This is a genomic window from Plantactinospora alkalitolerans (assembly GCF_015690345.1).
Classification (GTDB): domain Bacteria; phylum Actinomycetota; class Actinomycetes; order Mycobacteriales; family Micromonosporaceae; genus Plantactinospora; species Plantactinospora alkalitolerans.
Genome location: NZ_JADPUN010000260.1, coordinates 1 through 115,343, shown reverse-complemented (window position 1 = coordinate 115,343; position 115,343 = coordinate 1). Strand labels below are relative to the sequence as shown.

Here is a 115,343-nt window from a genome sequence, read left to right as displayed (position 1 = left end):
GGCGGCCCTCGCGTACACCTCGTCCGGAACGAATCCGTCCGTGAGCACGGTGATCGCCTCGGTCAGCTCGATCGCCGCGATCTCCTTCGGCGTGTAGAAGTGCTTCGACTCCGCCCACGCGTCGAGCTGGATGATCCGCTCCGCCGATTCGCCCGCTGCCAGCGCGTCCTTGCTGTGCATGTCCAGGCAGAAGGCGCACCGGTTGATCTGGGACGCGCGGATCTTGATCAGGTTGAACAGGGTCGGCTCGACGCCGTGCCTCGCGGCCGCGTCAAGGCGGATCATGGCCTTGTAGGCCTCGGGAGCGAGCTTCGCCCAGTTCAGACGCGGTGCGTGTGCCGCGACGCGCTCCCTGCTGTCGTGTGCATGGTCCATCGTCATGTCAGCAACGCTACCGAGCCAGTGGCACTGAGGTACGGTCCACTTCTATGACGGATCAATGGGCCAATTCGGCGGCTGGCCCGCCTGCCGTGTCCGGTGCCGACCTGCACCTGGAACTGGCTGCGGAGGGCCCCGGTCTGCGCTCCGGGCTCATGGACGCCCTGCGAGAGGCCGTGCGGACGGGGCGTCTGGCGCCCGGCACCCGGCTACCGTCGTCCCGGTCACTCGCTACTGATCTTGGCATTGCCCGCAACACGGTGGCCAACGCCTACGCCGAACTGATCGCCGAGGGCTGGCTCACCGCCCAGCAGGGCTCCGGGACCCGGGTGGCGAGACGGGCCGACCCGCGCGCGGCCGGGCCGACCGCTCCCGGCACGAAACCGACCCGGCGCCGTCCCACGTACGGCCTGCTGCCGGGCGCGCCCGATCTCGCCGGGTTTCCCCGCGCGCAGTGGCTCGCCGCGGCCCGCCGGGCGCTGACCGTGGCGCCGCACGACGCCTTCGGCTACGGCGAGGCCCTCGGCCGGGTAGAACTGCGCACCGCCCTCGCGGACTACCTGGCGCGGGCCCGCGGGGTGTACGCCACTCCGGAGCGGGTGGTCATCTGCTCCGGTTTCCACCACGGGCTGATGCTGATGGCGCGGGTACTGCGCGCCCGGCGGGTACGGACGGTGGCCGTCGAGTCGTACGGCTTCGACGTCTATCGCGATCTGCTGGCCGATGCCGGACTCAGCACCCCTCCCCTCTTCGTCGACGAGTACGGCGCGCGCACCGAGGATCTGGCGCGACTGCGCGGAGCCTGCGCGCTGCTGCTCACCCCGGCGCATCAGTACCCGACCGGGGTCGCGCTGCACCCGGACCGGCGTGCGGCGGCTGTCGACTGGGCACGTGCCACCGGCGGGGTGATCCTCGAAGACGACTACGACGGGGAGTTCAGGTACGACCGTCAGCCGGTGGGCGCGCTACAGGGGCTCGACCCGGAGCGGGTGGTGTATCTCGGCACCGCGAGCAAGTCACTGGCGCCGGGGCTGCGGCTCGCCTGGATGGTGCTGCCAGCCGAGATGGTTCCGGAGGTTCTGGCGGCCAAGGGGCACGTCGACTGGTCGAGCGCGCTCGAGCAACTGACGCTCGCGGAGTTCATCGCCTCGGGCGCGTACGACCGGCACGTGCGCTCGATGCGGCTGCGCTACCGGCGCCGCCGCGACCAGTTGGTCGCGGCCCTGGCACAGCGGGCACCCGGCATCCGCGTGACCGGCCTGGCCGCCGGGCTCCAGGCGGTCCTCGAACTGCCACGCGGAACCGAACGCTCGGTCGTCCAGGCGGCGGCCCGACAGCGCCTGTCGGTCATCGGGATGGCGCAGTTCCGCTACGAGGTGCCTGACTCCGGCTGGCAGTTGCCCGAGCAGGACGCCTTGGTGGTCAACTACGCGGCTCTTCCGGACAGCGCGTGGGCGGGCGCGCTGGACGCCCTGTGCAGGGTGATGCCGTAGACGCCGGGCTCGGCCGTCACCGATCGGCCGAGCACCTCGCGCGGATCCCGCAGGTTCCGCAGGTCCCGCAGGTTTCGCAGGTCCCGCAGGTTCCGGCCCCAAGATTCGCAGTTATCTATATGCTTGGTAGCATCATCGCGGGAGCCACCCACCCACCGCTGGCAACACAGCCGTATTGCCTGCGCTTCCGGGGTCCATCACATTGATCGACGCGTGTTTCCTCGCGGGCTCGGGCACCCCGTCGAGCGGCACAGGCGTCGGCGGAACGCTGGAGCTTTGATGAAAGTCTCACGAACAGCCCGCCGTCTGGTACTCGGTGCGGTCGCCGTCCTCGTCGCCGGGTTCGCGATGGTCGTCGTCAACCAGCCCGGCCCGGCCTCGGCGCACGGGTCCGTCACCAACCCGCCGTCCCGGAACTACGGATGCTGGGAGCGCTGGGGTGACGACCACCTCAACCCCAACATGGCGCAGACCGACCCGATGTGCGCCCAGGCCTGGCAGGCCAACCCGAACACGATGTGGAACTGGAACGGCCTGTACCGCGAGAACGTCGGCGGCAACCACCAGGCCGCCGTCCCGGACGGGCAGCTCTGCAGCGGCGGCCGTACCCAGAACGGGCTCTACGCCTCGCTCGACGCGGTCGGCGCATGGGTCGCCAAGCCGATGCCGAACAACTTCACCCTGACGCTGACCGACGGTGCGCGGCACGGTGCCGACTACATGCTGATCTACATCACCAAGCAGGGCTTCAACCCGGCCACCCAGCCGCTGACCTGGGGCAATCTGGACCTGGTACTGCGTACCGGCAGCTACCCGACCACCGGACTGTACGAGACCCAGGTGAACGCGGGCAGCCGCACCGGGCGGCACGTCGTGTACACGATCTGGCAGGCGAGCCACCTCGACCAGCCGTACTACCTGTGCAGTGACGTGACCTTCGGCGGCGGCGGCACCGACCCGACCACCCCGCCGACGACCCCACCGCCGACCGTTCCGCCGACGACCCCGCCGACCACTCCGCCGGCCGGCAACGGCGGCTGCACCGCGACGTACGCGAGGACGAGCGAGTGGACCGGCGGCTTCGGTGCCCAGGTCACGGTCCGGGCCGGCAACGCCGCCATCTCCGGGTGGACGGTGCGCTGGACCTGGCCCAACGGCCAGAGCATCACGAGTTCGTGGAACGCGACGATAAGTTCGAGCGGGTCATCGGTCACCGCCGCGAATGTCAGCCACAACGGCGCATTGAGCGCCAACGCCAGCACCAGCTTCGGGTTCAACGGTTCCTGGAACGGCACGAACACCGCGCCGACCCTGACCTGTACCTCGAGGTAGCAGCACCTGCGACGGGGGTGGCACCGACCGGTGCCGCCCCCGTTCCGCGTTCCCGCGTCGAACTGGGCCAGGCCGGACGAAAGCAGCAGTCAGTCGCGGCATTTCGCACGGTGATCGACAGCAAACGCATCGTCGATGCGCGGGTACCCTGGCGATACGAAATCACGCGCGAAAGCAGAGGAGATCGTCGTGCGTCTGCGAAGCATCATCACCAGTGTGGCCGCCCTCGTCGTCGCCGCCGGCGTGGCGGTCGTCCTCGCCCTGGGCCAGGCTCAGAGCGTATCGGACGTGGCGGGATACACCTGGTCCAACTGACCATTCCTCCCCCGTCGCGATCGGCCTGACCATCCAGGGCTGGTCTGGTCGGCCACGGCGGCCGTTCCGACCGACTATCGAAGAGCTTCGGCGAGCTTGCGGGCGGCGGTGGCGAGCTGGCTCCGGCCAGGCCTGCCCGTGATCGCGGCGAGGCCCGGCGGCTCCTGCCCGGTGTGCCGGCCCAGCCGAGCAGCATCAGCGGCGAGCGTGAGCAACTCGGGCAGTCCCGGGCGGGGCTTGGCGGCCAGCAGGTCGGGCAGTGCCGCCGAGGCGATCTGCCAGACCGCGTCGTGGGCGCCGGCCTTGAGCGCCTCGGTCAGGGGCTGGAGGGTACGTTGCAGGACGATGCGGTCGGAGCCGGCCAGGATGCCGAGTTCCACGCCGATGCCGGTGCTGTCCCAACCGGGGCGAGCGGCGAACGTGCTGAGGGCGTCACCGGCCGCCAGTCGGACACCCTCCCGGCGGTTCGCAAGGGCGTACACCATCGTCAACGCGGTCGCGGGGCCGGCGGGGCCGTCGGCGGCGGCGAGGCCGTCGAGGAAGCCGGTGCCGGGATTCTGGTGATCCACCGCGAGGGCGACGACCGGCTGCAGGTGTGCGGCGGCGATCTCCCGGTGTGACGGTGTGATCATCGGCCACAGTGCCAGCGAGGGCATGTGCCAGGCGGACGCCGAGCGTTCAGCCGCGGTGCGGGCGTCGCCGATCTCGGCTGGCAGTCCCGCCAGGTCAAGCATTGCGATGCGCCGCGAGCGGTCGTAGGTGGTCTCGTCGACCTCCTCGATCCAGGTACGCGCGTCGGTGACGCCGTCGGCCAGCCAGGCGGCGAACCGACGCCCGGCCGGCGAGCTGAGGCGCGCCGCGGCGGCGTGGACGGCCGGCTCGACCTCGCGGGGCAGGCGGAGTAGTGCCTGGGTCAGGTCACCGGCCGCGGGCTGCCAGCGGTCGCGGTCGGCCTGTTGCAGGAGGTTCAGTACCCGCGCGGGGTCGACGTGACCGGCGACTGTGGCCGGGGTCGCCAGCAGCCCGGGCGGCGGCTGGTGGATCAGACGGGGTCTCAACTCGGCAAGCCGACCGTTGACGAACAGGCTCAGCGGCGCGTGCTCGCGGGGGATCTGCCGGCCGGGACTGCCCACGGAGCGGCCGAATGTCGCGGCGATCAGCGCCGGCCAGTACCCGTACCAGTGGGTGATCAGCGGCTCCAGCACGCGGGCGGCGAGGTCCCGGTCGCCGTTGGCGGCCCGGACCAGCCCGTCGAGGACGGCCTCGTGCCGGACCGGGTCGGTGTCGCCGTTACGCAGCAGGACGCTCAGCTCACCGGCGAGCGCGCCGAGGTCGAGCGGGGACGGCATCTCTCTCGGCAGCTCGGCTGCGGCCAGCACCGGTGCGGGTACCACCGCGGGCGCGGCCGTGCCGAGCGCCGCCGCCAGCCGGTTCCCGACGGTGCCGTCGAGGGCCGGCACCTCGGCAGCCAACCGTTCCCGGGCCTTCTCGGACAGCCCTGCCAGTCGCGTCTCGACGAGGTCGAGGGTGCGCTCGGCGAGTTCGGGCACCGGATGGTGCAGCCCGACGACGAGCCCCTCGACCAGGTCGTCCAGTGGCATCGGCCGCAGCCAGGCGAGGTGGGCGCGAACCAGCTTCTTCTCCGGCCGGCAGAGCATGTTCTGGGTGATCTCGGCCAGGGACAGCGGATCGAGACCCGCGCTCCGGTGCACTGCTTGCAGGCAGGTGTACGCGAAGTCGGCCACCGTGGACATCGGCGCCGTCAGCAGACCGATCAGCTCCTGCGTGTGCCCGGCCGACTCCTCTGCCGTCGGCGCAAGGTCACGGACCAGTCCGAGATAGGACTGCAGGACCCCCTTACGTCCACCCGCGCGCAGGCGGCGCAGGCAGCCCGCGACGAGCAGGCCACGGTCGACCCGGGCACTGCCGGCCAACTCGAGCAACGCCGCCGGCCAGGCGCGGGCCGCGGCCCCGGAGGAGAACGCGTTCGCGACGCCGTCGTCGTCGAACAGGTACGTCGACAGCATGTGGTCGAGCCACGGGTCGGCGGCGAGCAGCGGCGCGAGCGGATGCCCCCGGTCGAGCGCCACGTACTGCGCGGCGGCGGCCGGCGTGTCCGGAACGTCCGCGTCCACCGACCGCAGCAGCGCCTCGGTGAACGCCCACCGAACGCCCTGGGTACGGGGGCGGGTGCGGCGCAACAGTCCCCGGGCGAGCGTGGTGCACCAGGCGCTCCCCCGGACCCGCAGCAGGGCGGGCACCACCTCGGGCGACACCTGTGGCGCCGGACCCACACTCCAGGGGCGGTGCAACAGTTTGACCGCGTCGGGTGCCTTCAACGTGCAGGCGACGAGGGCGAACCCGGTGGCGGCCCGTCGCGAGTCGTTCAGCCGGCTGGCGGCCCACCGCGCGTCCTCCTCCAGCCGCCGCCTCTGCCAGGCGCGTTCGTGCTCCCGTTGCCGGGTGCGCTGACGCGCCATCATCTCGCGGACGCCCTGCAGGTCGCTGGGCAGTTCCTTGTCGTACGCGACGAAGCCCACGGTGATGAATCCGGACGTCGGGAGGTCGGGCAGCGGCTCCGGTTCCAGCGGTGGCAGGACCACGGGTTCCGGCTCGGCCAGCGCCGGGATGTGCCCGTCGAGGTGCGGCACCAGAGCCGTCCGGTCCCCGTCACCGAGCCCGGCGAGCAGGTCGGCGAGCGCGTCGACGTCGGCGGCGTCGATCCTCACGCGTACCTCGTCCCACAGGTCACTCATGCGATCGCCCCGACTGCTCGACGATAACGGCGGCCACGACGTGCTTGCACGGTCCACGGCGGCCCTGGTGGTCGGCCCACCAGGCGCAGGTGCAGGCGAGCTCGCCGTCGCGTCGATGCACCAGATAGGTGTTGTCACCTGAGGTGACCTCGATTCCCGCGGCCGTCCGTACCAACCGCCCGGCCCCGGCGAGCACCCGTGCCGCCGCCAGCCTGGGGTGCAGTGCCGCGACGACGTCGGCCCGGTAGGGCAGCGGCCGGTGGAACGGCGAGGCCTCGGCGATGTCGTAGCCGACCTGTCCGGCGGTGGCCAGCGCGGCGAGCGCCGCCGTGACCCGGGTCGGATCCCAGCCGGTGCGCACCCCGACCGACGCGCGCGAGGCGACCGGGTCCGTGGCGAGCAGCGCGCTCAGCACGTCGGCGTCGGCATCGACGTCGGTGGTTGCGGCATCCGTGGCGAGGTCGGCGAGCAACTGGCCGTCACCGGCGAAGCCGTCGCGTGCGCCGGCCGACATCAGCAGCGTGAACCGTGCCGTACCGAAATCGAGCACCCAGCCGCTGACCTGTGCCGGCGCCCCGGACAGCGGTGGTGCGTACAACCCCACGGTGCGGGCCAGGGGTAGCAGCGGGCGCAGCACCGACAGCCGGAAACCGTCGGCCGCGCAGACCCCGCCGGGCGCCGGGCCGGCCGTGGCCCGCACCGCCGAACCGGCCGGCAGCAGCCAGCGGACCCGTCGGCCCGAGCGCGCCGACATCTCCGCCAGCAGTGCCATGGCCCGGCCCGCCGGGATCTCCAGCCGCAGATCCAGGGGCAGTGCCCGCGCCGCCACCTCGGCCAGCCCGCGCAGCCACGCGGTGGGCAGCGGCACCTTCTTCTCGACGATGCCGCCGTCGAGCGTCGCGACCGCGAGACCGTCGGCGCCCACGGAGAGACGGAGCGGGTCCGCACCACCCACTCTCGTCAACGCCTGGTAGAGCGGTGGATTGATGTCGACGTTCGTCGTGCCCCGGCCGGTGGCCCCACCCTCCAACTCGGCGGCGGCCAGGTCGAGCCGACCGTACAGCCCGCCACACATCGAGAGGGCCTCGAACCGCAGTCGCTCGCCGTCGCCGGTCACCACCGGGTCCCGGCCGCGCCACGGGTCGTTGCGGGCCTGACGGAAGTCGGCACCGGCGATATCGGCCAATGCGAGGAGGCCGCCGGCGACCATCCGGGGCGTACGCACGAAACCGGAGTAGAACGCCTGCTCCCGTACCCGGTCGGGCGTGGACGTGGTCAGCGCGAGATGGTCGCCGGCCAGGCCCGATGCACGACCGTAGACGCGGGTGTCCACAGTCGACGCCAGGGTGCCCAATCGTCGATCCCTCTCCTGTCCCGTCCCAGATTCCCCACGCATCCTGCCACCCGGTGTCGCAACCCGCTGTCCCATCGGCGCCGGCGCGGCTGGAAGCGGACCACGCGGGCGAGACTCCATGCCCGCGTGGTCTGCGCCTCCCGTGGTTCAGGAAGGGCTCACCGGAGCAGTTCCCTGCTGCTGATGTTGGTGGTCAGAAAAGGCGGATGGCGTCCCATTTCCAGGCGGCGCTGGCGGGAACGGTGAGGCTACCGGTGAACGCGGCGAAGCCACCCGAACTGTACGCCAACGCGGTCTGCATCGAGATCGAACCATCCGAGTGGTGGTACATCGCCGCCAGATCAGACCGGCCGTCCCCGTTGAAATCACCCGACTGCTGCACCACATTCGGGTCCTGGACCGGAACCGGTTCAGGGTCCGGTGTACTCCAGAGGGCGTTGACGATGATCTGCGCGTCCGATGCCTGGACCTGGCACCTGTCGGGGTATGCCGAGACCTGTACGGCCTGGCAGACCTCGCCGATCGGGGCGGTGGCCCAGGTGTTGTCCGGGTAGAGCCATGTAGCCCTTCATGTCGGAGCGCAGTTGGGAGTTGAGCATGGTGGCCAGGGCGGCGTCGTTCGCGGTCGGTCCGTTCGGGTCGCAGGCGACCGTTGCGTATGCCGCGTTCAGTGGTGCCAGCGGGGGCAGGGCCGGTCCGGGTAGCGGACCGGCCAGGGCCGCCGGGGCGGTGACGGTCAGTGCCGTGGCGGCGAGCGCCAGCACCAACAGGCCTGGCGGACCCGGCTCCGAGGAGTGGAACTGGTCATCACCGCTGCGAGCCGGGCTGGTGGCCACCAGCAAATGACGTGACCGGCTGACGGAGTCGACCGCCTCAGCCTCGGTGATCAGCCATGGCCGCGCTCGCCGTACCACCCTCCCGACGCCGGTCCCCATCGCGCAGGATGCGAGCCGCCCGCCACGCCGCCAACCGGGCGAGGGCGGCGGCGCGGTCCCGGGCCGGCTCGTCGCGCTGGGCGAGTTCGCGCCCGTACAGCCGAAGCAGTTCATGCAGTCGGAACTGGCCCGGACCGACGCCGACCAGCAGGCTCAGATCCGCCAACTGCTGCAACTCCTCATCCACCACCGTCGTGGGCCGGTCCAGCAGCGCCGCGGCGGCCGCCAGCCCCAGCAGCGGTTCGGGTGCCAACGCGAGAAGTCGGAACGCGCGGGCCGCCGGGGCCGGCAACTGGTCGACGCTGGAGCGGAAGGCGGAGCGCAAGTCGAGGTCACCGACCCGCAACTCGTCCAACCGGCGACGCGGATCGGCAAGCCGGCGACTCAGGTCAGCGACGGTGCTGCGAGCCCTGGTCGTCAGACGTACCCCGGCGATCCGGAGCGCCAGCGGCAGGTGCCCGCACGCCGAGACGACCTCCAGCGCGGCGATCCGATCACCGCCGGTCCTCGCCGGAGGAACGATCGCAGCGAGCAGGTCGAGCGCCTCCCTCGTGTCCAACGTCGTGACGTCGATCCGGCGGGCGCCCTCCAGGGCAACCAGCCGATTCCGGGCGGTAACCAGCACCCGGCTACCGCCGCGACCGGGCAGCAGGGGACGCACCTGGGCCGCGTCCCGCGCGTCGTCGAGCACGATCAGCACCCGACGGTCCGCCAGTACGCTGCGCAGCAGCGCGGCGGCGCTCTCGTCGTCGCCCCGCACCCGGTCCTCGGACACGCCCAGCCCGTGCAGGAAGCGGACGAGCACCTCTCCGGCGGCCGCGGGCTGATCCGAGCGGCCCCGCAGGTCGGCGTAGAGTTGCCCGTCCGGAAATGCCGGTCCCAACTGCTCGGCCGCGACCAGGGCGAGCGCGGTCTTCCCCGTGCCGGCCAGGCCGGCGATCACGCAGACCGGCGCCGACGGCCGGGCCACCCAGTCCACCGACGGAACGAGGACCTCACGGACCCGGCGAAGTTCCTCGGCCCGGCCGGTGAAGTCGGGCACCGGCGCCGGGGCCTGGATCGGCACCGGTACCGCCGGGCGGGTGTCGCTCCAGGCCGTCGCCCGCCGTGCCCCGGTCCACTGTTGCCGGAGCAGCCGCTGGTGGTACTCCCGCAGCTCCGTACCCGGATCGGCACCGAGCTGGTCGGCCAGGCGGCGGACGATCCCGTCGTACTCGGCGTACGCCTCGTCCTGCCGACCCGTCGCGCCCAGGGCCAGGATGAGGCGGGCGTGCACCTGCTCGTCGAGCGGACAACGTCCGGCGATCGGGCGGAGCGCGTCGACCACCGGGGCGTAGTCGCCACACTGGTCGAGCAGATCGGCATAGCGCAGGGCCGTCGCGGTCAACCAGGTGGTCAGCGACGCGACAACGGGATGCCCGGAGAGCATCTCCACGTCACCGAGCGGGTCGCCGCGCCACAGCGTCAGGGCGTCGGCCAGCCGGGCCACCGCCTGGGCCGGGGTCCGGCCGTCGGCCTCGGTGGCCTCCCGGACGAGTCGCTGGAAGCGCAGCAGGTCGAGCTGGTCCTCGTCGAGTTCCAGCCGGTAACCGCCCGACGCATGTGTCAGCACGCTGGCGGCCGTCCTGCCGCTCCGGCCCGGGTCGAGGACCCGGCGCAGCCGGGCGACGTAGGTGTGCAGCAGGTTGACCGCCGACTCCGGCTGCTCGCCGGTCCAGAGCACCTCGAGGAGGTCCCTTCGGCTGACGGTGGTGCCCGCCGAGACGGCCAGTCGGGCGAGTAGGACGCGCTGGCGCGACGAGGTGAGGTCGACGGTCACCGCCCCCTGCTGTACCCGCAACGGTCCCAGGATGGAAACCATCGGGCGCCCCACGGGCGCCGCCACCCCCGCCGCTGCCGTCCGGTCCGTACCGGCGGTCGCGGAGCCGCGGAGAATCGCGGCCGGTCGCGGCCCCAACTCCAGCGCGGCGGTCAGCCGGGACACCGACCGCCGGGTCGGCCGCAGCGTACGTCGCTGCTCCAGGTCCCGCACCGCGGTGATGCTCAGGCCCGACCGGTGGGCCAGTTCGAGCTGGGTGAGGCCCGCCGTCTGTCGATACTGTCGCAGTAGGGTGGCAAAAGAGGTTCTGGGTAGCCTTCCGCCGTCGGTCATCTCGTCAACCCCCGTTGTCGATCGGTTCATCCACTCCCGGGTCCCGCCCGCCGCCGTGTCGCATCCTCGGCACCGTCGACGGGCGCGGGGCGCAGCGTGCCGCCGCCTACTCGGCGAAGGGCGACGCCGAGCACCCGGTCGGTAGACACAGACCCGAAATGCCGGGAGTCGCGACTGAATTCGGCGTTGTCGCCGAGGAGGACGAGACGGCGGGGTGGGACCCGGCTGTCCGGTCCCCGCTCCCAGGCCGGCAGGAACGCCGGTGTCAGGTCACCCGGCACCGCGACCACCCGCTTGACCAGCCAGTCGGTGCGGCGCGGCCTGGTCGACTCACCTCGCCGGCACGGCCGTGGCTCCTCGACCACCACGATCTGGCCGGCGCGCACCGCTTCGCCCGGTGTCCGGCGCACCAGCACCCGGTCGCCGGAGCCCAACGTCGGTGCCATGCTCGCGCCGCTGACCGACACCACGACGAGCCGCCGACGCAGCAGTGCGGTCGTGACCGTGAGCAACAGCAGCACGCCCGCACCGGCCAGAACGGCGGTCATGCCGCGCCGCCCGGTATCGACGGGTGGTATCCGGCCGCCTGGAGACTGAAGAGGCGGGCGTACTCACCGTCGCGCACCACCAGGTCGTCGTGCGAGCCGCGCTCGACGATCCGTCCGTCGGACAGGACGACGATCAGATCGGCCTCGCGTAGGACGCCCAGGCGGTGCGAGACCAGCAGACTGGCCCGCCCGCGTCGGTGCTCCCGAAGCCGCAGGTGGACCTCGTGCTCGGCCTCGGCATCCAGCGCGGAACTCGGCTCGTCGAGGACGAGCAGGTCGGGTCGCTCGAGCAGGAGGCCCCGGGCGATCGCGAGTCGCTGCCACTGGCCACCGGAGAGAACCACCCCGGTCGTCGGGTCACCTGTGTCGTCCCCGGAGAAGAAGATCCTGGTCAGCAGCGTGTCGTAGCCGTTCGGAAGCTTGTCGAGAACATCGTGGACGCCGGCTCGTCGCGCAGCCGCCTCGATCCGGACGGGGTCATCGATGGCGGTCAGGTCGCCGATGGCTATGTTCTCCCGCGCGGTGAGGTCGTACGAGATCGCGTCCTGGAAGACGGCCCGAATCCGGCGCCGCAACTGCCCGGGATCCAGCTCACGCAGGTCGACGCCGTCCCACAGGACGGCGCCACGGGTCGGGTCGTACAGCCGGCACAGCAGCTTCACCAGCGTCGTCTTGCCGGCCCCGTTGAGCCCGACCACGGCGGTGCAGCCCTGCGCGGGAAGCACCAGGTTCACACCACGCAGCACCCACGGCTGGTCGTCGGCGTACCGGAACCAGACGTCGCGCAGCTCGATCCCCCGCTTCAGCGGCGGTACCGGCAGCGGCGCGCGACGAACGGGCAGATCCGGCCCGGACTCGACCACCGCCAGGTAGTGGTCGAAGAGCAGCAGCGCCTGGTGCACGGCGACGGCCTCGCCGACGAGGCTGGCCAGCGCCGCCTGGACCGAACCGACGGCAGCGATCACGAGAGCCACGTCGCCGATGGTCAGCGAGCCGGTGACCGCCGAGCGCACCGTCCACAGCAACAGGCATCCCGCCACCGCGGCGCCGAGCAGCGCCAGTCCTCCCTGGAGGAACAGTTCCCGACGGTCGATCCTGCGGTGGGCGCGGTTGATCGTGCGGATCTCCCCCACCATCCGCCGCCACAGATACGGTCCCGCGCCGAACAGCCGGAGTTCCTTCGCGGCCTGCGGATCTGTCAGCAGGGCCGAGTAGAACATCTCGCGACGTTCGGCCTGTCCGATCGCGGCCACCATCGCCGCCCGGCGGCGACTCAGCGCGATCTCCGCCGCCAGTGCCGGTCCGGCGGCGAGCAGCACCGTCACCGCGATCCACGGCCCGAGCAGGAGCAGGGTGCCGGCGAACCCGATGACCGTGAGGAACGCCTGGGTGGCGCCCAGACCGCCGTCCACCACCATCCCGGGGCCGCTCACCCCACTGGCGCGGGCGATCTGCAACCGGTCGAGGAAGGCCGGGTCCTCGAAGCGACGCAGCCCGACGAAGCGGTCAACGGCCGCGTAGAGGCGCGAGACGGCGACCAGGAGCACCCGCCGATCGGTCTCGGCCCGGAGGTACCGGACGGCGTGCGGCACCAGCGCGACTGCCATCCCGACTCCGCCGAGTGCACCCGCCAGCCCGATCACGTCGAGCCACACCACCGGGCCCGTCAGCCGGTCGATCACGAGTTTCATCAGCCAGGCGACCGCCAACGGCGCGAGCCCGGCGAAGACCGACAGACCCAGGTACGCGGCGATGTGCCTCGGTGCGGCGTCCCGGGCCAGTGCCAGTGCCCGCCCGAGTACCCGGAACGACACCGCTCACCGCACGGCCGGCGTGGCCGCGGCGTCCCGCTCGGCCACCGGCACGAGGTTGAAGTCGGATGCGGCGACGGCGCCCTGCTCGACCAGGACGAACGCCGGGAACCCGGTCACCCCGAATGCCCGCTGGACCGGGCCCTGGTCGGGTTCCGTGACGACGGTGGCCACCGGCCGAAGCCGCGCGACCACCTCGGCGGTCTCCTCGTCCGTGCCGACGACCACCGCCAGTACTCCGTCCCGACCTCCCGGCCGCGCCTCGGCGTGCGCGACGAATGCGGGCAGCTGCTCCTTGCACGGTTCACAGTGCGGGGAGAAGAAGCCGACCAGCGGGCGGGTGCCGAGCGTCGTGGAGGTGACCCGTTGACCGTCCACGCCCGCGGTGTCGAGGTGACCGACCGCCACACCGACCGGGTGGGTCACGGCGGCGTCGGCCAGGGCGCTGTCGGGCAGGCCGCCGCTGCGCAGGGCGGCCAACTCGGCGGACTGCTCACGCAACCGACGTACGACGCCGAAGGTGAAGAGCAGGTTGATGGTGGCCACCAGGCCGAACAGGACCATGGCCGTGGACAGGTACGCCATCGGGTCTCTCCTTGAAGGATGGTGTCGCGGGGCGAGGAGAGCGCCGGGTCGCGCGGGGTTGCCACCGACCGGGCGCATCGTGGGAAGCGACGACGCGCCGGCGCGCAGGGCCCGCCCGCCACGCGGCCTGTTCCCGCAGGGCGAACAGGAGCATCGCGAGCAGGCCCTGACACACCGGTACGCGCTACCCGATCAGCAGCCGGGGCCCACGTTCTTGCAGGGTCCGTACCACACGCTGCCGTCGTCGTAGAGACAGACGGTCCGCTTGTACAGGTTGATTCCCCGGCAGTAGCAGGTGTTCTCCCGGCAGACGCTGGCCGCCCGCGCGGTCACCTTCGGTGCCACGACGCCGACCATCCGGTCGACGACCGCATTCAACATACGAGTCATCAAAGCCTCCTCATTGGACTGATCACGCTGGTTCGGACCAGTTGATCTATCAAAGCCCGTTGATCTCCGCCAGACCAGGAGCTTGAACCGGACGTTCTGCCGGACGTTCGGATACCCTGCTGCTGGATCACGGGGAGGTCGACGACTGTCGTGGAGAAGTTCGCCGCGCTGCTCCGGGAGCATCGACTTCACCGTCGGCTCACCCAGGAGGAACTCGCCGAGCGGGCGGGAATCAGTTCCCGCTCCGTACGCGAGATGGAACGGGACCACGGGCGCGGCCCCCGGCCCCGTACCGTCGAGCAGCTGGCGACGGCACTGGAGCTGGCCGGGAACGCCCGAGAGGAGTTCGTCGGCGCCGGACGCGCGCTGTTCTGGGCCAACCGGCCCGGCCGGACCGCCGGGAACGCCCAACCGAAGCTGGCCGTCCCGACCGTCTCCGCGCCACGGCAGTTGCCCGCCGACCTGCCCGACTTCGTCGCCCGCGACGACGAGGTGGACCAGCTCTGCCGGGTGCTCGACCCGACGACCGGCGCCGCGACGTTGGCCGTGATCTCCGGACCGGCGGGCGTGGGCAAGACGGCGCTGGCGGTGCACGCCGGACACCGGCTCGCCACCCGGTTCCCGGACGGGCAGCTGTACGCGGCGCTGCGGGACACCGGAGGTCAGCCGGTCGATCCGGCCGAGGTGCTCGGACAGCTGCTGAGGGTGCTCGGTGCCGACGGCTCGACGCTGCCCGCCGGCGCGGACGCGCGAGCGGGGTTGTTCCGGGCCCGGCTGGCCGGCCGACGGGCGCTGCTCGTCCTCGACGACGCCCACGGTCACCGCCAGGTCGAGGCGTTCATGCCCCCGGAAGGCACCTCGGTCCTGGTCACCAGCCGGCTGCCGCTGACCGGGCTGCCCGGCGTGACCACCATCGACCTGCACCCTCTGCCGAACACCTCGGCGGTCGACCTGTTGTGCCGGGTCGCGGGCGAGGACCGGATCCGGACCGAGCCGGTCGCCGCCAGTGAGATCGTCACCGCGTGCGGCGGGCTGCCGCTGGCGGTCCGGGTCGCCGGGGCCCGACTCGCCGCCCGGCCGCACTGGACGGTGGGAACGCTCAGCAAGCGGCTCGCCGACGAGCGGCGCCGGCTCGACGAACTGTCCTACGGCGACCTTGCCGTACGTCCCGGCCTGCAACTGGCGTACCACGGACTGTCGCCGGCCGCCGGCCGGGCGTTCGCGCTGCTCGGCGCGCTGAACGTGCCGACCTTTCCGGGCTGGCCGACAGCCACGCTGCTGGATTCCGCGCCGGACGTCGGTGCCGCCGTGCTCGACGAGTTGCTCGACGCGCGGCTGCTGGACACCCTCGGGCCGGACCGGGCCGGTCAGCCGCGCTACCGGTTCCACGAGATAACCCGGCTGTTCGCGCGGGAGCGTCAGCAGGAGGAGATCAGCCGTACCGAATGGACCGCCGCACTGGACCGGACCGCGTCCGGCTGGCTGGCCCTCGCCCGGCACGCCCAGGACCGGCTGCACTGCGAGCGGTTCCACCTCGACGACCGGAGTCATCCGGCGGTCGCCGCCGACCACCGGGTCATCGCCGTCGCCACCGGCCAGCCCGTCGACTGGTTCGAGGCCGAACGGGAGGCGTTGGCGGCGCTGGTGCCGGCGTGCGCGGCAGCGGGGCTGGCCGCGCTCACCCGGGCCCTGGCCGGTTGCGGTGCCGATTTCTACGAGTTGCGCGGCTACTACGACGACTGGCACCGGGTCATGCGCGCCGCGCTGGACTGCTGCCGGCGGGCCGGTGATCGTTCCGGCGAGGCGGCGGCCCTACGAGGGCTCGGCAGCTGCATGGTCGAGCTCGACCAGTCGGACGCGACGCTGGCGACGCTGCGGGCCGCACAGACGTTGGCGGAAGATCTCGGCGACGGGGCCGGGGCCGCGATGGCGCGCAAGGAGATCGGCTACGTGCTCGGCCTGGCCGGCCGGCTCGCCGAGGCCGAGGCCGAGCTGCGCGCCGCCACCGAGGCGCTGGAACGGGTCGGCAGCCGCCCAGCCAAGGCCCGGGCCCTGACCAGCCTCGGATTCGTGTTGCGGCAGCAGGGCAACATCGACGAGGCCGTCCGGATGACCCGCGTCGCGATCGCCATCGCCCGGTCGTGCCGCGACACCTTCACCCAGGCGTACAGCCTGCGCGGTCTCGCCGGTGCGCTGTTGGCCGGTGGCCGGCACGGCGAGGCGGAACAGGCGGCGCGGAGGGCCGCCGAGCTCTTCGCGCGAATCGGCGATCCGATCGGTACGGCACAGAGCCTGCGGGCGCTCGGCGAGTCACTCGCGCAGAACCCCGGCCGTACGACCGAGGCCGAGGAGGCGCTGTCCACCGCGGCGGTGATCTTCCGGGACCGGGGTAACGACTGGGGTCTCGCCCTCACGGAGTTGAGTCTCGGCGAGATCGAGGTCCGCAGTGGTACCCGAGGGGCCGTCGACCGGCTCCGGCGATCCCTGCGCTACTGGACCGACGAGCAGGTACCGGCGCTACGGGCGCGCGCGCTCGTAGCGCTCGCCGAGGCGGCGGAACGGGCCGGCGAGCCGGCGGCGCGGAAACTGCTGATCGATGCCCACCGGCTCTACCAGGAGTTGGGAGTACCGGAAGCCGCCGAACTCGCGAAGCGGCTCGGTGTCGACGTTCCGGTGGACGTACCGAGGTAGGTACCACCGCCACCGCCGCCGGCTGCGATCACCTCGGACGTCCGCGCCCGGGCGGCTGCGGTAGTACCGGTGACGTACCGGTGGTGTCCCGCCAGTCCCTGTACAGCGACGTCCACGAGCCTCTATGTCACCAGCCGGCTCAGTGGCTGGTCTTCACCGGAGGTTCGATTGAACGGAACGATTTCAGTGACCGGGAGCCCGAGGCGGGCGCGCCAGGCCTGTGTGGCGCTGGCGCTCGCCGCAGCGGTGCTGGCCGTCACCGCCCCGGCGGCCCTGGCCGGTCCGCTACCCGAACCGGCCCTGCCCCCCGCGCTGGCTCCCCTGAACGCGGCGTACGAGACGGTCGCCTGCGACCCGAACGGACCGACCGCGAACGACGCCACCCTGGCCACCACGCTCAACTCCCAACTGCGCTCCGACATGAAGGGCTACATGAGCGCCTACCGCGTCTCCTGCGCCCGAGAGGTCGTCGAAGCCGTACAGACCCGCGGCCTCGCCTCCCGCGCCGCTGTCATCGCGATCGCCACCGTGATCGTGGAAACCCACCTGCAGAACATCAGCGTGGAGGTCGACCACGACAGCCTCGGCCTGTTCCAGCAACGCGCCTCGTGGGGCACCCGCGCCGAACGACTCAACCCCACCTGGGCCACCAACGCATTCCTCAGCAAGATGCTCCGGCTCTACCCGGACAACACCTGGGCCACCGCCCCGATCGGCGAGGTCTGCCAGGCCGTACAGGTCTCGGCATACCCCGACAGGTACCAGGTCCAGGCATCGGACGCGCAGATCATCGTCAACGCCCTCTGGAACCCGCCGGCTCCGGCGTACGCCCTGTCCGGGGACTGGTTCGACACCGGCGAGTTCACCCCGGCCGTGGTGCTACGGGCCGGATCGGTGTGGGAGTGGCATCTCAGGCGCTCACAGACCGGTGGCGTCGCGGACGTGTCGTTCCGGTACGGCGACGCGCACATGGTCCCGGTCGCCGGTGACTGGGACGGTGACGGTGCCTGGACCCCGGGCGCCGTAGCCAACGAGAACAACTCCCGCCGCTGGCATCTCAAGAACTCGCTGAGCGGCGGGGTCGCGGACGTCAGCTTCCTCTACGGCGGCAAGGACAACATCCCGGTGGTGGGCGACTGGGACGGCAACCGGACGTCCACGCCGGGTGTGGTGTCCAAGGACGGCGGTGCGTGGAAGTGGGAGCTGCGCAACGCGAACAGCGGTGGCGGTGTCAGCCACACGCTGCGCTACGGCAACTCGAACACCTGGCCGGTGACGGGCGACTGGGACGGCAACGGATCGTGGACCCCTGCCGTCGTGGACGACACCGACGGTCCGCGCCGGTGGTACCTGAAGAACGACCTGGGCACCGACGGTCTGGCGGATGTGCAGTTCGGCTACGGCAGTCACGGGACCTATCCGGTGCCGGGCAACTGGAACGCGGCGACTCCGGCAACGGAGCCCGGCATCGTGCAGAACTTCGAGAACCGGGTGCGGCGCTGGCATCTGAAGCACTCCGTCAGCGGTGGCGTCGCGGACGAGTACTTCGACTACGGCGACGACGCCCCGAACCCGTACCCCTTCTGATTCCGAATCCCGACCACCACTCCTCTGCAGAAGGAACCCGATGCGAACTTCCATACGCCACGCCATGTCCACCCGGATCCGAGGACTGTGGGCTCCACAGCGCTGGGTGTGGACGACCGTCGCGGCAGTGCTCGTCGGCGGTGTCGTTCTGCCGCCCGCTCCGGCCAGTGCCGCCGCCAACCCGAACCCGGCGAGGATCACCGAAGCCTCCTGGTGGCTCATGCAGGAGCTCCTGAAGCTCCAGACCGGCTCCCAGAACGGCGGCATCTACGCCAACAAGTCCGGCTACCACAACACCCGTGCGGCCAACGACTCGAACAACTACTCGGTGCGCGACGCCGAGGACAAGGGCGGGCCGTCGGACAAGGCGGCCGCCTATGACTGGACCTTTCCGGAAGCCCAGAGTTTCGCACTCCTCCCCGGCGAGGTGAACGCGGAACTGGACCTGCCCCATCCGACCACCGGCTACGCGGCGGCGGCGAACTACGGGAACATCGCCCGTTTCTCCAGTCGTCTGCTGGCTGCCGGAAAGGACTCGCGAGACACCCGGCTGAACGGATGGCGGGAGTTCTACGGCCAGGTCGACAACGACAGCGCCGTGGAGGGTTGGGACTTCCGCTACGACGACGCGGTCTCGTCCGACTCCTCGCACCTGTGGCACATCCACCTGAGCGAGGACCGCGACAAGGTGGCGAGCTACGAGAACAAGGAGGCACTGCTCAGCGTGCTCCGGGGCGAGACCCTGGAGCAGTGGCTGAACAGGAACGCACCGGCGATGTACGCGTTGACCGGTGACTGGGACGGCAACGGCACCATGACCCCGGCCGTCGTGATGCGCAGCGGCTCGGTGTGGCAGTGGCACCTGAAGAACAGCCTCGCCGGCGGTACCAGTGACATCAACTTCAAGTACGGCGACGCGGACATGGTGCCGCTGGCCGGCGACTGGGACGGCAACGGCACCTTCACCCCGGCCGTGGTGGACAACTTCGGAAACGTCCGGCGCTGGCACCTGAAGAACAGCAACACCGGGGGCGTCGGCGACCTCTACTTCGACTACGGCGACAAGAACACGCTTCCCGTCACGGGCGACTGGGACGGCAACGGCACCTTCACCCCGGGCATCGTGGTCAACGAATCCGGAAGCCGGCGTTGGCACCTGCGCAACAGCAACACCACGGGCATTGGTGAGATCACCTTCAAGTACGGCAACGCCAACGCCCTGCCGGTGCCCGGCGACTGGGACGGCAACGGAACCTGGACGCCCGGGATCGTGGCCGACGATCCCACCGGGGGCCGGCACTGGTACCTGAAGAACTCGCTGACCGGCGGGTTCGACGACATCAACTTCAAGTACGGCAACCGGGGCAGCTACCCGGTGCCGGCGGACTGGGACGGCAACGGCACGGTCACGCCCGGAATCACCGAGAACTTCGAGAACCGGGTCCGTCGCTGGTACGTGAAGCACACCCTGGCCGGCGGCGTCGGCGACGTGTACTTCGACTACGGCGACGACGCACCGTACCCGTACTGACATCCCCGCACCCGGGGGTCGGCCGGTCCGACCCCCGGGTCCCGGGCGCTCCGGCCAGGACCGGTGACAGCGGCGTAGCCTCAGGGGGTGACCGACCGGCAGTTCGACGTGGTGCTCCTGGGTGCCACCGGCTTCACCGGCAGCCTCACCGCCGAGTATCTCGCGACGCACGCGCCCGCCGGGACCCGCTGGGCGTTGGCCGGTCGGGACGGTGGCCGGCTGCGTGCCCTGCGTGACCGGCTGGGCGTGGATGCGGGCGTGGTCGAGGCGGACGTCGCCGACGCCAGCTCGTTGCGCCGGCTCGCCGAGGCGGGCCGGGTGCTGATCACGGCCGTCGGGCCGTACATCCGCTACGGCGAGGGCGTCGTCGCGGCCTGTGCCGAGGCGGGCACCGACTACGTCGATCTCACGGGCGAGCCGGAGTTCGTGGACCTCACCTTCCTGCGCCACCACGCCACGGCGGTGCGTACCGGCGCCCGGCTGGTGCACGCCTGCGGCTTCGACGCGATTCCGGCGGATCTCGGCGCGTTCTTCACCGTGCAGCAGTTGCCCGAGGGGCAGCCGATCCGGATGCGCGGATACCTCAGCATCGGCGCCCTGCCCTCCGGTGGAACCTTCGATTCGGCGCTCACCGCCCTCGCCCGCTGGCGTTCCGGCACGGTGGCACGCGCGCGCCGCCGCCGGGTGGAACCCGTCGACCAGAGCCGCCGGGTCCGCGGGGTGTCCGGTCGACCCGGGTACGACCGGACCGCCGGGGCGTGGGTGCTGCCGCTGCCCACGATCGATCCGCAGATCGTCGTACGCTCGGCGCGCGCGCTCGACCGCTACGGCCCGGACTTCTCGTACGGCCACTTCGTCGCGCTGGGCAACCCGTTGAAGGCAGCCGCGCTGGGGACTGGCGCGATCGGCGTGTTCGCGCTGGCGCAGGTGCCGCCGGCTCGGCGGGCACTGAGCCGCCTGCGCCCGCCGGGGTCGGGCCCGACGCCACAGCAGCGGGCGAAGGCCTGGTTCCGGCTGCGCTTCGTCGCCGACGGCGGCGATCGCCGGGTGGTGACCGAGGTCGCCGCCGCCGACCCTGCCTACGGCGGTACGGCGAAGATGCTCGCCGAGTCCGCACTCTGCCTCGCCCACGACCCGCTGCCGTCGAACGCCGGGCAGGTCACCACGGCGGTCGCGATGGGCGACGCGCTGCGTGCCCGGCTGGACGCGGCGGGGATCAGCTTCCGGGTCGTGGAGTCCAGGTAGCGGACGGGTGGCGTTCCGCCGCGCCGATTCGGGTCGGACGAGCTCGGCGATTCGGGGTCGGACGAGCCGGATCAGCCTCGCCCGGGATGCCCGCCGACCAACGTCGTCAGGGAACGCGGCGCCAGATCGATCGTGGTGTGGGGGCCGCGCTTCGACACGACACCTGGTGCCTTCACCAGGTTGCGGGTGGAGTCGGTGACGTAGGCCGTGGGCCGTTTCAGGTTGATGCCGGTCCTGACGGCCGCGTTCGTGGTGTTGATGATCTCCACGACCTCGGTGCCGTCGGCGTTCCGGTAGGCCGACACCTTCAGGCCGTCCGGTGCGCCGTCCACTCCGATCCGGACGGCACGCGGCCGGATGAACCGGCTGTACGCCGCGAAGGCATAGAGACGGGACGACACCTGATAGCTGTCGTTGGCGTCGTCGATCTGCATCAGGGCCGCCGTTCCGCCCCGGGAGGACCCGAGCCAGAAGATGAACGCGCTGCTGTCGGCCAGGGCGAGCGTGTCGTGGATGCGTTCGGCGAGCGCGATGCCGTCGGTGCCCTTGCCGCTGTCCCACGCCGTGTTCCAGCCGTCCGCGACGCTCGACGGAGCCCATTCCGACATCCAGGTGCGCGCCGTGGTCGGCAGCGGGCGGTTTGCCGGGCTCGCGTACCCGTGTCCGGTGAAGACGTCCAGATACCGGCGTGCCTCCGGATCCGCCTCGATCGCCTGGGCGTAGGCGTCCGACTGTTGCCAGCCGAACGAGTCGCAGCAGGCCACGTCCACGCCGGCCGCCCTGGCGATCGGGCCGAGAACCTTCAGGAACTCGGCGGCCTGGGCCGGGGTGAACCGCATCGAGGCGTACGACGTGGTCCAGTCGGGCTCGTTGGTGAACCCGAGTTCGTCGATCCGGATACCCTCCTGCCGGTAGAACTTGGCGTACTGGACGAGGTACCGGGCGTACGCCTCCCGCCAGTCGCCGCTGGCACAGCTGACGCCCTGCAGGCCGCAGAGGGCCCCGCCGTTGGTGTCGGTGCCGTTGTCCTTCATGTACGCCGGGGCGCTCCAGGCATCCGCGTAGAACCGGTCGATGCCGCGCTCCCGGGCCTCCTTCGTGTACCACACCTGGCCGCCGTCCCAGCCGTCCCAGACATAGTTCGGGGTGGCCGTCGGGCCGCCGGGATCGGTCGGCTGGATGGACAGCATCCAGTCGTACGGGTTGGTGGCCGACGAGCCGATGCCGAGTCGAAGGATGCTCGGCGCCGCACCGGTCTTCCGGTCCAGGAGCAGATCGAGGGCCTCCTCCCGCTTGTCCTCGGAGAGGTTGTGGACCAGGGAGGAGCGCTGGAACGCGATGGAGTAGCCGAAGCCGTCGATCGGCTGGTGCCGCTCGGTCCGGTCGACGGTGAGGCCGGACGGCGGGGTGGCGGCGGCCGGTGCTCCTGCCAGGGCGGTCACGGTCACGACGGCGGCCACGAGGGTGGTGGATCGAAGCACGAGACTCTCCTTGGCACGTTCGCACGGTGACGACGCCCGAACGGCATCGACTCCCGGCAATGTTAGCGCCGGCCCGCCGGACGTGCCGTGGAGCCCGAACGGCGCGTACGGCGAGCGGCGACCGGGTCGCTCGAGGCTGGCATCGGCGCGTCGCGGCTCAGGAGGAGTGGACGCCGCCGGCCCCGTGCGGGCTGCCCGGACCGAGCGCGGCCTTGTCGGGTTTGCCGCCCGCCCCGATCGGAACGCGGTCGATCAGGGTCATCGTCCGTGGCGCGGCCGCCCCGCCCAGGCGTGCTGTCACCAGTTCGCGTAGCGCGTCGAAGTCCGGAGAGCGGCCCGCGACCGGCACCAGGTAGGCGTGGACCGCCTCGCCCGTTCCGTCGTCGGGGCGACTCACCACGTAGGCCTCGGCCACATCGGGATCGGTGGCCAGCACCCGTTCGATCGGTCCGGCGTAGACGAGGCAGGCGTTGACGATGATCACGTCGCGGGCACGGCCGAGCAGCCGCAGATGACCTTCGGCGTCGAGCGCCGCCAGGTCGCGGGTCCGGACCCAGCCGTCCACGAACACCTCCGCCGACTCCACCGGGTCGCCCCAGTACGACGAGGCCTGCCCGGGTGTACGGACGTAGAGCTCACCGTCTCGTACGGACACGTCGACGGCGGCCGGCGGCCGGCCCACCGACGCGAGCGCGGCCGGGGACGCCAGCATCTCGGCCGGCGTCACCATCGAGATCATCCCGGTCTCGGTCTGCCCGTACCCGTGGAAGACGACCGGGCCGAGCACGTCCAGCGCCTCGGCGAGTCGTCCCGGATGCAGCGGCGAACCCGACACCATCAGCGCGCGCAGGCTGCTCAGGTCCACGGGATTCGCCCGCTGGTCGCGGACGAGTTGATAGAGCTTGCCGACGGTGATGACACTTGCCGTCGCCCGCTGCGTGACGATCGCCTCGGGAAAGGTGGGCGGGCGGGCGACCACCAGCGTGCCACCCGCCGCGAGCGCCAGCACCCCGTACTCCAGCATCACCTGGCTGCTCAGGGAGCCGAAGACGAGGTACCGCCGCAGGCGCGGGGCGAGTTCGGCGATGGCCGGCGGCCACCGGTCCGGGTACGCGGCCCAGGCCGCCGTCATCGCCGCGTACGTCTGCACGCAGCCCTTGGCACCGCCGGTGCTGCCGCTGGTGTAGGTGATCCGCGCGATGTCCTGCGGCCGTCCACCGGCGACGAGCGGGCCGCCGTCGTCCGGCGCCGCCGCCAGTCCGGCGAGACGGGCGTCGTCGACGAGGACGGCGTCGTCGCGGCTCAACAGGTCCTGAAGCTGGGCCGGGGTCAGGTCCGGGCGGATGCCCGACACCCGGGCACCGACGGCGAAGGCGGCGATGGTGGCCGCGAACGCGGGCGCGGTCACGCCGAGGCGGAGCGCGACACCGTCGCCCGGGCCGATCCCGGCGGCGCGGAACCCGGCGGCGGTCCGGCGGATCAGCGCGGACATCCCGGCGGCGGTGACGATCTGGTCGCCGTCCTCGAAGACCGGCCGGTCGCCGCCGGTGGCGAGCAGGTCGAGGACGGCCTGGGGCCAGACGTCAGGCGACATCGGCCAGGACGCCCTTGACGAATACGGCGAGGGGCTGCTGGTGCACGCTCGGCAGGTTCCAGTGGTTCTCGAGGTTCTCGGCCAGATGGTGCTCGGCGACGACCCGCCCGCCGTGGTGCGCGCGGACGACCGGGTGCAGGTAGCTGGCCCGGTGAGCGGCGCTCGCGTCGTTCTCGGCGATCCGCGGGACAGTGATGTCGAACGGGTCGACCTGGTCGTGGCCGGGGCCGTACTCCAGCGTGACGACGAAGCACGACGGCTCCGGGCCGAGGCCGCCGTCGGTCAGGTACGCGACCGGCACCTCCTCGTGGTGGTACGCGGCGTCCCCGGCCACGGTGACCACGTCGGCGAGCACGGCGAACTGTTGCCAGAGCGCCGAGGTCACGTTGATCCGCGCGATTATCGATTCGGTGATCGCCTCCGGGGTCGCATCGAGTCGCCGGGCGGGCCAGGGTGCGTCCTCGAAGCGGGACATCAGAATCCGGTACAGGGCCCGGACGCCGTACCGGAAGCCGTGGATGAAGCCGCTCGTGGACTTCTTGAAGTCGCGCTGCTGGGTGAGCGTGCCCGCGAAGTAGAGGCCGGGGACGTTCACCGACTCGAACGCCGAGGTCTGCTCCGGGAAGCGGTCCCGGATGACCAGCCGGGGGCGGGCGGACTCGTCGAAGACGGACGCGTCGAACCTGAAGCCGGTACAGATGATGATCCGGTCGTACTCCAGCTCCCGGAGCGACTCGACGGTACGCGCGTAGCGGAACAGGACCCGGTAGCCACCGTCCTCACGGCGGGTGATCTGCTCGATCGTGCCGTCGAGCACCGCGTTCTGCGACTTGAGCTGGTACGTGTCCAGGAAGTTGTTGTTGACCGCGCGCAGGTGCCCGACGTAGTGCGTCTGCCAGGCCAGTCTGATCGAGCGGGGGCCGGCGACATGGATCACCGCGGCGGTTTCGACCAGCGCGTCGGCCGTCTCGAAGGCCGAGTTCCCCTTGCCGACGATGAGGACCCGCTGGTTGACGAAGTTCTCCGGGTCGACGCTGACGGTGTCGTACCGCTCGGCCAGTTCGACGCCCTCGATCGGCGGCACGTAGAGCTGTGGCAGCCCGGTGGCGACGACGACCCGCCTGGCCCGCCAGGAGCACTCGCCGGCCTCGACGGTGAAGAGGCCGTCGGTGCGGGAGAGGCGGGTGACCCGGGTGTCGTAGCGGACCTTCAGGCCCCGGGCGAAGTCGGCCAGGTACCGCACGAGGTCGTCGGCGTCCGGGAAGTAGCGCCTGCTGTAGTTCTTGAACAGCAGTGCGGGATCGTCGGTGAGCAGCGAGTTCCAGTCCGCGCGGAGGTTGAATTCCGGGTCGTCGGAACCGGTCCAGATCTTGTTGATCGAGATCAGTTGTCGATGGCGCGGGTAGGTGGTGAAGAACGTGCCCGGCGCCGCACCGGCCTCCAGGACGACGTAGTCATGACCGTCGCGTTCCAGCAGGGCGGCGAGCTGGAGGCCCGCGGGCCCGGCCCCGATGATCAGGTAGTCGTGCGTCATGCGGCGCAACCTAACCGCGCGATTTCAGAGTGTTCTGAGAAACCGTCTCTAGCGTCCGGTCAATGACGACGAAGGTAGACCTGGCCGGTCCGCTGCGCACGTCCCACCTCCGCGCCGCCCACGATCCGATCACGGTCGTGGTCGGGCCGCAGGTCCGCGAGAGGGTCGCCGCCGGACGCGCGTTCCTGGCCAAGGTACTCGGCGACGACCGCGCGGTGTACGGCAACACGACCGGCTTCGGTGCCCTGGTCGGGTACGCGGGCCGGGCCGACCAGCGGGACCAGGCCGACAACACGCTGGCCCACCTCGGCGCGGGACACGGCCCGGACGTCGATCCCGGCGTGGTCCGGGCGACGATGCTGGTCCGCGTCTGGTCGCTCGCCCAGGGATCCTCCGGGGTGTCGCCGCACGTCATCGACGCGCTGGCGGCGATGCTCGCCACCACGTTCGTGCCCGCGATGCCCCGGCTGGGTTCGGTGGGCGCCAGCGGCGACCTCATCCCGCTGGCTGCGGCGGCGCAGGCGCTGCGCGGCCGGGGGTACGCCTACCTGGACGGCACCCGGATGCCGGCGGCGGACGCGCTGCGCCTGGCCGGACTCGAACCGCTCCCGCTCGACGGCCGGGACGCGCTCGCCCTGGTCAACGGCACCTCCCTGACCACGGCCGCGACCGCTCTCGCGCTGGAGCGCGTGCGTACCTCGCACCGGGTCCTCCAGCAGCTCACCTGTCTGCTCGCGGATCTGCTCGGCTGCGACCCGCAGTTCCTCGACCCGGGGCTGATCGGCCGGTACCGCCACCGTGGCCCGATCGACGTCGCCTCGGCCATGCGCGCCGTCCTGCACGGCGCGGTCCCCTCCGGGCTTCGGCCACTACAGGAGCCGTACAGCATCCGGTGCTCGCCGCAGTTGCTGGGCGCCGCCGAGGACGCCCTGCGGTTCGTCGACGGGGTGGTCGAGGCGGATCTCGGCAGCGTCAGCGACAATCCGCTGTTCTTCCCCGACGACGACCGGGTGGTGCACGGCGGCAACTTCTTCGGCCAGCCGGCCGCGTTCGCCGCAGACGTGCTCACCATGGTGATCGCCCAGATCGGCAACCTCGCCGAGCGGCAACTCGACCTGCTCGTGGACCCGGTCCGCAACGGTGGCCTGCCGCCGATGCTCGCCGCCGGGCCGGGTCAGCAGCACGGTCTGCAGGGGGTGCAGCTCGCGTCGACCGCCCTGGTCACCGAGATCCGGCGGGACGCGGTGCCGGCCAGCATGCAGAGTCTTCCGACGAACCTGCACAACCAGGACGTGATCCCGCTCGGTACGCAGGCCGCCCTGCGCGCCCTGGACCAGGCGGGGCTGCTGCGGCTTCTCGCTGGCTCGCTCGCCCTCGGGTTGCGCCAGGCAGTGCACGTCGGCGCCCGTACGCCCACCGCGCCGGGCTGTACGGCGATGCTGGACGCGCTGGCGGCGGCCATCCCCCCGGTCGACCCCGATCGGCCGCTGGCCGCGGACGTACGACGGGCGGCGGAGATCATGGAAGGCCTGAGTTTTCTCTGATTTCTGATTCCTACGTTGACTCCCGTGACGCTTGACTACGTAATCATCGGGGCCGGGCCGGCTGGCCTTCAGCTCGCCGCTCTGCTGGAGGCCGACGGCAAGCGCGACTACCTGGTGCTGGAGGCGGCGGACGCGCCCGGCGCCTTCTTCACCCGCTATCCGCGGCACCGGCAGCTCATCTCCATCAACAAGCCGCACACCGGCTCCGACGACCCGGAACTGAACCTGCGACTGGACTGGAACTCGCTGCTCGGCGAGGATCCGTCGCTGCGGTTCACCACCTACACCGAGCGCTACTTCCCCGACGCCGAGGTGATGGTCCGGTATCTCGCCGACTTCGCCACGAGGACCGGCGCCCGGGTCCGCTACAACTCTCCGGTGTCGTCCGTCTCGAAGCGGGACGGGATCTTCGAGGTCCGGGCCGGGGAGACCTTCCGGGCCCGGCGGCTGGTGGTGGCCACCGGCGTGTCCCGGACCTACGAACCGGACATCCCGGGCTTCGAACTCGCCGAGGGGTACGACGTGATGTCCGTCGACCCGCGCGACTACCTCGACCAGAAGGTGCTGATCATCGGCAAGGGCAACTCCGCCTTCGAGACGGCGGAGAACCTGATGGAGACCACCACGCTGATCCACCTGGCCGGGCCCAGCGCGGTACGGATGGCCTGGCGCACCCACTACGTCGGGCACCTGCGTGCGGTGAACAACAACTTCCTGGACACCTACCAGTTGAAGTCGGCCAACGCGATCCTGGACGGGAACATCAGAAGCATCGAACGCGACGGCGACGGCTTCAAGGTCGCGTTCAGCTTCTCCCGGGCCGACGAGTTCGTGAAGGAGTTGCGCTACGACCGCGTACTGGCCTGCACCGGCTTTCGCTTCGACGCCTCGATCTTCGACGAGACCTGCCGCCCGGAGCTGGTGATCAAGGAGCGTTTTCCCGCGCAGACCCCGGAGTGGGAGTCGGTGAACGTGTCCGGCATGTACTTCGCCGGCACGCTCTCCCAGGAGCGGGACTTCAGGAAGTCGACGAGTGGGTTCATCCACGGCTTCCGCTACTCGGTGCGCGCGCTGCACCGGATCCTGGAGCGCCGGTACGGCGACACCCCGTGGCCCGCGGACAAACTCGACGCCACCCCGGAGTCCATGACGGACGCGGTCATCACCCGAATCAACCGCACCTCCGCACTGTGGCAGCAGTTCGGCTTCCTCGCCGACGTGGTGACGGTCGCCGGGCCGGACGCGCGCTACCACGAGGAGGTCCCGGTCGACTACTTCGTGCAGTCCGGGCTCCGCACCGCCGACCACGACCACGAGCACGCGTTCGTGGTCACCCTGGAGTACGGCCCCGACCACGACCAGGTGGACCCGTTCGACATCACGGTCGTACGGGTCGCCCAGGACACCGTGGGGCGGGCGCACGACGCCGCGTACCTGCACCCGGTGGTCCGCTACCACCGCAGCGGGCGGGTGGTCGCCACCCACCATCTCGCCGAGAACCTGGAGAACCGGTGGGACCGACCGGAGGTGCACGTCAAGCCCTTGGCGGCCTTCCTGGGCCGTTGCCTCTCCGGCGCCGAGGGCTGACGTGGACGGACTCGGCGCGGGCCTGGACGGGCTCGGCGCGTACGCGGACGGGCTCGACGAGCTGGCCGCGCGGGCCCGGGCCCGGCTCGACCCGGCACACTGGGACTTCTTCGCCGGCGGGGCCGGGAACGAGCGGACGCTGCGGGACAACGAGGACGCGTTCGAGCGGTGGCGGATCGTACCCCGGGTGCTGCGGTCGCCCGGGGAGCGCGACCTGCGGACCTCGCTGTTCGGCGACGAGCTGGCGACACCCGTACTCGTGGCACCGACCGCGTTCCACGGGCTGGCGCATCCGGCCGGCGAGGTCGCGACGGCCCGGGGCGCGGCCGACGTCGGGACCGTGATGGTGGTCAGCATGGCCGCGACCGCACCGGTCGAACGGATCGCCATGGCCGGCGGCCCGTTGTGGTTCCAGCTCTATCCGCAGCCGGACCTGACCTTCACCGAGTCGGTGGTGAAGCGGGCCGAGGCGGCCGGCTGCCGGGCCCTGGTCGTGACCGTCGACTCGCCGGTCTTCGGCCGCCGCGAGCGGGACCTGCGCAACGGTTTCCTGGACCTGCCCCCGGGTCTGCTCTGCGAGAACATGCGTGACGACACCGGTCGGGTCCGGAACATCGCGATGGACCCGGATCTCGGCTGGCAGCGGATCGAGTGGCTGCGCGGGGTGACCGGGCTGCCGATCCTGCTCAAGGGCGTGCTGCACCCGGCCGACGCGCGGCTCGCCGTCGCGCACGGCGTGGACGGGGTGGTCGTCTCCAACCACGGCGGGCGGCAACTCGACGGCGTGGTGGCCACGGTGGACGCGCTGCCCGCCGTGGTGGAGGCCGTCGGCGGCCGGCTGCCGATCCTGCTGGACGGCGGCGTCCGGCGCGGCACCGACGTGCTGGTCGCCCTGGCGCTGGGCGCCACGGCGGTGCTGGTCGGACGGCCGGTGCTCTGGGGGCTCGCCGCGGACGGGGCCGACGGCGTACGGAACGTGCTGCAACGGTTGACCACCGAGCTGGACCAGGGTCTCGCCCTGGCCGGAGCCGCGCGGCCGGCGGACCTCACCGGTGACCTCGTGGTGGCCCGCCCATGACCGTCGCCGTGGTCGCGATCCTGGCGGCCGGCGTGTTCTGGAGCCTGCCCCGGTGGCTGCCGCCGACGGTCGTCCGGCTCCGGGAGTGGATCTTCGGCCGGATCAACGGCACCGAGGGCATACCCGTACCCGGTCCGCTGGTCGGCGCGGAGCACTTCGCGCGGATCTACGCCGATCCCGCCGCCGACGGACGCAGCAGGGGCGCCGGGCTGTCCGACCTGTTCTGGTACTGGCTCGCGCCCGGTCCACAGATGCACCAGGAGCACCTGGAACCCGGCGAGCGCTACCGGACCGTCGCGCGGACCACCCGACGGGTGCTCGCCATCGGGCACCGGCGCTCCGCCGACCTGGCCACCGCCGCCACCCGGCGGGTACTCGACACCCTGCCCCCGGGACGGACCAGCCACGTCCGGTTGCGGGACCTGATGATGCCGGTCTGGGCCGAGGTCTACTACGAGCTGGTCTTCGCCGAGCCGTGCCCACGGCAGGCCCGGGAACTGATCGTCGCCAACGCCGACGACGTGGTGACCGCGCTGAAGGGCACCGGCCTGCGGCACCTGGACCGGCGGGAGCGCCTCACCCGTTACCTGCTCCGGCGCATCGAGGAGGGCACCTGCCCGGTCGTGCTGCCGGAGCCGTTCACCGCCCTGGAGACGGCCTGGTACGTCCAGGGGGCGTACTTCAACACGGCCGTCGTGCAGATGTCCGAGGCGATGGCGCACGTGCTGCTCTGCGCGGCCGCGTACCCGCCCGCGAGGTCGCAGGTGGACGACGACGACGCACTGGACCGGCTGATCGACGAGACGCTGCGGGTGCATCCGCTCTTCGGCATCGCCCATCGGATCACGTCCGCGCCGATCGTGGTGGACGAGCGGGTCACGTTGCCGGCCGGAGCCGTGCTGCTGTTCAACTACCGGGCGTTCCAGCGCACCGGCCCGGCCGACGACGACACCTTCGACCCGGACCGGTGGCGGGGTCTGCACCACCGGGACGCGCACTTCATCCCGTACGGCGTCACCGCCAACCGGGCCTGTCCGGCCCGGGGTGTCGCCCCGGTGATGCTGCGCGCGTCCACCCGCGAGGTACTGCGCCGGTACGTGGTGACCTCCTCGGCCTCGCACACCCGTTCACTGCCCAGTCGCGGTCCCGCGTACCTCACGCCGGCGGGGATCACCGGACCGGGCCGCACCCGGCTCGCGGCGATGCGTCTGCGGGACCGGTGGGCCGATGTCGGCCGTTCGCTCGAACAACTCGCCTTCGGCACCTGGATGGTCGTCGACGCCCGGCGTCAGAGACTCTGCGCCGCCTATTTCGAGGAGGTAGGGCAGTGACACCCACCGAGCTCGCGCCACGGTTCTTCATCGCCGTCGCCGTGATCCTGCTCTTCTGTCGAGTCGTCACCGCGTTGCTGGGCAGGATGGGTCAGCCGCCGGTGGTCAGCGAGATGCTCGCCGGCGTCCTGCTCGGCCCGTCGCTGCTCGGGCTGCTCCTGCCCGAGGTCCAGGACGCCCTCTTCCCCACCCAACTGCTCCCGATCCTCTACGTGGTCGGCCAGGTCGGGCTCGTGCTGTTCATGTTCCAGGCCGGCTACGCCTTCACCGGGCACCGGGTCACCAAGCTCGCCGGTACGGCCGGAGCCGTCTCGCTCGCCGGGGTCACCGTCCCGCTGGCGCTCGGCGTCCTGCTCGTGCTGGTCACCGCCGGGGCGGTGCCGATACAGGCCGAGGGCACCTCACTCGGGGTCTCGGCCGCGTTCGTCGGCGTCGCCCTGGCGATCACCGCGTTCCCGATGCTGGCCCGGATCATCACCGAGCGCGGACAGGCCGGCACCCGACACGGGTCACTCTCGCTGGCCAGCGGCGCGATCGACGACATGGTCGCCTGGATCCTGCTCGCCGTGGTGCTCGCCTTCGCCTCCGGCGAGGCCCGCCCGGCGATCATCACCGGCGGCGGCGCGATCCTCTTCGGCGTGGTGTTGTGGTTCGGCGGCCGGCGGGTCACCTCCGCGCTGATGGGCAGCGACCGGCTCGGTGACAACGCCCGGCTGCTGGGCACGGTGGCGCTGCTGTTCGTCGTCGCCTGGTACACCGACGAGATCGGGCTCTACGCGGTCTTCGGGGCCTTCGCGGTCGGCGTGGTGATGCCACGGTCGGAGCGCACCGACCGGGTGGTGGACCGGCTCGCACCGATCGCCTCGATGCTCTTCCTGCCGCTGTTCTTCACCTTCTCCGGGCTGCGGACCGAGTTCGGCCTGTTCGGCGACCCGGCGGTGCTGCTCTTCGCCGTGGCCTGTGTGGCGGTCGCGATCGCCGGCAAGTTCGGGGCCTGCTGGGCCGCGGCCCGGCTACGCGGCGAGCCGAACGGCGTGGCCCTGCGCGTCGGAGCCCTGATGAACGCCCGCGGCCTGATGCAGCTCATCGCCCTGAACGTGGGCCTGGAGGCGGGCATCGTCAATCCGTCGCTCTTCACCGTGCTCGTGCTGGTCGCACTGGTCACGACGCTGATGACGACGCCGCTGCTGAGCTGGATCGAGCGGCGGGAGGCACGCCTTCCCGTTTCTACACCCCCACCGGCGCTCGCCGGTACCCGATGAGCACCATTGGTTGAAGAGACAACTATCACCATCGCAAACATCGACATATATGCGAACATCAATGAATGTGCGGCGCGAGGTCGACCCGGCTGCTGCTGGTAGAGGACGACGCGGAGCTGAGCGACATGGTCACCGAGACGCTGGTCGACGAGGGATATCTCGTCGACCAGGCCCCCGATGGCCAGCGCGGCCTGCACCTCGGGCTGACCCGTCCGTACGACGTCATGGTCATCGACCGGCTGCTGCCCGCTCTCGACGGCCTGAACCTGGTCACCAAGCTGCGTGCCCGGGCCGTACCGGCCCGGGCGCTGATGCTGACCGCCCTCGGTACCGTCAACGACCGGATCGCCGGCCTCGACGCGGGCGCGGACGACTACCTGGTCAAGCCCTTCGACCTCGACGAACTGAGCGCCCGGATCCGGGCACTGTGCCGCCGCACGTCGGACTCCACCGACGTGCTGCGGATCGGCGCCGGCATACTCGACCTGTCGCTGCGCGACGCCGTACTACCCGACGGCACCCGGGTGGCGCTCTCCGCGCGGGAGTTCGAGCTGCTGCGGGTGCTCGCGGCGCGGCCCAACACCGTGCACTCCCGCTCCGAACTGCGCCGGCGGGTCTTTGACGAGGCCGCGGCGGCATCCATCGTGGACACCTACGTCTACTATCTGCGCCGCAAGCTCGGCCGGACCGCGATCCGGACGGTACACGGCCTCGGCTACCGGCTGGGGATGCTGTGATCCCCGCCCAGACGATCGAGCAACTCATCGTCCGGCGGGCACGCCTGCGGATCGGCCTGCTGGTGGGGCTCGCCATCGGGACGCTGCTCGCGCTCGTCGGCGGCATCTCCTACGCCGTGCTGTTCCAGAGCCAGCAGAGCCAGATCCAGCGCGAACTCGCCTGGGGCGCGGAACACGGGAAGATCGCCGGGCCACCCGCCTGTAGCTGGATCATCCTCTACGACGGCGGCAGGCTCGACACCGGAGTCAACCCGCCGCCGCCGGGGTTCCCCCTGCGCGATGCCATCGCCACGGTCGCGACAACCCGCACGGCGGAGACGACCGAGGTCCATGCCGACGGCACCGTCTACCACGTACGCACCCAGCCACGCGGTGACGGTGTCGTCCAGGTGGTGTTCGACGCCCGGTTCCAGCTCGCCGACCGTCGACACCTGCTCACGGCATTCCTCCTCGCGGCCGCGGTCGGCCTGGTGGCCGCGATCCTCACCGGTACCGTCGTGGGCCGCCGGGCCGTCGCACCCCTCGCGGACGCGCTCGGCCGGCAGCGGCGCTTCGTCGCCGACGCCAGCCACGAACTGCGTACGCCGATCGCCCAGGTCCACGTACGCGCCCAGATGCTGGCCCGTCGGGCCGACCGGGAGGGCTCCGACGCCGACCGCCGCGACCTGGACCGGCTGGTCGGCACCACCCGCCGGCTCGGCGAGATCGTCGACGAGCTGCTGCTCTCGGCCCGACTCGCGGCCGTGCCGGCCGACCTGCCACCGACCGGACCGGTCGACCTGACGGCGCTCGTCGTCGAGGCGCTCGCGAGCGAGTCCGACCGGGCCGACGAACGCCAGGTGACCCTGGCGCTGTCGGTACCCGACGGGCCGGTGCAGGTGTCCGGCGTCGAATCGGCCCTGCGTCGGGTGGTCTGCGAGCTGCTGGCGAACGCGCTGGCCCACACCCCGCCCGGCGGCCGTGTGGAGCTGACCGTGCGCGAGGACGACCACGGCCGGGTCGCCGAACTCGTCGTCGAGGACACCGGGGACGGCTTCGACCCCGCCGACACGGAACGTCTCTTCGACCGCTTCCACCGCGGCGCGGGTGCCGGCGACCGCAACTTCGGCCTGGGCCTGGCACTGCTGCGCGAGGTGGTGACCTGTCATCGGGGCACGATCACCGCGGCGAGCCGGCCCCACGAGGGTGCCACCTTCGTCGTGCGACTCCCGACGATCCGGCCCGCACACCCCGGACGAGACGGACGAGCCTCCGGTCGAGGAGAAAGGCAATCCGGGGGTACGCGTCCCCGCCCTCTCCAGTCGGTCGAATCCGGCCCGTCGCCGTCGGGATCGCCGCCCCCGGTGCCCGCCGAGAGGCTGACCAGGGGCGGGTGAGCATCCGGCGCGGGTCGGGGAAATGGACGCGACGCCGTACGTCGTCCCACACACGCGGAAAGGGCACCGCGAGCGCGGTGCCCTTTCACTGGCGGAAGAACTACTCGGCCACGGTGACGATCCGGCGACGCCGGGCCACCAGGAACAGCACCGCCCCGAGGGCCAGCACGCCGGCACCGATGCCGACCACGACACCGGCCTTCGCGCCGGTGACCGGGAGGCCACCGCCACCCCCGCCGCTGCCGACGTTGATCACCAACTTCGCCACGTTGTTGTCCGGGTTGACCTCGGTCGGTCCCGACCCGGGCCGGACGGTGAGCGTGCCGTCGTCACCCGGGGTCGAGATGATCCGGAGCTTGATCGTCGTCTTGACACCGCCGTAGCCGGAGGCCGTCGCCGGCCACTCGCTCTCGGTGCTGCAGTTCACCGTCGGCAGTTCGTCGACCGGGTGGCCTCCGCCGTCCTGGAAGTAGCACCACGGGCCGTCACCGTCTTCGCCGCGCACCAGGACCGTGCCGGAGGGTGCGACGAACGTCCAGCCGCCGGAGCCGTCGGACGGGCCGTTGTTGACCACCGTGTAGGGCACCTCGACGGTCTCGCCGATCGCACCGCTCACCGGGGTCGTCGTCACGGCGAAGTCGTGCTTGTTCGGCTTGGACCAGAAGTCGTACCAGGCGACGTTGTCGTTGGTGTCGGCCTCGCGCAGCGCCTTCGACTTCGTCGCCGGCTTGAGCGCCGCCACCGCGTCGGCGAACGACTTGCCCTTGCCCTTGCGCGCCGTCCGCAGGCCCTCCTCGGAGTCGAGGTCGTCGAGCAGGCCGACCTCGACCGAGCCGTCGAGCTTGGCCGGGCCCCGCAGGTTCTTGCCGAAGGTGGCGTGGAAGAGCGCGTCGCCTGTCTCCGGGTCGTGCAGAAGGAAGCCCTGGTCGACCGGGATCTCCAACGGCGCCACGCAGGTGACCTCACCGGGACCGTAGACGTATCCCTCGGGACGGGTGCCGGGCCAGGTCTGGCGGTAGGTGCAGTCCTCGTACTCCTCGACGAAGGTCGCGCCCGTGGTGAGTTGGAGGCGCACGAAGAAGCCCTCGGCCGTGCTGTCGCCCTCGTTGAAGAAGCCGCCCTTGATGGGCAGGATGTCGCCCGGTCCGGCTGGCTTCTCCGGCGTGTTGAGGTTCTCGGCGACCGCTACCAGGTCGGCGCCGGTCGCCACGATGTTGATGGCGAGTTCAGCGGTCCCGGTGTGAACCGTTCCGTCGGCCGCGGTGCCCTTGATGGTGCCCTTGACCGAACCGGCGGGGCCGGTTGCCGCGCGCGGCGTACTCGCGAGCGTGAACGGGTAGAGGAACTCTTCCGTCTCCGGCTGCAGGTCGTTCACCGTGCACGTGACGGTCTTGCCGCTCTGGGTGCAGTTCTCGGCGTACTCGTCAATGCTGACCTTGACGTCGCGCAGCCCGCTCAGGTCGAAGGTGGCGGTCACCCCCGCCGCACCGGCGTCGCCGTTGTTGTAGGCCCACACGTGGATGGTCGTACCGGTGCTGTCGATGTCGACCGCGTCGTTGCCGTAGTGCAGGCTCAGGCCGGGGGCCGCCGCGGCTGCCGGTGAGACTATCGAGACGCTGGCGAATGCGGCGACCACGATCGTGGCGGCGCCCGCTGCCAGGCGGAGGCGTAGGGAGGACATGAGCGAGGAACATACAGGCTCAGGCGTCGTTCGGGTCGCCACGGTTCAGGCTGTGACGGCGGTACCAGGGGCGTCCGGCCGGAAAGGACTCATACAACGAACCGTTCGGCTGATGATCGAAGAAGTGGTACCCGACGGTGCAGGGACCTGCCACCCACCCGGCCGGGTCGGGGACGCGCTGACCCTCTGGTACGACGAACCTGCCGTCGACTGGCAGACCCAGGCGCTGCCGATCGGCAACGGCGCGCTGGGTGCGATGGTCGCCCCGTCCCGGGCCGGCTCGCTGCCGGCGAACCTCCAGGGCGTGTGGAGGCAGCCGGAATCGTCGGCGGCGACGCCGCGTTCCGTCGGGAGCTCCGGAGCGCGCTGGAGCGGCTGGATCCCGGCATCCGGGTCGGCTCCTGGGACAGCTCCAGGAGTGGAAGGCCGACCTGGACAACCCGGGCGACCAGCACCGGCACGTGTCGCACCTGTTCGCCCTGCATCCGGAGGCGCAGATCTCCGCGCTCAGGGACCCCGCGCTGGCGGCCGCCGCGAAGATCTCGCTGAACGCGCGCGGCGACGGCGGCACCGGCTGATCGACACCAGGTGGTCCGGCGGCGCCGCGACCGAGATCGCCGTCGCCGCCGGCCGGGACGGCGCGGTCACCCTGCGCAGCCGCTGGTCAGGCTCGGCTGCTCCGGTCGGCGCGTGACATGATTGCGCCCATGGGGAAGCAGCAGGATGTCGGCGGGTCCGACGGCCACACCGGGTCGAGTGCCACCGCCCACGCGGCGTCGGACGGGAGCCCCGACGAACGGCTCGCCCTCGCGCAGGATCCCGCAACGCCCCAGATGACCCTCTTCGACCTGGCGTCCGACCCGTCGGCCCTGGTCCGAAAGGCGGTCGCGGCCCGGACCGACGCACCCGCACAGGCACTGCGACCGCTGACCCGGGACCACGATCGTCAGGTCCGGGAGGCCGTGGCGAGAAATCCCTCGACGTCCGTCGGCAACCTGCTGCGCCTGGTCAAGGACGCCGACCGGTGGATCCGCTGGGCGGTTGCCGGCAACCCGGCCTGCGACGAGTCGGTTCGCCGGGTGATGTCGGAGGCACCCGACAAGGAACTGCGGGGGCTCCTCGCGGAGACCCGCGAACTGGAACCCGAGCTGGCCGCCAAGCTCGTCGACGACGTGTCACCAGAGGTACGGGAACGACTCGCCACCCACACCCACGACCCCGACGTGATCACCGCGCTGATGGCCGATCGCACGGCACGCGTACGCAAGGGGGTCGCCCGCAACCCCCGGACCACCGCCGAGCAGCGGAGCGCGCTCGCCCAGGACCCGGTGGTCGACGTCCGGGTGGCGCTCGTCCGCGCCCTCGAGTTGGCCGACGCGGACCTGGAGCGCCTGGTCGACGACCGTTCGGTGCACGTCCGGCTGGCGATGGCGACGTCCGACGTCGTTCCGCCCCGGATCCGGCGGGTACTCGAGCACGATCCCGACGATGCGGTGGCCGCCGCGGCGCGCGACTTCCATTCGGCCTCTGGTAAATCCCCGGTGGTACGGACGCCACGCGTCGGCCACCGTCGCTCCGGAACCAGCCCGGGTCGGCCGGGCGGCGCCAGGCGCTGAGACCGGCGACGGCTCGGCACCGGCCACGCCCGTCACGTCTACATCCGTAGACCTCCTCGACCAGGGTTGTCTACGATCGTAGAGGTGACCAGGGACGCATCGGATGGTAATGGCGGTTCACCCGCGCGACGGCGCGACGCCAGCGCCACCCGAGAGGCGATCCTCAACTCCGCGATGGCCGCGTTCACCCGAGCCGGTTACGACGGCGCCGGAGTGCGGGACATAGCCGGAGCCGCAGGCGTGACCGCGATGCTGGTCAACCGCTATTTCGGGTCGAAGGAGCAACTCTTCGCCGAGGTCGTGGAGCGGACCTTCGCGCCCCCTACGGTGGTCGCCGACGACCTTTCCACGCTGGGCGAGCGACTCGCGGCCACCCTGGTCGCACGGACCGCGTCCGAGGCCGAAGAGCCCGACCCGTTCCTGCTGATGCTGCGGTCGGCGGCCAACCCTCGGGCCGCGGAGATCATCCGAGCCGGGGTCCGGAACCATGCCGGCCGCCACCTGGCCGACCTGCTGCCCGGTCGGGACGCCGCCCAACGCGCGGAGCTGCTGCTGTCCCTGATCGCCGGGGTGCGGCTGATGCGCGAGGTCATCAACACCGACGGGTTGAGCGAGGCGGATCCCGCCGCACTCGGCCGGCACCTGCGGGACCTCGTACAGGTCATCGTCGCCCCGCCAGCCGATCCGGATGCCGACGGCGTCGTCGCCGATGCCCGCCCGACCGCTACGGCCTGACCGGCGGAGCGGGGGCGCGGGTCCGTCGATCGCCCGGATCAACGGCCGTCGAACTGGCCCGCGGTGTTGAGGTACGTGAGGACGGCGAGGACGCGGCGGTGGCCGCTGTCGCTCACGGCGAGGCCGAGCTTGGCGAAGATGTTGCCGATGTGCTTGTGTACGGCGTTGTCGGTGATGACGAGCTGGCCGGCGATGGTGCCGTTGTCGTGTCCCTGTGCCATCAGTGCGAGTACCTCGCGTTCCCGAGGGGTGAGGGCGGCGATCGGATCGCCGGCGCGTTGGACGAGTTGCGCGATGACCTCGGGGTCCATCGCGGTACCACCGGCGGCGACGCGGCGCAGCGCGTCGACGAACTCGTCCACCCGGCTGACGCGGTCCTTGAGGAGGTAGCCCACGCCGCCGCCGGTGGTGGAGAGCAGTTCGGCGGCGTACTGCTGCTCGACGTACTGCGACAGCACCAGGACCGGCAGGCCGGGGTGCTCTCGACGGGCCTGCAGGGCGGCTCGGATGCCCTCGTCGCGAAACGACGGCGGCAGCCGAACGTCGACGATGGTGACGTCGGGCCGATGGTCCCGCACCGCGGCGAGGAAGCCGGCCCCGTCGTCGACGATGGCGGCGATCTCGAAGCCCACCCGGTTGAGCAGCAGTTCCAGCCCGGTGGACAGCAGCACGTTGTCCTCGGCGATCACGACCCGCACAGCAGCTCCATGGTGATGGTCGTCGGCCCGCCGGCCGGGCTGTCGATCTCGACGGTGCCGTCGAGCGCGAGCACCCGGCCACGGATGCCGGCGAGGCCGGTGCCCAGCCGATCGTCGGCGCCGCCGGTGCCGTTGTCGGTGACCACCACCGACAACCGGTCGGCCGCGCGGCTCACTCGTACGCTGGCCGTCGTCGCCCGACTGTGCCTGGTGACGTTGGTGAGTGCCTCGGCGACGGCGAAGTAGACGACGGCCTCCACGGCCGCCGGTACCCGTTCGATGTCGCCGATGTTCAGTCGGGTCGGTACGCCGCAGCGGGCGGTCACGGCGGTCAGGGCCCCGACGAGGCCGCGATCGGCGAGGATCGGCGGGTAGACGGTTCGGATCACCCCGCGAAGCTCGGTCATCGCCTCTTCGGTTCCCTCGTGCGCGTCCCGAAGGAGTTCCGCCAGGAACTGCTCGTTCCGGGGATTGTCGGACAACACCTGCCGGGCCACGGCCAGCCGCATCGCGATGGCCACCAGTCGGGCCTGGGTGCCGTCGTGCAGGTCACGTTCGATCCGGCGCAACTCCGCACCGTGCGCGTCGAGCACGTCCGCCCGGGTGCGGGTCAACACGGCGACCCGGTCGGCGAGCTGTTCGGCCGTCGAGTGCGACAGCACGGCCAGGCAGATCCGGGCGTGTACGCGAGCCATCATCGGGAAACACAGGTACGCCAGCGTGGTGAGCAGGATGATCTGCAGTGGACCGAGGGTGAGAGCGGTCGCCCAGCCGGTCACCGGAACGTCAACGAACGGCCGCGGACGATCCTCCGGTTCGAACGCCCACCACAGCGCTGTGGCGACCGCCGCGGGCAGGAGGTTCCCCACGCACAGCAGCGCGGTCAGGCCGAACGCTACCCCGGTTATGGCGTTCACCGGCAGCCAGAGCAGGTCGCGGCCCGTGGACGGACCGGCCCAGGCTCGGCGACCCGCCGCGCGCGGGGCAGGACGCGATGCCATCGGCGTCCCGAGCAGGCGGGTCGCGCGATCATGGTGCCAGTCGGCCCAGAGCCGGGCGAGCCGCGGAACGCACAGCAGCGGCAACGCGAGCACCGTGGCGATCCCGGAGGCCAGTGACACCAGGAGGTAACCACCGCTGCGCCGCACCCGCGCCCACCGTCGGCCCGACGTCACAGGGGGCCCGTCCGCCACTCCGCGGGGGCGGCGTCCCTTCGCGTTCCCGACACGGCGTCGAGTCTGCCAGGCGACCGCCGCCGGCAGCACTACAGCCAGCTGTACCTCGGATCGGGTGGTACGGGGTAGCGGTCCGCGCCGATCTGGTCCGTAGCGTCGGACGGCATGGCCAATGCTGTGCGGCGCCGCACGTCCGCTGACTATTCGATCCGTTTGGGTTCCGTGTCGAAAACGTACGGATCGTCCAAGAGTGCGGTGCGGGCGCTGGATGCCGTGAGCATCGAGTTGCTCCGCGGCACGTTCACCGCCGTGATGGGCCCCTCCGGCTCCGGTAAGAGCACCTTTCTCAACTGCGCGGCCGGCTTGGACCGGCCGACCTCGGGTTCGGTCTGGCTGGGCGACGTCGAACTGTCCCGCCTCGGCGAGGTCGAGCTCACCGAGGTGCGACGTCAGCGGATCGGCTTCGTCTTCCAGGCCTACAACCTGCTCGGCTCGCTGACCGTGGAGGAGAACGTCACGCTGCCGCTGCGGCTGGCGGACCGGAGGATCGACCGACCGTTTCTCCGCGAGGTGCTCACCGCGGTCGGCCTCGGCGAGCACGGCGGGCGGCGGCCGAGCGAACTCTCCGGCGGTCAGCAGCAGCGGGTCGCGATCGCCCGCGCGCTGATCACGCATCCGGAGGTGGTGGTCGCGGACGAGCCGACCGGTGCGCTGGACACCCGCTCCAGCAGGCAGGTCCTGGAACTGCTGCGGCACGTCGTGGACGACATGCGGCAGACGGTGCTGATGGTCACCCACGACCCGGTCGCCGCCTCGTACGCCGACTCGGTGGTGTTCCTGGCCGACGGCAGGCTCGCGGGTGAGCTGACCCGACCCACTCCGGAGCAGGTCGCGGCGCGCATGACACACCTGGGCGAGTGGTGATCCGCAGCATCCGGCGGCTGGTCCGCCTCGTGGTGCCGTTGCCCAAGGACCTGTCCCTGGCGTGGAGCACGATCAGGGGTCGCAGCGGCGGTTTCGTCGGCTCCTTCATCGCGATCGCCACGGGCTCGGCGGTGATCACCGCCTGCGGGATCCTGCTGATGTCCGGCCTCGGCACCGGCGTGGCCCCGGAGCGCTACTCGGGCGCGGCGGTGGTCCTCGGGGCGCAGCAGTCCTTCCGGCTGGACGAGAGCTCCGAAGTCCGCTACACCGAGCGTGTCACGCTGCCCGCCGAAAAGGTTGCCGCCGTCGCCGCGGTACCCGGCGTCCAGTCCGCCATCGGCGACGTCAACGTCGAGGTCAGCCTGCTCACCCCGGACGGTGACGCGGTGCGCGGCCCGGACGACTTCCCGGTACTCGGGCACGGCTGGTCCGCCGCGGCGCTCGCGCCGTTCCGGGTACGCGAGGGTCACCTGCCCTCGGCGCCGGACGAAGTCGTCCTCGACGCCGACCTCGCCGCGCGCGGCGGCGTGTCGCTCGGCACGACGGTACGGCTCGTGGTCGGCTCGATCCCGTCCTCCTACCGCGTGGTGGGGATCGCCAGCGCGCCCGGAGACGGGTTGGACCGGCAGTCGGCCGTGTTCTTCACCGACGACCAGGCGACCAGGCTGTCCGGCCGCCCGGACCGGGTGGACGCCATCGGTGTGCTCGCCGCGCCCGGCGTCGCCCCGCACGGGCTGGCCGAGCGCATCGCGGCCGCCGTGCCGGGCCTGGTGGCCCACACCGGCGCGGGACGCGGTGACGTGGAGTTCCTGGATGTGGGCGACACCCGCAGCCTGGTGGTGGAGACGGCGGCGTCGTTCGGCGGCATCATGGTCCTGATCGTGGTGTTCGTGGTGGCGAGTACGCTCGCGCTGTCGGTGCGGCAGCGCAGGCGCGAACTGGCCCTGCTGCGCGCCATCGGCGCGACCCCCAGGCAGATCCACTGGATGATCAATGCCGAGACGACGCTGGTGTCGTCGGTGGCCTCCCTGGTCGGCGCGATCCCCGGCGTGGCGCTCGCGTTCGTGATGCGCGGCGTGTTCGTCCTGGCCGGTGCGATGCCCCCGGATTTCCAGATGCGGGTGGGGTTCCTGCCCGTCCTCGCCTCGATGGTGTTGTGCATGGTCAGCGCCCGACTCGCCGGCTGGCTGGTCGCGCGCCGGGTGGCCAGGGTCAGCCCGGTCGAGGCACTCGGGGACGCCGCCGTCGAGCCCAGGAAGCTCGGCTGGGTCCGACTGACCATCGGCGTTCTGCTCATCCCGCTCGGACTGCTGTTGACCTTGGGCAACGTGGCGTTGCCGGGAGACTCGGCCGCCGACACCTCGGCCGGCGCGGTTCTGTTGTTCGTCGTGGTGGTCGGGTGTCTCGGACCCCTGCTGCTCAACGGCGCCGTCGTGCTGTTCGGCCGGCTCCTGACCCGGAGGTCCACGGCCAGCGGCTTCCTCGCCCAGTCCAACGCGCGGGCCAACTGGCGGCGGCTCAGTGCGGCCACCACACCGCTGGCCATGGGTGTGGCCCTGGCCGCCGTGCAGGTGTTCGGCGCCGCCACGACGATCGCGGGGGCGCGGCACCAGCAGGGCGACGGGCTGCGGGCCGACCACGTGCTGACCGCGTCGTCCGGCGCCGGGATCTCCCCGGAGGTCGTGGACGCCGTACGCGGCGTTCCCGGGGTCGCCGTGGCGACGCCGGTGGCGCGGCTGCAGGTGCTGCTGACGTTCCCGTCCGAGGACAGCACCGCGACCAAGGTCTTCGCCGCCCAGGGCGTCGCGCCCGAACGGCTCTCCGAAACCATGGACCTCGCGGTGATCCGGGGCGACATCGCCGGCCTGCGGGGCGAGACGGTGGCGCTGAGCCGGGTCGTCGCGGAGACCGTCCGTGCGGAGGTCGGTGGGACGACCGAACTCCGCCTCGGCGACGGCACGATGATCAAGCCCCGGGTCGTGGCGATCTACGAGAACGGCCTGGGCTTCGGGGACGTCACCCTGCCCAACGACCTCGTCGTCGCCCACACCTCCGCGCAGGTCGACATCGCGGTGCTGATCAGGTCCGTGGACGGCACCGACCCGAAGGTGCTCTCCGACGCGCTGGACGGCGCCGTCGAGCGCTACCCGACGGTCCGGGTGGGCGACCGGGAAACGTTCCTGGCCGCGCCCGGGGGCGGCGGATCGGGTGGCTGGGCGCTCAACCTGCTGTTCCAGACCGTGCTGCTGGGTTACATCGCCATCGCCGTGGTCAACACCCTGGTGATGGCGACGACGGCGCGGGTTCGCGAGTTCGCGATGCTGCGACTCCTCGGCGCCAGCCGGGGCCAGGTCCGCGCGATGATGAACGGCGAGGCCAGGATCGTGGTCTTCTCGGCGCTGCTGTTCGGTCTGCTGGCGACGATCCCGCCGCTGATCGGCATGAGCCTCGGACTGACGAGGTCGCCCGTGCCCAGCATCTCCCTCGTCGGGCTCGTCGCGATCGTGGCGCTGACCACCTCGCTCTCCTGGGGTGCGATCAGGATTGCCACCCGATTCGCGATGCGGGCCGCTCCGGTCGACGCGATCGGCGGCCGGGAGTGAGGACGTCCCGGCCGGCACTACGGGGGCCTCCGCACCGCCCTCACCCACACGTCCACGTACTCGCCGCAGCCCTCGACCACGACCTCCGCACCAGCGCAGGAATCTCCGCTAGCATTGCCGGGTTCTGAGGCGGCTGCTGAAACGAGGCGAGATGCGGTGGTTCCGGCTTCTGCTGGGTAGGAAAGAGGTCCAGCACGATCCGGGCCGACAGGACGCACTGCTCCAGGACGTCCGGACCCGGTTCGGCGCTCGGGTGCAGGTCCGGTTCTCCGACCAGGTCGACGGGATCACCCGCTTGCTGGACGGTGATGACGGCCTGTTCGTGGCGACCAGGATCATGCGTGAGTTCGCCGACGAGGCCAACACGGAGTTCCTCGCCCAGGCTTTCGACCTGTACCGGCGGACCGGCCGACGGCTCGTGGTCGACCGGCGGAACTACCGGCCGCTGTGGCGCACCGCCGGGCCGGAGCTGCGGTGGTCGTTGTTCGGGTTGCCGTGTGGCCTCCACCCGTACGTGCAGGTGGCGGCGGCCGTCACGGTTGTCGGCACCCGGGCGACCCGGCTCCTGCGGGTGACCGACCCGAACCCGCTGTTGACCCACGTGTTCGAGGTGCTCGACCTCACCGCCGCCGGCTGGGAGTACGGCCGGGTCCGGGTGGACACCGACGCCGCCTCCCTGGCCAATCGGCTGATCTCCAGCGCCCGACAGATCCGCGCGGTCATGGACAAGCCACCGCCGCTGCCGCCCCCGGCCCGGGAACTGATGCGACGCAACAACACCGTCGACGTCTACGACCCGACCGGTCAACAGGTGGTGGGCGCGATCAATCTGGGCGCGGAGATGAGACCCGCGCTCCTGGCCTGAGAACGCGCCGGCCGGGCGGGACGGCGACACCAGCGGTGATCAGGATGCGGCGCCGGGCGCGGAGCGCAGGAACTCGTCGCGGAGGATCGCGAAGTCGAGTTCCGTGCTCCACTCCCCCTTGAAGAGCTCGTTGTGCACGAGCCGGGCCTCCTGTCGCATTCCCAACCGTCGCGCGACCTTCGCCGAGGGTTCGTTGCGCTCGTCGATCCGCGCGACGACGCGGTGCAGGCCGAGCTGGTCGAACCCGAGCCGCAGCAGCCCGTGCGCCGCCTCGGTGGCGTAACCGTGTCCGCTGAAGTCGGGATGCACGACGTATCCGATCTCTCCGCCACGGTGCTCCCGGCTGTGCCAGAACAGGACCACGTCACCGACCAGTTGACCGGTCCCGGCGACCTCGATGCCGAGGGTCAGGGCCTGCCCCTCGTCCGTGAGCTCCGTGTTCGCCCACTGCGTGGCGAGCCGTTCCTTGATCACCTTCCGGGTCATCGGCTCGAAGGGGACGTAGCGGCAGACGTCTGGCCGACTCCGGTAGGCGAACAGGGCCTCGACGTCGTCGGTGCTGAGCGGACGCAGCAGCAACCGCTCGGTCCGGACCGGGTAGACAGGATGCAGGGCGGACCGCTGGAGAACTGACACGCCACCATCCTGCCAGGGGGTCAGACCTGACCCAGCTCGACGTACCGGGTCACGCCGTCGGCACGGGCGGCCAGCACCTCGACCATCAGGGCCCACTGCGGTTCCGACAGCCGCCACCGGGCCCGCTCGGGCGGAAGGAAGGCATACTCGGCGAGTTCCCCCGGATCCAGCACGATCGCCGCCCGTTGCTCCGGCGGGAGCACCCCGCCGTCGAAGACGAAGAAGAGCTTTCCGTCCGGACCGTCCGCCGTCCAGGCGACCACGAGCAGCGGACCGATCGACACGTCGAGGCCCAGTTCCTCCCGTACCTCTCTGACGCAGGCCGCCCGGGGTGTCTCGCCGGCGTCGACGCCGCCGCCCGGCAGATTCCAGTACTTCTTGTACGTCGGATCCACCAGCAGCACCCGGTCGTCGTCGTCGAAGAAGACCGCCCCGGACGACATCCGCGGCCGGGCCGGTGTGGCCTCACGCGTGGTCAAGGTCCCTGGCTTTCAGCCTCGCGAACGACCGGCTCACGTCGACGAGCCACTCCAGCTCGCTGTCCCGGACGCTCGGCGGCCGGGTCGGCGGCACCACGGCCGGCTCGTACCCTTCCTGCCGGTTCCGCAGGCCCTCGATGATCGACCTGGCCGCGTCGTCGGACGCCGCCGGTTCATCCGGCCCGGAGGAGGCAGCCGGGGCGGGCAGGTAGGGGCGCAGCGCCAGGTACCCGTCCCAGATCTCCACCATGCGCCGGTAGAGGCGGTAGTTCACGTCCCCCACGGCCGCGGAGTCGCCCTCGGCGGCGGAGTGCAGCGCGATTCCCGGGAACGCGTCGTGCAGCGCCGACCACAGCGGTTCGAGCGCGCGGTAGGCGCTGAGTTGGTCGACACGGGTCTTCGGGCCCCAGCCCGGCATCGTGAGCCCGGCGAAGAAGACGATCTGACCGAGGCTGGCGAACGGCTGGGCGATGTCGACGAGCGGCTCGACGCGCACATCGGCGCTGATCAGGATCAGATAGCCGCCCCGGCAGGCGCAGTATCCGAAGCTGAGCACCGCTCCGAGGGCGGTGAGCCGCAGACCCCGGCGCATCCACGGCATCCGCGCGGTCAGCCCGGCGAAGTGCCACGACCGGTACGCGATCGCGAGCAGCCCGGCACTCAGCGCCACCAGGAACATCACCAGGTACCAGAACAGCAGGGTCTCCCCGGCGTGGGTCTTCCAGAAGTGGATCGTGGACCGGTCGTGGATCGGCGCGACCGCGATGAGCGCCGACATGGTGGCGACGACGACGAGACCGACCGCCCAGTACACGCGGGCGCGGTGCCGGGCCTGCGGCGCGGGGTACTGCCAGAAGGCCAGCAGCTGCAGGACGCACACGCTGAACAGGACCATGAACGAGTGGATGAACAGTTTCGCCAGGTTGGGGACGCCCAGGGCTGCGTCGATCGGCTGGTAGACCGGCCCGACGGTGAGGGTGAACGCTACCGCCGAGAACCCGAACGCGGCGACCATGGCGCGCAGTGCCGAGTTCGTCCAGTCCTGGCGCAGGTGGTTCAGTTTGTAGGTGAAGGCGATCCAGCCTGCCAGCGCGCCGACTCCGTAGATCAGGTCATGCATCGGTACGGCCTCCTTCGTGGTTCGGGGCCAACAGGGCCTCCTTGAGCCGGAGGGTGAGCGCGTTGTCGCCGCCACGGTCCGCCGGTGTCCGGTCCACCCGGCTCAGCAGCAGGGATGCCAGGACCTCCGCTTCCCGCTCCTGCTCATCGGAATAGTGACTGCGGCCCAGCAGCGCACGCACGAGCCCGGGATCCAGGTCGGGGAAGAACTGACGGGAGTCGAGGCGCCGGTCGGCACCCAGAACGGAATGCCCACAGACGACGTGTGCCAGTTCGTGGGCGATGATGTGGTCCTGGTGCATCGGGGAGGTGTTCGCCTCGTACGCGATGAGGTCGACGTCGGGCAGCGAGAGCCAGATGCCGCACGGCCGGGCCTCGTGCAGCGGCATCATGAGCAGGCGGATCGGCCGGTTCCGTTGCTGCCCGATGTGGGCACAGAGCATCGTCATGCTGCCCGTGGCCGGCAGGTGCAGGGCGGCGAGGCGGGCCGCACAGCGCCGCCGGAGCCGCCTGAACCGCAAGGCGGCTTTCCATCGACGGGTAGGGAGGATCATCGCGGACTCCCCATCGCCGCACACGAGGCAGGAGATCTCTAAAGCGATGTAGCCGGCTCCCACGGGGGAAGGAGTCGGCTACATCGATTAGAAACCATAGGTCATAACGGCGCGGAGAGCAAAGCGGCTGGAGCAAATGGCCGATGACCGGCCAGCATCGGACACCCCCGTGCTGACGATGCTGGCCGGAGCCCTGTGGACAACTCTGCTGAACTCCGTCCACAGTAGCTAACGGGTGTTGCGTACACAATCCGATATAACTGCAAACTAAGCGTGGTGATACGGTGTCCGTCATGGCGGATGTTCATCTCAGCGAACGTCGGTGACAGCCGTGGCCGAGATGACGGACGGCACGCTGGCCAACCGGATTGATCATCTGTTCAAGGCGATACAGCCGAAGGGACGCGAGTTCAGCTACGAAGAGGTCGCCCGGGGTTGCGAGGCCCTGACCGTGGGCACCTTCTCCAAGACCTACGTCTGGCAACTGCGTACCGGGCAGCGCGACAACCCCACGAAGCGGCATCTGGAGGCGCTCGCCGCCTTCTTCGGCGTACCGGTCGCCTACTTCTTCGACGACCAGGTGGTCGACGACGTCAACTCCCAACTGGCTCTCGTCGCGGCGCTGCGTGACTCCGACGTCCGGGACATCGCGCTTCGCGCCCTGCACATGGACCATGCCACGCGCCAGTCGCTGGCCCGCATCGTCAACGAGATCAGCAGGATGCAGGGCGGTCATCCCGACACGACGGCCCCGGACGAGCAGGCCTGACCGGGCCGGGCGACCGCTACACCTGACTGCGCCGCCACTGCTGGTTGGTACCCGTGCCGCAGGTCCACTGCCCCAACTGGCCCCCGTCGGCCGAGGTGGCGTTGAGCACGTCGAGGCACCTGCCGCTGTGCCGGGCGACGAGCTGGACGTAGCCCGTACCGAGATCCTGGATCCGCCACTGCTGGTTGGTACCCGTACCACAGGTCCACTGGACGATCCGTACGCCGTCACCGGTGGCACCGGCTCCGCCGTACACGTCGAGGCACCTGCCGCTGTTGACGTTGACGACCTGGTGGTAGCCGCCACCGACGTCGCGGAACCGCCACCTCTGGTTCGCCTGCCCGTTGGCCGTCCACTGCACGACGTTGGCGCCGTCGGCGGCCGAGCCGTTGGAGACGTCGGCGAGCTTGCCGCTGTGCCGGGCGGTCAGGGTGTACGCCGAGGGCACCGGCACCGTGGACTGCGGAACGAGCCGGTAGAGCCCGGAGCCGTGGGCGGGCAGCGAGCGGGTGAGGACCCCGGTGGCGGTACCGAGGTCCGCCCCGGACCACAGGTCGGTGACGCCGGCCGAGCCGATACCGAGGTCCGCCAGCGTGACCGACACGTCGCTCGTCGCGGTGCCCCGGTTGAACAGGGCGACGTACCTGTGGTCGGTGCCCGGTACGTCCGCCGTCCACACCCGGTTGGTTCCGCCGTACAGTTCCCGGTTCGCGGTGCTGCCCTGGTCGACCGCGAGAACGGCCGGGTTGGTCATCAGAGCCAGCTCCGAGGCACGGTTCTCGACCAGGTTGCCGCCCCACATCAGCGGCGACCGGCTGATGGACCAGAGCGTCATCAGGGTGCGCTGTTCGTCCGCCGTGAGATTGGAGTACCGGGGCGAGCCGACCGGCCCCTGCTTCGACAGCCGCCCGATGGGGATCATGTCGGGGTCCGGCCACGCGCCGCTCGCCCGGTACGGCGTCCAGTCCCGCAGCTTGTCGAAGAGCGCGTCCACGCTGCCCCAGTTGTCCCACAGGTCGTTGACCACCCGCCACATGTGGGCGTTGGCCGCCACGTGGGTGCCGCTGCCCGTCGACGTCGGGCCCGGAGACAGGCTGAGGACCATCGGACGGCCGCTGCGTTCGATGGCCAGCCGGTACCCCTCGACCTCCGCCTGCCGGTACGTCGGCGCCGCGATGTCGTCGACCTTCACGTAGTCCACTCCCCAGCTCGCGTAGAGCTGGAACAGCGAGTCCAGGTACGCCTGAGCCCCGGGATGGCCCATGTTCAGGCCCCACATGAGATTCAGCCAGGCTGCGGTGGTGGTGTTGTTGATCTGGTTGGCCCGATAGCCCGTGCCGAGGACGGCTGTGTTGTCGGCGACCGCCTGGCGCGGGATCCCCCGCATCAGGTGGATACCGAACTTCAGACCGGCGGCGTGGATGTAGTCGGCCAGGGGCTTGAAGCCGTTCGTGCCGGTCGCGGACGGGAAGCGGGTGGTGTCCGGCAGCATCCGCCCGTTGGCGTCCAGCCGCAGCCGTGGCTGGAGGTTGGCGTCCTGGTTGGGGCTGCCCGTGCCGCTGCCCGGGTAGTACCAGGCCCAGTCGACGACGATGTACTGCCAACCGTGCTGCCGCAGGTTGGTGCTCATGTAGTCGGCGTTGGCCTTCACCTGCGCCTCGGTGACGTTCCAGTTGTACGAGTCGTAGCTGTTCCAGCCCATCGGCGGAGTCGTCGCCACGCCGTCGGGCAGCGCGCCGGCCGCCGACTCCGTCTGCATGGGCACCTCTCCCAGCGTCGCCAGCAACACCCCGAGCACCAGTGCCGCGCCTGCGGACCGCCGGATGTGAGGACCCATCGGTTCGCCCTTCCTGGACGTCGATCCGGACTCGGCGACGGGAACCCGCCACAGCGAGTGTTAGCGCTCACATCATGGCTTGTCAATAGTTGACCGACGGTCGGTGGCGGAGCCACCAGCGGACAGCGACGGCGATCGCACCGACGATCCAGCCGACGGAACCCGCTCACCACCGATAAGATCCCAGGTCGACCCGGGGGGTCGAGGTATTTGGCACCACGCCAGGTCACGACGGCGTCGGCAGGGCGGCCGGTCGCGATACGGTCACGAAGGCACGATGCCAAACGGTGTTGCCGAGGAAAGGTGGACGGTCAGGATGACCGAAGAAGCAACCGCGCCGCGGACGGGCGCTCAGATCGGGGTGACCGGGCTGGCGGTCATGGGCCGGAACCTGGCCCGGAACCTGGCCCGGCACGGGTTCACCGTGGCCCTGCACAACCGCTCGCCCGAGCGCACCCGGCGGCTGGTCGCCGAGCACGGCGACGAGGGCACCTTCGTGCCCAGCGAGTCGCTGGCCGACTTCGTCAACTCGCTGGAGCGGCCCCGCGCGGTCATCGTGATGGTCAAGGCGGGCGGACCGACGGACGCGGTGATCGACGAACTGGTGCCGCTGCTGGACGCCGGCGACATCGTGGTCGACTGCGGCAACGCCCACTTCGACGACACCCGCCGCCGCGAGGTGGCACTGCGCGAGCAGGGCCTGCACTTCGTCGGCACCGGTGTCTCCGGCGGCGAGGAGGGTGCGCTGCTCGGGCCGAGCATCATGCCGGGCGGCTCGACCGAGTCGTACGCCAAGCTGGGACCGATGTTCGAGTCGATCGCCGCGCAGGTCGACGGGGTGCCGTGCTGCGTGCACGTCGGCCCCGACGGTGCCGGGCACTTCGTGAAGATGGTGCACAACGGCATCGAGTACGCCGACATGCAACTCATCGCCGAGGCCTACGACCTGCTGCGGTCCGGTCTGTCCGCCAGCCCGGCCGAGATCGCCGAGATCTTCCGCACCTGGAACTCGGGCGAACTGGAGTCGTTCCTGATCGAGATCACCGCCGACGTGCTGGCCCACACCGACGCCACCGGTCAGCCGTTCGTCGACGTGGTGCTGGACCGGGCCGAGCAGAAGGGCACCGGCCGATGGACGGTGCAGAGCGCGCTCGACCTGGGTATCCCGATCACCGGTATCGCCGAGGCCACCTTCGCCAGGTCGCTGTCCGGACACGCCGACCAACGGACCGCCGCCGCCCGGGCCTTCCCCGACACCCCCGGCTGGCAGGTGGCGGACCGGGACGTGTTCGTCGAGGACGTCCGCAAGGCCCTCCTCGCCTCGAAGATCGTCGCCTACGCGCAGGGCTTCGACCATGTCCAGGCCGGCAGCCAGGAGTACGGCTGGCAGATCGACCGGGGTGCGGTGGCCAGCATCTGGCGTGGCGGCTGCATCATCCGGGCCCGCTTCCTCGACCGGATCCGCGAGGCGTACGACGACCAGCCGGACCTGCCGACACTGCTGGTGGCGCCGTACTTCGCCAAGGCGATCGGTGACGGCGTACCGAGCTGGCGGAGAGTGGTGGCCGACGCCGCCCGGGCCGGGGTGCCCACTCCGGCGTTCTCCTCGTCGCTGGCCTACTTCGACGCGCTGCGCCGGGACCGACTGCCCGCCGCGCTGATCCAGGGCCTGCGGGACAACTTCGGGGCGCACACCTACCAGCGGGTCGACCGGCCGGGATCCTTCCACACCCTGTGGGCCGGCGACCGCTCCGAACTCGCCGGCTGACGGCGTCCGGCGTACCTGGTGGCTCGCCGCCAGGTACGCCGGAGCACGACGCCGTCAGGCGCCGAAACGCCGGACATGACCGTCCGATGTGGCCGATGGCAGCACTCTCCCGTTCCGTGTCCGCAACGCATCCCACCGCTCGGTCCAAAGTGGTCAGATGGACACTCGTCAATTGATCGCGGTGATCCGGGCGCTCTAGGATGGCGACGCAGCTGAACTGGGAGCGCTCCCGAGGTGGTGTCGCTCCCGCCGACAACGGATCAACACGGGGAGCATGTCCATGCACGTCGGCAGAGCCGTATTCACTGCGGCGGTAACACTCACACTGACCATCGGCGGCGGCGGTGCCGCCTGGGCGAGTCCCGGTGCCACGCACCGTGGCACGCTGGCCATCGCTCCGGCCTCGTTGCCGGACGGTTGGACGCTGAAGAAGGCGGCGTCCGGGTTCGAACTCACCTGGCACCCGGAGCAACTGGTACGGACCGGCGACGCGGCGGTCGAGTTCTACGCCGGAGATCGGCTGCTCGGCCGGCCAGGAGCGGCACAGGACCAGCGCAGTTTCCACCTGGCCATCGACGACGTCACCGCGCAGAACCTGACCGATCTCCAGGTGCGTGCCAGCGGGCGACGCCTCGACGTCGCGGTGGACCCGACGATCCCCCGCGCGAACACGGCACCGTCCACGGTCTCGGCCCAACTGCCGCCGGGCCCGGTCGACCCGGGAGTGACCGGTCCCTACTCGACGATCTCCGGCGAGTACACGCTGGCCGACGTGACGCTGCCAGGCTTCGCGGTGCCGGTGGAGATGCGGGGCTACGTCGTGGCACCGCAGGGTACGTCCGGCCAGCGCCCACTGGTGCTGATCCTGCACGGCCGGCACCCCACCTGCTACCAGGGTACGGCCGAGCCGACCACGGTCTGGCCCTGCCCCAGCGGCTGGAACGCGCTGCCCAGCCACCGTGGGTACGAACGGATCCAGCGACTGCTCGCCTCACAGGGGTACGTGACCGTCTCCATCTCCGCGAACGGCGTCAACGCCCAGGACGGTGCCGGCCTGCCGCCGCAGGACGCCGGTGCGCAGGCCCGGTCGTCCCTGGTCCGGTTGCATCTGGGCCGCTGGGCGGACTGGGCCGACACGGGCCGCTCCACCGCACCCGAGGTGGTCCGGAACGCCCCGGTGCCGAACATGTCCAACGTCCTGCTGGTCGGTCACTCCCGAGGTGGCGAGGGCGTCAGCCGGGCCGCCGTCGACAGCGTCAACCGGCCACCCGCCGCTGCGGACGGGTACCCGGGAACGGTCCGCTGGCAGATCCGGGGGCTGGCGCTGATCGGCCCGTCGATCTACAGTCACAACCCCGCTCCCGACGTACCGTCGGTGACCATCCTGCCGAGCTGCGACGGTGACCTGTCCGACCTGGAAGGCGAGCTGTACCTGGACGCGACCCGTGGCGTCGGCCGAGGGTTCGCCCTGCACAGCGCCGCCTACGTTCTCGGCGCCAACCACAACTACTTCAACACCGAGTGGACCCCCGGTCTGTCCGCGGCGAAGTCCTGGGACGACTACCCCAGCCCGCACGACCCGGTCTGCCGGTCGGTTTCGGCCACCCGGCTGACCCCCGACCAGCAACAGAACGTCGGCGCCACCTACGTGGCGGCGGCCGCCGCCACGTTCGTGGCCGCCAACGACCAGGTACGCCCGCTGCTGGACGGATCGGGCTTCCGGGCACCCTCCACGGACCCGGCCACGGTGGTCAGCCACGCGGTGGGCGGCAACCGGACCCGGCTGCTGGTGCCCGACGCCTCGACCGTGGTGAACGGCACGAACGGCCAGCTCTGCGAGCAGGTCGGCACCGTGGGCTCGCCCACCGCCTGCGACAACCCGAATTCGCCGCACTTCGCCAGGTTCGACCCGGTCAGCCCCGAGGCGGGCCGGTACGCCGTCCTGGTGACCTGGGCGACGCCCGGCTCACCGGTCAGTCTCCGGCCCCCGGCAGCGGTTTCGCTCTCCAGTGCGCAGTCGGTGGCCATGCGGGTCGTCGTCCCGCCCGGCTCGCCGGGCACCCAGTTCGACGTCGCGATCACGGACTCCGCAGGTCGCCGGGCCACGCTCGGCACGACCACCCTCGACCCCTGGCCCGCTCCGACGCAGACCTCGTCCGAATGGGGCCAGGAGGTGCGGATGCCGCTGACCAACGCCAGCGCGGCCGGGCTGAACCTCAGCCAGGTGGCGACACTTGAGGTGGTGCCGCGAGCCGGCGAGACGTGGGCCAGGATCTGGCTGATCGACGCCTGGGGCTGGCGAACCGGCACCCCGTCCCCGCAGCCGGTGTCGCGGCCCCGTCTGGACCTGGGCGAACGGACGGTCCAGGAGGGCAATTCCGGGACCGTCACCTATCAGGTGCCGACCCAGGTCTCCGGCAGCGGTACCGGCCAGGTACGGGTGTTCGTCGTGGATCCCGTCACCGGATCCACGACGGCCAGCGTCGTGACCGTGTCGTCCGGCAGTAGCAGCATCTCCGTCCCGATCTCGGTGACCGGCAACACGCAGCCCGGAGACGGCCGCACGTACCTCGTGGCGGTCAAGTCCGTTCAAGGGGTGGTCGTGGGCGACGCCTACGGCAAGTTGACGGTCCAGGACGACGACGCCTGACCTGATCCACCCGACCGCCCGACGATGGGGGCGTTCCTCGCAACCGAGGGACGCCCCCATCGGGGTACCGGGATCCGGGCAGCCGATCGCCGCGGCCGCCGCCGTCAGAAGCTCGCGGGCTTGCGACCGACGCCGACGAGATTGTCCAGCGGACGCGGTGGACCGGACGGGTCGGGGTCGGCTCGCCACCGGGTGACGTCCACCAGGCCGGGCTCGACCAGTTCCAGACCGTCGAAGTAGCTGGCGATCTCCTGCGGGCTGCGCATCGCGTACGGCGGGTTGGCCGACTCGTTCCAGATCCTCATCACGTCGTTGAGTTCCTGGTTGGTGTTGGTGCCGTCGACGACCACGAGATAACTACCGACGGCCAGGGAGTCCAGCAGCCGTCGTACGATCGCCCGGGCCTCGTCGACGGTGGACAGGTGGGCCAGGATCCCGGAGAGCATCAGCGCGACCGGCTGGCTGAGGTCGAGCGTTCGCCCCGCCTCTCGCAGGATCGTCCCGGTGTCGCGGAGGTCGGCGTCGACGTAGTCCGTGGCGCCCTCGGGGCCACTGGTCAGCAGGGCCCGGGCGTGCACGAGCACGAGCGGGTCGTAGTCGACGTAGACGATGCGGGACGTCGGGGCCACCGCCTGGGCCACCTCGTGCGTGTTGTTGGTGGTGGGCAGCCCGGTGCCGACGTCCAGGAACTGCGTGACGCCGGCCTCGCCGGCCAGGTACCGCACTGCCCGGTTCAGCACGGCGCGGTCGGCGCGGGCAATGTCGACAATGATCGGATAGGCCGCCGCGATCTCGTCGCCGAGGGCACGGTCGACGGCGTAGTTGTCCTTGCCACCGAGCCAGTAGTTCCAGACCCGGGCCGTCTGCGGAACGGTGGTGTCGATCCTCGGCCCGGATGTCCGCTCCGCAGTGGACAGGTCGGTCTCCTCCGTCACGCGCGATACCCCTCGATCAGTCGCCGTCCAATGACGCGCCAAGGGTACATCCGGTCAACGGGTCGCCCCGTCGAGGTCGCGGATGATCCGGTCCAGAATCTGGACGGTGTTCTCCAGCGGGGCGGCCTCGACGAACAGGCGGTTCACCGCCTCGAAGTAGCACTCGACGTCCTCGCGCTTGTCCAGATACAACGCGCTGGTCAACTGCTCGATGTAGACCAGATCGGAGAGGTCCTGCTGGGGAAAGCGCAGAATGGTGAAGGAGCCACCGGCGGCGGCGTGTCCACCGGCGACGAGCGGAACCACCTGGAGCCGCACGTTGGGCATCTTCGTCACGGTGCAGATCAGCGCCTCGAGCTGGTCACGCATCACCTGCGGGCCACCGACCGGGCGCCGCAGCGCGGCCTCGTCCACCACCGCCCACAGCTTCGGCGGATCGGGGCGGGTGAGCACCTGTTGCCGCTCCATCCGCAGCGCCACCCGCCGCGCGACCTCGTCCTCCCGCGCCGCACCGTGACCGAGACGCACGACCGCCCGCGCGTACGCCTCGGTCTGCAGCAGCCCGGGGACGAACTGGACCTCGTAGCTCCGGATCAGCGTCGCCGTCGCTTCCAGACCCAGGTAGCGTTGAAACCAGTTCGGCGTGACATCGCTGTACGGATGCCACCAACCCGGTGCGTTGGCCTCCCGGACCCGCGCCAGCAGCGCCGCTCGTTCCCCCTCGTCGTGTACGCCGTAGAGGGACAGCAGATCCAGGATGTCGCGCTCCTTGAACCCGACCCGGCCCAGCTCCATCCGGCTTATCTTCGACTCCGAGGCGCGAATCGGCTCACCCGCCTCCGCCCTGGTCAGTCCCCGCTCCTCGCGCAACCGCCGCAGCTGCGCACCCAACACCGTCCGCACGGCCGTGGGACCGTCCTGCTGTGGTAGTGCACTCACCCTGCACCTCCGGGTTCTGCCCGACGCCTAGCATGCCATCGGGTCCCAGTCATAGTCACCATTCGGCGAGACTTCGGCTGGTACCGGCCGCTCCGGTGGAGTATGGACGGTCGAACGGGCGATGCGGCAACCCGGATCCGCGCGGGTGTCGTGGGGTCAGTCGGCGCGGCCGCGGGCGGGAGGCCGGGGTGGCACCGGCGTGGAGACGATGAACGAGCTGGTGGTCTGCCCGTACAGCAGGAACTGGTCAAGGACGTCCTCCAGCGCCTCGATTGTCGGCACGTGCACCTTGAGCAGGAAGCAGTCCTCACCGGAGATCCGGTGGCACTCACTGACCTCGGGCACCTGGCAGGCGAGCTTGGCGATCCGGGGCAGTTGCCCCGGACCGGGCCGGATCCGTACCCACGCGGCGACCGGGAGCCCGATGGCCGCCGGATCGATGTCGAGGCGGTAGCCACGGATCACGCCGGCCTGCTCCAGCCGGGCCACCCGCTCCCGGACCGCGGGCGCGGACATGCCGACGCGGCGGGCCAGTTCCGACGCGGTCAGCCGGGGATCGTCGGTGAGAATGCCGATGAGTCGTCGATTGACCTCGTTCAGCAACGACTTTCCATCTGGAACGCCCTTCGGCGGTCTTGCCGACCTGGATGGCGACATCAGCGACCCTGACCTTCGTTTCGACATGGACCTTGGCTTACATACCTTCAACCATAGTGAGGTGGCCGAGACCGATTCGACGGCGGCGCGGACTGCCCCCGGAACCGGTGGGGTCGTCGAGCGCGTACCGCCGCACGCGTACTTCGTCGTCAGCGCGGTCTTCCATTACCTGGGCCCGGCGTTCGCGGTGCTGCTGTTCGCCCGGGTCGACGTCCTCGGGGTGGCCTGGCTTCGCATCGCCTCCGCAGCGATGATCTTCGCGCTGTGGCTCCGGCCGTGGCGGACCTGGCGACGCCTCGACCCTCCGACGCGCCGGCTGCTGCTCGGCTGGGCCGCCACGCTCGCCCTCATGAACTGCTGCTTCTATCTGGCGATCGACCGGCTGCCGCTCGGCACGGTCGCCGCCGTCGAGTTCGTACCGGTGATTGCCCTGGCGGCGATCGGCGTACGCACCGGACGCAACGCCGCCGCCCTCGCCATCGCCGTCGGCGGCGTGTACCTGCTGACCGACGCCCGGCTCGCCGCCGAACCACTCGGAATCGCCCTCGCGGTGGCGAACGCCGGGCTGTTCAGCGTGTACCTCGTCGTCGGTCACCGGATCGCGCAGAGCCCCGCCGTGCGGGGTATCGACGGCCTGGCACTGTCGATGCTGATCGCGGCGGTCATCGCACTGCCGATCGGCATCACCGGTGCCGTGCCGGCGTTCACGGATCCGGTCGCCCTGGCCGCCGGGATCGGCGTCGGGCTCTCCTCCTCGGTCGTCCCGTACGTCTGCGACCAGCTCGCCATGGCCCGGCTCACCCGTCACGGCTACGCCCTGCTGGTGTCGCTGCTGCCCGCGACCGCCACGCTCGTCGGGGTGGTCGTCCTCACCCAGATTCCCGCCACCGCCGAACTGGTCGGCATCGTCCTCGTCGTCTGCGGAGTCGCCCTGCACCAGGAGCGGCGCGCCCCGGCGAGGGCCGCCTGACCGGGCCGGCACCGAACGAAGGGCACCACAGTGGAGTACCGCCGCCTGGGCACGTCCGGCCTGAAGGTCTCGCGGATCGGACTCGGCATGATGAGCTACGGCGACCCGGCCGCCCTGTCCTGGAGCCTGACCGAGGAGGCGGCCGAGCCGATCGTCCGGCGTGCGGTGGAGGACGGCGTGACGTTCTTCGACACCGCTGACATGTACTCGGACGGCGCCAGTGAGGAGATCACCGGACGGCTGCTCCGGCGGCTGTTCCCCCGGCGCGGGGACTACGTGCTGGCTACCAAGGTCTACTACCCGATGGGCGAGGGTCCGAACGACCGAGGGCTGTCCCGTGCGCACATCATGGACTCCGTCGACGCCTCGCTGCGGCGGCTGGGCACCGACCACATCGACCTGTACCAGATCCACCGGTGGGACGCCGACACTCCGATCGAGGAGACGATGGCGGCGCTGCACGACGTCGTACGGGCCGGAAAGGTGCGGTACCTCGGCGCCTCCCTGATGTACGCGTGGCAGTTCGCGAAGGCCCAGTACGCCGCACAGGCGGTCGGCGGCACCCGCTTCGTGTCCATGCAGACCCGCTACAACCTCGTCTACCGGGAGGAGGAGCGGGAGATGCTGCCGCTCTGCCTGGACCAGGGGGTGGGCGTCCTTCCGTACAGCCCGCTGGCCCGGGGGCTGCTCGCCCGCGCGGCCGACCGGAACGAACCGGGCCGGACGCCTCGCGCGATCGAGGAGAAGGGGACCCGGTCGAGGGTTGTCGACAACGACCACGATGTCGTCGACGCGGTGCGGGCGGTCGCCGCCGAGCGGGCCGTGCCGCCCGCGCGGATCGCCCTGGCCTGGCTGCTCGGAAAGGCGGCGGTGACCGCCCCGATCATCGGAGCGACCCGACCGGATCATCTCGACGACGCGGTGGCCGCCGTCGGCCTCTCCCTGGACGAGGAGGAGCGGGCGAGGCTGGAGACGCCGTACCTGCCGCACGTCCGGTACGGCTAGGCGGGCGGGTGGCCCGGTCGGTGATCCGGAGTTGACCGTATCGGCCTGGACAAGCCCCCGCACACTTCGTCTCCGCCTCCGCCTCCGCCTCCGGGTCCGGGTTTGGGTCCGGGTCCGGGTCCGGGTCCGGATTTGGGTCCGGGTCCGGGTCCGGATTTGGCCGGGAGCCGGCGACGGATCTGGAGAAAGATCTGTTATCGCGCGTTGCGTAGCTTGAGAACGTATGTCGCGGTGAGTGCGACGGCTCGGTCTTCGTCCTGTGACAGGTCCGCGAGGGCACGTGAGGTCGTGATCCCCGGGATGTCCGCGAGCGCCTGGGTCAGCCGTTGACGTACAGACGATTCGACGGTGCCGTGGGCGAGGCGGTCGACAAGCCCGTTGGCGATCTGATCCGCCAACTCGGGGTCATCCGCCAGCGTACTCAGCGCATCGGCCGCATCGGCGTCGTTCGCCCCATCGACGATCATGTCGAGAAGCGTCGGGACCGCGTCGGCCACACCGCGTGCCCCGAGCGCCAGAGCCGCATACCTGCGGACCACGATGTCGGGACTCGTGAGGACATCCTGCAGCACTGCCGTCGCGTTCCCGGTCGGGATCTCGGCGATTGACTGGACGGCCCGTTTCCGCACCTCGGCCGCTGGTGAGCCGAGGCCCTCCGCCAGCAGCGCCAATCCCCCGTCGCCCGATTGCGCCAGAGCCCATCGAAGGGCTCCGGCGACGTTCGGGTCCGACTCGCTCAGCGCCGCCTCGACCAGTGCTTCCACCGGCACCGGAGCCTCGGCGACGTGGGTCAGGGCCGCACGCTGGCGCTTCCCCGCGCTCTCCGACCCCAACGCCTGCAGGAGTGCGACGACCTGGAGGACGTCCTCCCAGTCGGAGGGTTCTGCGGCACCGATCCGTCGGAGTCGCGTGAGCAGCCGCGTCTGACCGGCAATGCGTTCCCGCGTCTGGCGGACGAGCTCGTCGACGAGCCCCATGGGCGTGAAATCGGGATCGTCCAGCGCGCGCCCGACCTCACGCAGCGACAGCCCCAACGACCGCAGGCTCTCGACATGGAAGATCCGCCGGATGTCATCGCCGGTGTACTCGCGATAGCCGACCTCGGTACGACCCGTCGGCCGCACCAGGCCCAGCGAGTCGTAATGTCTGAGCATTCGGGCGCTGACCCCGGACCGGCGTGCCACATCACCGATCAACACTGCCCGTCACCCCTCCTCGCCCGTCCCGCCGAGGGCCACGATGCGCTTCGCCTGCTCGACGGCCAACTCGAATCCGGAATCCGGGTCGCGCAACAGCCGTTCCGTGGCGATCGCATGCGCCCGCACCCGGGGATCGGGGTCCGTCATCGCGGCGCGCAGGATCGGCATGATCACGTTCCCGAGCGCGGTCAGCGCCCTGCTGAGGCTCAGCTGCGTCTCACGCCCGCCACGGCCGAGCTGTGTCGACAACACTGCGGCCAACTCGGGCTCCTCACCTTCTGGCACGAGTACGACCGCCGCCCGCCAGGCGCTCCGCGCCACCTCGTCGTCGGCGTCGGTCAGCAGCGCCCGGGTGATCGCCGGCCACGCGCACCGATCCCCGATCTTGGACAGCGTGTGCAACGCCTGGCTTCGTGCCTGCGCTCGCGCCGAACGGAGTTCGTCGACGAGTTTCGGGACCGTCATCGACGATGGATGGCGGGTGAGTGCCCAGGTGAGCATCTCGCGCACGTAGAACTCGGGCTCGACCGCGCATCGTTCGATGATCTTGTCGATGAACCGTGGGTCGGGGACCGTGCCGACCGCCAGCGCCGCCCGTAGCCGCACCGTCGAACTGCTGTTCTCCAGCCCCTGGACAGCTCGCGCCATATCCGTGTCCGTGTCCGTGTCCGTGTCCGTGTCCGGCATGGTCATCGGAACCACCTCCCTGACACAGTGAAGACCTTGTCACTGTGTCAGGGTCAAGCGGGCAACGCGCCGGGACGGCTGGAAACCCTCTGCCCATGGGCCTCGGCCGAGGTCCGGAGGATCGGATCGGGTCCTACTCGACGTAGCGGCGCAGCGCGGTCCGGATCTGCGCCTGGGTCGGCACACTGACCTGCTGCTCGTCGGGATCCCGCCGGCCGTAGAGCAGGATCAGGCAGTCGGCGTCGGTGCCGTCGATCCGGGTCCGCCCGATGATCTTCGCGGTACGCGCCTCGCGGATGACCAGCGTGTACCGCCCGAGCACCATGTCCTGGACGACCCTCTTGCCGTCGCCGAAGTAGCTGCACTCCTTGAGCACGCGGCCCTTCCGCAACTGGACGCAGGCGACGATCTGGATCTTGGCCGGGTTGTCCGAGTACCAACGCGCCGGTCCCTGGACGAAGTTCTCGTCGACGTGGATCGGGTGCGGCGCGCGTCCGCCGTACCGCGCGGCTCCGGTGAAGCCCTGGCCACGGCACACGTCCGAATACCCGTAGATGGTCTCCGGCAGCACGGGTGGCGGCGGGACGGATGGCGACGGGAGGGGCGACGGTGTCGGGCTCGGCCGGATAGGCGAACGCGTCGGCACCGCCGGCGGCGTAGGCCTCGCGGCGACCGGACGGATCTCGTCGTCCGGTCGGTCGACCGCCGCGAACGCGGCGCCGGGAAGCAGTGCGAGCACCACGAGCCCCGCGAGGGAGGCGAGGTGGCGGCGACGGCGGTCCCGGACGCGTCCGGCGGGCGTGACGGCGTCGGGGGCGAAGATCGCGGTGCCCGGGCCACCGAATTCCGCCGGAGGTCGCAGTGCGGCGATCAACCCGGTCGCTGCCGCAGCCTCCGGCACCTGCCCGCTGAACCAGGCCCGCGCCTCGCCGGCCCGACCGAGAACGATCCGCTCCCCGGCCACCAGGCGGACCGACTCGATCTGCTCCCACGGCAGGCGGTCACCGTCCGCCACCCGCTCCACCGCGTCGACCGTCACCGCGAGTGGGCCGAACTCCACCCGCTCGCCGGCCCGTGCCGCAGCCAGGTGGCGCGCCACGACGACCGGCCCGACGCCCTGGTCGACCGCCTCGACCAGGTCGACCAGCGGCGCCAATCCGTCGAGGACGACCCGGACGGGTTCGACCGCCCCGACCGGGTGCACGCTGATCGCCCGGCAGCCGTCCGGACCGATCCGCACCGGGCCGCCCACCGACTCCCAGCGGACCGCCAGTGGCGGACCGCCGTCGACCACGTCGACGAACCCCCGCTCGTACACCACCAGCCAACGGCGCCCGCCGTCCGGCGGCAGGAGGCCCGCGTACGCCGCGGCACCGAGCGCCGCCACGGGAACGAGCACGACACCGATCGCCGGCACCCCCACCAGGAAGGACAGCACCGCAAGTACGACCGCGGCCCCGACCGCGATCCAGACCGCCGGAAACGGGTCGGCACGCCAGGCCCGGTAGGTGGCGACCCGCGGACCGAGATCCTGACCGGCCGCCGCGACGGCGACGGTCCCAGGAGGACGGAGCAACATGGACACCCCCGGTCGGGATCGTCGACGACCCGCGCCGCCGTACGACCGATTGTCACCGGCTCCGTCGGCGACCCGTGGTGGTCGTTCGTCGGTTCGTCGACACCGGGCGCTGGTTGCCCGACCGGGCGGCGGCGCACGGGCGACTCGGCGTCGCTGGCACTCGTCCCGGCCCGCCGGTGCGCGAGCCGCCTCCCCGCCCTGCTCAAACTGAGCACCGACCGCTCGTAACCCCTGGTCAGAGGCGTGCCAGACTGTTCCGATCGGCTGGGGTGGGTGATGGGGAGTGGCTCGGGATGATCGAAATCCGTAGCTTTGCGGAGACTGACCGTGCCGAGCTGCGCAAGTTGTTCGGCCGGGCGGGCGAGGGCTCTCCGTCCTCGTCCATGTGGGGGCACGAGGAATCGGAAGCGGCCATGTACCTGGACCCGTACATGGGCCAGGAGCCAGACTCGTTGTTCGTCGCCGTGCTGCGTGGCGATGTCGTCGGCTACCTGGCAGGCTGTCTGGACAGCTCCACCTTCCCCACCGAGAGAGAGCGGATGGAGAGGGCGATCACGAAGTACCGGCTGCTTTTCCGGCCCAGGCCGGCAGCCTTTCTCGCCCGTGGAATGGTCGACATGGCGGCGGCGGCAATCCGGCGGAAGCCCGCCGCGGGGGCCTTCGACGACGCCCGTTGGCCGGCCCATCTGCACATCAACGTGGCGCCCGTGGCCCGGGGAACCGGCGCCGCCGACGGCCTGATGGCGCGATGGCGCGATCGCCTCGTCCAGGCCGGCTCACCCGGGTGTCACCTGCAGACCCTGGCCGAGAACACGCGTGCGGTGCGATTCTTCGAACGCGTCGGCTTCGCCAGGCACGGGCCGACCGCTCTGGTCCCCGGTGCCAGACAGGGCGGCCGGCCCCTCCACCAGCAGACGATGGTCTGGCGGCCCTGACCGCCGCCGTTCGACGTGGGCCACCGGACAGATCGGTGCGCTCGACGGACGCCGCGCACCACGTGCCGGTCAAGGTACAGCTTTGGTCCTGTCGGCCATGCTTCAGCCTTCCTCCAGGGGTGTGCATCAGCCTCTAGCGCACGAGCCCGTTCAGTGGGACCGGGCCCGCAGTTGGAGGTTGTCTGCGAATGGATTACCACTGGTGAACAGCAGACTGTTGAAGGCGCCACTACTCTGCGCAACGGTCGCGCTGACCGCGATCACCCTGATGGGCACATCACCGGCACTCGGCGCACAAGCCGCAAAACAGCCGGATCTGCCGCCGGCACTCGCTCCGATGAGCGTGATGTACGAGACGGCCGCCTGCGATCCCGGCGGCCCCACCGCAACAGACGCGGCGCTGGCTACCCGACTCAATTCGCAGCTGCAGTCCGATATGCGGGGCTACATGACCGCGTACCGCGTCTCCTGTGCGCGGGAGGTGATCGAGGCGGTACGGGCCCGAAACCTGGCCGCTCGCGCCGGTGTCATCGCGATCGCCACCGTGATCGTCGAAACCCACCTGCAGAACATCAGCGAGATGGTCGATCACACCAGTCTCGGGTTGTTCCAACAGCAGGACTGGTGGGGTACGCGGGCTCAGCGGCTGAACCCGACCTACGCCACGAACGCCTTCCTCAACGCCATGGAGGATGAGTACCCGAACGGCTCCTGGGCCACCGCCCCGATCGGCGAGGTCTGCCAGGCGGTGCAAGGGTCGGCCTTCCCCAGCAGGTACCAGGTCCAGGCGTCGGACGCGCAGATCATCGTCAACGCACTCTGGAATGCGGCGGGTCCCCGGCTGGAGGACATCCCGGTCTCCGGTGACTGGAACAAGGACGGCATCGACACCATCGGCGTCTTCCGCCCCAGCACCTCCACCTGGTACCTCCGCAACACCAACAGCGGAGACGCCACCATCATCTTCAAGTTCGGCCACGGCCCATCCGGCGACATCCCCGTCGTCGGCGACTGGAACAAGGACAACATCGACACCGTCGGCGTCTTCCGCCCCAGCGAATCCACCTTCTACCTCACCGACGGCACCACCAGCCTCGACCACCAGTTCATCTTCGGCCACGGCCCATCCGGCGACATCCCCGTCGCCGGCGACTGGAACAAGGACAACATCGACACCGTCGGCGTCTTCCGCCCCGGCAACTCCACCTTCTACCTCACCGACGGCACCACCAGCCTCGACCACCAGTTCATCTTCGGCCACGGCCCATCCGGCGACATCCCCGTCGCCGGCGACTGGAACAAGGACTACATCGACACCGTCGGCGTCTTCCGCCCCGGCAACTCCACCTGGTACCTCACCGACGGCACCACCAGCCTCGACTACCAGTTCATCTACGGCCACGGCCCATCCGGCGACATCCCCGTACCAGGCGACTGGAACAAGGACGACATCGACACCCCCGGCGTCCGCCGACCAGGCAACAACACCGTCTACCTACGCAACGCCAACAGCGCCGGCGGCGTCGACGAACAATTCATCTACGGCATCTGACCACACATTTCCGCACCGGCGGCGGGGCCTGGGAACGTTCCGGGTCCCGCCGCCGTCCGGGCCCATACCCGGACGGCCTCACGGGACCATGACCAGTTGCCCGATCCGCACCTCGAGGGCATCGCACTCGCGCATCCGGTCAGGTAGATGCGTCGTCCGCAGCAGGTCACGGACGGCCCGGCAGTGCTGTGCGGCCGTATCCGTCTCGCCCAGCCAGATCGCCGCCTTGGCCTGCACGATGAGAGCGTCAACGTGCAGGGCCCGATACGTGTTGCGGGTGGCGATCTGGAGCGCGTCCATCGCCGTACGGTAGGCATCCCCGGCGACGCCGCCCGACAGTATGGCCTCGGCGAGACCGATACCCGCCTGGCACTCGAAGTACTGGAAGCCGTTGTCCCGGCTGATCGACAGGCTCTCGGTGAACCGCGCGCGGGCGTCGATGACGGCACGGCTTCCCAGCAGCGCGTACCCCAGCGTGTTGAGGATGGCCGCCTCGGCGCGCAGGTTGCGTTGTTGCCGGGCGAGCCGCAGCGCCTCGGTCGCGTTGTTCACCGCGGACACCCACTCGTTGCGCTGGCGGTCGAGCTGGCTCAGCTCATCGAGTACGGACAGCTCACGCAAGGTGGACCCGGTACGACGATGGTGCTCGAGGGCGGCGTCGAAGTGGGCGCGGGCGGTCTCGAAGTCCTCCAGTTGTCGGAGGATCATTGCCATGTTGTGTCGGTTCGCGATGGCCGAGGGGTGGCGCGCCGACTTCTCGTTCAATCGCTGCGCCGCCTGCAGATGACCCACTGCCTCGGAGAGCTGTCCCCGCTCGTGGCACATCGTGGCCAGGTCGTTCAACGTCACCGCCCGGATGTGGTCGAATTCGGGGCCCGTCCCGAGGTCGAGCGCCCGCCGGTAGAGTTCCTGTGCTTCGTCGAGATGGCCCAGCTCGGCCTGCACGAGACCGAGGTTGTGTGACAGATATGCCTCGCCGACGAGCCAGCCGCTGTTCTGCGCGGCCGCGATGCCCCGGCGGTAGGCATGGGCCGCGAGGTGATGCTTTCCCGCCGCCCAGTGCGCCTGGCCGATGGTCTGATGCATGGCTGCCTCGGCGCGGACGTCGCCGGCAGCCTCCGCGGCGGCCAGCCCTGCCGACCCGCTCGCGAGCCAGGCGACCACGTCTCCCGAGGTGAAGAAGTAGCCGCGGAGCTGGTCCGCCAACTGCCAGGATCGCGCGCGGTGCCCGTCGACCGGGGCCGCCTCGATCGCGGCAACGAGGTTTCCGGCCTCCGCGTTCAGCCAGGCCATCGCGGCGTCGAGATCCGGGAACTGGGCCTCGGTCAGGTCGACGTCGATCGGCAGCCGCACCATGTCGGCGTAGACCAGGGTCATCGCGGACGCTGTCCAAGCCAGGTACCACGCGTAGAGTCGACCCAACGCCGCGATGCGGTCATGGGGTGTCTGCTGGAGTTCACCAGCTCGAACCGCATAGAGACGCAGCAGGTCGTGGTAACGGTAGTGGTCCACTTTCCCGGGCTGGAGCATGTTCTCCGCGGCGAGGTGGTCCAGCGCCGGGCGGACCAGCCGCTGATCGCTGCCGAGCAGCGCGGCGACCGCGGCGACCGAGAAGCTTCCTCCCGGGATCAGCGCGGCGGTCCGAAAGACCTCGGCCGCCAGCGGCGGCAGGTCGCGGCAGCTGATCGCGAAGCTGCTCGTTATGGTGCTGTCGCCAAGGCTCAGCTGTTCGAGCCGGGACCGCTCGTCGGTGAGCCGCCGCAGGACGTCGGCAATCATGCCTCCTCCGCGGCCGGTCAGCCGGCCGGCCATGAGCCGCACCGCGATCGGCAACCGGCCACACGCGTCGACGAGAGCCTCGGCCTCCTTCCGCTCCGCGTGCACCCGGGCTGCCCCCAGCTTGACTTCGAGCAGCTCCAACGCCTCGTCCGGCTCGAACACCGGCAGGAGCGTCGTGATCGCGTCGTCCAGCTCCTCGCACTGGTTGCGGCTGGTGACCAGGACTGCGCTGCGGCCAGGACCCGGCAGGAGCAGGCGGATCTGGGCGGCGTTGTACGCGTTGTCGAGCACGATCAGGATCCGCCGGTTGGAGAGCACGCTGCGGTAGAGTCCGGCGGCCTCGTCCTCGTCGGCGGGGATGGCGCGGACCTCGACACCGAGGGCTCTCAACAGTCGGGCGAGCGCGTAGGCGACGGTGACCGGCCGGTCATCGTTGCCCCTCAGGTCGATGTAGAGCTGGCCGTCCGGAAAGTCCCGGCGCACCCCCCAGGCCGCCTTGAGCGCGAGGCTGGTCTTGCCGACACCGGCCATGCCGGAGACCACGCAGACGGCTGTCGCACCGGCACGCGGGTAGCGCAGCGCCCGCTCCAGCCGATGCAGTTCGTTGACACGGCCGCAGAAGTCCGATGGTGGCGCCGGTGCCTGCCGCGGCGTGACGTCGCCGGTGCTGCCCACCCCTGTGCCGCCACGTCGATCGACCTGCCCGTTGAGGACGGCCTGCCGGGCCTCGATCAACTCGGCACCGGGGTCGATACCCAGCTCCTCGGCGAGCCGTTGACGGATGCTGTCGAAGGCCGCGATCGCGGCAGCCTGCTGCCCCGCTGCGGCGAGCGCGACCACCAAGCGCGCGTGCAGCGACTCATGCCACAGGTGCCGCCCCGCCAACCGCCGCAGGAGCGGAAGGACCTGTCGTAGCTGGTGCACCACCTCCCCGAGGCGCGCCAGCCGGACGGCGATCTCCACGCGCTCCTCGGCGAGCGCCGTGATCAGTGGATCACCGCAGAGTTCCGGCACGTCCTCAGCGGCGTCATCGCTGCGCCACATGTTCAACGCGTCGAGGAGCAGATCGAAGGCGCGCTGCGGTGGAAGGGTCGACGAACCCGCCTCGGCCAGGCGGGACCGGTACCCGAACAGATCGAGTTGATCGCCGTCGACCTGGAGCTGATAGCCGCCCGACACCAGCGTCACAATCGGCGGCCGGTTCTGCTGCAGCTTCGGTTCCAACAGCCGACGGAGCCGGCTCACGTGTGTCTGCACCACATTGGCGGCCGACGGCGGCGGGCAGTCCTCCCAGAGCAGATGGATCAGCTCGTCCCGGCTGACGGGTCGGCCCGGAGTCAGCGCGAGGCGCGCCAACACGATGCGGTGCCGTCCGGCGTTGAGGTTGACGGGCTGACCTGCCCGAGTGACCAGCAGCGGCCCCAGAATCGAGATCTGTGCCGGCCCCGCCGCGTCGACGCGCTCCCGCCGCGGCGGCCGCGCCAGCTGCTTCATGCGCTTGCGGTCATCCTGCCGAAGGTTCAGAACATCCGCGAGTGCCTGTAGTGAACGTGCGCGTGGCCGCCCGCTGCGTCCCTGCTCGAGGTCGCGGACCACACCGACGCTGACCCCAGCCTGATCCGCGAGATCAGCCTGGGTCAGGCCCCGGCTCACCCGAACGCTCCGCAGAAGTTCACCAAGGCCCACATGTTCTCGATCGTTCATAGCCGACTCGAATCCCCCGTGCCGAAGACGGCCGGCCTGGGGCCGGCCTGCTGGTTCTCCAATGGACGATCGTTGATGATATTCGGGATGACCGGCGGCTGAGGTGCCTGTCAAGACGGATCGTGGTACGAGATCCGGTACCGGAGTTGTCCCTCCAGCCGTACGCCAGGGATGGTTCCCACACTTCCGGTAGGCGAGGCCACAGCCCGCCGTCACACGGGAGGACACGTATATGCACTCTTACGCTCAACGGAGCGGTTGGCTGGCACGTCGGTCACTGGTACCGATCGCCGTGCTGGCCGCGGCCATGGCGCTGACGCCGGCGACGGCGTCAGCGACGCCCGACACCTCAGCGGTCGACGCGGCCGGGCCGGCCGCCGCGAGCGTGCCCGGGGACCCGCCGCTGCCCGAGTACCCGGGCCTTACGCCGAAGGTGGGAACATCCGCCGCGGTGAGCACCACACCCCTGCCATGTGCCGACAACGGGTCCGACAAGACCATGCGCCGGGCTGAGGCGATCACCCGGGCGCGTAGCTGGCTCAGCGTGGGTGGCGTCCCGTACAGCCAGAGTCGGTGCTACGAGAACAGGTACGGTGACTATCGCACCGACTGTTCGGGCTTCGTCGCCATGGCGTGGGGTCTCGGCGGCATCGGGAACGGCTTCTGGACCGGGAACCTCGACACCCGGTCACACCCGATCGCACGCAGCGATCTTCAGCCGGGTGACGCCCTGCTCCGGCACACCGGCAATACCAGCGAGAACCACGTCGCCCTGTTCGTGAAGTGGGGTAACTCCGCACGTACCACACCGGTGGTCATCGAGCAGACGGGCAGCAGCGGCACCATCGAGCGCACCTGGACGTCCAGCTACGCCGGCCTCTACACCCCGGTCCGCTACGACAAGATTGCCGAGGACGTGTCATCGGAGGACATCCCGGTCTCCGGTGACTGGAACAAGGACGGCATCGACACCATCGGCGTCTTCCGCCCCAGCACCTCCACCTGGTACCTCCGCAACACCAACAGCGGAGACGCCACCATCATCTTCAAGTTCGGCCACGGCCCATCCGGCGACATCCCCGTCGTCGGCGACTGGAACAAGGACAACATCGACACCGTCGGCGTCTTCCGCCCCAGCGAATCCACCTTCTACCTCACCGACGGCACCACCAGCCTCGACCACCAGTTCATCTTCGGCCACGGCCCATCCGGCGACATCCCCGTCGCCGGCGACTGGAACAAGGACAACATCGACACCGTCGGCGTCTTCCGCCCCGGCAACTCCACCTTCTACCTCACCGACGGCACCACCAGCCTCGACCACCAGTTCATCTTCGGCCACGGCCCATCCGGCGACATCCCCGTCGCCGGCGACTGGAACAAGGACTACATCGACACCGTCGGCGTCTTCCGCCCCGGCAACTCCACCTGGTACCTCACCGACGGCACCACCAGCCTCGACTACCAGTTCATCTACGGCCACGGCCCATCCGGCGACATCCCCGTACCAGGCGACTGGAACAAGGACGACATCGACACCCCCGGCGTCCGCCGACCAGGCAACAACACCGTCTACCTACGCAACGCCAACAGCGCCGGCGGCGTCGACGAACAATTCATCTACGGCATCTGACCACACATTTCCGCACCGGCTGCCGGCTGGCCCCAGGTGGGTCAGCCGGCACCCGAGGTCCCGCTCTTGCCGGTGTCTGACATGCTCGGGACGGTGACGACCGGCCAGCCGACCAGACGCACCCACCGCCGCCTCTCGAGCCGCACCAGCCGCACCCTCGTCGTGCTGGCCGCGGTCGCGGCGGTCGTCGTCATCACGGTGGTCGCCGTGGTCGTCGTGCCGCTGCTGCGGGGACCGGGCCCCCGTCCGCTCTTCCAGCTTCCCGTCGCCTGCGGCGAGACCTGGCAGCTCGGTACCTATCCCGGCCACGACGACTACGACGTCGACCTGTTCCCGACCAGGGGCGAGGCGTGGGGGCGGCCGGTGCTCGCGTCGTACGCCGGCACTGTCACCGTGGCCGGGATCAACGGATCGCTGGGTGGCCGTAATCCGGACAACCCGGACGGCGCGCGCGGTCGTGGCGGTGGGTACTGGGTGAAGATCGATCATGGCGGTACCTGGGAGACGCAGTACCTCCACATGCTCGAACCACCGCTGGTCCGGGTCGGCCAGCGAGTGGACCAGGGCGACCAGATCGGCCGGGTCGGCAGCACCGGCAACTCCGGCGCCCCGCACCTGCACTACGAGCAGCGCCAGGGCTGGCAGAAGGTCGAAACCCACTTCGACGGTTCACCGTCCGGCATCACCCACGACGACGAGGAATACACGGTCAAGCGGAAGAGCAACAACTGCCCCGCCGGAGCGGGCCGTTGACCGGGATGCCGGCGCCCCGTCCGGCTCAGGAGGCGGCGATGCCTTCCATGCCGATCCCGTTCTCGAACTCGGGCAGTCCGTCGACGGTGCTGACGAGGGTCAGGGACCCGTCTTCGTGCACGGCGTAGCCCTGCACGTTGCCGGCGGCGGCGTTCTGCACGTAGAGGAATCCACCACCCTCGGTCATGTCGATGGAACCACCCCCGGTGCTGGCCGCGACGGCGGCGACCAGGACGAGGTGTCCGTCGTCGCCGACCCGGTAGGCGCTGATGGTGGAGCTACCGGCGTTGGCCACGTAGAAGAACTCCCCCACCCGCTGGGCCCGCGCCGAGGCGGTGGGGCGGGCCATCCCGCCGGCATTCAGCTGGCGATGACCCGGACGCCGGAGCCGGCGAGCCACTGTCCCCACTCCCGGATCCATTCCCACCCATCGACATCTTTATATATCGATGACCCCGGCATATGCTTCCGACTGGCCCGCCGTCAGAAGACCGTCGCGCACCGGCCCACGGAGGAAGACAATGCCACAGCGATCCGGAGTGCCGACCTGGTTCCCCCTCGCCGTCGTGCTGGTCCTCACCCTCCCCGCACCGCCCGCCTTCGCCGCCGCGGACACCGCCGGGGTCCGGGACGACCGGCCCGGCCCAGCCGGACCCGGCGACGTCCGGCCGCCGACCACACCGACCGGGCTCGCGGCGACCGGCGTGACCGGCACCAGTGTCACCCTCACCTGGCGCCCCTCGACCGACGACGTGGGGGTCGTGGCGTACGACCTCTACTCGGGAAGGACCGTGGTCCGCTCGGTCACCGGCACGACCGCGACCGTGCCCGACCTGGTGTCGGGGACGACCTACGCCTTCGCGGTGAAGGCCCGCGACGCGGCCGGGAACGTCTCGCCGGCCAGCGGCCGGACGACCGCGACCGCCGGCCGGCCCCGGGCCGCGGACTTCACGGTCTTCGGCTTCAGCCAGTCCGACGTGAACCAGGAAGATCCGCAGGTTTACGAACTCGTCCCCGACGTCACGATCCGGGCCATCGGGAAATGGTCCACCAGCGGTGACGAGGCGGCCGACTACCAATTCGACCAGATCCGGCGCTATCACGACAAGGGCATCGCGTTCATGGGCAGCGGGACGGCCAGCGTCATCTTCCCGCACGACTTCGCCAGCGCGGAGATCTTCGACGACATGTCGACGCGCGACGCGGACAACAATCCGGTACCCCACGACGAGTTCGGGTTCCCCGACCCGGCCCGTCGGGGCAACATGTTCAACCCGAACTACCGCCGGTACCTGCTCGACTGGGCCAAGATCCAGATCGACGGCGGCGTCGACGGGATCAACCTCGACGAGGTGAACGCCGGGTTCAGCGGCGGACAGAAGTACGGCTTCAACGGCAACGAGGGATTCGACGACTACGCCGTCGCCGACTTCAACCGGTACCTCCTGGCGAAGTACCCGGCCTTCACGGCAGCCGACTGGAAGTCCCGCTTCGGCATGACCGACGACAACCTCGTCCGGGGCGACGTTCCCGCCGACGATCTCGCCCACAACTTCAACTACCGGAGATACCTGCGGGTCAACGGCTGGAACCTCGACCCGCTCACTTCGGAGAACCCGCTGGCCGGCGAGTGGGGGCGGGTGACCGCCAACCGGATGTACGCCGACGACATGTCCTTCACCGTCAGCTACCTCCGGCGCTACTGGAAGGAGATGGTCGACGAGCTGCGGTCCTACGCGAGGAGCACGGCCGACCGTCGGCTACTGGTCAGCTCCAACGGACTCCTGCCGTACGTGGACTACAACAGTGTCGGGATGTACCCGTGGAACCCCGACGAACAGACGCCCGACTTCAGGGGCGCCGACTACGTGCCGGTGGTCGACGGCCACCTCAACGGCGCCAAGTCGTTGCAGGCGAACTACCGGTACCTCAAGGAGCAGAGCGGCCGGATCGCCGGCGACGTACCGGTGGCGGTGTTCATCGACTGGCCGAACGACATGATGACCAACTACCTCAACCTGCCGCTGGCCGAGAAGCAGGACTACTGGCGGATCTTCGGCGCCGAGGCGTACGCCAACGGCATCTTCCCGGCCTTCCACCTGAAGGACACGCTCGGCAGCCCGACCGCGGAACAGTCCGGCATGCTGGGCTTCTTCCGGACGTACAGCCAGTTCTACAAGGACCACCGATCGCTCTACCGGGACAACGACCACGGGACCCAGACCGTACGCGTCGGAGCCGGCAACATCTCGGCGAGCCTGCTCGTACCGCGCGGCGGCGGAGCACGGACCGTGCACCTCGTCAACCACAACTACGACCGGGGGCCCGTTCCGCAGACCGGCTTTCCGGTGGAGGTCGCCCTGCCGTCCTGCCCCCGACGGATAGCGATGATCTCGCCCGACTTCGCGGGGTCGGAAGTGCCGATCTCCTCGTGCCGGAACGGCCAGCTGCGGGTGACCGTCGACCGCCTCGACTACTACAACGTCCTGGTGTTGACCTGACGCCGCGACGTCCCGCCCGGCGGAGCACCGGGCGGGACGTCCATGATGCGTCACGGGCAGTTCAGGACGACCTCGGTGTCGCAGAGCGCGTCCACACCGGGGCCGCCGTCGCCGACATCGTTGCCCAGCCCACCGGTCAGCTCGTCCACGCCGGTCCCTCCGGCCAGGTCGTCGTCCTGGGCACCGCCGCCCAGCACGTCGTCACCGTTCCCGCCGCTGACGACGTCCTCACCGTCGCCGCCCCGTACGGTGTCGAGGCCCGGGTTGCCCTCCAGGACGTCGTCTCCAGCGTTTCCCTCGACAATGTCGTCGTCCTCGTCGCCCCGGGCCCGGTCCGCACCCCCGTCGCCCGCGATCTTGTCGTCGCAGAGGCCACCGGAGATGGTGTCGTCCCCGTCGCCTCCACTGATGGTGTCCTCGCCGTCGCCGCCGCTGATCTGGTCGTTGCCCGGTCCCCCGACGAACGTGTCGGCACCGCCGTTGCCGATCAGGATGTCGTTGCCGCCGTTGCCGATGAAGGTGTCGTTGCCGGCCCCGCCGACGAAGACGTCGATGCCGTCGTCGCCGATGAAGGTGATTCCCACCGGATCGGGCTCGCACTCCTCGTTGGCCGCCGCCGGCCCGGCGGTCGCCAGGACGGCCGCCGTGGACAGCAGGAGCAGCGCGGCAAGAGCGGTGCCGGGTCGACCCTGCCTCTTGGTGATGGTCATGGTCCGTCCTCCGTATCCGTGCCGGGTACCGCTCGGTGCGGACCCGAGCCCCCTTGGGTGGTGGCCAGACGAAGGGTGGCAACCGGGGCTCAGCGCTCGATCAGCGTTCCGTCACGGCCGGGCACACCGGCCCTGCCACAGGAGGTGCTGGGACGCCTGTTGTCAGGGGCGGCAGCGGGCGGGACCATGACAGGGACCGTGCCGACCGAGGCCCGGGAGGGCGCATGACGTATCAGGATTCCTTGGACCGGATCGTTCAGGAGATCGTCGTACCGGGTGCGGAGTCCCTCGACCGGTCCCGGTCCTTCCCCCGCGAGGCCGTCGCCGCGATGGCCGGGGCGGGTCTGCTCGCGCTTCCGGTGCCCGCCGAGTACGGCGGAGGTGGCGAGGGGCTCCGGGCCGCGACCGACGTGGTCCGGCAACTCTCGGCGGCCTGTGGCTCGACCGCGATGGTGACGATGATGCACTACAGCGCTGTTGCCGCGCTGACCGCCACCGACCGGGCCGACGAGCTGCGTCAGATCGCCGCCGGGCGGCACCTGAGTACCCTCGCCTTCTCCGAGACGGGATCGCGCAGTCACTTCTGGGCACCGGTGGGCACGGCGACCGACGACGGCGACGAGGTGCGCCTCGACGCCCGGAAGAGCTGGGTCACCTCGGCCGGCCACGCCGACAGCTACGTGTGGTCGAGTCGGCCGCTCGCCGAGGCGGGGCCGATGTCACTGTGGCTGGTCCGGGCCGGCACCGAGGGCCTGTCGATCGGCGCCGAGTTCGACGGGTTGGGACTGCGCGGCAACGACTCCCGCCCGGTCACCGGCAGCGGCGTACGGGTGCCCCGGACGGCGCTGCTCGGTGTGGACGGTACGGGTCTGGACCTGGCGCTGACCGCCGTACTGCCGTGGTTCCTTCTGCTCAACGCCGCCGCGAGCGTCGGCCTGATGCAGGCGGTGACCCGCGAGGCGGCGGAGCACCTGGTCCGGACCCGCCTGGGGCACCTGGACCAGTCGTTGGCGCAGCAGCCCGAGTCCCGGGCGGTGCTGGCCCGGATGCGGATCGAGACGGATCGCACCAGGGCGCTCGTGGACAGCACCCTGACCGCTGTCGAGCAGGGGGCCGACGACGCGCAACTGCTGGTGCTGGAGGTCAAGGCGGCGGCGGGCGGCAGCGCCGCCGAGGTCGCCGACCTGGCAATGACGGTGTGTGGCGGAGCCGCGTTCCGCAGGGAACTGGGAATCGAACGCCGGTTCCGGGACTCCCGGGCGGCCCGGGTGATGGCACCGACGACGTCGGCCCTGCTGGACTTCGTCGGCCGGGCCCTCTGTGGCCTGCCGCTGCTGGACGGTCCGGCCCGATGAGCCGCACGCTGCTCCTCGGTGCCGTCGCCTACGACCCGAAGGTCGTGACCATCTGGACCGGCTTCCGTTCCTGGTTCGCCGAGCGTGGTCTGGACCTGGACTACGTGCTCTACTCGCACTACGAACGGCAGGTCGAGGACCTGCTCGCCGGCCGGATCGACCTGGCCTGGAACTCACCGCTGGCCTGGATCCGCGCCGAGCGGCTGGCCCGGGCCCGGGGTCTCGAGCTGCGCACCGTCGCGATGCGCGACACGGACCGCGACCTGACCTCGGTGATCGTGGTACGGGCCGAGGCGGATCTGCACTCCCCCGCCGACCTGCGGGGCCGGACCGTCGCAACCGGCGCGATCGATTCGCCCCAGGCGACCCTGCTGCCGCTGGCGCTGCTCCGCGGTGCCGGTGTCGCCCCGACCGACGTCGACCTGCTCCGGTTCGACGTGGGTGTCGGGCTGCACGGCGACCACATCGGCGGTGAACGGGACGCCGCGGCCGCGCTGCTCGCCGGCCGTGCCGACGCGGCCTGCCTGATCGACGCGAGTCTGCTGCTGTTCGGGCGGGACGGCACGCTGCCGTCCGCGTCGGTCCGGGTGCTGGCCCAGACGGAGCCGTACGACCACTGCAACATGTCCGTCGGGCCGGCGGCCGACCGGGCACTCGTGGACCACTTCGGCGAGCTGCTGCTGAGCATGTCGTACGCCGACGACTCGGCCCGGCCGCTGCTCGACCTGGAGGGGCTCAAGGAGTGGCTGCCGGGCCGGACGGACCGGTACGCCGCGCTGGACGGGGCGGTCACCGACACCGGCTTCTACCTTCCCGACGGGACGCTCGGTGCCGACGACTATCGACCTTGAGAGCCTCGGTTTCGACAACGGCGGTCACCTGCTCGTCGACCGGGCGCTGGCCGGGCTGGACCCGGGAGAGCGCCTGGTCGTGCGTGGTCGGCATCCCGCCCTCGGCGTACACCTCGCGGCCTGGTGCCGGGCGGAGGGGCATCGGCTCGATCCGGACGCCGCCGCCCCGACCATCGTCCGAGGCAGCGCCGACCGGGACCGGTGGCGGGGAGCGCCGCGGGCCGGGCGGACGGCCGCCGACGTCGTTCCACGGGCGAGCCGGGAGTGGGGACTGGCCGCCCGGAGCGCTCTGGTCGAACCGGGTGGTCCGGCGCTCTCCGTCGACTGGGTCGACCGCGACCTGGTCTGGGCCGACATCGCACCCCAGCTGTACGCACAGGCCACGGCGAACCAGTGGGATCCGGCGACCGCGGTGGACTGGACGGCGGCCGGATCCGTGCCGGACGACGTCGAGGACGCCGTCGTGCAGGTGATGACCTTTCTGGTGGAGAACGAGCAGGCCGCCCTGATGATCCCGGCCCGGCTCCTCTCCCGGCTCCATCCGCACTACCGCGAGGTGATGCAACTCCTGGCGGCGCAGGCCGCCGACGAGGCACGGCACCTGGAGGTCTTCACCCGCCGTGGGCTGATGCACCGCGACAGGCTCGGACTTTCCGGCGCCGGCGGTCGGGCGTCTCTGCAGACCCTGCTGGAGGAACCGGACTTCACCCTCGCCTCGTTCCTGCTCTCCGTCCTGGGGGAGGGCAGTTTCCTCGACCTGCTGCACTTCCTGCACCGCCACGCCCCGGACCGGGTGACCGCCGACGTCACCCGGCTCGCCGCCCGGGACGAGGCCCGGCACGTCGCCTTCGGGGTCGCCCACACCGCGCACGTGGTCCGGGCGGACCCGGGATTCCTGCACCGGCTGCGTACGGCGGTCGAGCGGCGCCACGCGGCGCTGGCCGACACGGCAGGCCTGAACAAGCAGGTCTTCGACGCGCTGGTCGTCCTCGCCGCCGGTTCCTGGGAGCCGGCGGCGATCGCCCGGGGCTGGCAGGATGTGCTCCGCCTCCAACAGGCCATGGATTCGGGGCGCCGGCGACGGCTGGAGTACATCGGCTTTCCGGACGACGAGGCGGCCGCCCTGTCGGCGCTGCACACCCGCAACTTCATGTGACCGTCGGATCCCATCGACCGGCTCGGGCGGAGCCGCCGTTCGGGGCCGCGACCTCCTGCCCGGCCGCCGCGACCCGGCCCGCCTCAGGGCTGGCGGATGGCCTCGCCCGCGATCTCGATCCGCACGGTCTTTCCGACCAGGACACCGCCGCTTTCGAGAGCCACGTTCCAGAGCAGCCCGTACGCCTCCCGCTCGATCTCCGCCGTCGCGCTGAAGCCGAAGATGTCCTGCCCGTAGGGATCGCGGCGGGCGCCGCCGAACTCCACCTGGAGATCGACCGGTCGGGTTGTCCCCTTCACGGTCAACTCCCCGGTGAGTACGAACCGTCCGGACGTCCGGTCGACCTGCTCCGGCACCACGACCTCGCTGCGGCGGCCGGGGCGCTGACTCCGCAGCCGGGCCCAGAAGAAGATCGAGTCGTCCCGGTCCGGCTGCTGCCGGATTCCCGTACTGCGGTACTCGAGGGTGGGGTACCGCTCCACGTCGAGGAAGTCGGCGCTGCTCAGGTGCGCGTCCCGGTCGGCGTTTCCGGTGCCGATGCTCGCCGCCTGGATGGTCGCGGTCACCGAGGAGTTCACCGGATCCGGATCGACGAGGATCTGCGCGGTCGCGTCGGCGAACTCGCCCCGTACCGGACTCACCATCATGTGTCGGGCCAGGAATCCGATCCGCTTGTGGGCGGGATCGAGCAGGTAGGTGCCGGGGGCCGGGATCGTCATCCCGTGCCAGGACCGTGTCGTGGAACCGGTCATCGTCGTACGTCCCCCGAATCGTTGCCGCGTGGTGCGGATGTCCTACGGTTCACCGATTCCACAGAGTAGTCAGGCAACCGGAACGACATCTCTGACCTGGGCGGCTCCCGTGAGGATGATCACTTTGCGTTAGCCGCTGCGGCTCCGGCGACACCGCACCGGCGGTCGGTCGCCGTCTGCGGACGGGGCGGTCAGAGCGACTTGTGGTAGATGACGAAGTCACAGGGCGTCGCCAGGTGCGGCTGGAGCGCCGGGTACGCCTCGTCGAGGCGGGCCCTGCGGATCTCCCGGTATCCGATCCGGGTGTACCAGTCGCGCAGGAACTCCTTCACCGGATGCGTCCAGGTCTGCGGGACGAGAAGTTCGAGCTGCATCCGGTCGAGCTGCCGCTCACGCGCCCAGCGCTCGGCGAAGGCGACGAGCTCCCGGCCGATGCCGATGCCACGGTCGTCCGGGCTGGCGACGAGCATGCCGAACGCACCCTCGCCGCCGCCGAGACGCTGAAGCCGGACCGTGCCGACGAGCCGGCCGCCCATCCTGGCCACCGCGAGTTGACCCGCGCGGATCAGGGACGTCACCTCGGCCGGGCTGGTCCGATCGGTGCCGTCGCGCCACAGTCCCTTCTCCGCACCGGCGTACACCCGGTTGACCAGGTCGACGACCTCGGCCACGAACTCGCCGTCGTCAGCCTGTTCGGGGGGTGCGATCGAGACGTCCAGCGGTGACACCGTGCCGACTTCTCGCATCGTCCCTGTCTCCATCCGAGTGCGGGTACCGGTCGAAACGGTAGCCCGACGGCCTCGACGCCCGGCTCTCCGCCCTGCTCGACGCGGTCCCGATGGCCGTACCGTGACCGGTCCCGCCGAGTCGGTGAGCGTTTTCATGGATGAAAACGGGAGCAAAGGGGTAGCGTCTCAGATATATACACAATCCGGGCCCCCTCCGTCGGAGGTATACGTGACAACCACTGGACGGCGGCCGACACCGGCCGACCCGACGCCGGAGCCGGCCGCCGGGATTCCGAGCGGAACCGTCCGCAACCTGCCTCCCGAACTGGGGCCGGACGCGATCGGCGTGCTCGACGGTCTGTCGTTCATGTTCTCCGACTCGGCCGGCGACGTGCCCCCGGGCTCGATCGGCGGGCTGGTCCACGAGGACACCCGGTTTCTGAGCCGCTGGCAACTGACGCTCAACGGTTCCCGGCCGCTGCTGCTCGGCTCCAGTCCCGTCGACGCCTTCTCGGCCGCGTTCTTCCTGGCCAACCCGGACCTACCCGACCTGCCCGCCAACCGGGTCGGGATCCGCCGGCAGCGCCTCGTCGGCGAGGGCATGTACGAACGGATCGGACTGCAGTGCTTCACCGACGATCCGGTGCCGATCCAACTGCGGCTGGCCGTCGGCGTCGACTTCGCCGACCTCTTCGAGATCAAGGAACAGGTCCGGGACCGCTCGGCCCAGATCGTCCGGGACCACGCCGCCGACTGCTCCCAGCTCAGCTTCTCGTACCGCAACGGCGAGTTCACGGCGGGCACGGAGGTCCGGGCGATCCCTGCCGCGAGCCGGATCGAGGATGACGATCTGGTCTGGGACCTCGTCCTGACCCCCGGGGAGGTCTGGCAGGTCGAGTTGCACGTCCCGCTGCGCTACGTCGACCGCCGGATAGTGCCGACCCGACGGGAGTTCGGCGAGGTCTTCGAGGTGGGCGACGAAACGGACTCGGCGACCCGCTGGCAGGCCGGCTGCCCCGACGTGCGTGCCGACTCGGATTCGATCTGCGACGTCTTCCACAAGTCCGTGGCCGACCTGGTGTCGATGCGGGTCGAGAAGGAGGTCAGAGGAGAGCGAGTGGTGATGATCGCCGCCGGACTGCCCTGGTTTCTCACCTTGTTCGGGCGGGACTCGTTGATCACCAGCTACCAGGTGATGCTCGGCGGGCCGGAACTCGCCCGGGGGGCGCTGATCGTCGTCGCCGCACACCAGGCCACCGAACTGGACGACTTCACCGATCGGGAGCCGGGCAAGATGCTGCACGAGCACCGCAGCGGCGAACTGACCCGGCTCGGCCTCAAACCGCACAACCCGTACTACGGCGCTGCCGACACCACGCAACTCTGGCTGATCGTCCTCTCCGAGTACTGGCGCTGGACCGGCGACGAAGCTCTCCTGCAGGACGTACGGGACAACGCCTACGCCGCGCTGCGCTGGATCGACGAGTACGGCGACCGGGACGGCGACGGCTACGTCGAGTACGCCACCCGGTCCAGCGAAGGACTGGGGAACCAGTGCTGGCGTGACTCCTGGAACGGCGTCCAGTTCGCCGACGGGACGATTCCGGTGCTGCCGATCGCGATCTGCGAGATCCAGGGCTACACCTACGACGCGAAGCTGCGGATGGCGGAGCTGGCCGACGGCCCGTACCGCGATCCCGGGTTGGCCCGCCGGCTGCGCGACGAGGCCGCCGCGCTCGCCGACCGGTTCAACCGCGACTTCTGGATCGAGGACCGGGGCGGCTACTACGCCCTGGGGCTGGACGGGGACAAGCGGCGGATCGACTCGATGACCTCGAACATGGGGCACCTGCTGTGGAGCGGCATCGTGCCACCGGAGCGGGCTGCGATGGTGGCCCGCCAACTCATGTCCGACGAACTCTTCTCCGGCTGGGGGGTACGGACCCTGTCGACCGAGGACCGTGGCTACAACCCGATCGGCTACCACCTGGGCACGGTCTGGCCGCACGACAACTCCCTGATCGCGTACGGGTTGGCCCGGTACGGCTTCCGGGCCGAGGCGAACCGGATCATCGAGGCGATGCTGGAGGCGGCCCGCTACTCCGACGACCGGTTGCCCGAGGCGTTCTCCGGGTACGACCGCGCGTTCGGCCGGATCCCGGTGCCGTACCCGACGGCGTGCAACCCACAGGCCTGGGCCAGCGCGGCACCGCTGCTCTTCCTCCGCACGATGCTCGGGCTGGAGGCGAGGGACGGACAACTCCTCCTGGACCCGGCGATCCCCGAGCGGTTCGGGCGGATCCAGATGACCGGGGTGCACGGTTTCGGTCAGCGCTGGGACCTCGAGGCGAACGGCACACAGGGCCACCTGCGGCTGTCGGACCGCTGACGTCCACCCGAGCGTCGCAGACGTGATCGGGTGGGCCGGATCCTCGTCGATCCGGCCCACCCGTCACCACGTCACCGCGTCACCGCGTCACCGCGTCACCACGTCACCGCTTCAACGCTTCAGGGCGCGGGCGAGTGCCGTCGTCGCATCACCGTCCTGGTACGACAGGAGGATCGACGATCCGGCCGGCAGCGCGGCCTCCAGGGGCAGCGTCAGCGTGTGCCTGCCGGACCCGAGATCGCGGGTGGTGCTGGCCAGAACCTGGTCGCCGTCCCAGACGAAGGCCCGGACGGTGCCGGACTGCCTGGTGCGCACGTCGACGGTGACGGACCGGTTCCGGGTCTCGACATCGTCGATCCGTACCGTGCCGTTCGGCAGGGCCCGCCAACCACCCGGTGCGACCCCGTCCTCGGCGGACTGCACCAGGGTCTGTGGCGAGTCCACGCTCAGCGCCGCCGTCGCCGGGAAGACCGGCTCCTTCGGCGCCGGAGCCTGGCTCGGGTACCCGTCGAGTCGTGCGATTCCCCAGCGCCACGGGTCGGCCCGGACACCGGTCCAGGTCGACCAGCCGGTCCGGGTCTGCCCGGACAGGTCCTGGGTGTCGGAGTCGTTGACCAGGATCTCCAACCCCATGTGGTCCGGATCGATGGTGTCCGGCAGTACGTCGAACGGGATCTTCGCCTCGATCCGGTAACCGAGGTAGGGGTTGGTGACGATCGAGGCGACCTGCATGCCCGGCGCCGTCACGGGACCGGGTCCCTGGCGGTTGTCCCGTTCCCGGGCGAAGCACGGCGGGTTGCCGTTGGCGGGGTCGACCGTGGTCGGGAAGAGCGCGACGTTGAAGACCGTCGAGGTGTTTCCCGAGTTGCCCCGGGGGTCGATGCCGAACTCGATGTTGTCGTTGCGCCGGGGGCGCTTGCAGTCGTCGGCCCGCAGGACGGAACCGAGAACGTCGTCGGTGACGTCGAGCAGGACGTAGAGCGCGTCGTCGGTGTACGTCAGCCGGGCGGTCCCGGAGATGTCCGCCGGCGGTGCCGCCGTTCCCTCCCAGCGGGTCGAGATGTCGATGGTCTCGCCGCTGTACTCTCCCGGCCCGGCCGTGCCGTCGACGGTCGGCGCGGTCGCCGCCGCCGGGATGGTGGTGACCGGGACGAGGTTCAGAGTTCCGCTCTCGACGGCCTCGCCACCGTTGAAGCTGGTCTGGATCCCGACCGGGTAGGCGCCGTCGTTCGGGGCCCGGTTGGCGGTGGGCAACGACGTGTCCGTGTTGGTGACCGTGAAGGTGACGGCCCCGCGCGCCCCCGGTTGCAACCCGGTGTAGGTCTGCTGCGACTCCGCGACCGAGAAGCCGGCCGGGACGGTCAGCCGGACGCTACCGGACTGAACCTGGTCGCTGTGGTTGGTCAGGTCGACCCGGATCGGTCGGGTGCCACCGCTCGGCAGGCTCAGCAGCGAGGGGATCAGTGCGTCGAGGGTCTTGACGTCGTGCTTCTCGGTCCACTGCCGGAACTTGGCGATCTCCGGCAACGGTTCGAGGGTGCCCCGGACCGGCGCCGTGGCCTGCACGACCGCCGTGTTACTGCCGGTCCCGTCCTTCTTGCTGGTCATGGTGGCCCTGAGCGAGAACCGGGCACCGGCGGTGAGGTTCTGCGGCGGGGTGACGGTGAACCTGGCCACCGCGTCCTTGCGGGTGGGAATCGTGCCGATGTTGCCGTCGCCCCGGACGCTCCATCCGGCCGGAACCGAGAGGCTCACCTTGGCGCCGGGGATCGCCCGGTCCGCTCCGCGGACGAGCGCGTCGACCTTGAGCGGAAGGCCGGGAAGGACCTCCCAGCGCTCCGGCCGCAGGTGCAGTTCGGTGCCGAGCGGAAGTCCGCCGGTGGCCCGGATGTTGGTGCCCTGAAGGGCCGCGGTGCCGCCGACCGTCGGGTCCGGGTACGGCGTACGGCTGTCGATCATCGTGATCCGGTTGCAGCCGATGCTGGCGGGGTTCGTGGCGGCGTCGCCGGTGCTGGCCCAGCCCTGGCTGGCGTACTCACGCCGGGCCCAGACGTTCACCTGGTTCCACCGCGTGCCGTCGTGCCGCGCGGCCTCGTACCCCTGCCAGGTTCCGAAGACGACGTTGGTCGGCTCGGACGGGGTGAACGGGGCGGTCTCACAGGTCGGGCCGTTCGCGCCCGAGCCGCTGCCACCGGCCTGGAAGATCCGCGCGACGCGCCAGGGCTCGAGCCCTTCCTTCTTGATCTGTTCGGGGAAGGCGTTCGGGTCCGCTGCGGCGTAGAACGCCTCGACGGCGAGCATGGCGGCTTCCTGGTGGTTGCCGTGGTTGCCCTGGGTGGCCGAGGGGTTCATCGTGATGATGACCTCCGGCCGGGTGGTGCGCAGTACCCGCACGATTCGGGACAGCGCGTTGTTGTAGCCCCAGATCTGCTCGGACAGCGGTGCGCTGGCGGTGTAGTAGAAGTCGACGGCGTCGAGGTTGTAGATGTGCTCGACACCCGCCCAGCCGGTGGCGCGACGCTCTTCGTCCTCGCGGATGATCCCGAGCGGTGGCCCTTCCTCCAGCCCGACGGCGTTGCCACCGCCCTCGCCGCGCGTCATCGTGATGACGCCGGCCTCGATGTCGTGCTGCTCGTTCCAGTACCCGAGCATGCCGAGCTGGCCAGCCTCGTCATCCGGGTGCGCCCCGATGAACATGACGTCCAGGTCGACGGTGTCGCCGGCTTTGCCAGTGGCCGTGGCCGGAGCCGCTCCGACCAGGCTGAGCGGTACAAGACAGCATATCGCCGTTGCGATCTTGACGCGCCATCTCATGTGCATACCTCCTCGTGGTGATTCGATACTCACGGTCGTGCTGCATCGGGACTGTGCGGACCTCGCGCGGCGGCTCGGTGCGGCTGGAGATCGAGGTTCGGGCGGTCCGGGCGCCGCGGCGTCCACGAGCGACGGCGGTCCCGGTCCAGGACTCGACGCGTCGGTCGGGGAAGCCGCTACAGGTGGGTCAGCCGCGTAACCGCCACCCGGATCCGTGTGGCGGCATCGGATGCTCAAACGCCAGCAGCGCTAGACGTCTGCGCACGGTGGACGATCGCGTTGGGGGGTCAGCGGTACGGCTCATCCGTACCCGCTGGAAGGCCTTCGCTGGGTAACGCTAAAGATCGTCTCGGAGTGAGTCAATACTCTGGACGGCACTTTCTTTCTTCTCAGAAGAAATCAAATAGGCTCGCCACCCGGACGCCCTCCGCGTCGACTGAACGCCTTACCGGAGGTCCTTCTCCTGGCTATTCCCGGCGTCAGCCGGAGGATGGGTCAGGGATGGGCTATTCGGACTTAACATCCATAATTAGTTCCTTGGAGAAAGGAAACAAGCCTTTGGTCGGGTCACGACAAGGCCATGCCCGTCCCGGACGGCAGCCCCGAACCCACCGCGGACGGCGGCCGACACCGTCCACATCCGACGGACGGCGGTCGGTCCGGACGCCCGACCGGATCCGGCGGTAGTGCCCGGATCCGGTCGGGACAGGTCGGATCGGTTCAGACCTGTTCGGGGGCCGACGCCAGCTCGCCCGCCATCGTCACCGCACCCAACAACGCCGCGTCGTCGGGAAACCCGGACAGCACGATCTCCGGGCGGTACGGCAGAACCTCCGCGAGGCGTTCGGCGAGCAGTTCCCGAACCAACGGACTTCCCGCCACGCCGCCGACCAGCACCACCCGCCGCGGATCGATCAACAGGCAGCAGGTCACCAGGTGACGGGCCAACTCGTCGAGCCGGTCACACAACGCCTCCCGGGCCGGGCCGGGTGTGGCCGCCTCGGCGCAGAGTGCCGCCGCGCCACCGGTCAGTCCGAACGTCGCCGCCAGCCGATCCAGGGCGCCGCCGGAGAAGACCCGCTCCAACATGGACTCCGGACCGGACCAGCCCGCACCGGTAACCGCGTACCCGATCTCGCCGGCCGCCCCGCCCTGTCCGGACAGTACGGTGCCACGGGTCGTGACCGCCGCCGCGACACCCGTGCCGAGCCCGACCACCAGCCCCGGATCGACGTCCTGAAGAAGACCGAGCCGCAGCTCGGCCAGCGCCGCCGCGTTCAGGTCGTTGGCCACCGCGACCTCGGCGACGCCGAACCGGTCCCGGACCGCGTCCGCCAACCGCAGCCGCTCCCACCCCGGCACGTTCGGGGCCAGGTCGATGCCGTCGGGCCGGATCACGCCCGGTGATGCGATTCCGGCAGCGGCGAGCCGCCCGCCGGTCCGGCCGAGCAACTTCCCGGCCAGATCCAGAGCCCGGTCCAGCGCCTGCCGGGCACCGCGATCCGCCTGGGTCGCGATCCGCTCGGCCGCCAGCAACCGACCGCTGCCGTCGGCCACTCCGACGGCCATCTTCGTGCCGCCGAAGTCGATACCGAGCAGTCGCCCCGGTGCCACCCCGGCGTCCGGTGTGGAGCCCGACACCCGACGGGCGGCATCGAGGTCGACGGCACCGGATTCCACCGCTACCGGAACCAGGCGGTCATTGCCCTCGGTGGAGATCTCCCGCTCGGAAAGCCGGTGCTCGGATGGAGGTCGTCGCTCGGACGGAAGGTGTTGTTCGGCCGGAACCGAATGGGACCGCACCGTCACTGTCCGAGCCGCCCGTCCACGGCCCGGTCCAGCGCCCGCTCGGCGGCGGCCAGCCGGGCACGCATCCCCGCCACCCGGGCATCGACCGCGTCGAAGGTGAGTCGGATGGTCCTGGCCTGGGCCCGTACCGCAGCGGTGCCCGGACCGTCCGCCTGGGCGCGGTCCAGCACCAGCTCCGGACGGACCGCGGCGGCAAGAAGATCCGCCACCGCGGCGTCCCCGAGCGGCCCGGCCACACCCGAGGCGCCGGCCGCCGAGCGAACCTGTTCGGCTGTCCAGGTATCCGGTGTGCCGGCCCGCACCAACCTCCCGACCACCGAGTGGGCCGCCCGGAACGGCACACCGTGCCGGGTCAGCGCGTCGGCGGCGGCCGTGGTGGTCGCACCCGACGCCACGATCTCGGCCGCTGCCGGCGGCTGCCACGGTACGAGCTGGTCGAGGAAACCGCCGAGCAGGGCGAAGAACCGGTCGCTGCGGTCGCAGCTGTCCCAGAGCCGGACCTGTACGTCGGTGGTGGCGTTGTTGGAGTCCTCCCACCAGCCCGCGCCCACGTTGTTCAGCACCGAGGCCGCGTCGCCGGCCGACGCGCCGGCCATCGAGACGAGATGCTCCAGCACCACCGGGTTCCGCTTCTGCGGCATGATGCTGCTGCCCTGGGTGAAGTCCACCGGCGTCTCCACCCAGCGCCAGGTGAGCCAGTCCATCAGGGTACGGGCCAACCGGGCCCCGGTCGCCAGCGCCTGCGCGTTGAGGGTGGCCACCCGGACCAGGTGGTCGGCGCCGGCCACCGCCTCGTAGGAGTTGGTCACCAGGCCGTCGAAGCCGAGCAGCTCGGCCAACCGGGCCGGGGAGATGTCCAGATCCGTACCGGCGAACGCGCACGAGCCCAGCGGGGAACGGTTCATCTGGTCCAGCAGGTCCGCGTACCCGGTCGCCTCAACGGCCAGCGCCTCGGCGTACCCGGCCAGCACGTGCCCGATGGTCGTCGGTTGCGCCGGACGGCGGTGCGTGTAGCCGGTGATCAGCACGTCGGCGTAACGGTCGGCGCGGTCCAACGCGGTCGCCCCGGCGGCCAGCACCCGATCGAGCACACCGAGCAGTTGTTGCCGCAGCACCATCCGGAACACGCCCGCGTCCAGGTCGTTGCGGCTGCGGGCGAGTTGGACGTCGAGTTCGGCGGTGGATATCCCGCACGCCGCCGCGAGTCGCTTCTCGACCTGGAAGTAGACGTCCTCCACACTGCCGTCGAACGGCGGCACATCGGCGCTGTCGGCCGCCAGCGCCCGCAGCCCGCGGAGTAACCGGGCCCCCCGCTCGGCCGGGATCAGCCCCTGCTCGACGAGCATCACCACGTGCGCCTGGCTGGCCCGCACCATCGGCGCGAACAGGTAGGGCGCGTGGTGGTCGTAGGTCGGGCGCAGGTGGTGCTGCTGGTAGATGGTCAGCGACGGTGTGCTTGTCATGATGTCCCTCGTGTCCGATCGTTTCGCCGGAGGCCATCCGTGGCGCTCCGGCGGGCGTGGGCCGACGATGCTCAACCAGTCAGGCCGAGCAGCCGCTCCGCGTTGCCGGCGAAGATCGCCCTAAGGTCGGCGTCCGGCATCCCCATCTCCCGACAGATCCGCAACTGGTCGTCGAGATACCGGCCGACATAGCCGCGCGGGAACCAGGACGAGTCGCTGCCGAAGACGATCCGCTCCGGCCCGATCGTCTCGTAGCAGCGCCGGAACAGATCCTCGAGCGTCAACCGGTACGGCATCCAGCGCACCCACTGGTTCGACCCCGACGTGTCGACGTGGATGTTGGCACAGCCCCAGGCGGCGAAGAGCAGTTCCTGGATGTGCTGGACACCGAAGTGCGGCACCACGAAGGCCAGTTCGGGGAAGCGGCGGGCCACCCGGGCCAGGTGGTTCGGGCTGTCGTACGGGCTGGACGGCAGGCCGCCCGCGCTGCCGTAGTGCCCGACGTGCACCAGCACCGGCACGCCGAGCCGCTGGGCGGTTTCCCAGCCGGGGTCGAGCGCGGGATCGTCCAGCGGGCCCCGGACCAGCGGGGCGAAGATCTTCCAGCCCCGCAGCCCGCGTTCGGTCACCGCCCGCTCCAGTTCGTCCGCCGCACCGGGCGCGAACGGGTCGTGGTGGGCGAAGCCGAGGAACCGGTCGGGATGCCGGTCGACCACGTCGGCCACCGCGTCATTGCCGCCGCCGGTGACGAAGACGGCCCGCCGGATCCCGTTTTCACGCAGCTCGGTGACCCACCGGTCGGCCTCGTCCGGCCAGTGCCCGGCCGGCGGCTCCGGCTCGGGGAACGACCACGCCCGGCGCCACCGGGCCGCGTACGGGGCGGCGCCGGCCGCGCGTACGGCAGCCCCCCGTTCGCCACCGGGATGCATACCGACGGCGTGTTCACAGGCCTGGACGGTCTGGTCGGCACCGATCCGGAAATGCAGGTGGAAGTCGACGATGTCGAGTCCCCTGTCGACGGTCACGATTCCTCCTCGAGCCCGGTCACGGTAGCCGCATCGGTCCCGGCCGGACCCGCACCCGGTGGGCCGGGCAGCGGGGCGGCGAGCCACGCGTCGACCACCTCGCGCAGCCGGGTACCGGCCAACTCCCGTACCCGCCCGCCGATCGGTTCGGTTGCCATCGAGACGTGACCGGACCATCCGGCCCATGGATCCGGGCGGGACTCGACAAGCACGTACGGATGACCGGTCGACAACTTGGGCCGGGGCGGCAGGTCGTCGACCGCGTCGAGGCGTACCGCCCCGGGGTCGAAGCCGAGGACGCCGGAGGTCTCGTACGCGCCGCCGTGCCCCCGGGCCGGCCGGTCGCCGTACAGCTCCGTGGTCTCGGCGGGCGTCACCAGTTGGAACCAGTTCACCAGCAGCAGGCTGGCCCGGCGCCGGCCGGAGACCCATTCCATCGCGGCCCGGACCGTGGACATGTTGGCGTCGTGTCCGTTGACCACCAGCAGCCGTGGGAAGCCGGCGGCGACGATTCCCTCCAGCACGTCGCAGAGGTAGCCGACGGCCACCTCGGGGCGGATCGCGACCGTGCCCGGCCAGGGCCGGGTCTGGCCGGGGCAGGCGGTGTAGGCCACCGCCGGAAAGAGCACGCCCCGGTGGCCGCCGGCACTCTCCCCGGCGAAGCCCTCGGCCAGGATCAGGTCCGTGCCCAGCGGCAGGTGCGGGCCGTGCCACTCGACCGCGCCGACCGGCAGGACCGCGAAGTCGGCCGCCGCCGCGACGGCCGGCAACCGGACCCCGGGCACCCGTTCGATCGGGATCAGTCCGCCGTCGGCCGGCCAGTTCCCGCCGGTCAGTTCGTCCATCGGGTCGCCTCCCGGACCGCCCGGCCGCCGCCCTGAAGCCGGCCGGACACCACCATCACCACGAAGATCAGTGCGACCTGGAGCATCCCGTACGCCGCCGCCGTACCGATCTCGAACGAGTACATCCGGTTGTTGATCGCCACCGAGATCGGCGCCGTACTGGAGGTGTAGATCAGCACCGAGGCGACGAACTCCCCCACCCCGTGCACGAAGGCGAGCAACGCACCGGCCAGCACGCCGGGCAGCATCAGCCGCAGCGTGACGGTCCCGAAGGCCCGCCACCAGGATGCGCCGAGGTTGCGGGCCGCCTCCTCCAGCGACGGGTCGAGTTGGGCCAGCGCCGCCGAACTGGACCGGAACACCAGCGGCAGAAACCGCACGAAGTACGCCAGTGGCATGATCCAGAACGTGCCGATCAGCACCTGCCCGAGGCTGAACGCGTTTCCGGTGCTGAACGCCGCGATCAGGTTGATCGCCACGACCGTGCCGGGCAGCGCCCAGGCGAGCATCACCGCGACGTCGAGCAGCCCCCGGCCGACGAAGGTGAGCCGGCGCACCGCGTACGCGATCAGCACCCCGAACACGACGCACCCGACGGTGGCCAGCAGGCTCATCTGGAGCGAGTTCACGATCGGCTGGAAGGCCTGCGGCTCGGCGAAGATGGCGACGAAGTTCTCCATGGTGTATTCGGTCGGCAGCACCTCGGTGGTCCACGAGCCGTCGACCGAGAAGGCGACCACCGCGATCGTGGCGACCGGGGCGAGCAGCACCACCGTGGCGAGCAGCGACCCGACCAGGGCGAGCCACCGGCCGACCGGGTTGCTGATCTCCCGGCGGTGCGCGGAGACTCCCTTGGACTGCGACCGGTAGCTGCGCCGCCCCTCGTACCAGCGCATGCCGAGCAGGAAGAGCACCGACACCACGCCGAGGACCGAGGCGTACGTCGAGGCCATCGGCAGATCGCCGTTGGTCCGGTTGATATAGATCTGCATCGTCATCGTGCGGTCGACACCGAACAGCAACGGCGCGGTGTACGACGCCAGCGACGTCATGAAGACCAGCAGCGAGGCGGAGACCAGCGCCGGGGTGAGCATCGGCAGCAACACGGTGCGCCAGACCCGGACCCGACCCGCGCCGAGGTTGTAGGCGGCCTCCTCCACCGAGGGGTCCATCCCGGCCAGCGCGGCGGAGGCGGCCAGATAGAAGAACGGGTACATGGTGAAGGTGTGCACCACCAGCACCCCGGCGATGCCGTCGAACGGCAGGACCGGTGACTCCGTGCCGAACAGCTGTTGCAGGCCACGGGGCAGGATCCCGGTCTCGCTGTAGAGCAGTTGGAACGAGATCGCGCCGATCAGCGGCGGCAGCGCCGCCGGGACCAGGATGATCGCCTCGATCAGCCGGCGCCCCGGAAAGGCGAACCGCTTGAGCAGGAACGCCATCGCGACCCCGACGATCCCGCAGAGCAGCACGCTGGCCGCCGAGATGCCCAGCGAGGTGAGCAGCGAACTGCGGGCGACCCCGGCGCTGGACAGGAAACTGGTGTAGTTGGCTATCCCGTCGCCGTCGCCGCTCTGGGCGAAGGTGGCCAGCATCGGCTGCACCACGTAGCCCCAGAGCACCACGACCAGCGGCAGGACCAACAGGTACGGGAACCAGCCGCCGCCCGCGCCGCCGAGCAGCCGGTCGGTGAACCGGGACCGCCGACGTCCCGGAGCGGGATCGCCGGATCGGGGCGAACCGGTCCGGGGCGGCTCGGGGGCGGTGGTCGTCGCGGCGGTCACGGGTGCACCACCCACATCCGGGCGGCCGGCAGCCGCAGCCCGATCCGGTCGCCGACGGCGAGCCCGTCCGGTACCTCGACCGTGGCGACCATCAACTCCTGGCCCGAGACGTCCACGGTCAGGTTGGTCGCCATGCCGGTGAACTCCAGATCGGTGATGCGCCCGGCCAGCGCCTCCGGCTCGTCCGGCCCGCAGAGCCCGATGTGCTCCGGCCGGATCGAGATCAGCGCGGTGGCCGACTCGGTCAGGCCGTGCTCCCGGGGCGCGGCCACCGTACGGCTCGTGTCGTCGGCCAGCCGCACCTCGACGCTGATCGCATCGGCCGCCAGCACCGGCAGCGACAGTACGTTGCTGCGGCCGATGAACCGGGCGACGAAGGTGGTGGCGGGCCGGTGGTAGATCTCCTGCGGGGTGCCGATCTGCCGGACCCGTCCGGATTCCATCACCGCGATCCGGTCCGACATGGCCATCGCCTCGGCCTGGTCGTGGGTGACATAGATGGAGGTGAGACCGGCGTCCCGTTGGATCCGACGGATCTCGGTCCGGGTCTCCTCGCGCAGTTTGGCATCCAGATTGGACAGCGGCTCGTCCAGCAGCAGGGTACGTGGCCGGATCACCAGGGCGCGGGCCAGCGCCACCCGCTGCTGCTGGCCACCGGAGAGCTGGTCGATCCGGCGGTCGCCGTACCCGGCCAGGTGCACCTGGTCGAGCGCCTCGGCGATCCGGGACCGGGCGTCCGCCCCGCGCACCTTGCGGATCTTGAGTCCGTAGCCCACGTTCTGCGCGACCGACAGGTGCGGGAAGAGCGCGTAGTTCTGGAACACCATCCCGGTGTCCCGCTTGTTCGGCGGCTTGCGAGTGACGTCCTCCCCGCCGAACCGGATCCGCCCGGAGGTGGGGAAGTAGAAGCCCGCGATCATCCGCAGCGTGGTGGTCTTTCCGCAGCCACTCGGCCCGAGCAGTGTGAAGAACTCGCCGGCGTCGATGCTGATGTCGACATCGTCGACCGCTGCGGTGTCACCGGCACCCGCGAAGCGTTTGCTGACCGACTCCAACGTGACACCGATCATGATGTCCCTCCCCCGCGTCCGGTCCGGAACGCGTCGTCTACGACTCGATGGCGGCACGGTGCCACCGGCAGGTGGCGCCGGATCGGCGCGCCGGTCCGGGTCGACCCCCGGACCGGCGCGCCGAGCGGGTGGTGCCGGCCCGGATAGGTGGGCCGGGCCGGCACCGGAATGGTCAGCCCTTGTTCTTGATGTCGCTGTTCCAGTGGTTGATCCACTCGGTCTCGTGCTGTGCGATCACGTTCCAGTCCACGTTCATCGGCTTCAGGCCGAGCTTCGCCAGCCACTCCGGCTGCTCGGCGATCTCGATCGCCGGGATCTGGAAGTAGTCGCGGGCCAACTCGGCGCGGAGCGCGTCGTCGTAGAGGAACTCGATGAACTTCTGGGCGCCCGTGGTGTTGCCGCCCTTGACCGCGGCCAGCCCGTCGACCAGGACCGGCGCGCCGGAGGCCGGCATGACGTAACCGAACGGCATCTTGGCCTGGTTGGCCTGCAACAGGATGTCCTGCAGGTTCCAGAGACTGATCACGCCCTGCTGGCGGGACATCTTGAGGTAGAGGTCCGCCGGGTTCGCGGCGTAGTCGGTGGTGTTGGCGTCCAGCTTGCGCAGCCAGTCGTAGCCGGGCTGCGGGTTGCTGCCGTCCGGGGAGAGCTTCTGGATCATCGAGGCGTAGATCGAGCGCATCGTGCCGGAGGCCGCCACGTCACGGATAATGATCTTGTCTTTCCAGGCCGGCGTGATCAGGTCGTCCCAGTCCTTCGGGGCCTGGTCGGCCGGGACCGCCTTGTTGTTGTACATGATGACCTCGGGCAGCAGGATCTCACCGAACCAGCGGCCCTGGGGGTCCTTGTAGGCGGCGTCCATCTTGGCGGCGAAGGCCGGCTGCCAGCCGGCCAGCAGGTCCTCGGTGGCCCCGCTGGACAGCGCCTGCTGGGTACCGCCCCACCAGACGTCGCCCTGCGGGTTGGCCTTCTCCGCCCGCACCCGCTCCAGGATCTCCTGCGCGCCGAGGGTCAGCAGCTCGACCTTGCCCTGGTACTCCGGGTACTTGGCGGTGAACTTGCCGACCACGAACTCCGCGACCTTCTTGTCGCGGGCGGTGTAGATGACGATCTTCTCGGCGGCCGCGGTGCCGTCGGTGGCCTCGTCACCGCCACCGCCGCACGCGGCCAGGCTCGTGACCATCATGGCAAGCGCTCCGACCAGCGCCAGTCGACGTCTCATGGGTTACCTCCGGGGGTGGGGAATCATGCGAATCAGAAGGATCCAGCGGCGACGGCCGGAGCCGTCGCCGCGGCGAGCGCATAGCTCACCGCGCCGTGCAGCACCGCCCGGTCGCCGAGGACCGCGCGGCGGACCTCGGTGGCGGCCGGAGCAGCCAGCGAGACGAGAGACTGGAGCAGGTCGAGGGCGGCGTCGTCGAGGTCGGCGGCGGCACCACTGAGCAGCACCCGGCCGGGATCGACCACGCAGACGCAGGAGACGATCAGCCGGGCCCAGGCGCCGAGCACCTCGCGCAGGTAGCCGGCCGCCTCGTCGTCGGTACGGCTCAACTCGACCAGTTCGCGTACCGGAGCCGTCGGCCGCCGACCGGGACGCAGCGCGACGACCCGTTCGGCGATCGCGTTCTCCGACCAACGCGCCTCGAACGGACCCACGCCGTCGTGGCCCTGGTCGCCCGGTTCCAGCGGCAGGAAGCCGACCTCCCCCGCCGCACCCGCGGCACCCCGGCGGACCCGGCCGTCCAGGATCAGGCCGGCGCCGATGCCGTCGGCGACGTGCAACAGCAGCAGGTCGGTGACGTCGTTGCCGGCTCCGGCGGCGTGCTCGCCGGCGGCCATCAGGTTGACGTCGTTGTCCACCACCACCGGCACGCCGAGGATGGCCTGGACGGAGTCGCCGATCGGCTGCCCCTCGATGACGCCCACCGACGGCGCCAACCGCACCGCACCGCCGGAGGAGACGCCCGGGACCGCGATCGCCACCCCACGCAGAGCCGACATCGCCTCGCCGACCAGCTCCGGAACGAATCGACAGATCGTCTCGACGATGTCGGTGTGCAACCGGGCGTTGCGGTGTGCGATCACCGTCCCGTCGCTGTCGGCGATCTCGCAACTGATCCGGGACGGCTCCAGCGAGACCGCGGCAACCAGTTCGGCGCCGGGATTGAACTCCAGCATGGCTCTGGGCCGGCCGGTACGCGAGGCACCCGGCCCCCGCTCGATGAGGTAACCCTCGGCGATCAGGGCACGGACCAGGGGCGTGAGGGTGGCCGGGCTGAGCCCGGTCAACTCGGTCAACTCGGCCCGGGACAGCACCCTGGCCTGCCGGGCGGCCGAGATCACCGAGAGTCGCTTGATCTCTTTGGACCGTTCCCGACTTACCGGGCTGGTTGGTGGGTTGACCACGTCAGTCACCATTCTTTTCTACGGCGAACGAACTATCTCCGTCAAGTAACGATCGCGTCTCGCCCGTCCCGCTACCAGGACCTTCGCCCTCGCACGGGGAGAAAACGGGCGGCCCTGGGTACGCCGCTCCCCCGGAACCCATCGGACGCACGGGGCCGGCGGTACCGGCCAGCGCGGCTCCGCCGACGGCGGCACGGCACCCGGAAGCGGAACATGGACACGTCGCAATGATCGACATCCTTGTCCATCAAGGACAGGAACGACGATTTCCCGGGCGGCGTTGCCGTTCGCGCCGGCCGATCGAAGGTGCCACGATGTACGGACTAGTACGTTCGTTATCCTGGAGACGTGACAGCCGTGGCGAGAGCTGGTCGATTGCCCGGGACACCGGGTCTGCTGGGCCCCAGGCGAGAAGAGGGTGTCATGGCCGGCCAGGCGCCACCGGAACCCAAGGTCGACCGCAGGCGTGACGCCGAACGTACCCGCGCCGACATCCTCGACGTCGCGACCGAGGAGTTCGCGAACCGGGGATACAGCGGTGCACGGGTCGACGAGATCGCTGCGCGTACCCGCACCACCAAACGGATGATCTACTACTACTTCGAGGGCAAGGAACAGCTCTACCTGGCCGTGCTGGAACGCGCGTACGCCGAGATCCGGGCCGCCGAACGGGCCGTCGACGTCGACCACCTCGACCCGGTCGCCGCCGTCCGCCGCATCGCGGAGGTCACCTTCGACCATCACGAGGCACATCCCGCCTTCATCAAGCTGGTCGGCGTCGAGAACGCCCAACAGGCCGAGCACATGACCCACGTCGCCCGGCTCGTCGACCTCAACAGCTCCGCGGTCGACGTCCTGCGCGGCGTGCTCGACCGGGGACAGCAGGACGGCGCGTTCCGCACCGACGTCGACGCGCTCGACATCCACATGATGATCAGTGCGTACTGCTGTTTCCGGGTCGCCAACCGGCACACCTTCAACGCACTCTTCGGCCGTGACCTCCTCGACCCGACGACCCGCCGGCACTACCGCACCATGCTCGCCGAGATGGTCGTCGGCTATCTCGGCCGACGCTGACCCGTACGGTCGGAAGGTGAGCCATGAGCAGCAGTAGGGCCTCCGCCACAACCCGACGTCCGCCCCGCCCCGCGCCCGGTGGGCTGCGCCGGTCGATGGCGACCGTCTGCGTCTCCGGAACCCTGGACAACAAGATCGCGGCAGCGGCCGACGCCGGGTTCGACGGCATCGAACTCTTCGAGAACGACCTGGTGGTGACGCCCTGGACCCCGGCCGAGGTGCGGGCCCGCTGCGCCGACGTCGGGCTCACCATCGACCTGTACCAGCCGTTCCGCGACTTCGAGGCGGTACCACCGCAGACCCTGACCGCCAACCTGGCCCGCGCGGAGCACAAGTTCGACGTGATGGCCGAACTGGGTGTCGACACCATGCTGGTCTGCTCCTCGGTCGCCCCGGTCGCGATCGACGACGACGATCTGGCCGCCGAACAACTCGCCCTGCTGGCCGACCGGGCCCAGGCCCGGGGCATCCGGATCGCGTACGAGGCGTTGGCGTGGGGACGGCACGTCTCCACCTGGGACCACTCCTGGCGGATCGTCGCGCGGGCCGACCATCCGGCGCTCGGGCTGTGCCTGGACTCCTTCCACGTCCTGTCCCGGGAGGTCAGTCCGGCCGGGATCGCCGAGATCACCCCGGGCAAGGTCTTCTTCCTCCAGCTCGCCGACGCGCCCCGGCTCGACATGGACGTCCTGCAGTGGAGCCGCCACCATCGGCTCTTCCCCGGGCAGGGGTCGTTCGACCTGACCGACCTCGTCCACCGGGTACTGGCCACGGGATACACCGGCCCGTTGTCGCTCGAGGTGTTCAACGACGTGTTCCGGCAGGCCGATCCGGCACGCGCCGCGATCGACGCGATGCGGTCGCTGGTCACGCTCGAGGACAGCCTGCGGCCGTCGGCGGTGCCGGACGTCGGCGTACGCCGGCTGCCGGCGGCGCCGCCGCTGTCCGGACACGCCTTCACCGAGTTCGCCGTGGACGGGGAGTCGGGTCCGGTACTCCGGGCCGCATTGCGTGGCATCGGGTTCGCCCACACCGGCCAGCACCGTTCCAAGCCGGTGGAGTTGTGGGAGCAGGCGGCCTGTCGGGTGGTCCTGAACAGCGCGGTCACCCGTCCACAGACCCCTGGCACGGCCGCGATCAGCGCGTTCGCGCTCACCACCGCGGATCCGCGACGGTCCCGGGTCCGCGCCGAGGCACTGCTCGCCCCGGTGCTGTCCCGCGTTCGCGGTGCCCGCGAGTCCGATCTCGCCGCCGTCGCCGCCCCCGACGGCACGTCGGTGTTCTTCAGCCGCGACGACGGCTGGCGGGCGGACTTCCTGCCCACCGGCGAGGAGTACACCGGCGCCGCCCTACTGACCGCCACCGACCATCTCGGGCTGGCGCAGCCCTTCGACAACTTCGACGAGGCGGGGCTGTTCTACCGCTCCGTGCTCGGGCTCGCCCGGCTGACCACCGAGGAGTACGCCGCGCCGTTCGGGCTGATGCGGTCGCGGGCCTTCAGCACAACGGACCGGGCCGTACGGCTCGCGCTCACCGCGGCCCTGCTCCGTCGTGGCGAGTGGGCTCCCGCCGTCGTCGACCCGCAGCACGTCGCCTTCGCCACCGACGACATCTTCGCCACCGCGTCCGCCGTCGACCGGCTCGGCGGCACGACGCTGCCGGTACCGGGCAACTACTACGCCGATCTCGTCGCGCGGTTCGCACTTCCCGCCGACCTCGTCGACCGGTTACGCCGGCGCGGCATCCTCTACGACCGCGACCAGCGGGGCGGCGAACTGCTCCACCTCTACACCCCGGTCTACGGCGGTCGGGTCTTCTTCGAGATCGTGCAACGCATCGCCGGCTACGACGGATGCGGCGATGCCAACGCACCCGTGCGGATGGCGGCCCACCGCCATCTTCGGCTCGCCGGAAGCTGACCGGCCGGGGACGATGTCGTCGTCCCCGGCCGGGCCACCGCGTCCGTCAGAGTTTCTGGATCTGGGTGACCACCATGGCGATGGCGAAGAAGCCGTAGAAGCCGATGGCCACGAGCATGCCGCCGAGACGCCATCCACGCATTCGGATGGCGGCGGGAAGGTCCCTGACGTTGAGGCGCACGAGCAGGACGGAGTAGAGCAGGGTGACGACCGAGGCGGCGCAGGTGGAGACCAGTAGCAGTCCGATCGGTTGGGTGAAACCGGCGAGCAGGATGACGGAGCCGAGGACGATCTCGCCCCAGACGACCGCCAGGTAGAGCCGGGCCTCGGTCCAACGGGTCGAGGTGGCGAGGTAGTTACGGCGCAGGAAGTCGCTCGCGACCCGGCCGATGACGTCGAGCAGGCCCATCGCGGCGGCCCAGAGGGAGACCGCGGCGATGGCGAAGAAGAGCAGCTTGAGCCAGGTGCCGACCTCGGCCGCGAGGACGTCGCCCTCGATCCGGAGGAAGGACGTGTCGGACTTGAGGTCGTCACGGCCGAAGAGGGTGTCGTAGGCGAGCAGGCTCATGATCGTGATGGTCACGAAGCAGACCAGCAGGAAGGCGAGGAGGTGCTCGATGTTGGCGCGCTTCCACCAGGTCTGCCACCGGTCGAGGTTCCGGTCGTCCTGCGGAAACGCGTACCGGTCGGCGCCGGACGCCTCCTCCTGTCCGGTGATCGGGGAGATCAGGCGCGGAACGTGCGCACCCATGCCGTACCGCTTGTCGCGGATCCAGTTGCTCAGCACCAGGTTGTGCACGCCGCCCGCACCGGCGGCGCCGATCGCGCTGAGCAGCAGGGTGAAGGTGATGCCCTCGGGGATCTGCCCGAATCCGACGACCGTCTCCCTGGCGCCCTCGCCCCAACTCGCGGCCGAGATCACGAAGACCACGACGACGGCGAGGAAGAAGAGCGTGAGCGCGACCTTGACGATCTCGACCCGCTCGACGGTCCTGTAGATGACCTTCGAGATGGACAGCAGCACACCGATGACGACGAGAACCGCGACGGTGATCCAGACCGCGTTCCCACCGCCGACGAGGTACGTGAAGACGGTCGACCCGCCGGTCGCCCAGCCCGGCCAGACGTACTGGAACGCGCCCGCCAGGCAGATGATGATGCCCCAGCCCTTCCACCATCGGGAGAACCCGGCGACGGCGGTCTGACCGGTGGCGAGGGTGTAGCGCTCGATCTCCATGTTGATGACGAACTGGACGGCGAGGGTGGCGAACGCGAGCCACAGCAGGCCCAGCCCACCGATCGCGGTGAGGTACGGCCAGAGGACGATCTCCCCGGCCGCGAGGCCGATACCGACGGCTACCACGCCGGGACCGACCATCCTGCGTAGCGACATAGGCTCCGGCAGGTCCTGCGTGACGATGCCGCCGGGCGGCACGGTTGTCCCTGGTCTCGTTGCTGGTTGGCTCATCGCTACTCCATCGGGGGGTGGTGGTTGGGCGGTTCCAGCGCCGGCCGGTGGTTCGGGGGTGGCCGGTGGTTCGGGCAGGGGTGACGGACGTACCGGGTCAGGCCCGGAGATGGCGTCCACCTTCGGTGAGCAGGCGGTCGAGGTGGTCGAGCATCCGCTCGGTGTCCGGGGTCCGGCCGGTGAGCAACTCGAACGCCGCCGCGGCCTGGAAGACGCACATCGCCGCACCACCGACGGCACGCAGGCCCCTTGTCCGGGCGGCCCGTAGCAGTGGCGTCTCGACCGGCATGTAGATGACGTCCACCACCCACAGGCCGGGGTGCAGCAACTCGACCGGCAGCGGCAGGCCGGGATGTGCGCGCATGCCGACCGGACTGGCGTTGACGAGGCCGTCGGCCGACCCGATGACCTCCGGCAACTCCTCGGGCGTCGCCACCGCGATCCGGTCGGTCTCGAACCGGACGCTCAGGGCCTCCGCCAGCAGGCCACGCCGGTCGGCGTCGGGATCGACCACGGTGAGGTGCCCGATGCCCGCGTGGAGCTGGGCGTACGCGCAGGCCGCGCCCGCGCCACCGGCACCGAGTTGTACGATCCGGTCGACCGCCGCCCCCGGCAGGCCCCGCCGGAACGACTCGGCGAACCCGTACGCGTCGGTGTTGAACCCGAGCCGCTGCCCGTCGCGGAAGACGACGGTGTTCACCGCGCCGATGTCCCGGGCCTGCGGGGAGAGTCCGTCGAGCAGGTCGACCACCCGCTGCTTGAACGGATGGGTGATGTTGAGCCCGGCCAGCCCGTCGGCCTCGGCGTCGTCCAGTAGCCGGCCCAGGTCGGCGGGTGTTCCCGGCACGTCGACGTCGATCAGCCGGTACGAGAGGTCGAGGCCGTGCTGGCGCCCTTCGGTCTCGTGCAGCACCGGTGACAGCGACGCCCCGATCCCAGAACCGATCAGGCCGTACCGGCAGGGTGGCATTGGCGTGGTGCTCCCGTCCTCGTTCGTCGATGGAACCGGTCCGAGCCGGCTAATGTACGAACTGGTACGTTAGTAAGCAACGATCCGGCAGACCTGTCAAGGAGCTGCGCTGGTGCGTACCGCTGAGCGGAACATTCCCGATCTGGCCGTCGCCCGGGTGTCGGCGGTGCTCGGGGCGTTCGACTCCCGACATCGCGAGTTGCGGGTCTCCGAGATCAGCCGCCGTACCGGCCTACCGAAGTCGACGACGTCCCGACTGGTGGCCGACCTCGTGACCTACGGCTTCCTGGACCGCACCGGAACGTCGCTGCGGATCGGCGTCCGGCTCTTCGAGTTCGGGGAACTCGCCTCCGGGCGGCGGGACCTGCGGGCGATCGCCCTGCCGTACCTGACGGATCTGCGCGAGGCGACGGGACAGGACGTGCACCTGGCGGTCCTGGCCGGTACCGACGTCGTCTACGTCGAGATACTGCGCGGCCGGGACGGGCCCCGATTGCCGTCCGAGGTGGGCGGCAGGCTACCCGCGCACGCCTGCGCGGTCGGCAAGGCGCTGTTGGCGTTCGCCGTCGAGGCCGCGGTCTCCCTCGTCTGCAACCAACCACTGAGGACGGTCGGTCCCCGAACCGTCACCGCGCCCGCCCTGCTGCGGCAGCAGTTGGCTCGGATCCGGGAATCCGGCCTGGCGTACGACAACGAGGAATCCGGTCTCGGGGTGGCGTCGGTCGCGAGCGCCGTCCTGCACGCCGACGGACGGCCGGTCGCGGCCGTCTCGGTCTCCGGTCGGACCGGTGGGCTGAGCCTTCGTTCGGTCGGTCCAGCCGTCCGTACGGTGGCGTTGAGCATCGGCCGCGAACTGTGAGCGGCGGATGACGGGTAGGCGCCAGTCGCCGGCTGCCGGGGGGATTCCCCCAGCAGCCGGCGACTGGCGTCTGCCGTCCTGGTCGGCGTCGGTGAACCGACGACTACCTCAGTGAATCAACACCGGAGTCGCCGTGCGGTCCTCGCCGCCGTCACCGCTCGGGTCGGCCGACAGGGGCGACGCCACGCGTCGACGGGGCAGGAACGCGATCGGGATGAACGTCAGCAGCACCAGCGCGAAGCCGACCCAGAACGTCGTGGCGAAGGAGTCGGCCACGAACTCCAGACCGCGCTGGATGATCGACGGCTCCAGCGGCAACTGCGCGCCGTGCTGGTTGGCGATCGCCGCACCGGCCTCGGTGATCGGCTCGCCGGTCTTCGGGTCGTTCAGGCCCGGGATCGGGTTCGACCCGTTCAGCTGGCTGGTGAGGATCACCGACATGATCGCGGCGCCGATGGAGCTGCCGATCTGCTGGAGGATGTTCACCAGCGTCGAGCCCCGGGCCACGTCCTGGTTCGTCAGCGTCCGCAGCGCCGACGTCATGATCGGCATCATCGTGCCGCCCATGCCGAGACCCATCACGAACAGCGAGCCGCACAGCAGCCAGTACGAGGTGTCCGTACCGACCTGGGTGAACGCGAAGAACCCGGCGGCGATCAGCGCCATCGCGAACGGCACGGTCCGGCCGACCGGGATCTTGTCGGCCAGCATGCCGGCGATCGGCATCGTGAGCATCGCGCCGATGCCCTGCGGCGCCATCAACAGACCGGCGCGCAGGGTGGACTCGCCGCCGACCTGTAGGAAGTAGCTCGGAAAGAGCAGGCCGGCGCCCATGAACGCGATGATGAACACGAACAGCGAGATCGACGCGATCCTCAGGTTCCGGTTCCGGAACAGCCGGAGATCGAGCAGCGGGTGCCGCGGCTTGAACGAGTACAGCACGAAGCTGACCACCAGGACGGCGCCGGCCAGCATCGTGGCCCAGACCTTGGTGGTGGTGATCGTCCCGGTCTCCGGCAGCGACGAGACGCCGTACAGGAACAGGGCGAGACCCGGCGACAGCATCAGCATGCCGACGAAGTCGAACGACTCGGACGGTTCGGCGTTGTCCTTCGGCAGCGCGAAGGCGGCGTACACGAGCGCGACCACACCGATCGGAGCGTTGATCAGGAAGATCCAGTGCCAGCTCGCCGCGTCGATCAGCCAGCCGCCGAGGATCGGTCCGCCGATCGGGCCGAGCAGCATCGGGATGCCGAGGACCGCCATCAGCCGGCCGATCCGCTCCGGGCCGGCGGCCCGGGTCATGATCGTCATACCGAGTGGCATGAGCATGCCACCGCCCAGGCCCTGCAGCACCCGGTAAGCGATGAGCTGACCGATCGAGTCGGCGGTCGCGCAGAGCACGGAGCCGAGCGTGAACAGCAACAGGGCGAGCATGTAGAGCCGCTTCGTACCGAACCGGTCGGCGGCCCAGCCGCTGAGCGGGATCACCGTGGCGAGGGCCAGGGTGTAGCCCGTCATGGTCCAGGCGACCTGGGCGTACGTGGCGTCGAACTCGGTCTGGAAGGTCGGCAGCGCGACGCTGACGACGGTGATGTCGAGGATCGACATGATCGCGCCGAGCACGACCACTCCGGCTATCTTGAGAACGGCGCCGTCGAGCTTGTTGGGCGCCACAGCGGCGTGATTGGTCACATGACTCTCCAGGTCCAGCTGTCCGGTTGCGGCGATGTCGACGCAGTGACGTGCCAGGCTGCGTAGGCCGCACGGAATCCGATGACCCTGGTGTCCCCCGGTCGCCAGTTTCCGGCTCCAGGATCACAGGTCCTGTCGATCGCCGGGCTCAGCCCCCACGCAGACGTGCGCTGGCTCACCTGTTCGAATCCCACTGACCGGACTCGGCGTACCCGATGGCGTTGCCGCATGCTATCGGCGGGGTGGTCGACCCGACGTTCGCGGTCGGCGAGCCGCCGACCCACAGATCGAGCTGGAGTGATGGATTCGGCGAGGCTTCCCAGGTCAGCGGTGGTGGGCGGGCGGCGCGGTGCTCTCTCGCAGGACCAACTCGGTCACCAGGTCGATCCGGCTCGTCGACACGCCGACACCACGGGCCAGGTCAAGCAACATTTGGGTGGCGGTGCCGGCCATGTCGCGCAGCGGCTGGTTGATCGTGGTGAGGGCGGGCACGGTCCAGGCCGCCATCGGCAGGTTGTCGTAACCGATCACCGACAGGTCTCCGGGCACTTTCAGGCCGAGTTGCTGGGCGGCCCGAAGGACGCCCATGGCCTGCGTGTCGGAACCGGCGAAGATCGCCGTGGGCCGATCCGTCCGGGTCAGCAGTTCCATCCCGTGCCCGTAGCCGGCATCGACGTAGAAACTGCCGAACCGCACCAGGTTGGGATCGACCGGAACCCCGACCTCGTCGTGCGCGAACTGGAAACCGGCGGCCCGGGCGCGGCTGCACAGCACGTCCTGCGGACCCGAGATGAGCGCGACCCGGCGGTGGCCCAGTTCCAGCAGGTGACGGGTGGCGAGCAGGCCCCCGTTCCAGTTGTTCGAGCCGACGGTCGGCACGAGGGCGGACGTCGCGCTGTCGGTGTCGACGACGACCACCGGGATCAACTGGCGCTGCAACTGTTCGTATTGCGGTTCCGTCAGATTGCAGAGCACCAGCAGCACGCCGAGCGGGCGGCGGGTCAGCACCCCGTCCAGCCACGGCTGTGCGGGACGGTGGCTTCCACCCAACTGGGACAGCAGCACGTCGACGTTCGCGGTGGCCGTCACAGCCTCGACACCGCCAATGATCTCCATCGACCATGCCGCGTTGAACTCGTGGAACACCAGGTCGATCTGCCCCGCGCCGGTCGGCTGCCGTCTGGACCGGCGACGGTAGCGGTTTCGCTGAAGGCTGGCCTCGACCCTGGCCCTGGTCTCGGCCCCCACATCGGAGCGTCCGTTGAGGACCTTGGACACCGTGGTCACGGAGACGCCTACCTCGTCGGCGATGGTAGCGATCGTCGCAGACCCGGGTCGGGCGATCGGCTGGGACTTTGTCATCGATGCTTCCCTCACACTACGTGACCGAAAGTTTCGAGGCCGAAACCTAGCGCCCCGGCTGTCCAGCGGGTGAGATCGACGGGGCCTGCCCCTACCACCGCCCAGCGTGATCACGGCAGCATACTCGCGCCAATCCACTGAGGTGACAGCTCGGAGAACCTTGACACGTTTTAACTGGGCGCTTAAGTTGCCCGGCACAGGTAACGCAGCTATTTCCGAAACTTTCGAAGACACACCGACATGAGTCCCGCTGCCGGTTAGCAACGACGCCATGATCGGACCGAAGGGGTGGCATGAGGAGTCAGTTACCCGTCGATCACAGCCGCGCCGTGACCAGCGCCGAGCCCTGGCGCGACCCCCGCCTCAGCCCCGCCGACCGGGCCGAGGCACTCGTTGGGCGGATGTCGCTTGAGGAGAAGATCGCCCAACTCGTCGGCCTGTGGATCGGTGCCGACGCCTCGGGTGAAGGCGTCGCGCCGCACCAGTCCGACATGATGGACCACGCACCGCAGTGGAGCGAGGCCATCCGGCACGGGCTCGGCCAGCTGACCCGCCCGTTCGGCACCGCACCGGTCGACCCGGTCCTCGGCGCCCGGTCGCTGGCCGCCTACCAGGCGGAGATCATGGCGGCGAGCCAGTTCGGAATCCCGGCGCAGGTGCACGAGGAGTGTCTGACCGGCTTCGCCGCCTGGCGCGCGACCGTGTATCCGACCCCGTTGAGTTGGGGAGCCTCCTTCGACCCGCAACTGGTCGAGGAGATGGCGCAACGAATCGGACGGTCCATGCGGGCCGCCGGCGTCCACCAGGGACTGGCACCGGTCCTCGACGTCACCCGCGACTATCGCTGGGGCCGTACCGAGGAGACGATCGGCGAGGACCCCTACCTGGTCGGAACGGTCGGTTCGGCGTACGTGAGAGGGCTGGAGACGGTGGGTGTCGTCGCCACGCTCAAGCACTTCGCCGGATACTCCGCGTCCCGGGGCGGCCGCAACCTCGCCCCGGTGCCGATGGGCCCCCGGGAGCTTGCCGACGTCGTCCTGCCGCCGTTCGAGATGGCCCTACGGCTCGGCGGCGCACGATCGGTGATGCACTCCTATGCCGAGATCGACGGCCTGCCCGTTGCGGCCGACGCGGGTCTGTTGACCGGGCTGCTCCGGGACGACTGGAACTTCTCCGGCACGGTGGTGGCGGACTACTTCGCGGTACGGTTCCTCCAGACCCTGCACCGAGTTGCCGGCGACGCCGGCCAGGCCGCCGGGCTCGCCCTACGAGCCGGGATCGACGTCGAACTACCCACTGTGGACGCCTTCGGAACGCCGCTCGTCGAGGCGGTGAAGTCCGGCGCGGTCGACGAGGCGCTGATCGACCGCGCTCTCCGTCGGGTGCTGATCCAGAAGGTCGAGCTCGGACTGCTCGACGCGGACTGGCAACCGCTTCCCGACGATGTCGACCAGTTGCGCCTCGACGACGAGGCCGGTCAGGACCTCGCCCTACGCCTGGCCCGGGAATCCATCGTGCTGCTGCGGAACACCGACGCGGTCCTGCCGCTGGCCGCCCGGCAACGGGTGGCCCTGGTGGGTCCGCTCGCGGACGACCCGATGGCGATGCTCGGGTGCTACACCTTTCCGCTACACGTGGGCGTGAAACATCCCGAGTACGGACCGGGGCTGGAGATCCCGTCGCTGCGCGACGCCCTCGGCCCGCTGGTTCCGGACCTGCGCTACGAGCCCGGCTGCACGGTCACCGGCGACGACACCTCCGGCATCGCCGCGGCGGTCGCCGCCGCCGCCGACAGCGACGTCTGCGTGATCGCCGTCGGAGACCGGGCGGGCATGTTCGGACGCGGCACCTCCGGCGAGGGATGCGACGCCGCCGACCTGAACCTGCCGGGCGTACAGAGCGAACTCGTCCGGGCCGTACTCGCTACCGGCACACCGGTGATCCTGGTGCTGCTGACCGGTCGGCCGTACGCGCTCGGGGCCGAGTTCGACTCGGCGCTCGGCGTCGTACAGGCCTTCTTCCCCGGCCAACAGGGCGGACAGGCGCTGGCCGAGGTGCTCACCGGAGCGGTGAACCCGTCCGGCCGGCTGCCGGTCAGCGTGCCCCGGGACGCGGGCGGCCTACCGGCCAGCTATCTCGCCCCGCCGCTGGGACACCGCTCGGAGGTGTCGTCCGTCGACCCCACCCCGACGTTCCCGTTCGGGCACGGTCTGAGCTACACGACGTTCGAGTGGGAGGACGCCACCGTCCTCGGGTCCCCGGACACCGATCTCCGCGAGCCGGCCGACTGGGCGGTCGACGGCGAGGTGTCCGTCCGGATCACGGTCCGCAACACCGGGCACCGGGCCGGCACGGACGTCGTACAGCTCTATCTGCATGACCCGGTGGCGCAGACCACGAGACCTGTCGTCCGGCTGGTCGGCTACGTCCGGGTGACGCTGGAGCCCGGCGAGTCCGCGTACGCGACGTTCGTGGTTCCGGCCGACGTCACGTCGTTCACCGGGGTGAGCGGCCGGCGCATCGTCGAGCCCGGCGACGTGGAGCTGCGGTTCGGGCGGTCAAGCGGGAAGATGGTGGCCGCCGTGCCGCTGCGTCTGGTCGGCGCCGAACGCCAGATCGGTCACCAGCGGCGGCTGGAGTCGCTGGCGCTTGTCGAGCACGGCGACGCGCTCCCGCAGATTTCGGAGGCCCGAACATGAGCACGTCCAGGACGGCGGATCCACCACCGGACACGTTGAGCGTCGGGGTGAAGCCCGAGCGCGACGGCCGGTCCCGCCGATCCCGCCCGCACCGCCGTACCTGGCGGCGGGCGCTGCGCCGGGACTGGCAGCTGTACTCGCTGGCGATCCTGCCGCTGCTGTTCTTCGCGATTTTCCGGTACCTGCCGATGCTCGGCAACGTCATCGCGTTCCGGCGGTACCAGGCGGGCGGTGCGCTCCTCGGCGAGTACTGGGTGGGGCTGCACTACTTCAAGTTGTTCTGGAGCGACCCGACCTTCTGGCAGGTGTTCACCAACACTCTGATCATCGGCGGGCTGACGCTGCTGTTCTGCTTCCCGGCGCCGATCATCCTCGCCCTGCTGCTCAACGAGGTGCGCGTCCGCTGGATGAAGCGGGCCGTGCAGACCATTTCCTACATGCCGCACTTCCTCTCCATCGTGGTGGTGGCCGGCATCGTCCTCGACATGGTCGCGCTGGACGGTGTGGTGAACCAGGCGCTGAAGGCGGTCGGCCAGGACACCGTCGCGTTCATCCAGGAGCCCGGCTGGTTCCGCACCATCTACGTCTCCTCGGAGATGTGGCAGACCGTCGGCTGGGGCACCATTCTCTACCTCGCCGCGCTGACCACAATCGACCAGAACCTCTACGAGGCGGCCCGCGTCGACGGCGCGAGTCGCTGGCGGCAGACCTGGCACGTGACCCTGCCCGGCATCCGGCCGACCATGGTGACCCTGCTGATCCTCAACATCGGCAGCTTCATGGCGGTCGGGTTCGAGAAGGTCCTGCTGCTGTACAACCCGTTGACGTACTCGACCGCGGACGTCATCTCCACCTATCTGTACCGCGTCGGCGTCCAGGGCGGCAGCTTCAGCTACGCCGCCGCGATCGGGCTGTTCGAGGCAGTCATCGGGTTGACGCTGGTGCTCTCGGCGAACGCCATCTCCCGTCGCACAGTGGGGACGAGCCTGTGGTGAGCGTCGTCGCGAAAACGTCCCGGCCGCGCGGGATCCGGCCGACCCGGGGCTACCGGGTGTTCCAGGCCGTCAACGGCGTCGTGCTGACCGTCATCGTCGTGGTGACCCTGATCCCGTTCGCCAACATCATCGCCCGGTCGTTCAGCGCGGAGGGGCCCATCCGGGCCGGCGAGGTCAGCCTGTGGCCGAAGGGGTTCAACCTCACCACCTACGGCCGGGTGATGACCGACTCGTTGTTCTGGACCAACTACCGCAACACCGTGGTGTACACCGTCGTGGCCACCGCCATCGCGATGGTGATGACCACCTGCTACGCGTACGTGCTGTCGAAGAAGCACTTGAAGGGCCGCGGCGTGCTGGTCGGGATCGCGGTGTTCACCATGTTCTTCAATGGTGGCCTGATCCCCAACTACGTGCTGGTCAACTCGCTCGGCATGCGTAACACGATCTGGGCGATCGTGGTGCCCAACGCCATCAACGTGTTCAACCTGCTTGTGATGAAGGCGTTCTTCGAAAGCCTCCCGACGGAGCTGGAGGAGGCCGCGGCGGTCGACGGCATGAACACGTACCGAACCTTCCTGTGGATCGTGCTGCCGCTGTCCAAGGCGGTGCTGGCCACGATGGTGCTGTTCTACGCCGTCTCCTTCTGGAACTCGTGGTTCTCCGCCTTCCTCTACATGGACCGGCAGGACCTGTTCCCGGTCACCGTCTACCTTCGCAACATGATCGTCGGCGCCACCACCGGGTCGGACAACTCCTCGAGCAGCGACTTCGCGTTGCAGGTCGGGGCGAACATCCGGGCGGTGACGGTCGTACTCACCGCGCTGCCCATCATGCTCATCTACCCGTTCATCCAGCGGTACTTCGTCTCCGGGGTCATGCTCGGCTCGGTCAAGGGCTAGCACCGTGACCCTCCCACCATCCACCCAAAGAGGAGTTCTCGTGCACCAGCTAACCCGGCGCCAGTTACTCGCCGCCGCTGGCGGCGCCGCCACCCTCGTGCTCGTCGGCTGCGGCAGCGGCGACGAGAACGGCGATCAAAACCTCGACGGCAAGCGGGTCGGCGCCATGGACGACTACGGCGTCGGCGACCAGTTCAAAGCGGCGGAAGCGCTCACCTTCTCCATTGCCATACTGGACAATCCCGGGTACCCGTACAAGGCCGACTGGCCGTTCTTCCAGGAACTCAGCAAGCGCACCAACATCAAGTTCGACGCGACGGTCATCCCGCTCTCGGACTACAACCAGAAGCGCAGCGTGATGGTCGCCGCCGGCAACGCCCCGTGGATCATCCCGAAGACGTACCACCCGTCGGAGGAGGAGTACATCGCCGGGGGCGCGGTCCTGCCGGTCAGCGACTACGTCCACCTGATGCCGCACTTCCAGGACAAGGTCAAGAAGTGGAACCTGCAGCCTGACATCGACGCGGCCCTCAAGCAGGCGGACGGCAAGTACTATCTGCTGCCCGGGCTACACGAGGATGCCTGGCTGGACTACTCGCTGGCGATGCGCACCGACATCCTGGCCCAGCTCAACCTGCAGGTGCCGACCACCTGGGACGAGCTGACCACCGTGCTGCGGGCGATGAAGCAGGCCCACCCCGACGTGTACCCGCTCTCCGACCGGTGGAGCACCACGCCGGAGGGGCCCGGCGCGAACAACCTGCTGGCGCACATGAGCGACGCGTACGACACCCGCGCCGGGTGGGACTGGCGGGCCTACCACTGGGACCCAGGCGCCAGCAAGTTCGTCTTCCCCGGCGCGATGGACAACTACCGGCAGATCCTGCAGTACCTCAACACCCTGGTCAGCGAGAAGCTGATGGACCCGGAGAGCTTCACCCAGCAGGACGACCTGGCCAAGCAGAAGTTCGGCACCGGCAAGTCGTTCGTGATCAGCACCAACGCACAGGAGCTGATCAACAGCTACCGGAAGGACCTCACCGCGAGGCTCCCGGGCGCGAAGGTGGAGAAGATCACGCGGCTGATGGGACCGATGGGCGCCACCAAGCGGCAAACCCGGCTGGAGAGCGGCGTCATGATCTCCAAGAAGGCGCTGGACAGCAAGAACTTCGTCGCCATGATGCAGTTCGTGGACTGGCTGTGGTACTCCGACGAGGGCCAGACGCTCGCCAAGTGGGGCATCAAGGACCAGACCTTCACCGGCAGCGCCGAGGAGGGCACGCTCAAGCTCGCCTCCGACGTGGACTGGGCGGGGCTCAACCCCAGCGGGTCCAAGAAGCTGAACGTGGACTACGGCTACCTCAACGGCGTCTTCGCCTACGGCGGCAGCACCAAGTTCCTCAACAGCCAGTTCACCGAGGAGGAGAAGAAGTTCCAGGAGGCGATGGCCCAGCGCAAGCTCCGCCCGGAAGACCCGGCACACCCGCTCACCCCCGAGGAGCGCGAGCAGACGACGCTGTGGGCCACGGCGCTGAAGGACCACGTGAACCAGCAGTCGCTCAGGTTCATCCTCGGCCAGCGGCCGCTGTCCGACTGGAACGCGTACGTCTCCGAGCTCAAGGGCAAGAACATGGACCAACTGATCGAGGTTCACAACAAGGCCTACGAGCGGTTCAAGAAGGAACACGGCTGATCCTTGCGGATCCACGTTCCTGAGCTACCGAGCGGCCGGTTGTCCGACGCATGGCGTGCCTGCGTCGGCACCGGCCGGTTCGACCTCGCGCTGCGGCGCGACTACCGGGACTCGCCCGCCCTGGTCCAGCGGGAGATCGGCTTCCGGCACATCCGCGGCCACGGGCTGCTGAGCGACGGCGTCGGCGTCCATCCGACGCCTACCACCGGCTCGACTTCGTCAGCCGGCTCGCCGGTACCCCACTGGCCGGTCTGCCCGTGCACATCACCGAGTTCAACTCGTCCTACCGGCCGGACAACCCGGTCCACGACACGGCCTACCACACCGCCTACCTGGCCCCGGTGGTGGCGGCCGGCGGCGACCTGGTTGACTCCTTCTCCTACTGGACCTTCAGCGACATGTTCGAGGAGGTGGGCGTGCCGACCTCGCTGTTCCACGGCGGCTTCGGCCTGCTCACCCATCGCCAGATCAAGAAGCCCACCTACCACCTGTACGCGTTCATGGCCCGCCTCGGCGACCAGATCCTGGCCCGCGGCGCCGACCACCTGGTCACCCGGGATGCCGGCGGCCGGGTCACCGTGCTGGCGTGGGCGCTCGACCCGCACCCACTGCGGCTGTCCATCCCCCTGGACGCCGCCTCGGCCTTCATGTTGCGCTCGTCGGTGCACGAGGAAGCGGGCAACGCCTGGGCGGCGTGGGGCGAATGGGACGAGATTCGGATACCCGATTATGAATGAAACTGACCAGGCCCGGCAGTTCGGGGAGGGGCCGCTCTCCCGTATCGCCGCGCTCGTCTACACCCTGCTCGTCGTCGAGTTGCAGTTGCTGGCCGCCGTGCTGCCCGGCCTGGTGCCGCTCGTGCTCCTGGACCGCGACGCGAGCAATGTCCCGGTCGCCGCAGCCTGCGCGCTCCCGCTCGGCCCGGCCATCTCCGCCGCACTGTACGCGCTGCACCGGCGCAGCCGGGACATCACCGACCTCAAGCCCGCGGCGGCCTTCTGGCGCGGCTACCGGATGAACTTCTCCGGAGTGATGCGGATCTGGGTCCCGTGGCTGGCCTTCCTGACCGTCGTGGGTGTCAACCTCGCCAGCTTCCCGGCCACCGACCTGCCCGCCTGGTGGGCGGTGCTGCTGGTGCTGATCGCGGTGGCGGCGAGCCTGTGGGTGGCGAACGCGCTGGTGATCACCTCGCTGTTCGCGTTCCGGGCGATAGACATCGCGCGCCTCGCGGCGTACTTCCTGGGCCGGCGCCCCGCTGTCACGGTGGGCAATGCCGGCCTGCTGGTGGCGGCGGCCGGCGTGACCTACTTCGCCTCCGAAGCGGTGCTCGCGCTGCTCGGCTCGATCCTGGCCATGATGCTGCTGGCGACCTGCCGTCTGATGATCACCGAGGTCCACGAGGAGTTTGTCGACTGACGCTTCCCCAGGTCTGTACGCCGGGGATCGCTCGCCACCACCGACGGCCCGAACCTGGAGAGTGTCGACGCCATGTGGAGACCCAGCGCAACGTTTGACCGCCCGTTCCTCCCCATGGCCAGAGCCAGGGGTTTCTCGGGCGGCATCCGATGAACCTTCCGGCAACCTCGAAGCTGCCCTTCGGCGGCGACTACAACCCGGAACAGTGGCCCGAGGAGGTGTGGCAGGAGGACTACCGGCTGTTCGACTCCGCGCGGATCGACACTGTCACGCTCGGAGTCTTCGTCTGGGCGCTGACCCAGCCGGCGCCAGACGTCTACGACTTCTCGACGCTGGACCGGATCGTCGAGCGGGCCGCAGCGGAGGGCCGGAACATCTGCCTGGCGACCGGCACGGGTGCCCACCCGGCCTGGCTGGCGCGGGCGTACCCCGAGGTGACCCGGACGGACTTCGAGGGGCGCCGGCACCGGTTCGGACAGCGACACAACTCCTGCCCCAACTCTCCGGTCTTCCGCCGGCTCTCCGCCGAGCTGGCCCGACGCGTCGCCGCCCGGTACGCCGACAACCCGTCGGTCGTCGCGTGGCATGTCGGCAACGAGTACGGCGGCGCCTGCCACTGCGACCTCTGCGCCGCCGGCTTCCGGGACTGGCTGCGCGCAAGGTACGGCACCCTGGAGGCGCTGAACGCCGCCTGGTACACCACCTTCTGGTCCCACACCTTCACCGACTGGGACGAAATCGAGCCGCCGTCGGCGCTGACCGAGCACTGGCGCGGCCCGAACCACACCGCGTTCCAGGGCATCACCCTGGACTACCTGAGGTTCATGTCCGACGCGATGCTCGCCAACTTCCGGGACGAGAAGGCCGCGATCCGCGAGTCCAGCGCCCTCCCGGTCACCACGAACTTCATGGGGATGTACCGGCCGATCGACTACCACCGCTGGGCCGCGGACCTCGACTTCGCCTCGTGGGACAACTACCCGCCGGACGACCGGTCGCCCGCCCAGATGGCGCTGGCACACGATCTGATGCGCGGGCTCAAGGGCGGCCAGCCGTTCTGGCTGATGGAGCAGACGCCGAGCTACACCGCGTCGCGCGACGTGAACCCGCTGAAGCGGCCCGGTGTGATGCGGCTGTGGAGCTGGCAGGCGGTGGCGCACGGCGCCGACGCCGTACTCTTCTTCCAGATGCGGGCCTCCCGAGGCGCCTGCGAGAAGTACCACGGGGCGGTCATCGGGCACGCGGGACGGGGCGACACCCGGGTCTTCCGCGAGGTGACGCAGCTCGGGACCGAACTTGACCGGCTCGGTGGCCTGGTGCTGGGCGCCCGGACCCCGGCCCGGGTCGCGCTGCTGTTCGACTGGGACAGCTGGTGGGCGCTGGAGATCTCCGACGGCCCCTCCCGGCTGGTCCGCTACCAGCAGGTCGTACTCGCCTACTACCGGGCGCTGTGGGACGCCGGCGTCGACGTCGACGTCGTCCCGGTGACCACGGACCTCTCCCCGTACGACGTGGTCGTCGCGCCGGCCCTGCACATGCTCAAGGGAGACCTGCCGCAGCGGCTGGAGGCGGTCGCCGAACGCGGCGGGTCGGTCGTGACGACCTTCCTGTCGGGGCGGGTCGACGAGCACGACAACGCCTTCCTGATGGACGTACCGGGCCCGCTCGGGCCGCTGATGGGCATCCGGATCGACGAGTGGGACGCCCGCGAACCGGAGGTCGTCAACCCGGTGCGGCTGCGTACCGGAGCCGGTCGGGTCGAGGTGGAGGTCGAATCGAGGCTGGTGTTCGAACTGGTGATCCCGCAGGGTGCCGAGGTGGTCGGCTCCTACCAGGCGGACTTCTACGCCGGCACACCCGCCGTCACCAGGAACAGGTTCGGCGCCGGCCTGGGCTGGTACGTCGCCGCCGGGCTGGACCAGGAGGGGGTCGGCACGGTCGTCCGACAGGTACTGGAGCAACACGATCTGGTCGGGCCCTATCCGGACGTGCCGGAACTCGAAACGGCCGTCCGGGTCGCTCCCGACGGGACGCGGCTGCTGTTCCTGCTCAACCACCGTGCCGAGCCGGTCGAGGTCGTCGCGCACACCGGCGGGACCGACCTGCTCTCCGGCGATCCGATCGAGTACGGCCAGCCGATCGGGCTCGGCCCGTACGGGGTGATGGTGCTGCGGACGTCGACCCCGTAGCCGGGACTCCGGACGGTACGCGACATCGGCCGCTCTCCGTGCCCCGGGCGGGAGGTACCGCCCGGACGGGCCGGCGGTCAGCCGATGTCCATCGTGTACTCGGCGGTGTGCACCTCTCCTGCCACCTGGAAGTCGAAGAATGCCCGGTAGCGACCCGCACTCGGCGCCGTGAGCCAGAACTTCACCGCTCCGTCGACCAGTTCGGGCTCCGGATGTACGTGGACGTATCCCAGGTCGCCCTCGCGTACCACGACCAGGTGGCCGTAGGCGCCCAGGTAGGGCTCCAGCGGTGCCGGCCCGGTCGCGTCCTCCCGGCTCACCCGGAAGGTCATCGGCGCGGTCACGCCCACCGTGGCGGTGCCCTCCATCGACACCGTGAACGGCCCCACCGTCGTCTGCGGCTTTGCCGCCGGCAACGCGACCGGCGTGTGCGCGCCCGGTACGACGTGGTCGACGCCCAGGACCAGCGGCACCGGGGCGCCGTCGGCGCCGGTGAGCGTGAAGTCGGCGTAGATGCGGTACCCGCCGGCCCGCGCCAGTTTGAGGGCGACGGTCCAGGTGCCGTCGGGCGCCATCACGGGATGCAGATGCTGGTATCCGGCCAGGTCCCGCCCGACGACGATCATGTGTAGCGGCTTCTCGTGCACCGTCACGAACCGCGTCACCGGCTGCCGGTCGGTCCCGACGATCCGGAACGTGTAGTCCGCGGTCGCCCCCGTCAGCTGGCCGCGGTATACCGGCTCGAGGGTGTACCCGCCCGCGCTGACCGTCGTACCGGCGACCAGCGCCGGCCCGGTGTCGCCCGGATGGGTGTGCGGACCGGTGCCGGACGGATGCTGGTGTCCGTCGGTCGCCGAGGCCGGCCCGCCCTGCGACGACATCCCGCCGGCCGGCGCGGTCGCCTGGACACCCACGGTCCGCCCGTCGCCGGCACCAATGCGCCCCAGCCCGAAGCCGGCCAGGAGAGCCACCAGCAGGCCCCCGGCGAGCAGCGCCAGCCGCGTGTTGCTCGGCCCGGACCCGACCAACCGCGACCCGGACCCGGCCAACGCCGGCTCGGACCCGACCGACGCCAGCTTCGCACCGTCCCCAGCGGATCGGGTCCTCGCGGATACCTTCGCCTCGTCTGCCGAATCTGCCGGAACCGGAACGGCCACTCCACCCCGTCCGGATGTGGACGGCGTGGCACCCTTCCTGCCCGGGGCGGCACCCCTGCCTCTCGGACCGGTCCCGCTCCCGACGGCTGAACCGGTCACCTTCCGGTCTCGAGTACCCGTCGGGCGGGCCGCGCCGCTGCCGGGGCGCCCGGATCGTCCGCGTCGGCGGTCCGGGGTCACGGCGGCCCGCGCGGGGAGCAGGTGCGAGCGCAGATAACGGG

Annotated in this window: 89 protein-coding genes and 4 pseudogenes (1 of these 93 running past the window's edge); 47 read left to right on the top strand and 46 right to left on the bottom strand. The window is 70.4% G+C overall.

The window, feature by feature from the left end; genetic code table 11:
- Positions 1-381 carry the 5' portion of a carboxymuconolactone decarboxylase family protein gene (locus I0C86_RS30320; protein WP_196204728.1) on the bottom strand. It extends 120 nt beyond the left edge of the window, so the window shows 381 of its 501 coding nt (coding positions 1-381); the start codon lies at positions 379-381; its stop codon lies off the left edge, out of view.
- Between the two features lie 47 nt (positions 382-428).
- Between I0C86_RS30320 and pdxR the strand changes: the two genes are divergently transcribed.
- The 3 genes from pdxR (at position 429) to I0C86_RS44615 (ending at position 3,518) form a co-directional block, all read left to right on the top strand.
- Positions 429-1,871 carry a MocR-like pyridoxine biosynthesis transcription factor PdxR gene (gene pdxR / locus I0C86_RS30315; RefSeq protein ID WP_196204727.1) on the top strand — a complete coding sequence of 481 codons (1,443 nt, stop codon included), beginning with the start codon at positions 429-431 and terminating at the stop codon, positions 1,869-1,871.
- 279 nt (positions 1,872-2,150) lie between these two features.
- Positions 2,151-3,203, top strand: a complete 1,053-nt coding sequence (locus tag I0C86_RS30310; RefSeq protein ID WP_196204726.1) for a lytic polysaccharide monooxygenase auxiliary activity family 9 protein — start codon at positions 2,151-2,153, stop codon at positions 3,201-3,203.
- A 189-nt stretch (positions 3,204-3,392) separates the two neighbouring features.
- Positions 3,393-3,518: a hypothetical protein gene (locus tag I0C86_RS44615; protein ID WP_255527871.1), complete on the top strand. Its 126-nt coding sequence runs from the start codon at positions 3,393-3,395 to the stop codon at positions 3,516-3,518.
- A gap of 74 nt (positions 3,519-3,592) precedes the next feature.
- Here the strand turns inward: I0C86_RS44615 and I0C86_RS30305 are convergent, their stop codons facing one another.
- The 3 genes from I0C86_RS30305 to I0C86_RS30295 all read right to left on the bottom strand — a co-directional run bounded on the left by I0C86_RS30305 (position 3,593) and on the right by I0C86_RS30295 (position 8,013).
- On the bottom strand, positions 3,593-6,274 hold the full coding sequence (locus tag I0C86_RS30305; protein WP_196204725.1) for a hypothetical protein: 2,682 nt from the start codon (positions 6,272-6,274) through the stop codon (positions 3,593-3,595).
- Positions 6,267-7,628 (bottom strand): SWIM zinc finger family protein, encoded by a 1,362-nt coding sequence (locus I0C86_RS30300; protein ID WP_196204724.1) that lies wholly within the window; start codon positions 7,626-7,628, stop codon positions 6,267-6,269. The genes I0C86_RS30305 and I0C86_RS30300 overlap by 8 nt, the downstream gene beginning before the upstream one ends.
- A 193-nt stretch (positions 7,629-7,821) precedes the next feature.
- Entirely contained in the window at positions 7,822-8,013 is a 192-nt protein-coding gene (locus tag I0C86_RS30295; protein WP_196204723.1) for a hypothetical protein, read from the bottom strand.
- A gap of 185 nt (positions 8,014-8,198) precedes the next feature.
- On the opposite strand from I0C86_RS30295, the gene I0C86_RS30290 reads away from it, so the two are divergent.
- Positions 8,199-8,474 (top strand): hypothetical protein, encoded by a 276-nt coding sequence (locus I0C86_RS30290; protein ID WP_196204722.1) that lies wholly within the window; start codon positions 8,199-8,201, stop codon positions 8,472-8,474.
- A 27-nt stretch (positions 8,475-8,501) separates the two neighbouring features.
- Here I0C86_RS30290 and I0C86_RS30285 read toward each other — a convergent pair whose 3' ends face one another.
- The 5 genes from I0C86_RS30285 to I0C86_RS30265 form a co-directional block, all read right to left on the bottom strand.
- Entirely contained in the window at positions 8,502-10,715 is a 2,214-nt protein-coding gene (locus tag I0C86_RS30285; protein ID WP_196204721.1) for a BTAD domain-containing putative transcriptional regulator, read from the bottom strand.
- 26 nt (positions 10,716-10,741) lie between these two features.
- Positions 10,742-11,263, bottom strand: a complete 522-nt coding sequence (locus I0C86_RS30280; protein WP_196204720.1) for a S26 family signal peptidase — start codon at positions 11,261-11,263, stop codon at positions 10,742-10,744.
- Positions 11,260-13,077, bottom strand: a complete 1,818-nt coding sequence (locus tag I0C86_RS30275; RefSeq protein WP_323373940.1) for an ABC transporter ATP-binding protein — start codon at positions 13,075-13,077, stop codon at positions 11,260-11,262. The genes I0C86_RS30280 and I0C86_RS30275 overlap by 4 nt, the downstream gene beginning before the upstream one ends.
- 3 nt (positions 13,078-13,080) lie before the next feature.
- Entirely contained in the window at positions 13,081-13,659 is a 579-nt protein-coding gene (locus tag I0C86_RS30270) for a TlpA family protein disulfide reductase (protein ID WP_196204719.1), read from the bottom strand.
- A gap of 192 nt (positions 13,660-13,851) precedes the next feature.
- Complete coding sequence (locus I0C86_RS30265) at positions 13,852-14,049, bottom strand: hypothetical protein (RefSeq protein ID WP_196204718.1); 198 nt, start codon at positions 14,047-14,049, stop codon at positions 13,852-13,854.
- A gap of 150 nt (positions 14,050-14,199) precedes the next feature.
- Between I0C86_RS30265 and I0C86_RS30260 the strand changes: the two genes are divergently transcribed.
- The 4 genes and pseudogenes from I0C86_RS30260 to I0C86_RS30245 all read left to right on the top strand — a co-directional run bounded on the left by I0C86_RS30260 (position 14,200) and on the right by I0C86_RS30245 (position 21,103).
- Positions 14,200-16,740: a tetratricopeptide repeat protein gene (locus tag I0C86_RS30260; protein WP_196204717.1), complete on the top strand. Its 2,541-nt coding sequence runs from the start codon at positions 14,200-14,202 to the stop codon at positions 16,738-16,740.
- Between the two features lie 186 nt (positions 16,741-16,926).
- Complete coding sequence (locus tag I0C86_RS30255; protein ID WP_196204716.1) at positions 16,927-18,327, top strand: hypothetical protein; 1,401 nt, start codon at positions 16,927-16,929, stop codon at positions 18,325-18,327.
- Between the two features lie 64 nt (positions 18,328-18,391).
- A pseudogene (locus I0C86_RS30250) lies at positions 18,392-19,081 on the top strand (hypothetical protein); the annotation flags it as partial.
- An 864-nt stretch (positions 19,082-19,945) separates the two neighbouring features.
- A complete protein-coding gene (locus tag I0C86_RS30245; protein WP_196204715.1) occupies positions 19,946-21,103 on the top strand; it encodes a saccharopine dehydrogenase family protein in 1,158 nt (385 codons plus the stop codon).
- Positions 21,104-21,174: 71 nt separating this feature from the next.
- Here the strand turns inward: I0C86_RS30245 and I0C86_RS30240 are convergent, their stop codons facing one another.
- The 3 genes from I0C86_RS30240 to I0C86_RS30230 form a co-directional block, all read right to left on the bottom strand.
- Entirely contained in the window at positions 21,175-22,584 is a 1,410-nt protein-coding gene (locus I0C86_RS30240) for a glycoside hydrolase family 30 protein (protein ID WP_196204714.1), read from the bottom strand.
- A gap of 157 nt (positions 22,585-22,741) precedes the next feature.
- Complete coding sequence (locus I0C86_RS30235; RefSeq protein ID WP_196204713.1) at positions 22,742-24,178, bottom strand: class I adenylate-forming enzyme family protein; 1,437 nt, start codon at positions 24,176-24,178, stop codon at positions 22,742-22,744.
- The gene (locus I0C86_RS30230) at positions 24,168-25,712 is read right to left on the bottom strand and encodes an NAD(P)-binding domain-containing protein (RefSeq protein WP_196204712.1); all 1,545 of its coding nucleotides are present in this window, start codon (positions 25,710-25,712) and stop codon (positions 24,168-24,170) included. The genes I0C86_RS30235 and I0C86_RS30230 overlap by 11 nt, the downstream gene beginning before the upstream one ends.
- A gap of 62 nt (positions 25,713-25,774) precedes the next feature.
- Here I0C86_RS30230 and I0C86_RS30225 point away from each other — a divergent pair, with 62 nt between their 5' ends.
- From I0C86_RS30225 to I0C86_RS30195, 7 genes are all read left to right on the top strand, one after another.
- Positions 25,775-27,256, top strand: coding sequence for an HAL/PAL/TAL family ammonia-lyase (locus I0C86_RS30225; RefSeq protein ID WP_196204711.1), 1,482 nt, complete (start codon positions 25,775-25,777; stop codon positions 27,254-27,256).
- Positions 27,257-27,280: 24 nt separating this feature from the next.
- Positions 27,281-28,843, top strand: coding sequence for an NAD(P)-binding domain-containing protein (locus I0C86_RS30220; RefSeq protein WP_196204710.1), 1,563 nt, complete (start codon positions 27,281-27,283; stop codon positions 28,841-28,843).
- Between the two features lies 1 nt (position 28,844).
- A complete protein-coding gene (locus I0C86_RS30215; RefSeq protein ID WP_323373938.1) occupies positions 28,845-29,921 on the top strand; it encodes an alpha-hydroxy acid oxidase in 1,077 nt (358 codons plus the stop codon).
- Positions 29,918-31,252 carry a cytochrome P450 gene (locus I0C86_RS30210; RefSeq protein WP_196204709.1) on the top strand — a complete coding sequence of 445 codons (1,335 nt, stop codon included), beginning with the start codon at positions 29,918-29,920 and terminating at the stop codon, positions 31,250-31,252. Before I0C86_RS30215 ends, I0C86_RS30210 begins: the two co-directional genes overlap by 4 nt.
- Positions 31,249-32,514 carry a cation:proton antiporter gene (locus tag I0C86_RS30205; protein ID WP_196204708.1) on the top strand — a complete coding sequence of 422 codons (1,266 nt, stop codon included), beginning with the start codon at positions 31,249-31,251 and terminating at the stop codon, positions 32,512-32,514. The genes I0C86_RS30210 and I0C86_RS30205 overlap by 4 nt, the downstream gene beginning before the upstream one ends.
- A gap of 65 nt (positions 32,515-32,579) precedes the next feature.
- Positions 32,580-33,251, top strand: a complete 672-nt coding sequence (locus tag I0C86_RS30200) for a response regulator transcription factor (protein WP_196204707.1) — start codon at positions 32,580-32,582, stop codon at positions 33,249-33,251.
- Positions 33,248-34,627, top strand: coding sequence for a sensor histidine kinase (locus I0C86_RS30195; RefSeq protein WP_323373937.1), 1,380 nt, complete (start codon positions 33,248-33,250; stop codon positions 34,625-34,627). The genes I0C86_RS30200 and I0C86_RS30195 overlap by 4 nt, the downstream gene beginning before the upstream one ends.
- A gap of 100 nt (positions 34,628-34,727) precedes the next feature.
- On the opposite strand, the gene I0C86_RS30190 is transcribed toward I0C86_RS30195, so the two are convergent.
- Positions 34,728-36,308, bottom strand: a complete 1,581-nt coding sequence (locus I0C86_RS30190) for a hypothetical protein (protein WP_196204706.1) — start codon at positions 36,306-36,308, stop codon at positions 34,728-34,730.
- Between I0C86_RS30190 and I0C86_RS45615 the strand changes: the two are divergent.
- From I0C86_RS45615 to I0C86_RS30175, 4 genes and pseudogenes are all read left to right on the top strand, one after another.
- A pseudogene (locus I0C86_RS45615) lies at positions 36,307-36,573 on the top strand (glycoside hydrolase N-terminal domain-containing protein); the annotation flags it as partial. The gene I0C86_RS30190 and the pseudogene I0C86_RS45615 overlap by 2 nt on opposite strands.
- A gap of 196 nt (positions 36,574-36,769) precedes the next feature.
- Positions 36,770-36,886: a glycosyl hydrolase family 95 catalytic domain-containing protein gene (locus tag I0C86_RS45610; RefSeq protein WP_407676367.1), complete on the top strand. Its 117-nt coding sequence runs from the start codon at positions 36,770-36,772 to the stop codon at positions 36,884-36,886.
- 129 nt (positions 36,887-37,015) lie between these two features.
- A complete protein-coding gene (locus tag I0C86_RS30180; protein ID WP_196204704.1) occupies positions 37,016-37,924 on the top strand; it encodes a hypothetical protein in 909 nt (302 codons plus the stop codon).
- A gap of 84 nt (positions 37,925-38,008) precedes the next feature.
- Entirely contained in the window at positions 38,009-38,659 is a 651-nt protein-coding gene (locus I0C86_RS30175) for a TetR/AcrR family transcriptional regulator (protein WP_323373936.1), read from the top strand.
- Between the two features lie 38 nt (positions 38,660-38,697).
- Here the strand turns inward: I0C86_RS30175 and I0C86_RS30170 are convergent, their stop codons facing one another.
- Together I0C86_RS30170 and I0C86_RS30165 are read right to left on the bottom strand one after the other, a co-directional pair.
- The gene (locus I0C86_RS30170) at positions 38,698-39,357 is read right to left on the bottom strand and encodes a response regulator (protein ID WP_196204703.1); all 660 of its coding nucleotides are present in this window, start codon (positions 39,355-39,357) and stop codon (positions 38,698-38,700) included.
- The gene (locus tag I0C86_RS30165) at positions 39,345-40,505 is read right to left on the bottom strand and encodes a sensor histidine kinase (protein ID WP_323373935.1); all 1,161 of its coding nucleotides are present in this window, start codon (positions 40,503-40,505) and stop codon (positions 39,345-39,347) included. The genes I0C86_RS30170 and I0C86_RS30165 overlap by 13 nt, the downstream gene beginning before the upstream one ends.
- Positions 40,506-40,697: 192 nt before the next feature.
- On the opposite strand from I0C86_RS30165, the gene I0C86_RS30160 reads away from it, so the two are divergent.
- The 3 genes from I0C86_RS30160 to I0C86_RS30150 all read left to right on the top strand — a co-directional run bounded on the left by I0C86_RS30160 (position 40,698) and on the right by I0C86_RS30150 (position 44,924).
- On the top strand, positions 40,698-41,456 hold the full coding sequence (locus tag I0C86_RS30160) for an ABC transporter ATP-binding protein (protein WP_196204701.1): 759 nt from the start codon (positions 40,698-40,700) through the stop codon (positions 41,454-41,456).
- Positions 41,450-44,059, top strand: coding sequence for an ABC transporter permease (locus I0C86_RS30155; RefSeq protein WP_196204700.1), 2,610 nt, complete (start codon positions 41,450-41,452; stop codon positions 44,057-44,059). The genes I0C86_RS30160 and I0C86_RS30155 overlap by 7 nt, the downstream gene beginning before the upstream one ends.
- A 151-nt stretch (positions 44,060-44,210) precedes the next feature.
- Positions 44,211-44,924 (top strand): hypothetical protein, encoded by a 714-nt coding sequence (locus I0C86_RS30150; RefSeq protein ID WP_196204699.1) that lies wholly within the window; start codon positions 44,211-44,213, stop codon positions 44,922-44,924.
- Between the two features lie 39 nt (positions 44,925-44,963).
- Here the strand turns inward: I0C86_RS30150 and I0C86_RS30145 are convergent, their stop codons facing one another.
- The 4 genes from I0C86_RS30145 to I0C86_RS30130 are packed head-to-tail and all read right to left on the bottom strand — an operon-like array spanning position 44,964 to position 47,679.
- A complete protein-coding gene (locus I0C86_RS30145) occupies positions 44,964-45,560 on the bottom strand; it encodes a GNAT family N-acetyltransferase (protein ID WP_323373934.1) in 597 nt (198 codons plus the stop codon).
- Between the two features lie 20 nt (positions 45,561-45,580).
- Positions 45,581-46,039, bottom strand: a complete 459-nt coding sequence (locus I0C86_RS30140) for an NUDIX hydrolase (RefSeq protein WP_323373933.1) — start codon at positions 46,037-46,039, stop codon at positions 45,581-45,583.
- Positions 46,026-47,159, bottom strand: coding sequence for an MAB_1171c family putative transporter (locus I0C86_RS30135; protein ID WP_196204698.1), 1,134 nt, complete (start codon positions 47,157-47,159; stop codon positions 46,026-46,028). Before I0C86_RS30135 ends, I0C86_RS30140 begins: the two co-directional genes overlap by 14 nt.
- Entirely contained in the window at positions 47,152-47,679 is a 528-nt protein-coding gene (locus tag I0C86_RS30130) for a M48 family metalloprotease (RefSeq protein WP_196204697.1), read from the bottom strand. Before I0C86_RS30130 ends, I0C86_RS30135 begins: the two co-directional genes overlap by 8 nt.
- 355 nt (positions 47,680-48,034) lie before the next feature.
- On the opposite strand from I0C86_RS30130, the gene I0C86_RS30125 reads away from it, so the two are divergent.
- Positions 48,035-48,481, top strand: a complete 447-nt coding sequence (locus I0C86_RS30125; protein WP_230395019.1) for a helix-turn-helix domain-containing protein — start codon at positions 48,035-48,037, stop codon at positions 48,479-48,481.
- 16 nt (positions 48,482-48,497) lie between these two features.
- On the opposite strand, the gene I0C86_RS30120 is transcribed toward I0C86_RS30125, so the two are convergent.
- Entirely contained in the window at positions 48,498-50,318 is a 1,821-nt protein-coding gene (locus I0C86_RS30120) for an RICIN domain-containing protein (RefSeq protein ID WP_196204696.1), read from the bottom strand.
- A gap of 316 nt (positions 50,319-50,634) precedes the next feature.
- On the opposite strand from I0C86_RS30120, the gene gndA reads away from it, so the two are divergent.
- Positions 50,635-52,086, top strand: a complete 1,452-nt coding sequence (gndA, locus tag I0C86_RS30115; protein WP_196204695.1) for an NADP-dependent phosphogluconate dehydrogenase — start codon at positions 50,635-50,637, stop codon at positions 52,084-52,086.
- A 280-nt stretch (positions 52,087-52,366) separates the two neighbouring features.
- The gene (locus tag I0C86_RS30110; RefSeq protein WP_196204694.1) at positions 52,367-54,736 is read left to right on the top strand and encodes an alpha/beta hydrolase; all 2,370 of its coding nucleotides are present in this window, start codon (positions 52,367-52,369) and stop codon (positions 54,734-54,736) included.
- 104 nt (positions 54,737-54,840) lie between these two features.
- Here the strand turns inward: I0C86_RS30110 and I0C86_RS30105 are convergent, their stop codons facing one another.
- The 3 genes from I0C86_RS30105 to I0C86_RS30095 all read right to left on the bottom strand — a co-directional run bounded on the left by I0C86_RS30105 (position 54,841) and on the right by I0C86_RS30095 (position 57,267).
- Positions 54,841-55,653, bottom strand: a complete 813-nt coding sequence (locus I0C86_RS30105; protein WP_230395037.1) for an SAM-dependent methyltransferase — start codon at positions 55,651-55,653, stop codon at positions 54,841-54,843.
- A gap of 72 nt (positions 55,654-55,725) precedes the next feature.
- Positions 55,726-56,610 carry a helix-turn-helix domain-containing protein gene (locus I0C86_RS30100; protein WP_196204692.1) on the bottom strand — a complete coding sequence of 295 codons (885 nt, stop codon included), beginning with the start codon at positions 56,608-56,610 and terminating at the stop codon, positions 55,726-55,728.
- Between the two features lie 156 nt (positions 56,611-56,766).
- Entirely contained in the window at positions 56,767-57,267 is a 501-nt protein-coding gene (locus I0C86_RS30095) for an Lrp/AsnC family transcriptional regulator (RefSeq protein WP_196204691.1), read from the bottom strand.
- A gap of 61 nt (positions 57,268-57,328) precedes the next feature.
- Here I0C86_RS30095 and I0C86_RS30090 point away from each other — a divergent pair, with 61 nt between their 5' ends.
- Both I0C86_RS30090 and I0C86_RS30085 read left to right on the top strand, forming a co-directional pair.
- Complete coding sequence (locus tag I0C86_RS30090; RefSeq protein ID WP_196204690.1) at positions 57,329-58,237, top strand: EamA family transporter; 909 nt, start codon at positions 57,329-57,331, stop codon at positions 58,235-58,237.
- An 87-nt stretch (positions 58,238-58,324) separates the two neighbouring features.
- The gene (locus I0C86_RS30085; protein ID WP_230395035.1) at positions 58,325-59,242 is read left to right on the top strand and encodes an aldo/keto reductase; all 918 of its coding nucleotides are present in this window, start codon (positions 58,325-58,327) and stop codon (positions 59,240-59,242) included.
- Positions 59,243-59,436: 194 nt separating this feature from the next.
- Here I0C86_RS30085 and I0C86_RS30080 read toward each other — a convergent pair whose 3' ends face one another.
- From I0C86_RS30080 to I0C86_RS30070, 3 genes are all read right to left on the bottom strand, one after another.
- Entirely contained in the window at positions 59,437-60,441 is a 1,005-nt protein-coding gene (locus I0C86_RS30080; protein ID WP_196204688.1) for a HEAT repeat domain-containing protein, read from the bottom strand.
- 6 nt (positions 60,442-60,447) lie between these two features.
- Complete coding sequence (locus I0C86_RS30075; RefSeq protein WP_407676369.1) at positions 60,448-61,128, bottom strand: HEAT repeat domain-containing protein; 681 nt, start codon at positions 61,126-61,128, stop codon at positions 60,448-60,450.
- A gap of 133 nt (positions 61,129-61,261) precedes the next feature.
- The gene (locus tag I0C86_RS30070; RefSeq protein WP_196204686.1) at positions 61,262-62,707 is read right to left on the bottom strand and encodes a hypothetical protein; all 1,446 of its coding nucleotides are present in this window, start codon (positions 62,705-62,707) and stop codon (positions 61,262-61,264) included.
- Between the two features lie 293 nt (positions 62,708-63,000).
- On the opposite strand from I0C86_RS30070, the gene I0C86_RS30065 reads away from it, so the two are divergent.
- Positions 63,001-63,642, top strand: a complete 642-nt coding sequence (locus I0C86_RS30065) for a GNAT family N-acetyltransferase (RefSeq protein ID WP_196204685.1) — start codon at positions 63,001-63,003, stop codon at positions 63,640-63,642.
- Positions 63,643-63,844: 202 nt separating this feature from the next.
- Positions 63,845-65,194, top strand: a complete 1,350-nt coding sequence (locus I0C86_RS30060) for a hypothetical protein (RefSeq protein ID WP_196204684.1) — start codon at positions 63,845-63,847, stop codon at positions 65,192-65,194.
- 78 nt (positions 65,195-65,272) lie between these two features.
- On the opposite strand, the gene I0C86_RS30055 is transcribed toward I0C86_RS30060, so the two are convergent.
- Together I0C86_RS30055 and I0C86_RS45605 are read right to left on the bottom strand one after the other, a co-directional pair.
- On the bottom strand, positions 65,273-68,467 hold the full coding sequence (locus I0C86_RS30055) for an AfsR/SARP family transcriptional regulator (RefSeq protein ID WP_230395018.1): 3,195 nt from the start codon (positions 68,465-68,467) through the stop codon (positions 65,273-65,275).
- A gap of 15 nt (positions 68,468-68,482) precedes the next feature.
- A pseudogene (locus tag I0C86_RS45605) lies at positions 68,483-68,677 on the bottom strand (helix-turn-helix domain-containing protein); the annotation flags it as partial.
- A gap of 232 nt (positions 68,678-68,909) precedes the next feature.
- Here I0C86_RS45605 and I0C86_RS30050 point away from each other — a divergent pair.
- Together I0C86_RS30050 and I0C86_RS30045 are read left to right on the top strand one after the other, a co-directional pair.
- Positions 68,910-70,310: a C40 family peptidase gene (locus I0C86_RS30050; protein WP_196204682.1), complete on the top strand. Its 1,401-nt coding sequence runs from the start codon at positions 68,910-68,912 to the stop codon at positions 70,308-70,310.
- Positions 70,311-70,391: 81 nt separating this feature from the next.
- Positions 70,392-71,063, top strand: a complete 672-nt coding sequence (locus I0C86_RS30045; protein ID WP_196204755.1) for a M23 family metallopeptidase — start codon at positions 70,392-70,394, stop codon at positions 71,061-71,063.
- 25 nt (positions 71,064-71,088) lie between these two features.
- On the opposite strand, the gene I0C86_RS30040 is transcribed toward I0C86_RS30045, so the two are convergent.
- Positions 71,089-71,472, bottom strand: coding sequence for a beta-propeller fold lactonase family protein (locus I0C86_RS30040; protein ID WP_196204681.1), 384 nt, complete (start codon positions 71,470-71,472; stop codon positions 71,089-71,091).
- Positions 71,473-71,584: 112 nt separating this feature from the next.
- On the opposite strand from I0C86_RS30040, the gene I0C86_RS30035 reads away from it, so the two are divergent.
- Entirely contained in the window at positions 71,585-73,564 is a 1,980-nt protein-coding gene (locus I0C86_RS30035; protein ID WP_230395017.1) for a fibronectin type III domain-containing protein, read from the top strand.
- 50 nt (positions 73,565-73,614) lie between these two features.
- On the opposite strand, the gene I0C86_RS30030 is transcribed toward I0C86_RS30035, so the two are convergent.
- Positions 73,615-74,274 (bottom strand): calcium-binding protein, encoded by a 660-nt coding sequence (locus I0C86_RS30030; protein ID WP_196204679.1) that lies wholly within the window; start codon positions 74,272-74,274, stop codon positions 73,615-73,617.
- Between the two features lie 224 nt (positions 74,275-74,498).
- Here I0C86_RS30030 and I0C86_RS30025 point away from each other — a divergent pair, with 224 nt between their 5' ends.
- Genes I0C86_RS30025 through I0C86_RS30015 form a run of 3 tightly spaced genes read left to right on the top strand, consistent with a single transcriptional unit; the run spans position 74,499 to position 77,636 of the window.
- Complete coding sequence (locus tag I0C86_RS30025) at positions 74,499-75,629, top strand: acyl-CoA dehydrogenase family protein (RefSeq protein ID WP_196204678.1); 1,131 nt, start codon at positions 74,499-74,501, stop codon at positions 75,627-75,629.
- On the top strand, positions 75,626-76,480 hold the full coding sequence (locus I0C86_RS30020) for a phosphate/phosphite/phosphonate ABC transporter substrate-binding protein (RefSeq protein WP_196204677.1): 855 nt from the start codon (positions 75,626-75,628) through the stop codon (positions 76,478-76,480). Before I0C86_RS30025 ends, I0C86_RS30020 begins: the two co-directional genes overlap by 4 nt.
- Positions 76,458-77,636 (top strand): ferritin-like domain-containing protein, encoded by a 1,179-nt coding sequence (locus I0C86_RS30015; protein WP_196204676.1) that lies wholly within the window; start codon positions 76,458-76,460, stop codon positions 77,634-77,636. Before I0C86_RS30020 ends, I0C86_RS30015 begins: the two co-directional genes overlap by 23 nt.
- Before the next feature lie 83 nt (positions 77,637-77,719).
- On the opposite strand, the gene I0C86_RS30010 is transcribed toward I0C86_RS30015, so the two are convergent.
- Positions 77,720-78,388 carry a YceI family protein gene (locus I0C86_RS30010; protein WP_196204675.1) on the bottom strand — a complete coding sequence of 223 codons (669 nt, stop codon included), beginning with the start codon at positions 78,386-78,388 and terminating at the stop codon, positions 77,720-77,722.
- Between the two features lie 191 nt (positions 78,389-78,579).
- On the bottom strand, positions 78,580-79,134 hold the full coding sequence (locus I0C86_RS30005) for a GNAT family N-acetyltransferase (RefSeq protein WP_196204674.1): 555 nt from the start codon (positions 79,132-79,134) through the stop codon (positions 78,580-78,582).
- Positions 79,135-79,345: 211 nt separating this feature from the next.
- Between I0C86_RS30005 and I0C86_RS30000 the strand changes: the two genes are divergently transcribed.
- A complete protein-coding gene (locus I0C86_RS30000) occupies positions 79,346-81,505 on the top strand; it encodes an amylo-alpha-1,6-glucosidase (RefSeq protein ID WP_323373932.1) in 2,160 nt (719 codons plus the stop codon).
- Between the two features lie 111 nt (positions 81,506-81,616).
- On the opposite strand, the gene I0C86_RS29995 is transcribed toward I0C86_RS30000, so the two are convergent.
- The 9 genes from I0C86_RS29995 to I0C86_RS29955 form a co-directional block, all read right to left on the bottom strand.
- Complete coding sequence (locus I0C86_RS29995; RefSeq protein ID WP_196204673.1) at positions 81,617-84,319, bottom strand: sugar-binding protein; 2,703 nt, start codon at positions 84,317-84,319, stop codon at positions 81,617-81,619.
- 720 nt (positions 84,320-85,039) lie between these two features.
- Entirely contained in the window at positions 85,040-85,999 is a 960-nt protein-coding gene (locus I0C86_RS29990; RefSeq protein ID WP_323373931.1) for an ROK family protein, read from the bottom strand.
- A 125-nt stretch (positions 86,000-86,124) separates the two neighbouring features.
- Positions 86,125-87,591, bottom strand: a complete 1,467-nt coding sequence (locus I0C86_RS29985) for an argininosuccinate lyase (protein ID WP_196204672.1) — start codon at positions 87,589-87,591, stop codon at positions 86,125-86,127.
- A gap of 71 nt (positions 87,592-87,662) precedes the next feature.
- Positions 87,663-88,616, bottom strand: coding sequence for an amidohydrolase family protein (locus I0C86_RS29980; RefSeq protein ID WP_196204671.1), 954 nt, complete (start codon positions 88,614-88,616; stop codon positions 87,663-87,665).
- Positions 88,613-89,461 carry a creatininase family protein gene (locus tag I0C86_RS29975; RefSeq protein WP_196204670.1) on the bottom strand — a complete coding sequence of 283 codons (849 nt, stop codon included), beginning with the start codon at positions 89,459-89,461 and terminating at the stop codon, positions 88,613-88,615. The genes I0C86_RS29980 and I0C86_RS29975 overlap by 4 nt, the downstream gene beginning before the upstream one ends.
- A complete protein-coding gene (locus tag I0C86_RS29970; protein ID WP_323373930.1) occupies positions 89,449-91,245 on the bottom strand; it encodes an ABC transporter permease in 1,797 nt (598 codons plus the stop codon). The genes I0C86_RS29975 and I0C86_RS29970 overlap by 13 nt, the downstream gene beginning before the upstream one ends.
- Entirely contained in the window at positions 91,242-92,315 is a 1,074-nt protein-coding gene (locus I0C86_RS29965; RefSeq protein ID WP_196204668.1) for an ABC transporter ATP-binding protein, read from the bottom strand. Before I0C86_RS29965 ends, I0C86_RS29970 begins: the two co-directional genes overlap by 4 nt.
- 172 nt (positions 92,316-92,487) lie before the next feature.
- Complete coding sequence (locus I0C86_RS29960) at positions 92,488-93,537, bottom strand: extracellular solute-binding protein (protein WP_196204667.1); 1,050 nt, start codon at positions 93,535-93,537, stop codon at positions 92,488-92,490.
- A 32-nt stretch (positions 93,538-93,569) separates the two neighbouring features.
- The gene (locus I0C86_RS29955; RefSeq protein ID WP_323373928.1) at positions 93,570-94,721 is read right to left on the bottom strand and encodes an ROK family protein; all 1,152 of its coding nucleotides are present in this window, start codon (positions 94,719-94,721) and stop codon (positions 93,570-93,572) included.
- Between the two features lie 423 nt (positions 94,722-95,144).
- On the opposite strand from I0C86_RS29955, the gene I0C86_RS29950 reads away from it, so the two are divergent.
- Together I0C86_RS29950 and I0C86_RS29945 are read left to right on the top strand one after the other, a co-directional pair.
- Positions 95,145-95,798, top strand: a complete 654-nt coding sequence (locus tag I0C86_RS29950; RefSeq protein WP_196204665.1) for a TetR/AcrR family transcriptional regulator — start codon at positions 95,145-95,147, stop codon at positions 95,796-95,798.
- Between the two features lie 23 nt (positions 95,799-95,821).
- A complete protein-coding gene (locus I0C86_RS29945) occupies positions 95,822-97,717 on the top strand; it encodes a bifunctional sugar phosphate isomerase/epimerase/4-hydroxyphenylpyruvate dioxygenase family protein (RefSeq protein WP_196204664.1) in 1,896 nt (631 codons plus the stop codon).
- 46 nt (positions 97,718-97,763) lie between these two features.
- Here the strand turns inward: I0C86_RS29945 and I0C86_RS29940 are convergent, their stop codons facing one another.
- Positions 97,764-99,185 (bottom strand): Nramp family divalent metal transporter, encoded by a 1,422-nt coding sequence (locus I0C86_RS29940; RefSeq protein ID WP_196204663.1) that lies wholly within the window; start codon positions 99,183-99,185, stop codon positions 97,764-97,766.
- 97 nt (positions 99,186-99,282) lie between these two features.
- Positions 99,283-100,155: a shikimate dehydrogenase gene (locus I0C86_RS29935; RefSeq protein WP_196204662.1), complete on the bottom strand. Its 873-nt coding sequence runs from the start codon at positions 100,153-100,155 to the stop codon at positions 99,283-99,285.
- Between the two features lie 112 nt (positions 100,156-100,267).
- Here I0C86_RS29935 and I0C86_RS29930 point away from each other — a divergent pair, with 112 nt between their 5' ends.
- On the top strand, positions 100,268-101,014 hold the full coding sequence (locus tag I0C86_RS29930; RefSeq protein WP_323373927.1) for an IclR family transcriptional regulator: 747 nt from the start codon (positions 100,268-100,270) through the stop codon (positions 101,012-101,014).
- Positions 101,015-101,122: 108 nt separating this feature from the next.
- Here I0C86_RS29930 and I0C86_RS29925 read toward each other — a convergent pair whose 3' ends face one another.
- Positions 101,123-102,709 (bottom strand): DHA2 family efflux MFS transporter permease subunit, encoded by a 1,587-nt coding sequence (locus tag I0C86_RS29925; protein ID WP_196204661.1) that lies wholly within the window; start codon positions 102,707-102,709, stop codon positions 101,123-101,125.
- 324 nt (positions 102,710-103,033) lie between these two features.
- On the bottom strand, positions 103,034-104,071 hold the full coding sequence (locus I0C86_RS29920) for a LacI family DNA-binding transcriptional regulator (RefSeq protein ID WP_196204660.1): 1,038 nt from the start codon (positions 104,069-104,071) through the stop codon (positions 103,034-103,036).
- A 329-nt stretch (positions 104,072-104,400) separates the two neighbouring features.
- On the opposite strand from I0C86_RS29920, the gene I0C86_RS29915 reads away from it, so the two are divergent.
- From I0C86_RS29915 to I0C86_RS29885, 8 genes and pseudogenes are all read left to right on the top strand, one after another.
- Positions 104,401-106,770, top strand: coding sequence for a beta-xylosidase/alpha-l-arabinosidase (locus I0C86_RS29915; protein ID WP_323373926.1), 2,370 nt, complete (start codon positions 104,401-104,403; stop codon positions 106,768-106,770).
- On the top strand, positions 106,767-107,765 hold the full coding sequence (locus tag I0C86_RS29910) for an ABC transporter permease (RefSeq protein ID WP_196204658.1): 999 nt from the start codon (positions 106,767-106,769) through the stop codon (positions 107,763-107,765). The genes I0C86_RS29915 and I0C86_RS29910 overlap by 4 nt, the downstream gene beginning before the upstream one ends.
- Positions 107,762-108,667 (top strand): carbohydrate ABC transporter permease, encoded by a 906-nt coding sequence (locus tag I0C86_RS29905; RefSeq protein WP_323373925.1) that lies wholly within the window; start codon positions 107,762-107,764, stop codon positions 108,665-108,667. Before I0C86_RS29910 ends, I0C86_RS29905 begins: the two co-directional genes overlap by 4 nt.
- Before the next feature lie 40 nt (positions 108,668-108,707).
- A complete protein-coding gene (locus tag I0C86_RS29900) occupies positions 108,708-110,360 on the top strand; it encodes an ABC transporter substrate-binding protein (protein WP_196204657.1) in 1,653 nt (550 codons plus the stop codon).
- A gap of 3 nt (positions 110,361-110,363) precedes the next feature.
- Positions 110,364-110,489, top strand: a pseudogene (locus I0C86_RS43925) (hypothetical protein); the annotation flags it as partial.
- Positions 110,490-110,617: 128 nt separating this feature from the next.
- A complete protein-coding gene (locus tag I0C86_RS29895; protein ID WP_323373924.1) occupies positions 110,618-111,097 on the top strand; it encodes a GH39 family glycosyl hydrolase in 480 nt (159 codons plus the stop codon).
- Positions 111,090-111,776, top strand: a complete 687-nt coding sequence (locus I0C86_RS29890; RefSeq protein ID WP_196204656.1) for a DUF624 domain-containing protein — start codon at positions 111,090-111,092, stop codon at positions 111,774-111,776. Before I0C86_RS29895 ends, I0C86_RS29890 begins: the two co-directional genes overlap by 8 nt.
- 149 nt (positions 111,777-111,925) lie before the next feature.
- Positions 111,926-113,965, top strand: coding sequence for a beta-galactosidase (locus I0C86_RS29885; protein WP_196204655.1), 2,040 nt, complete (start codon positions 111,926-111,928; stop codon positions 113,963-113,965).
- Positions 113,966-114,042: 77 nt separating this feature from the next.
- Here the strand turns inward: I0C86_RS29885 and I0C86_RS29880 are convergent, their stop codons facing one another.
- Complete coding sequence (locus I0C86_RS29880; RefSeq protein ID WP_196204654.1) at positions 114,043-114,993, bottom strand: hypothetical protein; 951 nt, start codon at positions 114,991-114,993, stop codon at positions 114,043-114,045.
- Positions 114,994-115,343: the final 350 nt, after the last annotated feature.

Bases quoted from the DNA above. Each gene is read 5' to 3' on its own strand.
- pdxR (WP_196204727.1), top strand. From the start codon at position 429: ATGACGGATCAATGGGCCAATTCGGCGGCTGGCCCGCCTGCCGTGTCC.
- I0C86_RS30310 (WP_196204726.1), top strand. From the start codon at position 2,151: ATGAAAGTCTCACGAACAGCCCGCCGTCTGGTACTCGGTGCGGTCGCC.
- I0C86_RS30305 (WP_196204725.1), bottom strand. From the start codon at position 6,274: ATGAGTGACCTGTGGGACGAGGTACGCGTGAGGATCGACGCCGCCGAC.
- I0C86_RS30290 (WP_196204722.1), top strand. From the start codon at position 8,199: ATGTCGGAGCGCAGTTGGGAGTTGAGCATGGTGGCCAGGGCGGCGTCG.
- I0C86_RS30285 (WP_196204721.1), bottom strand. From the start codon at position 10,715: ATGACCGACGGCGGAAGGCTACCCAGAACCTCTTTTGCCACCCTACTG.
- I0C86_RS30280 (WP_196204720.1), bottom strand. From the start codon at position 11,263: ATGACCGCCGTTCTGGCCGGTGCGGGCGTGCTGCTGTTGCTCACGGTC.
- I0C86_RS30270 (WP_196204719.1), bottom strand. From the start codon at position 13,659: ATGGCGTACCTGTCCACGGCCATGGTCCTGTTCGGCCTGGTGGCCACC.
- I0C86_RS30265 (WP_196204718.1), bottom strand. From the start codon at position 14,049: ATGACTCGTATGTTGAATGCGGTCGTCGACCGGATGGTCGGCGTCGTG.
- I0C86_RS30235 (WP_196204713.1), bottom strand. From the start codon at position 24,178: ATGTCGCCTGACGTCTGGCCCCAGGCCGTCCTCGACCTGCTCGCCACC.
- I0C86_RS30230 (WP_196204712.1), bottom strand. From the start codon at position 25,712: ATGACGCACGACTACCTGATCATCGGGGCCGGGCCCGCGGGCCTCCAG.
- I0C86_RS30225 (WP_196204711.1), top strand. From the start codon at position 25,775: ATGACGACGAAGGTAGACCTGGCCGGTCCGCTGCGCACGTCCCACCTC.
- I0C86_RS30210 (WP_196204709.1), top strand. From the start codon at position 29,918: ATGACCGTCGCCGTGGTCGCGATCCTGGCGGCCGGCGTGTTCTGGAGC.
- I0C86_RS30200 (WP_196204707.1), top strand. From the start codon at position 32,580: ATGTGCGGCGCGAGGTCGACCCGGCTGCTGCTGGTAGAGGACGACGCG.
- I0C86_RS30190 (WP_196204706.1), bottom strand. From the start codon at position 36,308: ATGTCCTCCCTACGCCTCCGCCTGGCAGCGGGCGCCGCCACGATCGTG.
- I0C86_RS30180 (WP_196204704.1), top strand. From the start codon at position 37,016: ATGGGGAAGCAGCAGGATGTCGGCGGGTCCGACGGCCACACCGGGTCG.
- I0C86_RS30160 (WP_196204701.1), top strand. From the start codon at position 40,698: ATGGCCAATGCTGTGCGGCGCCGCACGTCCGCTGACTATTCGATCCGT.
- I0C86_RS30150 (WP_196204699.1), top strand. From the start codon at position 44,211: ATGCGGTGGTTCCGGCTTCTGCTGGGTAGGAAAGAGGTCCAGCACGAT.
- I0C86_RS30135 (WP_196204698.1), bottom strand. From the start codon at position 47,159: ATGCATGACCTGATCTACGGAGTCGGCGCGCTGGCAGGCTGGATCGCC.
- I0C86_RS30120 (WP_196204696.1), bottom strand. From the start codon at position 50,318: ATGGGTCCTCACATCCGGCGGTCCGCAGGCGCGGCACTGGTGCTCGGG.
- gndA (WP_196204695.1), top strand. From the start codon at position 50,635: ATGACCGAAGAAGCAACCGCGCCGCGGACGGGCGCTCAGATCGGGGTG.
- I0C86_RS30110 (WP_196204694.1), top strand. From the start codon at position 52,367: ATGCACGTCGGCAGAGCCGTATTCACTGCGGCGGTAACACTCACACTG.
- I0C86_RS30095 (WP_196204691.1), bottom strand. From the start codon at position 57,267: ATGTCGCCATCCAGGTCGGCAAGACCGCCGAAGGGCGTTCCAGATGGA.
- I0C86_RS30085 (WP_230395035.1), top strand. From the start codon at position 58,325: ATGATGAGCTACGGCGACCCGGCCGCCCTGTCCTGGAGCCTGACCGAG.
- I0C86_RS30075 (WP_407676369.1), bottom strand. From the start codon at position 61,128: ATGCCGGACACGGACACGGACACGGACACGGACACGGATATGGCGCGA.
- I0C86_RS30070 (WP_196204686.1), bottom strand. From the start codon at position 62,707: ATGTTGCTCCGTCCTCCTGGGACCGTCGCCGTCGCGGCGGCCGGTCAG.
- I0C86_RS30065 (WP_196204685.1), top strand. From the start codon at position 63,001: ATGATCGAAATCCGTAGCTTTGCGGAGACTGACCGTGCCGAGCTGCGC.
- I0C86_RS30055 (WP_230395018.1), bottom strand. From the start codon at position 68,467: ATGAAGCAGCTGGCGCGGCCGCCGCGGCGGGAGCGCGTCGACGCGGCG.
- I0C86_RS30050 (WP_196204682.1), top strand. From the start codon at position 68,910: ATGCACTCTTACGCTCAACGGAGCGGTTGGCTGGCACGTCGGTCACTG.
- I0C86_RS30045 (WP_196204755.1), top strand. From the start codon at position 70,392: ATGCTCGGGACGGTGACGACCGGCCAGCCGACCAGACGCACCCACCGC.
- I0C86_RS30035 (WP_230395017.1), top strand. From the start codon at position 71,585: ATGCCACAGCGATCCGGAGTGCCGACCTGGTTCCCCCTCGCCGTCGTG.
- I0C86_RS30030 (WP_196204679.1), bottom strand. From the start codon at position 74,274: ATGACCATCACCAAGAGGCAGGGTCGACCCGGCACCGCTCTTGCCGCG.
- I0C86_RS30025 (WP_196204678.1), top strand. From the start codon at position 74,499: ATGACGTATCAGGATTCCTTGGACCGGATCGTTCAGGAGATCGTCGTA.
- I0C86_RS30020 (WP_196204677.1), top strand. From the start codon at position 75,626: ATGAGCCGCACGCTGCTCCTCGGTGCCGTCGCCTACGACCCGAAGGTC.
- I0C86_RS30010 (WP_196204675.1), bottom strand. From the start codon at position 78,388: ATGACCGGTTCCACGACACGGTCCTGGCACGGGATGACGATCCCGGCC.
- I0C86_RS30005 (WP_196204674.1), bottom strand. From the start codon at position 79,134: ATGCGAGAAGTCGGCACGGTGTCACCGCTGGACGTCTCGATCGCACCC.
- I0C86_RS29995 (WP_196204673.1), bottom strand. From the start codon at position 84,319: ATGAGATGGCGCGTCAAGATCGCAACGGCGATATGCTGTCTTGTACCG.
- I0C86_RS29985 (WP_196204672.1), bottom strand. From the start codon at position 87,591: ATGACAAGCACACCGTCGCTGACCATCTACCAGCAGCACCACCTGCGC.
- I0C86_RS29975 (WP_196204670.1), bottom strand. From the start codon at position 89,461: ATGGACGAACTGACCGGCGGGAACTGGCCGGCCGACGGCGGACTGATC.
- I0C86_RS29965 (WP_196204668.1), bottom strand. From the start codon at position 92,315: ATGATCGGTGTCACGTTGGAGTCGGTCAGCAAACGCTTCGCGGGTGCC.
- I0C86_RS29960 (WP_196204667.1), bottom strand. From the start codon at position 93,537: ATGAGACGTCGACTGGCGCTGGTCGGAGCGCTTGCCATGATGGTCACG.
- I0C86_RS29950 (WP_196204665.1), top strand. From the start codon at position 95,145: ATGGCCGGCCAGGCGCCACCGGAACCCAAGGTCGACCGCAGGCGTGAC.
- I0C86_RS29945 (WP_196204664.1), top strand. From the start codon at position 95,822: ATGAGCAGCAGTAGGGCCTCCGCCACAACCCGACGTCCGCCCCGCCCC.
- I0C86_RS29940 (WP_196204663.1), bottom strand. From the start codon at position 99,185: ATGAGCCAACCAGCAACGAGACCAGGGACAACCGTGCCGCCCGGCGGC.
- I0C86_RS29935 (WP_196204662.1), bottom strand. From the start codon at position 100,155: ATGCCACCCTGCCGGTACGGCCTGATCGGTTCTGGGATCGGGGCGTCG.
- I0C86_RS29920 (WP_196204660.1), bottom strand. From the start codon at position 104,071: ATGACAAAGTCCCAGCCGATCGCCCGACCCGGGTCTGCGACGATCGCT.
- I0C86_RS29910 (WP_196204658.1), top strand. From the start codon at position 106,767: ATGAGCACGTCCAGGACGGCGGATCCACCACCGGACACGTTGAGCGTC.
- I0C86_RS29890 (WP_196204656.1), top strand. From the start codon at position 111,090: ATGAATGAAACTGACCAGGCCCGGCAGTTCGGGGAGGGGCCGCTCTCC.
- I0C86_RS29885 (WP_196204655.1), top strand. From the start codon at position 111,926: ATGAACCTTCCGGCAACCTCGAAGCTGCCCTTCGGCGGCGACTACAAC.